The 111,415-nt window shown below is 72.8% G+C and carries 107 protein-coding genes, 1 pseudogene and 1 riboswitch (1 of these 109 cut by a window edge); of the genes and pseudogenes, 57 read left to right on the top strand and 51 right to left on the bottom strand.

The genetic code is table 11. From position 1 onward, the window contains the following. The 6 genes from IE274_RS07745 to IE274_RS07720 form a co-directional block, all read left to right on the top strand. Positions 1 to 235, top strand: partial view of a Gfo/Idh/MocA family protein gene (locus IE274_RS07745; protein ID WP_190114871.1) — the final stretch only. Its footprint begins 710 nt before the window's first position; only the last 235 of its 945 coding nucleotides appear in the window; its start codon lies beyond the left edge, outside the window; the stop codon is at positions 233 to 235. A 452-nt stretch (positions 236 to 687) separates the two neighbouring features. After that, on the top strand, positions 688 to 1,509 hold the full coding sequence (locus tag IE274_RS07740; protein ID WP_190114870.1) for an MmyB family transcriptional regulator: 822 nt from the start codon (positions 688 to 690) through the stop codon (positions 1,507 to 1,509). Positions 1,510 to 1,616: 107 nt separating this feature from the next. Beyond that, a complete protein-coding gene (locus IE274_RS07735; RefSeq protein ID WP_190114869.1) occupies positions 1,617 to 2,657 on the top strand; it encodes a beta-ketoacyl-[acyl-carrier-protein] synthase family protein in 1,041 nt (346 codons plus the stop codon). 352 nt (positions 2,658 to 3,009) lie between these two features. Beyond that, positions 3,010 to 3,312 carry a hypothetical protein gene (locus IE274_RS07730; RefSeq protein WP_190114868.1) on the top strand — a complete coding sequence of 101 codons (303 nt, stop codon included), beginning with the start codon at positions 3,010 to 3,012 and terminating at the stop codon, positions 3,310 to 3,312. After that, on the top strand, positions 3,312 to 4,007 hold the full coding sequence (locus IE274_RS07725; protein ID WP_229909351.1) for a trimeric intracellular cation channel family protein: 696 nt from the start codon (positions 3,312 to 3,314) through the stop codon (positions 4,005 to 4,007). The genes IE274_RS07730 and IE274_RS07725 overlap by 1 nt, the downstream gene beginning before the upstream one ends. Positions 4,008 to 4,017: 10 nt before the next feature. Continuing rightward, a complete protein-coding gene (locus tag IE274_RS07720) occupies positions 4,018 to 4,794 on the top strand; it encodes a GNAT family N-acetyltransferase (protein ID WP_190114867.1) in 777 nt (258 codons plus the stop codon). 18 nt (positions 4,795 to 4,812) lie between these two features. Here IE274_RS07720 and IE274_RS07715 read toward each other — a convergent pair whose 3' ends face one another. From IE274_RS07715 to IE274_RS07700, 4 genes are all read right to left on the bottom strand, one after another. Further along, complete coding sequence (locus IE274_RS07715) at positions 4,813 to 5,436, bottom strand: isochorismatase family protein (protein ID WP_190114866.1); 624 nt, start codon at positions 5,434 to 5,436, stop codon at positions 4,813 to 4,815. A gap of 71 nt (positions 5,437 to 5,507) precedes the next feature. Continuing rightward, positions 5,508 to 5,957, bottom strand: a complete 450-nt coding sequence (locus IE274_RS07710) for a MarR family winged helix-turn-helix transcriptional regulator (protein WP_190114865.1) — start codon at positions 5,955 to 5,957, stop codon at positions 5,508 to 5,510. A gap of 66 nt (positions 5,958 to 6,023) precedes the next feature. Continuing rightward, positions 6,024 to 7,202: an isoaspartyl peptidase/L-asparaginase family protein gene (locus IE274_RS07705; RefSeq protein ID WP_190114864.1), complete on the bottom strand. Its 1,179-nt coding sequence runs from the start codon at positions 7,200 to 7,202 to the stop codon at positions 6,024 to 6,026. Between the two features lie 140 nt (positions 7,203 to 7,342). Further along, positions 7,343 to 8,569: an acyl-CoA dehydrogenase family protein gene (locus IE274_RS07700; RefSeq protein WP_190114863.1), complete on the bottom strand. Its 1,227-nt coding sequence runs from the start codon at positions 8,567 to 8,569 to the stop codon at positions 7,343 to 7,345. 188 nt (positions 8,570 to 8,757) lie between these two features. Between IE274_RS07700 and IE274_RS07695 the strand changes: the two genes are divergently transcribed. Further along, positions 8,758 to 9,405, top strand: coding sequence for a TetR/AcrR family transcriptional regulator (locus IE274_RS07695; RefSeq protein WP_190114862.1), 648 nt, complete (start codon positions 8,758 to 8,760; stop codon positions 9,403 to 9,405). A gap of 21 nt (positions 9,406 to 9,426) precedes the next feature. Here the strand turns inward: IE274_RS07695 and def are convergent, their stop codons facing one another. Continuing rightward, a complete protein-coding gene (gene def, locus IE274_RS07690; protein ID WP_190114861.1) occupies positions 9,427 to 9,972 on the bottom strand; it encodes a peptide deformylase in 546 nt (181 codons plus the stop codon). Positions 9,973 to 10,108: 136 nt separating this feature from the next. On the opposite strand from def, the gene IE274_RS07685 reads away from it, so the two are divergent. The 5 genes from IE274_RS07685 to IE274_RS07665 all read left to right on the top strand — a co-directional run bounded on the left by IE274_RS07685 (position 10,109) and on the right by IE274_RS07665 (position 14,730). After that, positions 10,109 to 11,356: a Mur ligase family protein gene (locus IE274_RS07685; protein WP_190114860.1), complete on the top strand. Its 1,248-nt coding sequence runs from the start codon at positions 10,109 to 10,111 to the stop codon at positions 11,354 to 11,356. A 49-nt stretch (positions 11,357 to 11,405) separates the two neighbouring features. After that, complete coding sequence (locus IE274_RS07680; protein WP_190114859.1) at positions 11,406 to 12,134, top strand: type 1 glutamine amidotransferase; 729 nt, start codon at positions 11,406 to 11,408, stop codon at positions 12,132 to 12,134. 232 nt (positions 12,135 to 12,366) lie between these two features. After that, the gene (locus IE274_RS07675; RefSeq protein ID WP_190114858.1) at positions 12,367 to 13,392 is read left to right on the top strand and encodes a 6-phosphofructokinase; all 1,026 of its coding nucleotides are present in this window, start codon (positions 12,367 to 12,369) and stop codon (positions 13,390 to 13,392) included. A 114-nt stretch (positions 13,393 to 13,506) separates the two neighbouring features. Next, positions 13,507 to 14,478, top strand: coding sequence for a cytochrome c oxidase assembly protein (locus IE274_RS07670; protein ID WP_190114857.1), 972 nt, complete (start codon positions 13,507 to 13,509; stop codon positions 14,476 to 14,478). A 93-nt stretch (positions 14,479 to 14,571) separates the two neighbouring features. After that, a complete protein-coding gene (locus IE274_RS07665; RefSeq protein ID WP_037656815.1) occupies positions 14,572 to 14,730 on the top strand; it encodes a hypothetical protein in 159 nt (52 codons plus the stop codon). A 96-nt stretch (positions 14,731 to 14,826) separates the two neighbouring features. On the opposite strand, the gene IE274_RS07660 is transcribed toward IE274_RS07665, so the two are convergent. After that, positions 14,827 to 15,225, bottom strand: a complete 399-nt coding sequence (locus IE274_RS07660; protein ID WP_190114856.1) for a subtilase-type protease inhibitor — start codon at positions 15,223 to 15,225, stop codon at positions 14,827 to 14,829. A 312-nt stretch (positions 15,226 to 15,537) separates the two neighbouring features. Here IE274_RS07660 and IE274_RS07655 point away from each other — a divergent pair, with 312 nt between their 5' ends. Continuing rightward, positions 15,538 to 16,281, top strand: coding sequence for a lysophospholipid acyltransferase family protein (locus IE274_RS07655; RefSeq protein ID WP_190114855.1), 744 nt, complete (start codon positions 15,538 to 15,540; stop codon positions 16,279 to 16,281). A gap of 92 nt (positions 16,282 to 16,373) precedes the next feature. Further along, positions 16,374 to 16,859 carry a YbaK/EbsC family protein gene (locus IE274_RS07650; RefSeq protein WP_190114854.1) on the top strand — a complete coding sequence of 162 codons (486 nt, stop codon included), beginning with the start codon at positions 16,374 to 16,376 and terminating at the stop codon, positions 16,857 to 16,859. A 31-nt stretch (positions 16,860 to 16,890) separates the two neighbouring features. On the opposite strand, the gene IE274_RS07645 is transcribed toward IE274_RS07650, so the two are convergent. From IE274_RS07645 to IE274_RS07575, 15 genes and pseudogenes are all read right to left on the bottom strand, one after another. Further along, positions 16,891 to 18,507: an alpha/beta hydrolase gene (locus tag IE274_RS07645; RefSeq protein WP_190114853.1), complete on the bottom strand. Its 1,617-nt coding sequence runs from the start codon at positions 18,505 to 18,507 to the stop codon at positions 16,891 to 16,893. 512 nt (positions 18,508 to 19,019) lie between these two features. After that, entirely contained in the window at positions 19,020 to 19,613 is a 594-nt protein-coding gene (locus IE274_RS07640) for a DUF5994 family protein (RefSeq protein ID WP_190114852.1), read from the bottom strand. A gap of 154 nt (positions 19,614 to 19,767) precedes the next feature. Further along, positions 19,768 to 20,268 (bottom strand): DUF5994 family protein, encoded by a 501-nt coding sequence (locus IE274_RS07635; RefSeq protein WP_190114851.1) that lies wholly within the window; start codon positions 20,266 to 20,268, stop codon positions 19,768 to 19,770. 151 nt (positions 20,269 to 20,419) lie between these two features. Then, the gene (locus IE274_RS07630) at positions 20,420 to 20,818 is read right to left on the bottom strand and encodes a DUF5994 family protein (protein ID WP_190114850.1); all 399 of its coding nucleotides are present in this window, start codon (positions 20,816 to 20,818) and stop codon (positions 20,420 to 20,422) included. A 162-nt stretch (positions 20,819 to 20,980) separates the two neighbouring features. Then, the gene (locus IE274_RS07625; protein ID WP_190114849.1) at positions 20,981 to 22,006 is read right to left on the bottom strand and encodes an acyl-CoA desaturase; all 1,026 of its coding nucleotides are present in this window, start codon (positions 22,004 to 22,006) and stop codon (positions 20,981 to 20,983) included. A 118-nt stretch (positions 22,007 to 22,124) separates the two neighbouring features. Further along, positions 22,125 to 22,406, bottom strand: a complete 282-nt coding sequence (locus IE274_RS07620; RefSeq protein ID WP_190114848.1) for a hypothetical protein — start codon at positions 22,404 to 22,406, stop codon at positions 22,125 to 22,127. Between the two features lie 193 nt (positions 22,407 to 22,599). Next, positions 22,600 to 23,679 carry a fatty acid desaturase family protein gene (locus IE274_RS07615; RefSeq protein WP_190115332.1) on the bottom strand — a complete coding sequence of 360 codons (1,080 nt, stop codon included), beginning with the start codon at positions 23,677 to 23,679 and terminating at the stop codon, positions 22,600 to 22,602. A gap of 114 nt (positions 23,680 to 23,793) precedes the next feature. After that, positions 23,794 to 24,918: a ferredoxin reductase gene (locus IE274_RS07610; protein ID WP_307822167.1), complete on the bottom strand. Its 1,125-nt coding sequence runs from the start codon at positions 24,916 to 24,918 to the stop codon at positions 23,794 to 23,796. 440 nt (positions 24,919 to 25,358) lie between these two features. After that, positions 25,359 to 26,165: an urease accessory protein UreD gene (locus IE274_RS07605; protein WP_190114846.1), complete on the bottom strand. Its 807-nt coding sequence runs from the start codon at positions 26,163 to 26,165 to the stop codon at positions 25,359 to 25,361. A gap of 95 nt (positions 26,166 to 26,260) precedes the next feature. After that, positions 26,261 to 26,932 (bottom strand): annotated as a pseudogene (ureG, locus tag IE274_RS07600) (urease accessory protein UreG); the annotation flags it as partial. A 272-nt stretch (positions 26,933 to 27,204) separates the two neighbouring features. Next, positions 27,205 to 27,879 (bottom strand): urease accessory protein UreF, encoded by a 675-nt coding sequence (locus IE274_RS07595; protein WP_190114845.1) that lies wholly within the window; start codon positions 27,877 to 27,879, stop codon positions 27,205 to 27,207. Positions 27,880 to 27,893: 14 nt separating this feature from the next. Then, the gene (locus tag IE274_RS07590; RefSeq protein ID WP_190114844.1) at positions 27,894 to 29,615 is read right to left on the bottom strand and encodes an urease subunit alpha; all 1,722 of its coding nucleotides are present in this window, start codon (positions 29,613 to 29,615) and stop codon (positions 27,894 to 27,896) included. Then, on the bottom strand, positions 29,608 to 29,973 hold the full coding sequence (locus IE274_RS07585) for an urease subunit beta (protein WP_190114843.1): 366 nt from the start codon (positions 29,971 to 29,973) through the stop codon (positions 29,608 to 29,610). The genes IE274_RS07590 and IE274_RS07585 overlap by 8 nt, the downstream gene beginning before the upstream one ends. 15 nt (positions 29,974 to 29,988) lie before the next feature. Beyond that, positions 29,989 to 30,291, bottom strand: a complete 303-nt coding sequence (locus IE274_RS07580; protein ID WP_190114842.1) for an urease subunit gamma — start codon at positions 30,289 to 30,291, stop codon at positions 29,989 to 29,991. A gap of 198 nt (positions 30,292 to 30,489) precedes the next feature. After that, positions 30,490 to 31,110 carry a TetR/AcrR family transcriptional regulator gene (locus IE274_RS07575; RefSeq protein WP_190114841.1) on the bottom strand — a complete coding sequence of 207 codons (621 nt, stop codon included), beginning with the start codon at positions 31,108 to 31,110 and terminating at the stop codon, positions 30,490 to 30,492. A gap of 163 nt (positions 31,111 to 31,273) precedes the next feature. On the opposite strand from IE274_RS07575, the gene IE274_RS07570 reads away from it, so the two are divergent. After that, entirely contained in the window at positions 31,274 to 32,284 is a 1,011-nt protein-coding gene (locus IE274_RS07570; RefSeq protein WP_190114840.1) for an ABC transporter permease, read from the top strand. 129 nt (positions 32,285 to 32,413) lie between these two features. Here the strand turns inward: IE274_RS07570 and IE274_RS07565 are convergent, their stop codons facing one another. Next, a complete protein-coding gene (locus IE274_RS07565; protein ID WP_190114839.1) occupies positions 32,414 to 32,713 on the bottom strand; it encodes a type II toxin-antitoxin system Phd/YefM family antitoxin in 300 nt (99 codons plus the stop codon). Between the two features lie 121 nt (positions 32,714 to 32,834). Between IE274_RS07565 and IE274_RS07560 the strand changes: the two genes are divergently transcribed. From IE274_RS07560 to IE274_RS07545, 4 genes are all read left to right on the top strand, one after another. Further along, positions 32,835 to 33,464, top strand: coding sequence for an ATP-dependent Clp protease proteolytic subunit (locus IE274_RS07560; RefSeq protein ID WP_190114838.1), 630 nt, complete (start codon positions 32,835 to 32,837; stop codon positions 33,462 to 33,464). A 7-nt stretch (positions 33,465 to 33,471) separates the two neighbouring features. After that, entirely contained in the window at positions 33,472 to 33,801 is a 330-nt protein-coding gene (locus tag IE274_RS07555) for a hypothetical protein (RefSeq protein ID WP_190114837.1), read from the top strand. Positions 33,802 to 34,373: 572 nt separating this feature from the next. Then, positions 34,374 to 34,543: riboswitch (cyclic di-AMP (ydaO/yuaA leader) on the top strand. Between the two features lie 3 nt (positions 34,544 to 34,546). Beyond that, complete coding sequence (locus IE274_RS07550; RefSeq protein WP_190114836.1) at positions 34,547 to 35,020, top strand: C40 family peptidase; 474 nt, start codon at positions 34,547 to 34,549, stop codon at positions 35,018 to 35,020. A 104-nt stretch (positions 35,021 to 35,124) separates the two neighbouring features. Beyond that, entirely contained in the window at positions 35,125 to 35,667 is a 543-nt protein-coding gene (locus IE274_RS07545) for a DUF6328 family protein (protein ID WP_372447183.1), read from the top strand. A 5-nt stretch (positions 35,668 to 35,672) separates the two neighbouring features. Here the strand turns inward: IE274_RS07545 and IE274_RS07540 are convergent, their stop codons facing one another. Next, complete coding sequence (locus IE274_RS07540) at positions 35,673 to 36,347, bottom strand: LysE family translocator (RefSeq protein WP_190114835.1); 675 nt, start codon at positions 36,345 to 36,347, stop codon at positions 35,673 to 35,675. A gap of 179 nt (positions 36,348 to 36,526) precedes the next feature. On the opposite strand from IE274_RS07540, the gene IE274_RS07535 reads away from it, so the two are divergent. Further along, complete coding sequence (locus IE274_RS07535) at positions 36,527 to 37,438, top strand: LysR family transcriptional regulator (RefSeq protein WP_190114834.1); 912 nt, start codon at positions 36,527 to 36,529, stop codon at positions 37,436 to 37,438. Between the two features lie 60 nt (positions 37,439 to 37,498). Here IE274_RS07535 and IE274_RS07530 read toward each other — a convergent pair whose 3' ends face one another. Continuing rightward, complete coding sequence (locus IE274_RS07530) at positions 37,499 to 37,930, bottom strand: ATP-binding protein (RefSeq protein ID WP_190114833.1); 432 nt, start codon at positions 37,928 to 37,930, stop codon at positions 37,499 to 37,501. Positions 37,931 to 38,192: 262 nt separating this feature from the next. On the opposite strand from IE274_RS07530, the gene IE274_RS07525 reads away from it, so the two are divergent. Both IE274_RS07525 and IE274_RS07520 read left to right on the top strand, forming a co-directional pair. Beyond that, the gene (locus tag IE274_RS07525) at positions 38,193 to 39,053 is read left to right on the top strand and encodes a helix-turn-helix domain-containing protein (protein ID WP_190114832.1); all 861 of its coding nucleotides are present in this window, start codon (positions 38,193 to 38,195) and stop codon (positions 39,051 to 39,053) included. A 9-nt stretch (positions 39,054 to 39,062) separates the two neighbouring features. Next, a complete protein-coding gene (locus IE274_RS07520) occupies positions 39,063 to 39,287 on the top strand; it encodes a DUF397 domain-containing protein (protein WP_190114831.1) in 225 nt (74 codons plus the stop codon). A 57-nt stretch (positions 39,288 to 39,344) separates the two neighbouring features. Here IE274_RS07520 and IE274_RS07515 read toward each other — a convergent pair whose 3' ends face one another. After that, positions 39,345 to 40,481 (bottom strand): 8-amino-7-oxononanoate synthase, encoded by a 1,137-nt coding sequence (locus IE274_RS07515; protein WP_190114830.1) that lies wholly within the window; start codon positions 40,479 to 40,481, stop codon positions 39,345 to 39,347. 196 nt (positions 40,482 to 40,677) lie between these two features. Here IE274_RS07515 and bioB point away from each other — a divergent pair, with 196 nt between their 5' ends. From bioB to IE274_RS07495, 4 genes are all read left to right on the top strand, one after another. Beyond that, positions 40,678 to 41,865 carry a biotin synthase BioB gene (gene bioB, locus IE274_RS07510; protein WP_190114829.1) on the top strand — a complete coding sequence of 396 codons (1,188 nt, stop codon included), beginning with the start codon at positions 40,678 to 40,680 and terminating at the stop codon, positions 41,863 to 41,865. Beyond that, positions 41,858 to 43,177 (top strand): adenosylmethionine--8-amino-7-oxononanoate transaminase, encoded by a 1,320-nt coding sequence (locus IE274_RS07505; RefSeq protein WP_190114828.1) that lies wholly within the window; start codon positions 41,858 to 41,860, stop codon positions 43,175 to 43,177. Before bioB ends, IE274_RS07505 begins: the two co-directional genes overlap by 8 nt. Continuing rightward, positions 43,174 to 43,887 carry a dethiobiotin synthase gene (gene bioD / locus IE274_RS07500; RefSeq protein ID WP_190114827.1) on the top strand — a complete coding sequence of 238 codons (714 nt, stop codon included), beginning with the start codon at positions 43,174 to 43,176 and terminating at the stop codon, positions 43,885 to 43,887. The genes IE274_RS07505 and bioD overlap by 4 nt, the downstream gene beginning before the upstream one ends. 165 nt (positions 43,888 to 44,052) lie before the next feature. Further along, on the top strand, positions 44,053 to 44,733 hold the full coding sequence (locus IE274_RS07495) for a class I SAM-dependent methyltransferase (RefSeq protein WP_190114826.1): 681 nt from the start codon (positions 44,053 to 44,055) through the stop codon (positions 44,731 to 44,733). Between the two features lie 46 nt (positions 44,734 to 44,779). Here the strand turns inward: IE274_RS07495 and IE274_RS07490 are convergent, their stop codons facing one another. The 3 genes from IE274_RS07490 to IE274_RS07480 form a co-directional block, all read right to left on the bottom strand. Beyond that, positions 44,780 to 45,142, bottom strand: coding sequence for a VOC family protein (locus IE274_RS07490; RefSeq protein WP_229909345.1), 363 nt, complete (start codon positions 45,140 to 45,142; stop codon positions 44,780 to 44,782). A 264-nt stretch (positions 45,143 to 45,406) separates the two neighbouring features. Next, positions 45,407 to 45,745: a helix-turn-helix domain-containing protein gene (locus IE274_RS07485; RefSeq protein ID WP_190115329.1), complete on the bottom strand. Its 339-nt coding sequence runs from the start codon at positions 45,743 to 45,745 to the stop codon at positions 45,407 to 45,409. Between the two features lie 36 nt (positions 45,746 to 45,781). Beyond that, positions 45,782 to 46,009, bottom strand: a complete 228-nt coding sequence (locus IE274_RS07480) for a toxin-antitoxin system HicB family antitoxin (RefSeq protein WP_030358728.1) — start codon at positions 46,007 to 46,009, stop codon at positions 45,782 to 45,784. A 177-nt stretch (positions 46,010 to 46,186) separates the two neighbouring features. Here IE274_RS07480 and IE274_RS07475 point away from each other — a divergent pair, with 177 nt between their 5' ends. The 7 genes from IE274_RS07475 to abc-f all read left to right on the top strand — a co-directional run bounded on the left by IE274_RS07475 (position 46,187) and on the right by abc-f (position 55,438). Next, entirely contained in the window at positions 46,187 to 47,104 is a 918-nt protein-coding gene (locus IE274_RS07475; protein WP_229909343.1) for an ABC transporter ATP-binding protein, read from the top strand. 9 nt (positions 47,105 to 47,113) lie between these two features. Further along, entirely contained in the window at positions 47,114 to 49,678 is a 2,565-nt protein-coding gene (locus tag IE274_RS07470; protein WP_190114825.1) for an ABC transporter permease, read from the top strand. 127 nt (positions 49,679 to 49,805) lie between these two features. Then, a complete protein-coding gene (locus IE274_RS07465; protein ID WP_190114824.1) occupies positions 49,806 to 50,696 on the top strand; it encodes a TIGR03621 family F420-dependent LLM class oxidoreductase in 891 nt (296 codons plus the stop codon). A gap of 131 nt (positions 50,697 to 50,827) precedes the next feature. Continuing rightward, the gene (locus IE274_RS07460) at positions 50,828 to 51,253 is read left to right on the top strand and encodes a GNAT family N-acetyltransferase (RefSeq protein ID WP_190114823.1); all 426 of its coding nucleotides are present in this window, start codon (positions 50,828 to 50,830) and stop codon (positions 51,251 to 51,253) included. Positions 51,254 to 51,456: 203 nt separating this feature from the next. After that, positions 51,457 to 52,797, top strand: a complete 1,341-nt coding sequence (locus tag IE274_RS07455) for a hemolysin family protein (protein ID WP_190114822.1) — start codon at positions 51,457 to 51,459, stop codon at positions 52,795 to 52,797. Then, a complete protein-coding gene (locus IE274_RS07450; RefSeq protein ID WP_190114821.1) occupies positions 52,794 to 53,807 on the top strand; it encodes a hemolysin family protein in 1,014 nt (337 codons plus the stop codon). Before IE274_RS07455 ends, IE274_RS07450 begins: the two co-directional genes overlap by 4 nt. Before the next feature lie 20 nt (positions 53,808 to 53,827). Continuing rightward, the gene (gene abc-f / locus IE274_RS07445; protein WP_190114820.1) at positions 53,828 to 55,438 is read left to right on the top strand and encodes a ribosomal protection-like ABC-F family protein; all 1,611 of its coding nucleotides are present in this window, start codon (positions 53,828 to 53,830) and stop codon (positions 55,436 to 55,438) included. Between the two features lie 33 nt (positions 55,439 to 55,471). Here abc-f and IE274_RS07440 read toward each other — a convergent pair whose 3' ends face one another. After that, the gene (locus IE274_RS07440) at positions 55,472 to 55,720 is read right to left on the bottom strand and encodes a holin (RefSeq protein ID WP_190114819.1); all 249 of its coding nucleotides are present in this window, start codon (positions 55,718 to 55,720) and stop codon (positions 55,472 to 55,474) included. A gap of 52 nt (positions 55,721 to 55,772) precedes the next feature. Further along, complete coding sequence (locus IE274_RS07435; protein ID WP_190114818.1) at positions 55,773 to 56,753, bottom strand: LysR family transcriptional regulator; 981 nt, start codon at positions 56,751 to 56,753, stop codon at positions 55,773 to 55,775. 70 nt (positions 56,754 to 56,823) lie between these two features. Between IE274_RS07435 and IE274_RS07430 the strand changes: the two genes are divergently transcribed. Continuing rightward, positions 56,824 to 57,489: a maleylpyruvate isomerase family mycothiol-dependent enzyme gene (locus IE274_RS07430; RefSeq protein WP_190114817.1), complete on the top strand. Its 666-nt coding sequence runs from the start codon at positions 56,824 to 56,826 to the stop codon at positions 57,487 to 57,489. Positions 57,490 to 57,644: 155 nt separating this feature from the next. Continuing rightward, positions 57,645 to 58,490 (top strand): SGNH/GDSL hydrolase family protein, encoded by an 846-nt coding sequence (locus IE274_RS07425; RefSeq protein WP_190114816.1) that lies wholly within the window; start codon positions 57,645 to 57,647, stop codon positions 58,488 to 58,490. 44 nt (positions 58,491 to 58,534) lie between these two features. Here the strand turns inward: IE274_RS07425 and IE274_RS07420 are convergent, their stop codons facing one another. The 4 genes from IE274_RS07420 to IE274_RS07405 form a co-directional block, all read right to left on the bottom strand. Then, positions 58,535 to 58,972 carry an SRPBCC family protein gene (locus IE274_RS07420; protein WP_190114815.1) on the bottom strand — a complete coding sequence of 146 codons (438 nt, stop codon included), beginning with the start codon at positions 58,970 to 58,972 and terminating at the stop codon, positions 58,535 to 58,537. Continuing rightward, complete coding sequence (locus IE274_RS07415; protein ID WP_190114814.1) at positions 58,969 to 60,339, bottom strand: carotenoid oxygenase family protein; 1,371 nt, start codon at positions 60,337 to 60,339, stop codon at positions 58,969 to 58,971. Before IE274_RS07415 ends, IE274_RS07420 begins: the two co-directional genes overlap by 4 nt. Continuing rightward, positions 60,336 to 61,700 (bottom strand): MFS transporter, encoded by a 1,365-nt coding sequence (locus IE274_RS07410; protein ID WP_229909341.1) that lies wholly within the window; start codon positions 61,698 to 61,700, stop codon positions 60,336 to 60,338. The genes IE274_RS07415 and IE274_RS07410 overlap by 4 nt, the downstream gene beginning before the upstream one ends. A gap of 312 nt (positions 61,701 to 62,012) precedes the next feature. Next, the gene (locus IE274_RS07405) at positions 62,013 to 62,579 is read right to left on the bottom strand and encodes a TetR/AcrR family transcriptional regulator (protein ID WP_190114812.1); all 567 of its coding nucleotides are present in this window, start codon (positions 62,577 to 62,579) and stop codon (positions 62,013 to 62,015) included. A 164-nt stretch (positions 62,580 to 62,743) separates the two neighbouring features. Here IE274_RS07405 and purB point away from each other — a divergent pair, with 164 nt between their 5' ends. After that, the gene (gene purB / locus IE274_RS07400; protein ID WP_190114811.1) at positions 62,744 to 64,186 is read left to right on the top strand and encodes an adenylosuccinate lyase; all 1,443 of its coding nucleotides are present in this window, start codon (positions 62,744 to 62,746) and stop codon (positions 64,184 to 64,186) included. Positions 64,187 to 64,226: 40 nt separating this feature from the next. On the opposite strand, the gene IE274_RS07395 is transcribed toward purB, so the two are convergent. Continuing rightward, positions 64,227 to 65,012: a DedA family protein gene (locus tag IE274_RS07395; RefSeq protein WP_229909339.1), complete on the bottom strand. Its 786-nt coding sequence runs from the start codon at positions 65,010 to 65,012 to the stop codon at positions 64,227 to 64,229. Between the two features lie 156 nt (positions 65,013 to 65,168). On the opposite strand from IE274_RS07395, the gene IE274_RS07390 reads away from it, so the two are divergent. Together IE274_RS07390 and IE274_RS07385 are read left to right on the top strand one after the other, a co-directional pair. Next, positions 65,169 to 66,320: a sensor histidine kinase gene (locus tag IE274_RS07390; RefSeq protein ID WP_190114810.1), complete on the top strand. Its 1,152-nt coding sequence runs from the start codon at positions 65,169 to 65,171 to the stop codon at positions 66,318 to 66,320. Then, positions 66,311 to 66,955 carry a response regulator gene (locus IE274_RS07385; RefSeq protein WP_190114809.1) on the top strand — a complete coding sequence of 215 codons (645 nt, stop codon included), beginning with the start codon at positions 66,311 to 66,313 and terminating at the stop codon, positions 66,953 to 66,955. Before IE274_RS07390 ends, IE274_RS07385 begins: the two co-directional genes overlap by 10 nt. A 60-nt stretch (positions 66,956 to 67,015) precedes the next feature. Here the strand turns inward: IE274_RS07385 and lysA are convergent, their stop codons facing one another. Both lysA and IE274_RS40330 read right to left on the bottom strand, forming a co-directional pair. Beyond that, positions 67,016 to 68,386 (bottom strand): diaminopimelate decarboxylase, encoded by a 1,371-nt coding sequence (lysA, locus tag IE274_RS07380; protein WP_229909337.1) that lies wholly within the window; start codon positions 68,384 to 68,386, stop codon positions 67,016 to 67,018. An 822-nt stretch (positions 68,387 to 69,208) separates the two neighbouring features. Continuing rightward, positions 69,209 to 69,862 (bottom strand): SAV_915 family protein, encoded by a 654-nt coding sequence (locus IE274_RS40330; protein ID WP_372447181.1) that lies wholly within the window; start codon positions 69,860 to 69,862, stop codon positions 69,209 to 69,211. A 216-nt stretch (positions 69,863 to 70,078) separates the two neighbouring features. Between IE274_RS40330 and IE274_RS07370 the strand changes: the two genes are divergently transcribed. Beyond that, entirely contained in the window at positions 70,079 to 70,924 is an 846-nt protein-coding gene (locus tag IE274_RS07370; RefSeq protein ID WP_190115326.1) for an endonuclease/exonuclease/phosphatase family protein, read from the top strand. A gap of 79 nt (positions 70,925 to 71,003) precedes the next feature. Here the strand turns inward: IE274_RS07370 and IE274_RS07365 are convergent, their stop codons facing one another. Beyond that, positions 71,004 to 71,687, bottom strand: coding sequence for a response regulator (locus IE274_RS07365; protein WP_190114808.1), 684 nt, complete (start codon positions 71,685 to 71,687; stop codon positions 71,004 to 71,006). A gap of 902 nt (positions 71,688 to 72,589) precedes the next feature. On the opposite strand from IE274_RS07365, the gene kdpB reads away from it, so the two are divergent. The 7 genes from kdpB (at position 72,590) to IE274_RS07330 (ending at position 83,418) form a co-directional block, all read left to right on the top strand. Then, on the top strand, positions 72,590 to 74,752 hold the full coding sequence (gene kdpB, locus IE274_RS07360; protein ID WP_190114807.1) for a potassium-transporting ATPase subunit KdpB: 2,163 nt from the start codon (positions 72,590 to 72,592) through the stop codon (positions 74,750 to 74,752). Positions 74,753 to 75,060: 308 nt separating this feature from the next. Continuing rightward, positions 75,061 to 75,870: an SDR family NAD(P)-dependent oxidoreductase gene (locus IE274_RS07355; RefSeq protein ID WP_190114806.1), complete on the top strand. Its 810-nt coding sequence runs from the start codon at positions 75,061 to 75,063 to the stop codon at positions 75,868 to 75,870. Positions 75,871 to 76,176: 306 nt separating this feature from the next. Further along, a complete protein-coding gene (locus IE274_RS07350) occupies positions 76,177 to 77,022 on the top strand; it encodes a GNAT family N-acetyltransferase (RefSeq protein ID WP_190114805.1) in 846 nt (281 codons plus the stop codon). 155 nt (positions 77,023 to 77,177) lie between these two features. Next, on the top strand, positions 77,178 to 79,031 hold the full coding sequence (mutA, locus tag IE274_RS07345) for a methylmalonyl-CoA mutase small subunit (RefSeq protein WP_190114804.1): 1,854 nt from the start codon (positions 77,178 to 77,180) through the stop codon (positions 79,029 to 79,031). Further along, complete coding sequence (scpA, locus tag IE274_RS07340) at positions 79,028 to 81,262, top strand: methylmalonyl-CoA mutase (RefSeq protein ID WP_190114803.1); 2,235 nt, start codon at positions 79,028 to 79,030, stop codon at positions 81,260 to 81,262. Before mutA ends, scpA begins: the two co-directional genes overlap by 4 nt. 12 nt (positions 81,263 to 81,274) lie before the next feature. Further along, on the top strand, positions 81,275 to 82,372 hold the full coding sequence (meaB, locus tag IE274_RS07335) for a methylmalonyl Co-A mutase-associated GTPase MeaB (RefSeq protein ID WP_229909335.1): 1,098 nt from the start codon (positions 81,275 to 81,277) through the stop codon (positions 82,370 to 82,372). Further along, positions 82,369 to 83,418, top strand: coding sequence for an enoyl-CoA hydratase/isomerase family protein (locus tag IE274_RS07330; RefSeq protein ID WP_229909333.1), 1,050 nt, complete (start codon positions 82,369 to 82,371; stop codon positions 83,416 to 83,418). Before meaB ends, IE274_RS07330 begins: the two co-directional genes overlap by 4 nt. 107 nt (positions 83,419 to 83,525) lie before the next feature. On the opposite strand, the gene IE274_RS07325 is transcribed toward IE274_RS07330, so the two are convergent. The 3 genes from IE274_RS07325 to IE274_RS07315 all read right to left on the bottom strand — a co-directional run bounded on the left by IE274_RS07325 (position 83,526) and on the right by IE274_RS07315 (position 85,726). Continuing rightward, entirely contained in the window at positions 83,526 to 83,981 is a 456-nt protein-coding gene (locus tag IE274_RS07325) for a hypothetical protein (protein WP_190114802.1), read from the bottom strand. A 66-nt stretch (positions 83,982 to 84,047) separates the two neighbouring features. Beyond that, the gene (locus IE274_RS07320) at positions 84,048 to 84,791 is read right to left on the bottom strand and encodes an ABC transporter permease (RefSeq protein WP_190115324.1); all 744 of its coding nucleotides are present in this window, start codon (positions 84,789 to 84,791) and stop codon (positions 84,048 to 84,050) included. After that, positions 84,788 to 85,726, bottom strand: a complete 939-nt coding sequence (locus IE274_RS07315) for an ABC transporter ATP-binding protein (RefSeq protein ID WP_190114801.1) — start codon at positions 85,724 to 85,726, stop codon at positions 84,788 to 84,790. Before IE274_RS07315 ends, IE274_RS07320 begins: the two co-directional genes overlap by 4 nt. A gap of 108 nt (positions 85,727 to 85,834) precedes the next feature. Here IE274_RS07315 and IE274_RS07310 point away from each other — a divergent pair, with 108 nt between their 5' ends. From IE274_RS07310 to IE274_RS07300, 3 genes are all read left to right on the top strand, one after another. Further along, positions 85,835 to 87,073, top strand: a complete 1,239-nt coding sequence (locus IE274_RS07310; protein WP_190114800.1) for a sensor histidine kinase — start codon at positions 85,835 to 85,837, stop codon at positions 87,071 to 87,073. 162 nt (positions 87,074 to 87,235) lie between these two features. After that, entirely contained in the window at positions 87,236 to 87,898 is a 663-nt protein-coding gene (locus IE274_RS07305) for a response regulator transcription factor (protein WP_190114799.1), read from the top strand. Between the two features lie 97 nt (positions 87,899 to 87,995). Then, positions 87,996 to 89,153, top strand: a complete 1,158-nt coding sequence (locus tag IE274_RS07300; protein WP_190115323.1) for an ROK family transcriptional regulator — start codon at positions 87,996 to 87,998, stop codon at positions 89,151 to 89,153. Positions 89,154 to 89,345: 192 nt separating this feature from the next. On the opposite strand, the gene IE274_RS07295 is transcribed toward IE274_RS07300, so the two are convergent. Beyond that, positions 89,346 to 90,107 carry a GntR family transcriptional regulator gene (locus tag IE274_RS07295; protein WP_190115322.1) on the bottom strand — a complete coding sequence of 254 codons (762 nt, stop codon included), beginning with the start codon at positions 90,105 to 90,107 and terminating at the stop codon, positions 89,346 to 89,348. A 289-nt stretch (positions 90,108 to 90,396) separates the two neighbouring features. Next, positions 90,397 to 91,287: an RNA polymerase sigma factor SigJ gene (gene sigJ / locus IE274_RS07290; RefSeq protein WP_190114798.1), complete on the bottom strand. Its 891-nt coding sequence runs from the start codon at positions 91,285 to 91,287 to the stop codon at positions 90,397 to 90,399. Positions 91,288 to 91,469: 182 nt separating this feature from the next. Here sigJ and IE274_RS07285 point away from each other — a divergent pair, with 182 nt between their 5' ends. The 3 genes from IE274_RS07285 to IE274_RS07275 all read left to right on the top strand — a co-directional run bounded on the left by IE274_RS07285 (position 91,470) and on the right by IE274_RS07275 (position 95,829). After that, entirely contained in the window at positions 91,470 to 92,327 is an 858-nt protein-coding gene (locus IE274_RS07285) for an alpha/beta fold hydrolase (protein WP_190114797.1), read from the top strand. Positions 92,328 to 92,590: 263 nt separating this feature from the next. Then, positions 92,591 to 94,174 carry an alkaline phosphatase D family protein gene (locus IE274_RS07280; RefSeq protein WP_190114796.1) on the top strand — a complete coding sequence of 528 codons (1,584 nt, stop codon included), beginning with the start codon at positions 92,591 to 92,593 and terminating at the stop codon, positions 94,172 to 94,174. A 197-nt stretch (positions 94,175 to 94,371) separates the two neighbouring features. Then, entirely contained in the window at positions 94,372 to 95,829 is a 1,458-nt protein-coding gene (locus tag IE274_RS07275) for a GNAT family N-acetyltransferase (RefSeq protein ID WP_229909332.1), read from the top strand. A gap of 163 nt (positions 95,830 to 95,992) precedes the next feature. Here IE274_RS07275 and IE274_RS07270 read toward each other — a convergent pair whose 3' ends face one another. The 3 genes from IE274_RS07270 to IE274_RS07260 all read right to left on the bottom strand — a co-directional run bounded on the left by IE274_RS07270 (position 95,993) and on the right by IE274_RS07260 (position 99,055). After that, the gene (locus IE274_RS07270) at positions 95,993 to 97,291 is read right to left on the bottom strand and encodes an MFS transporter (RefSeq protein WP_190114794.1); all 1,299 of its coding nucleotides are present in this window, start codon (positions 97,289 to 97,291) and stop codon (positions 95,993 to 95,995) included. Next, positions 97,288 to 98,199, bottom strand: a complete 912-nt coding sequence (locus tag IE274_RS07265) for an NAD(P)-dependent oxidoreductase (RefSeq protein ID WP_190114793.1) — start codon at positions 98,197 to 98,199, stop codon at positions 97,288 to 97,290. Before IE274_RS07265 ends, IE274_RS07270 begins: the two co-directional genes overlap by 4 nt. 271 nt (positions 98,200 to 98,470) lie before the next feature. Beyond that, positions 98,471 to 99,055 carry a TetR/AcrR family transcriptional regulator gene (locus IE274_RS07260; protein WP_190114792.1) on the bottom strand — a complete coding sequence of 195 codons (585 nt, stop codon included), beginning with the start codon at positions 99,053 to 99,055 and terminating at the stop codon, positions 98,471 to 98,473. A 122-nt stretch (positions 99,056 to 99,177) separates the two neighbouring features. On the opposite strand from IE274_RS07260, the gene IE274_RS07255 reads away from it, so the two are divergent. Continuing rightward, positions 99,178 to 100,890: a DUF885 domain-containing protein gene (locus IE274_RS07255; RefSeq protein WP_190114791.1), complete on the top strand. Its 1,713-nt coding sequence runs from the start codon at positions 99,178 to 99,180 to the stop codon at positions 100,888 to 100,890. Between the two features lie 104 nt (positions 100,891 to 100,994). Here IE274_RS07255 and IE274_RS07250 read toward each other — a convergent pair whose 3' ends face one another. After that, on the bottom strand, positions 100,995 to 101,840 hold the full coding sequence (locus tag IE274_RS07250; protein ID WP_190114790.1) for an SDR family oxidoreductase: 846 nt from the start codon (positions 101,838 to 101,840) through the stop codon (positions 100,995 to 100,997). 152 nt (positions 101,841 to 101,992) lie between these two features. On the opposite strand from IE274_RS07250, the gene IE274_RS07245 reads away from it, so the two are divergent. Next, entirely contained in the window at positions 101,993 to 102,370 is a 378-nt protein-coding gene (locus IE274_RS07245; RefSeq protein WP_190114789.1) for a nuclear transport factor 2 family protein, read from the top strand. 28 nt (positions 102,371 to 102,398) lie between these two features. Here IE274_RS07245 and IE274_RS07240 read toward each other — a convergent pair whose 3' ends face one another. Then, complete coding sequence (locus tag IE274_RS07240) at positions 102,399 to 102,929, bottom strand: rhodanese-like domain-containing protein (RefSeq protein WP_229909331.1); 531 nt, start codon at positions 102,927 to 102,929, stop codon at positions 102,399 to 102,401. Between the two features lie 94 nt (positions 102,930 to 103,023). On the opposite strand from IE274_RS07240, the gene IE274_RS07235 reads away from it, so the two are divergent. Further along, on the top strand, positions 103,024 to 103,470 hold the full coding sequence (locus IE274_RS07235; RefSeq protein WP_190114788.1) for an Lrp/AsnC family transcriptional regulator: 447 nt from the start codon (positions 103,024 to 103,026) through the stop codon (positions 103,468 to 103,470). Positions 103,471 to 103,589: 119 nt separating this feature from the next. Further along, the gene (locus IE274_RS07230) at positions 103,590 to 103,955 is read left to right on the top strand and encodes a helix-turn-helix domain-containing protein (RefSeq protein ID WP_190114787.1); all 366 of its coding nucleotides are present in this window, start codon (positions 103,590 to 103,592) and stop codon (positions 103,953 to 103,955) included. An 83-nt stretch (positions 103,956 to 104,038) separates the two neighbouring features. Here IE274_RS07230 and IE274_RS07225 read toward each other — a convergent pair whose 3' ends face one another. From IE274_RS07225 to IE274_RS07215, 3 genes are all read right to left on the bottom strand, one after another. Further along, positions 104,039 to 107,248 (bottom strand): AAA family ATPase, encoded by a 3,210-nt coding sequence (locus IE274_RS07225; protein WP_190114786.1) that lies wholly within the window; start codon positions 107,246 to 107,248, stop codon positions 104,039 to 104,041. Continuing rightward, positions 107,245 to 108,411 carry an exonuclease SbcCD subunit D gene (locus IE274_RS07220; protein WP_190114785.1) on the bottom strand — a complete coding sequence of 389 codons (1,167 nt, stop codon included), beginning with the start codon at positions 108,409 to 108,411 and terminating at the stop codon, positions 107,245 to 107,247. Before IE274_RS07220 ends, IE274_RS07225 begins: the two co-directional genes overlap by 4 nt. 126 nt (positions 108,412 to 108,537) lie before the next feature. Continuing rightward, positions 108,538 to 109,764 carry a DUF6777 domain-containing protein gene (locus tag IE274_RS07215; protein ID WP_229909330.1) on the bottom strand — a complete coding sequence of 409 codons (1,227 nt, stop codon included), beginning with the start codon at positions 109,762 to 109,764 and terminating at the stop codon, positions 108,538 to 108,540. A gap of 248 nt (positions 109,765 to 110,012) precedes the next feature. Between IE274_RS07215 and IE274_RS07210 the strand changes: the two genes are divergently transcribed. Beyond that, positions 110,013 to 111,323, top strand: coding sequence for a streptophobe family protein (locus IE274_RS07210; RefSeq protein WP_190114783.1), 1,311 nt, complete (start codon positions 110,013 to 110,015; stop codon positions 111,321 to 111,323). The last annotated feature ends 92 nt before the right edge of the window (positions 111,324 to 111,415 follow it).

The following is a 111,415-nucleotide window of genomic DNA, read 5'->3' as shown; positions in this document are numbered from 1 at the left end:
CGAGCGCGGGACGGCCGTGCCGACAGGGTGGGGAGAGACCGGCTGGGGCGATTCGACCGATGCGTTTCGGTCAGCGGTCGACGCATTGGTGCTCGCGGTGGCCGGCGGGGAGCGGCACGCGTGCGACGTACGTTTCGGACTGCGCGTGACGGAAATCCTCGCTGACGCGGAACGACAAGTGGACGCGCGAAGGGAGACGGAACTTCCGGCCCAGCCGCCGACTCGGGCCTCTTGAAGCACGTCCGGACACTCGCGCCGCCCGGAACACCACGGGCGGCCGGTACCGTGGCCGCTACGTAATGGCGAGTGACGGCACCGGCCGCAGCCAGTGAACCCAGGAACCGAACCGGGCGGTAACTGTCACGCAGGTACACACTGCTCAGTTTCCGACCACACAGATCGGAATACGAACAACCGGTCCCACGCACTACCCGACTGCGACCCCATAGGCCTAGGGGGTGTCCGACGCCGAGGAATTTCAGCCAATTTCAAGCCACTCGAACAAGACGCCCCTGAGTTGTGCCCACGATCCCACCGACGATCAAACCTGCAGGTCGGTGGTCTCGCGTACTCCATGATGCCGCATCGACTGATCGTTTTCTTCAGGCAATGTTTATGCCCAAAGAGGATGCGAATATTTAGACTGCTGACGCTCAACTCGGCGTGTACGAAGAGGGATTACCCACCATGAACAAGTCGGCGCTGCGCGCTCTGCTCCGTGAACGACGCGCCCTCATCGCCCCCGAATCGCACGGGTTCGTCCGGTCCACGGGGCAGGGCCGTCGCGCTCCCGGCCTTTCCCAGCACCAGGTGGACCAGCTGCTCCACCGCACGCTCGGCACGTATCACCGTCTGGAGTCGGGTAATTACCCGAACCCGCCGACCTCTCTGCTGCGCGACGTGGCCCGGCTGTTCGGGCTGAACGAGCAGGAATGGGTGTCCCTGTGCCGGTATGCCCTGCTTCAGGATCCGCCGGGGCCGCTGCATCTTTCCTCGGGCAAGGAGATCCCCGGCGTCTGGCAGGAGGCGGTGGACGGCGTGCGGCACATGGCGTACGTCACCGACGCGTCCTGGGACATGCTCGCCTACAACGAGGCCTTCACGAAGATGTTCCCGGACAGCCAGGTCCCGGTGAACGTGATGCGCTGGATGGTCCTCGACCCGGTGGGCCGCGCGCACCTCCTGGACTGGCACACCGCGTGGGCCCCGATGGTGCTGCCGCAGCTGCGCGGCGCCCTGGCCTCCCGGCCCGAGGACGAAACGCTCCGCCAGATCGAGAAGGAGGCCCTGGCCGACCCCGAGACCGCCCCCCTCTACGGCGCCGGCCGCCCCTTCCCTCACCCCGACGGCGACGAGCGCCCCCTCATGCACGCCGAGCTCGGCCCCGGCTGGGTCACGATGTGCGCCGCCCAGCCCTTGACCGCGCCGGGCGCCCGGCTGATGATCCTGGTGTTCCATCCCGGGACACAGCGCTCCCACCCGCGTACGCCCATGCTCCGCTCCCCTTGATCCCCTTCTCGGCCCGGAGGGAGTAGCACAGCGGGACGCATGTTCGATGTGGTGCAGTACTTTGGCCCCAGATCCCCACATCCGATCGCGTCCCGTGGGAGCCCTTCATGCCAGCTCATGTGCTCAGACCGCAGACCGTCGTGGGTGATCACCAGATCACCTCCGCGGAGATAGCCGAGGACATCCGGTCCCACCACCCGGACCACCCGCGGCTGCGCGCGTTCCTCCGCGTGATCGGCAATTGCGGGGTCCGGACCCGTTACTTCACCCGGCCGCTCGACTCCCCCACCGTCTCCGGCTCCGCCGGGATCGAGGAGCGCACCCGCGCGGCCTTCGAGGACGCCCTCGCCATGGCGGAGAAGGCGGCCAAGGCGACATTCGACGAGGCCGGGCTCACCCCGCTCGACATCGATGCCATCGTGACCACGCACACGACGAGCTGGACCGTCCCGAATCTGGACATCAACCTCATCGAGCGGCTCTGCCTGCGCCCCACGGTCCGCCGCGTGGCCCTGACGACCGTGGCCTGCCCGGGCGGCGCCCAGGCCCTGATCCGCGCCGCGGACCTGGTGGCCGCGCGGCCCGGCAGCAAGGTCCTCGTGGTGGCCGGAGAGGTGCTGTCCGGCATTTACCACCATGCCGACGACACGATCGAGTCAATGATCTACAAAGCCCTGTTCGGCGACGCGGCGGCGGCCACGATCGTCAGCGACGAGCCGCTCGGCCCGGGCCTCGCCATCGAGGACACCTTCGAGTACGTCCTGCCGCACAGCGTCGACCGCCAGGCGGGCCGCATCGACCCCGCGGGCATCCACTTCGTGTCCACCAAGAAAGCGCTGTCCGCCGCCGACGACGTACTGCCTCAGCTCAAGAACTGGGTCGGCGCGGACCGTCCCGAGTTCGCGGTCATCCACCCGGGCAGCCCGCGCATCATCGCCGACACCGCGGCGGCCCTGGGCCTCGACGAGCACGCCGCGCGGCACTCCACCGACACCCTCGCCCATGAGGGGAACCTCGGCGGCGTCAGCGTCCTGCGCGTCCTGGAGCGCACGCACGCCGACCCGCCCCCCGAGGGCGCACGCGGCTACACCGTCGCCTTCGGGCCCGGCTTCGCCACCGCGGCGCTGCGCTGCCGCTGGCAGTCCTGAGCTTTCCTGACCAACCCCTCCCGGCCGAGATCCCGGACTCCGACTCGCGTGCGGCCATGACCCCGGCCCGTGTGCAGCACTCAGCGTCCCCCGATCCGCCTGCAGCACTCTGCCGGAGCCGCGGGGCGGTGCCACCCCTCTTTGCTCCTCTTTTCCGCTCTTTACCGGACCTTTGTACGGAACACCTTTGTGCGCTGCACCTTTGTGCCACGAGGCTGTGCGTGGCGCTGGGTGCGACGCCCCTTCGCGGGGCGGATTCGGCGCCCCGTGTGCGACCTCTCGTCCTTTCGGCCACCGCGATCCGTCCACCTGACCGATGCGCGCCCCGGGGCGCGCCGGTCAAGCTGGTCGGATGTTCACGGCGCGCAATCCCAGGTGGTGGCTCAGGGCGGCGGGAGGCGTCGGCGTGGTCGCGGTGACGGCGGCCCTCCTCGCGGGCACGTCCGCCCGGCACGGGCAGGCCCGTCCGGGGCCGGGTGGCGGCGCGGATCCCCGGCTCGACGCGGCCGCCCTGGCGGTCGCCGCCGTCGCGTCGACGGCCGTCCTCCTGCTGCTGCGCCGCCCCGCCCCGGGCGGGGCCACGGACGCGCGTGGGGGCGAGCACGCGGACGGGCGTGGGGGCGAGCACGCGGCCGCGCACGGGGGCGAGCACTGATGCTGCACACGCTCTACCTCGTCGGCATCGCCGCCTTCGCCGCCAGTGGCGTCCTGGCCGCGCACCGCGCGCGGATGGACCCGTTCGGCGGGCTCGTGCTCGCCTTCGTCGCCTCGATCTCCGGCGGCACCCTGCGCGATCTCATCCTGGACCGGCACCCGCTGTACTGGACGCACGACTGGGTCCTGCTCACGGTCGTCGCCTGCACGGGCGTCGCCACGATGCTGTTCCTGCGCCACCGGGAGCTGCCGCAGCGCACCCTCATGGTGGTGGACGCCGTCGGCCTGGCCGTGGTGACCGTCATGGGCGCGCAGGCCGCCATCGACGCGGGCGTCACGCCGCTCGCCGTGGTCCTCCTCGCCGTCCTCACGGGCGTGACCGGCGAGGTCGTCCGCGATGTGCTGTGCGGCCAGTTCCCGCCGCTGCTGCTGCGCGAGGAGGTGTACGCGACCGCCGCGCTCGCGGGCGCCCTCTGCTACCTGGGCCTGCACCACGCGGGCGCGTCCCCGACCGCGACCACGGTCACCTCGGCGGGCCTCGTGCTCGCCCTGCGCCTTGCCGCGATCACCAAGTCCCTGCACCTGCCGCCGCTCTCCCGCGCCGACAACACCGGCAACACCGACAGCACCGCCAACACCGACGCCTCCCCGGCCCCCGTAAGAAATCCCGTTGCCCCGCCGGAACCGCCCTGCTGAAGTGACCCGCATGGAGCACTCAGCGGTACTCGCGACGTACGACCGGCAGATGCGGCAGAACCTGGCCCCCGACGGCCCCGGTGTGGTGGTCGAGCGCGCGGACGGCGTCGTACGACGCGTGGGTGGCGCCCACGACTGGAACGGCGTCCTGTGGTCGGACCTCGACGAGAACACCGCGGACGCGGCCATCGCCGCCCAGGTGCGCCACTTCACCGACCGCGGCCTGGAGTTCGAGTGGAAGGCGTACTCGCACGACCTCCCCGCCGACCTGCCCGACCGGCTCCTCGCGGCCGGGTTCACTCCCGAGCCCCCCGAGACGCTGATGGTCGCCGCCGTGGCCGAGCTGCCTCTGGACGCCGGTCCGCCCGAGGGGGTCCGCCTTGTCCCGGTGACGGACGAGGCCGGTGTGCGGCTGATGGTCGAGGTGCACGAGCAGGCCTTCGGCACCGACGGCACCGCGCTCGGCAGGCAGTTGCTCGACCTGCTCACGACGGCCCCGGACACCATCGACGCGGTCGTCGCCCTGGCTGGTGACGTGCCGGTGAGCTCGGCGCGCGTGGAGTTCCGGCCGGGCACGGACTTCGCGGGGCTCTGGGGCGGCGGCACCGTGGCCGAGTGGCGCGGCCGGGGCGTGTACCGCTCCTTGATCGCCCACCGCGCCCGCATCGCCGCCGAGCGCGGGGTGCCCTACCTCCAGGTCGACGCGTCCAGCCAGAGCCGCCCGATCCTGCGCCGCCTCGGCTTCGCGGAGCTGGGCACGACGACGCCGTACGTGCACAAGCCCTGAGCCGGGCCCGGGCCCGCGTCATCCCCGTGCGGGCCGGGCCCGGACCCGCGCCACCCCCGTGCGGGCTCGGCCCCGCCCGCCTCGCGCCCAGCCCAGCAGCTTGATGATCGCGTCCGTGGTGTCCGTCTCGCCGAGCAGAGGGAAGACCCGCTCGACGCTGTTCCGGTGGGTCCGCTCGTCGACGTCGGTGACGGCGTCGACGGCGATCGTCACGTGGTAGCCGTGCTCGTGCGCCGCGCGGGCCGTCGACTCCACACCGAAGGCCGTCGCGATGCCGCCGATGACGAGCTGCGTGACGCCGCGGCGGCGCAACTGGAGGTCGAGGTCGGTGCCGTGGAAGGCGCCCCACTGGTGCTTGGTGACGACGATGTCGCCGTCCTGCCGGTCCAGCTCCGGCATCAACTCGGCCCAGTCGGCGGGCCGCTCACCACGGCCGCCGAGCGTGGCCTCGGTACGTCCGGGCGCAGCGCCGGCCACCCGCACGAGGACGACGGGCAGCCCGCGCGCACGGAACGCCGCGGCCAAGCGGGACCCGCGCTCGATGGTCTGCGCGGACGGGTGGACGGTGGGCAGTCCGGCGATGCCCTTCTGCAGGTCGACGAGGACGAGCGCGGTCCTCGGGTCGAGGGTGGTGGCGGTCATGGTGGTGCCTTTCTGTGCGGCGAACGGCCCGGCCGAGCTGCTGGCGAACGGTCCGGTCCGGCCCGGCCGGGCTACTTGCGTACCAGCCGTTCCAACAGCAGTACGGCGTCCGCCAGTCGGCGCTGCTCGCGCTCGTCCAGCTCGTCCGTGATGGCCGCCGAGAGCCAGTCGTTCTTGGCGGCCCGCAGTCCGGCGAGGACGCCGCGTCCCTTCTCGGTGACCGACATGACGGCCTGGCGGCCGTCGCTCGGGTCGGGCGTGCGCGCGACGAGCCCCTGCTCCTCTAGGGCGCCGACGGTCAGCCGCATCGACTGCGGCCGCACCAGCTCGGCGCGGGCCAGCGCGGCGGTGGTGGCCGGGGCCTCGTCGAGCCGGGCGAGCGCGGAGCGCTGGGAGGCGGTGAGGCCGGTGTCCGGGGCGGCGGTCCGCATCCGCCGCGCCATGCGCCGCACGGCGGCGGTGAGGTCGGCGGCGAGGTGCTCCGGGACCGGGGCGGCGGAGGTCCCCGCGTGGTCGGTCATGACTTCAACGTAGGAGATAGACAGGCAGCCTTGCAAGTTCGCCTGTCCATCCTCTGGCCGCACGGATCAGGTATTGGGCGGCGTCTCGTCCGGGAAGATCTTCGTGACGACCTTCCCGCTCTTCGTGAGATAGCCGTGCAGCATCCCCGGGCTGCTGTGCGGCGCGTCGAACTCCCCGTTCGGCGCGAGCGCGATGACGCCGCCGTCGCCGCCGAGCTCCGGCAGCCGCTTGACGATCACTTCGTACGCGGCGGCCGCGACGTCGGCACCCTTGAACTCCACGAGGTTGGAGATCGTCGAGGTGGCGGCGCCCCGGATGAACACCTCACCGGCGCCGGTGGCGCTCGCGGCGACCGTGCTGTTCTTCGCGTACGTCCCCGAGCCGATCAGCGGCGAGTCGCCGACGCGGCCGGGCAGCTTGTTGGTCATGCCGCCGGTCGAGGTGGCCGCCGCGAGGTCGCGCCGCTTGTCGACGGCGACAGCGCCGACCGTGCCCTTGGACTGCGCATCGGCGAGCGCGGCGGGCGAGTCGGCAGCGGCCTTGCCGCTCTTGTCCCCCGCAAGCCCCTTCGCCGCGCCCCGGCCGCCCTTCGCCGCCTCCTTGGCGGCCATCAGGGCGTCCCAGCGGGCCTGCGTCCAGTAGTAGTCCTGGGTGACGGTCCGCAGGCCGTGCCGGGCGCCGAAGTCGTCGGCGCCCTCGCCCGCGAGCAGCACGTGCGGGGACTTGTCCATGACCGTACGGGCGCCCGCGATGGGGTTGCGCAGGCTCTTCACGCCCGCCACCGCGCCCGCCTTCAGGTCCGAGCCGCGCATGATCGACGCGTCCAGCTCATGGCCCGCGTCGGCGGTGAACACGGCGCCCTTGCCCGCGTTGAACAGCGGGTCGTCCTCCAGCTCGGCCACGGCCGCCTGCACGGCGTCCACGCTCGAACCGCCCTGGTCGAGGACCCGTTGCCCGGCCCGCAGGGCCTTGCCGAGCCCGTCCCGGTACGCCTTCTCGCGCTCCGGCGTCGTCTTGTCCCGGTCCAGCGCGGTCCCGGCCCCGCCGTGCACGGCCAGGACCACGTCCCGCGCGTCGGGCCTGCCCTTCCCGGCGGGCCGCTCGCCGTGCGCGGCGGGCACGGACCGGCTGTCCGGCTCCCGCTCCCCTCCCCCGCCGCCTCCGGGGACGACGACCACGGTCACGGTGACCGCGGCGGCGGTGGCGAGGGCGGGAATCAGCCAGGTCAGGGGGCGTCTGCGCATCGGCACTCCTCGGCAGCGGGAACGCGGGCGTCCACGGTAGTGGCATGGCCATGGCGCCTACCAGAGCGCGTCACCCGCCCCGGCCCGCACCTCCGTCACACACCCGACGCTCCCCCGACTCCCGGCCGGCGGGCGCCCGTTCAGCGGATCGGCAGCCCCGACAGCGCCCGGGCGATCACCAGGCGCTGGATCTCGCTGGTGCCCTCGAAGATGGTGTAGATCGCGGCGTCGCGGTGCATCCGCTCCACCGGGTACTCCCGCGTGTAGCCGTTGCCGCCCAGGATCTGGATCGCCTGGGCGGTCACCTTCTTCGCGGTCTCGCTCGCGAACAGCTTGGACATCGACCCCTCGGCCGACTCGAACTTCTTGCCCGTGGTCGCCATCCAGGACGCCCGCCACACCAGCAGCCGCGCCGCGTCGATCTGCGTCCGCATGTCGGCCAGCTGGAAGGCCACACCCTGGTTGTCGATGATCGGGCGGCCGAACTGCGTACGCGTCTTGGCGTACTCCAGGGCCTCCTCGTACGCCGCGCGGGCCGTGCCCACCGCCATCGCGCCGACCGCCGGGCGGGACGCCTCGAACGTCGCCATGGCGGCGTTCTTCAGCCGCTCGCTGCCGCTCTTCGCCCGCTCACGCGCGCGGGCCAGGCGCTCGTCCAGCTTGTCCTTGCCGCCGAGCAGGCAGGAGCCGGGGACGCGCACGTCCTCAAGGACGACCTCGGCGGTGTGCGAGGCGCGGATGCCGTGCTTCTTGAACTTCTGGCCCTGGGACAGGCCGGGGGTGCCCGGCGGCACGATGAAGGACGCGTGGCCCTTGGAGCCGAGCTCGGGGTCGACCACCGCGACGACCACGTGGACGCTCGCGATGCCGCCGTTGGTCGCCCAGGTCTTGGTGCCGCTCAGGACCCACTCGTCCTTGGCCTCGTCGTACACCGCGCGGGTGCGCATGGACGCCACGTCGGAGCCCGCGTCCGGCTCGGAGGAGCAGAAGGCGGCGACCTTCACGTCGTTCACGTCGCCGTACATCTGCGGGATCCAGGTGCCGATCTGCTCCTCGGTGCCGTTGGCGAGGACGCCGACGGCGGCGAGGCCGGTGCCGACGATGGAGAGGGCGATGCCCGCGTCGCCCCAGAAGAGCTCCTCCATCGCCATGGGTATGCCGAGCCCGGTGGGGTCGAAGAACTGCTGGGCGTAGAAGTCCAGGGAGTAGATGCCGACCTTCGCCGCCTCCTGGATCACCGGCCAGGGCGTCTCCTCGCGCTCGTCCCACTCGGCGGCCGCGGGACGGATCACCTCGGCGGCGAACCCGTGGAGCCAGTCCCTGACCTCCTTCTGCTCGTCACTCAGCTCCATGGTGAACTCGGCCATGACCCCTCCAGGACTGCGGAACCCTGCTACGTTACTTCCGGTAACTGGAGTGTGTTACCGGCCGGTAGCCGATGTCAACTCCCGGCAGCCCGTTCGATGCGCACCGGCCCGCGAGTGTTACGTTTCGCGTGCGTCAGGCATTCGCACGGCGCGTGCGCCAAGCAATCGCACGGGCGGAGAGACACCCCATGGAGACCACGCAGCGGACCGATCAGCAGCGGTCCGCCGAGCAACGGCGACGCGAGCTTCTGGAGGCGGCCGACCGGGTCGTGCTCCGCGACGGGCCCGGCGCCTCGATGAACGCCATCGCCGCCGAGGCGGGCATCACCAAGCCCATTCTGTACCGGCACTTCGGCGACAAGGGCGGACTGTACGCGGCCCTCGCCAAGCGGCACACGGACGCCCTGCTGGCCTCGCTGCGCGCCGCCCTCGACGCCCCCGCCGAGCGCAGGGAGCGGGTGGAGGCGACGCTCGACACCTACCTCGCGGCGATCGAGGCCCGGCCGCAGGTCTACCGCTTCCTGATGCACCCCTCGGAGGCGGGCCCCACCGGCGGCGAGGGCGGCTTCGACGTCGGCCTGCACTCCGCCCCGCTGCTGCGCCGGCTCGGCGAGGAGCTGGCCGAGGTCATCGAGGAGCGCGTCGACCTCGGCCCGGAGAGCGGCCGTCTCGCCCGGGTCTGGGGCCACGGCATCGTCGGCATGATGCACGCGGCCGGTGACTGGTGGCTCGGCGAACGGCCCTGTTCGCGCGCCGAATTGGTGGGCAGCCTGGCCGACCTGCTGTGGGGCCGACTCGCGGCGGCGGGCAACCGCATGGGCGGGCCCGGCTTCTGACGCCCGGGCGGGGCCCGAGGCTCAGGCGGAGGCGGCCCAGGGGGCCTTCGCCGCCTGCCGCAGCACCCGGCGGCGGCGCCAGCCGGTGACGTGGTCGGTGTACACCCCGCCCTCCAGGTGGTCGTACTCGTGCTGCAGGCAGCGCGCGAAGAACCCGGTGCCGTGCACCCGCACCGGCTCCCCGCGCAGCGTCACGCCCTCCAGGACGGCGTGGTCGAAGCGCGGGGTCGCCGCCTCCAGACCCGGCAGCGACAGACACCCTTCCGGCCCCCGGACGCTCACGCCGTCCACATCGACCAGTCGCGGGTTCACCAGGTGCCCGAGGTGGCGCACGTCCTCGTCGTCCGGGCAGTCGTACACGAACACCCTGAGGCCCACGCCGATCTGATTCGCGGCCAGGCCGACGCCCTTGGCGGCGTACATCGTGGCGAACATGTCCTCGACGAGCGCGGCCAGTTGAGGACCGAAGTCGGTCACCTCCTCGCCGGGGGCGTGCAGCACGGGGTCACCGAGCAGGGTCAGGGGTCGTACGCGCCCTGAGGCGCCCGGGATCGAGCCGTGTCGCATGGCGGCAAGAGTACGGTCCTGGGGAGAGCGGCAGCGTGGGCAGGTGGTGTGATTCGGGCTTGTCTGCCGATCTCGATAGGCTGGCCCGAACGATGCCGGGCAGGCGCGGCGCCGTACGCAAGGAGGATCACGAGAGATGGCAGGACACCCTGGCAGTGCAGACCCGCTGTCGCCGCGGGCCAAGCTGGCCGTGACGGCGGGCAAGGCGGCCGCGGCGGTGTCGCGCGCGGCGGGCCGCGGCAGCGGATCGGTGATCGGCGGCAAGGTGGCCCTCCGGCTCGACCCGGAGCTGCTCGGGCGGCTCGCGACCCACCTGGACGTGGTGCTCGTCTCGGCCACCAACGGCAAGACCACCACGACGCGGCTGATCGCCGAGGCCCTGGGCGCCAGCGGCCCGGTCGTCTCCAACGCGCTCGGCGCCAACATGCCTGCCGGAATCACCTCCGCGCTCGCGGGCGGCTCCGACGCGCGGTTCGGCGTCATCGAGGTCGACGAGAAGTATCTGGCGGGCGTGGCCCGCGACGTCGCCCCCAAGGCGATCGCACTCCTGAACCTCTCCCGTGACCAGCTCGACCGCGCCGGTGAGACCCGCATGCTCGCCGAGAAGTGGCGCGAGGGCCTGGCCGGTTCCAAGGCCGTCGTCATCGCCAACGCCGACGACCCGCTGGTCGTCTGGGCCGCTTCCTCCTCGCCGAACGTGGTGTGGGTGGCCGCGGGCCAGGAGTGGAAGGACGACGCCTGGTCCTGCCCGGCGTGCGGCGGCGTGATGCAGCGCCCCGGCGACGACTGGTTCTGCGGCGAGTGCGGCTTCCGCCGTCCCGCGCCGAGCTGGGCCCTCTCCGGTGACTACGTCCTGGACCCGCACGGCTCCGCGTGGCCCATCCACCTCCAGCTCCCCGGCCGGGCGAACAAGGCCAACGCCGCCTCGTCGGCCGCCGTCGCCGCCGTCTTCGGGGTGCCGCCGCAGGTCGCCCTGGAGCGGATGTACCAGGTGCAGGCCGTCGCGGGCCGCTATGACGTCGTCCAGTTCCAGGGCCGTGACCTGCGGCTGCTGCTCGCCAAGAACCCGGCGGGCTGGCTCGAAACGTTTTCGCTGATCGACCCGGCCCCGGCCCCGGTGGTCCTGTCGGTGAACGCCCGCGGCGCCGACGGCACGGACACCTCCTGGCTGTGGGACGTCGACTACACCCGCCTCGCCGGGCGCCCGATCTTCGTGCTCGGCGACCGCAAGCTGGACCTCGCCGTCCGGCTCGAGGTCGCGGGTCTGGACTTCCGTGTCTGCGAGACGCTCGACGAGGCCGTGCAGCTCGCGCCGCCCGGGCGCATCGAGACGATCGCGAACTACACCGCGTTCCAGGACCTGCGCCGCCGCGTGGGCAACTGAGGCCGCCGGACTCCCCAGCACTTCGAGAGCTTCGTAGGGACCAATGAGCATGAGCGACAACAGCCTGCGTCTGGTGTGGGTCTACCCGGACCTGCTGAGCACGTACGGCGACCAGGGCAACGCCCTCGTCGTCGAGCGCCGCGCCCGCCAGCGCGGCCTCCAGGTCGAGCGGTACGACGTCCGCAGCGACCAGCCGGTGCCCACCTCCGGCGACATCTACCTGATCGGCGGCGGCGAGGACCGCCCGCAGCGCCTGGCGTCCGAGCGGCTGCGCCGCGACGGCGGTCTGCAGCGGGCCGTGGGCAACGGCGCCATCGTCTTCTCGGTGTGCGCGGGCTACCAGATCCTCGGCAACGAGTTCATCAACGACCTCGGCCAGCGCGAGCCCGGTCTCGGCCTGCTCGACGTGGTCTCCACCCGCGGCGAGGGCGAGCGCTGCGTCGGCGACGTGCTCGGCGACATCGACCCGCAGCTGGGCCTGCCCGAGCTGACCGGCTTCGAGAACCACCAGGGCATCACGCACATCGGCCCGGGCTCCCGCCCGTTCGCCCGCGTCCGCCTCGGCAAGGGCAACGGCACCGGGGACGGCACCGAGGGCGCGTACAACGGCACCGTCTTCGGCACGTACATGCACGGGCCCGTGCTCGCCCGCAATCCCCTCATCGCGGACCTGCTCCTCAAGCTGGCCCTCGACGTGAACGCGCTGCCGCCGACGGACGACCGCTGGTACGAGGCTCTGCGCTCGGAACGGATCAACGCGGCGCAGCAGCCTGCGTAGCGCCTCCGGCGGGGTGGGCGGACCGTCAGCGGGCGTCGGCCCGCCTCGCCGCCGATCGCGCTCCGCGCTCGTCCGCAAACGCCGGACGGGCTGTATGTGTCTCGGCTCGTGAGCATCGTGTCCAGCAGACGGGCAGCCCTGCGGCGCCCCTGCGGTCGCCGGTAGGGTGGCGACGTTCCAGCCGGACGACGGGGTCCGGTCACCGACCCACGTGGCAAAGGTAATCCGTGCTATGCGCATTGGTGTCCTGACCTCCGGCGGCGACTGCCCCGGCCTGAACGCCGTCATCCGGTCCGTCGTCCACCGCGCCGTCGTCGACCACGGCGACGAGGTCATCGGCTTCCACGACGGCTGGCGGGGCCTGCTCGAATGCGACTACCGCAAGCTGGACCTGGACGCGGTCGGCGGCATTCTGGCCCGCGGCGGCACGATCCTCGGCTCGTCCCGGGTGCAGCCCGCCCATCTGCGGGACGGCGTCGAGCGCGCCAAGGGCCACCTCGTCGACCTCGGCCTCGACGCGGTCATCCCGATCGGCGGCGAGGGCACCCTGAAGGCGGCCCGGCTGCTGTCCGACGCGGGCCTGCCCATCGTCGGCGTGCCGAAGACCATCGACAACGACATCGCCGTCACCGACGTGACGTTCGGCTTCGACACGGCCGTCGGCGTCGCCACCGAGGCCCTCGACCGGCTGAAGACCACCGCCGAGTCGCACCAGCGCGTCCTGATCGTCGAGGTCATGGGACGGCACACCGGCTGGATCGCGCTGCACTCCGGCATGGCGGCCGGCGCGCACGCCATCGTCGTCCCCGAGCGGCCCTTCGACATCGAGGAGTTGGCGAAGAAGGTCGGCGAGCGCTTCGAGGCGGGCAAGAAGTTCGCCATCGTCGTGGCCGCCGAGGGCGCCAAGCCCCGCGAGGGCTCGATGGCGTACGACGAGGGCGGCAAGGACGTCTACGGCCACGAGCGGTTCGCGGGCATCGCCCGGCAGCTCTCCCTCGAACTGGAGCAGCGCCTCGGCAAGGAGGCCCGGCCGGTGATTCTCGGCCACGTCCAGCGCGGCGGCACCCCCACCGCGTACGACCGCGTGCTCGCCACCCGCTTCGGCTGGCACGCCGTGGAGGCCGTGCACCGCGGCGAGTTCGGCCGGATGACGGCGCTGCAGGGCACGGACATCGTGACGGTGCCGCTCGCCGAGGCCGTCGAGACGCTGAAGACGGTGCCCGACGAGCGGTACGAGGAAGCGGAGTGCGTGCTCTGACGCACACCCGCAGGCGCGTGTTCCGAACCGCCCCCGGTCGCAAGCGCGGCCGGGGGCGGTTCTACTCTGGTGCGGACACACAGCGCACAATCTGCACGAAACAGGAGCCAGCGGATGGATCACAGCGGGCACGGCATGCATGGCATGGACCATGGGATGAACATGGATCTGCCGCCGTTCACGCTGGGGCGCGGGCTCGAACCCTCGGCCGACCCCTTCTTCCTCATCGGCTGCCTGGTGGCCCTCGCCCTGTACGGGTGGGGCGTCGTCCGCCTGGTGCGGCGCGGCGACAAGTGGCCGGTGGGCCGCACGGTCTCGTTCGTCATCGGCGTCCTGACCATCCTGCTCGTGATGTGCACCAAGCTGAACGACTACGGCATGGTCCTGTTCAGCGTGCACATGGTGCAGCACATGATCATCAGCATGCTCTCGCCGATCCTGCTGCTCATGGGCGCCCCGATCACGCTGGCGCTGCGGGCGCTGCCGGTCGCGGGCCGCGGCCGCAAGGGCCCGCGCGAGCTGCTGCTCGCCCTGCTGCACAGCCGGTATGTACGCGTCATCACGCACCCCGCGTTCACGATCCCGCTGTTCATCGCGAGCCTGTACGCGCTGTACTTCACGCCGATCTTCGACACCCTGATGGGCTCCAAGGCCGGGCACATCGGCATGATGGTGCACTTCCTCGCCGTCGGCCTGGTGTTCTTCTGGCCGATCATGGGCGTGGACCCGGGCCCGCACCGGCCCGGCCATCTGATGCGGATGCTGGAGCTGTTCGCGGGCATGCCGTTCCACGCGTTCTTCGGCATCGCCCTGATGATGGCGTCCGAGCCGATGATCGGCACGTACAAGAATCCCCCGGCCTCGCTCGGCGTCGAGGCGCTCGCCGACCAGAACGCCGCGGGCGGCATCGCCTGGGCGTTCAGCGAGATCCCCTCGGTGCTCGTGCTGCTCGCCCTGCTCTTCCAGTGGTACCGCTCCGACCAGCGCGAAGGCCGCCGCAAGGACCGCGCCGCCGACCGCGACGGGGACAAGGAGCTGGAGGAGTACAACGCCTATCTGGCGTCACTGGCGGCACGCGGACGCTAGCGGCCTGGTGGCATCGCGGGTGAGGATGGGCTCAGGCCACGGTTCGGCGCCCGGGTGACCGGACGCCCGACCTGCGTTTGAGGAGGCAGGGCGATGCCTGGTTCTACGAAGACGATGGGCGCGTTCACCATCGGGGGGCTCGTGATGGTGACCGCGTACACGGTGGCGCTCGGGAGCAACGGCTGGCTGTGGTTCGGCTGGGTCGTGCTCGGGCTGCTCACGGTGGCGATGGTGTTCGCACGCACGACGTGAGACGCCGGGCCGGTACCCGGGGGCGCACCACGGTGGGCCCCCCGCCCCGGGCGCGCCCGGGGAAGCGGCACGCGGCCGTGGCACCGGGCAGCGGGCTCAGAAGCGGAAGACGTACCCGGTGCCCGCGCCCAGGTGGCAGGCATTGGAGAACGTCCGGTGCCAGTCCACCGGTCGGCCGCGGAACTCCCCGCTCGCGCTCACGGTGACCGGCGCGTACTCCATGGTGCAGGGCTCCGGCGCGACCGGCAGCGCCGCGAAGTCACCGCCGACGGCGTCCAGCTCGGCGCAGGCCCGCGCGGCGTGCGGGTGGTGCCCGGACGGCGTCGGCTCGCAGGTCAGCAGGACGCCCCGGATCCAGGTGTTGTCGTCCCCCGAGACGGTCAGGAAGAGGCCGGGCTCGCGGGGCGGCGTGCCGGTGCCGGGCGCCGCGGCGGCGGGCGCGACGGCCGCCGCGAGCGCGAGCAGGGCGGCCGAGGTGACGGTGAGCGGGCGCATGGGTCCTCCGGGGGCGGCGACGGACGCCTGTCACGGACGGTGGCGTCGGACACGGACGGTGACGTCGCGTACGGACGGGGGCGTCGGGTGCGTGTGGCATGGATCGAGCACCGGCCAGAGCACCCTCGCGGCACCACGCCCGGCAAGCCGCCGCGCCGGTCACTCCCCCGTACGGGTCAGCCCCCCTCCGTCGTACGGACCCACGCGCACGCCCGCGTCGCACGATCCACAAGACCCGAACGGGCTCTCGCGCATGCGCCCGCGATTGACTACTGTGCGTCGGCACCACCCCCGGGGGAAGGCGGCGCCCGCATGTTCTACCTACTGCTCAAGTACGTGCTCCTCGGGCCACTGCTCCGGCTGCTGTTCCGCCCCAGAATCGAAGGCCTGGAGCACATTCCGGAGCACGGAGCGGCCATCGTCGCCGGGAACCACCTGTCGTTCTCCGACCACTTCCTGATGCCCGCCATCATCAAGCGGCGGATCACGTTCCTGGCGAAGGCCGAGTACTTCACCGGACCCGGCATCAAGGGACGGCTCACCGCCGCGTTCTTCCGCAGCGCCGGACAGATCCCGGTGGACCGCTCCGGCAAGGAGGCCGGGCAGGCCGCGATCCGCGAGGGCCTCGGCGTGCTGCGCAAGGGCGAGTTGCTCGGCATCTACCCGGAGGGCACCCGCTCGCACGACGGCCGCCTGTACAAGGGCAAGGTCGGCGTCGCCGCGATGGCGCTCAAGGCTCAGGTCCCGGTGATCCCCTGCGCGATGATCGGCACGTTCGAGGCCCAGCCGCCCGGCAAGGTCGTCCCCCGCTTCCAGCGCGTGACGATCCGCTTCGGCGAACCCCTCGAATTCTCCCGCTACGCGGGCATGGACGGCGAGAAGGCGGTCCTGCGCGCGGTCACGGACGAGCTGATGTACGCGATCCTCGGCCTGTCCGGGCAGGAGTACGTGGACAAGTACGCGGCCGTGGTGAAGGCGGAGGAGGCCGAGGCGGACGCCGCGGAGGGGGCGCCCGGGGCGGCGGGGCGGAAGTTCCCGCGGCTGCCGCTGAGCTGAGGGCGCGCGCCGGTGATCCGCCTATGATCCAGTGATCGATCTCTTCACTCACCGGGCGGGGGACGCCTGGCACGCACGGCGGGAGGCCCGAGGTGACCGAGCACACCCAGTACACGAAACTCATCGGCCTGTTGGAGGAGCGTGGCGCGCGCTACCGCGTCATCGAGCACGAGCCGGAGGGCGCGACGGAGGCGGTGAGCGCGCTGCGTGGCCATGGGCTCGCGCAGGCCGCGAAGTGCATCGTGGTGATGGTGAAGCTGGACAAGAAGCGCAAGAGCTACGTCCTCGCGGTCGTCCCCGGCGACCGGCGCGTGGACCTGAACGCCCTCAAGGCCCTGCTCGGCGGGGTGTACGCGGGGTTCGCCACGCCGGAGGTGGCGGAGCGGCTCTCGGGGAGCGTGAGCGGCACGATCCTGCCGTTCTCCTTCGACCCGGAGCTCGAACTCGTCGTGGACCCGGAGCTGCTGGCGCACGAGGAGCTGTTCTTCAACGCGGCGCGCCTGGACCGCTCGCTGGCACTGCGAACGGCGGACTACCGGGAGATCGCCCAGCCGAGGCTGGAAAGCATCTCCCAGTAGCCCGCCGCGGCGCTGCTACTGACCGTGGTGGTTACGGCTTGGGCGTGGCGTGCGGGGTGCACGTCACGTCACGGCTGTCCAGCTTGCCGGTGAGCAGGTAGTCGTCGACGCGCTGGTTCAGGCAGGGGTTCTCCAGGTTGGTGATGCCGTGCGAACCGGCGTCCTTCTCCGTGATCAGACGGGAACCCTTGAGCCGCTTGTGCAGCTCGACCCCGCCCGGGTACGGCGTGGCGGCGTCACGGGTGGCCTGGGCGATCAGCGTGGGCGGCAGGCCCTTGCCGGTCTTGACCTCGACGGGCTTGTGCTGCTTGCTGGGCCAGGTGGCGCAGGGCAGGTTCATCCAGGCGTTGGACCACGTCATGAACGGGTGGTCCTTGTGGATCCGGGTGTTGTCCCGGTCCCACTTCTTCCAGCTCGTGGGCCACTTGGCGTCGGCGCACTCGACGGCGGTGTAGACGGCGTTGCTGTTCTCGGAGGACTTGTTCCCGGCCACGTCGGACAGGTCGGGGCTGGCGGCCTCGATCAGCGGCTTCGGGTCACCGGCGACGTACTTGCTCCAGTTGGTGGCGATGGAGACCCAGGTGGAGTCGTAGTACGGCGCGCTCTGGAAGTACGAGACGAGCTCGGCCGGGCCGACGACGCCGTTCAGCGGGTCCTTCTTCGCGGTGGCGCGCAGCTTCACCCACTGGGCCTGGACCTTCTCGACGGTGTTGCCGAGGTGGAAGGTCGAGTCGTACTTGGCGACCCAGGTCATCCAGTCCTTGAGCCGGATCTCGAAGGCGACGTCCTGGTCGAGGTTGGCCTCGTACCAGATCTTCTTCGTCGAGGGGTTGACGACCGAGTCGAAGACCATGCGGCGCACGTGCGTCGGGAACAGCGTGGCGTACACGGCACCGAGGTAGGTCCCGTACGAGACACCCAGGTAATTGAGCTTCTTCTCACCCAGCGCCGCGCGAATGACATCCAGGTCGCGGGCGGTGTTGGGCGTCGTCATGTGCGGCAGCATCCAGCCGCTGCGCTCCTTGCAGCCGTCCGCGTACTCGGCGGCGAGCTTGCGCTGGGCGCGCTTGTCGGCCGTGGAGTCGGGGACCGGGTCCAGCTTGGGAGCCTTGACGAACTCCTGCGGGTCGACGCAGGAGATGGGCGCGGAGTGGCCGACGCCGCGGGGCTCGAAGCCCACGAAGTCGTAGGCCTTGGCGGTCTTCTCCCACAGCTTGTTCTTGGTGGTGACGCGCGTGGGGAAGCGCAGGCCGGAAGCGCCGGGGCCGCCGGGGTTGTAGAGCAGCGCGCCCTGCCGCTCGCCCTTGGTCCCGGTGTTGCCGATGCGGTCGACGGCAAGCTTGATCTGCTTGCCGTTCGGCTTGGCGTAGTCCAGCGGCACGGTGACCCAGCCGCACTGGATGGGCTTGGCGATACCCCAGTCCTCGGGACAGTCCTTCCAGGAGATGCCCTTCTTGGCGGCGCGCCGGGCGGCGGTGGCGGCGCCCGCGGCCTCCCGGTCCTTGGCGGCCGCGGCCTTGGCCCGGCCCTGGTCGGCCCGGACATCGGCGCTCGCGGACGGCGCGGCAAGCGCCCCCGCTATCAACGTCGCCGCGACGAGCGTGCCCGCAGAACCGAACGTCACCGTCCGTCTGGTCCGCGTGGTCATCGGGGTACGACTCAAGTGGGGCCTCCCGCACATCGATTCGGTCGTTCGATCGGTACGGGGATACTTGCGTCTGGGGGGTCCCTGACAACAGACGTGTTGGACGTTTTTTACCAATCCGATAAACGGATCGATGAATACCGCTGAGCGGCCATGGCAGGACGGAGGCCCGGTCCCTTGCGGGATCGGGCCTCTGGTGTGGGGTGAGTGTCTCACTGCGTGACTGCGGCTCCGGTGGAAGCGCCGGGGATGCTGTCAGGGTCGGCGTCGTGGCCTGGAGCGGCCTCGGCCGCCGTCGCGGTGGTCTCGGCGGGCAGGGGTGCTGCTCGGTTCGGTGCGGGCGTCCGGCTTCGGTGGGACCGGTGGTGTGGAGGTCCGTGTGGTTCTCCGGGGGCGGCCGTAGGGGAAGGAGGCGATGCGTTCGTCGTGCTGTGCGTTGAGTCGGTGGATGAGGAGTACTCCAAGGGCGATCATCGCCAGGAGCACGATCACGGTCACGACGGTGTCCATCGTGCTCACATCCCTTGCGGTCGCTGGGGGGTCGCCGCGGCCGGGTCGCGGGCCTCGTGGCCCCCTTCGGATGCCCAGGCCTCTTCCACGGCCCGGTCGTTCTCCGCCACTGTCCGTCGTCGCGCGGCCTCCGCCATCAACCGGCTCGCGGTCGACGTTCCCAGTGGGTCGCTCCCGGCGGCCATCAGCCAGGCCGCCGAGTCCGGAGGCGTCTGCGGCGGGACCACCAGCAGATTCCAGCGGCCCGCGCGGTACGAGAGCAACATCAGCTCGTGGGGGTCCTGTTCGTCCCGGTACCAGCCCACCTTCACCACGTGCCCGGCCACAGGCACCTTGCGCGGGACGACCGGCCAGTGGACGGGATTCACAGTGACCCGGGTGATCCGCCCCCACAACGGGTCGAGCGCCGCCGTCAGCGCGGGGAGTTCCGCCCCGAGATCGCGAGAGCGGGGCCACCAGGCGCCGTCCAGCAGCGAAGGCGCGGTGCCTGCGGGAGCGAGCGACAGGCGGAGAAGTGACGAAGAGGGCCAAGACCCGGCGGGGGGAGGCGCGGTCGGCCTGGCCTCAAGGGTCGTCGGGAACGAGATGGTCGCAGTCATGACGCGAACCCTGCCCCGGGCCGACTCGCACCGGCCCGGCATATTCGATCGCCGAAAACGACACAAGCATGACGGCCGGTGCGCGAAATATCCTCGGTAGTTCGAGCTTACTCCTCCGGCGCGTCGAACGGACTGTGGCGTCGCCCTCGTGGAGCTAGGGATTCCCGCGATCAGCGCCCGTGCCCACCCGGTCCGTGCCGGTGTCGATGAGGATCTGTTCGGCCTCGGCGAGGTTGTCGGCGTGGACGGCTGCCGCCATCGCGGCACGTGCCGCGTCCGGTGTCGCGTGCGGCGGGACCACCAGCAGGGAGAAGTGGTCCTGGTCGCCGCGGGTGATGAGGACGGTGTCGTCACCGACCGGGGAGAAGTCCAGGTGCACGACACGGTCCCCGACGGTCATTCGTGTCGGCGCGTCCTCCCAGGCACCGGAGTCCAGGCCCACCCGCGTGACCGGACCGAGGTGTTCGGTCAGCGCGTTGATCAGACCGGGCAGTTCGGTGCCGATGTCGCGGGAACGCGGCCACCACGCGCCGTCGAGGATTCCCTGCCGCTCGTGTGTCGTCTCCAGGCGCAGGACTGCCGTCCCGGGCCTGACGGCCTTGTGGACGGCGTCCGGCAGCAGCCCCGGGACGCGTGGGGGGTCGGAGTCTGACATCGCGTTCGCCTGCCTGCGGGGTTCGACGGCTCACGCGTACGTACGGCGATGACGGTGCTGCCGCCGGGAACATCGCACGATCTTCCTCATTTCACGGTACTCCCCGGTCGGCCCCGGCAAGGAGTCGGACGTCTCCTCCCGGGCAAGGAGGTCAGACGTCTCCTCCCGCCGCGGCGGCCATGAGCGGCTCGGCCAGGCTCTCGGGGGTGTCCGGTGGTACGACCAGCAGGTCCCACCGTCCGCGGTTCGGGGCGAGCAGGCAGACCGTGTGCGGGGCGGACGCGGCGGTGCACCTGCTCAGGCGCACGACCTGGTTGAAGACCAGCATCCTGCCGGGTGTCGCGGCCCATGTCGCCCCGTTGACCGTGACGTTGCTGATGTGGCCCCAGGCTCCGGGCAGTCCGGCGAGCAGCCGCGGGAGTTCCGTGAGCAGGTCGTACGAGTGGGGCCACCACGCGCCGTCGATGGGGTGGGGCAGGGCGCCGCGGGGCGCGAGACGCAGGCGGAGGAGCGGGGGCGAGGGGAGCAAGGTGTCCAGGGCGGCGGTCATGAGGTCTCCGTAGGGTGTTGGGGGCCCGGAGTCGTCAGGGGCCCGGAGTCATCGGGGGCCCGGAGTCGTCAGGGGCCCGGAGTCATCGGGGGCCCAGAGTCATCGGGGGCCCGGAGTCATCGGATGGCCCGGAAGCGTCGGATGGCACCCGGTCGGCCGGGGTCACCTACGGCGGGCGGTGACCCGCTCAGGCGTCGGCCAGCGCACGTCGTACACCCACCCGACGCGTTCGAAGAGACGGATGACGGCGGCGGAGGGATCGATCTGGCCGCGGTCGACGCCGTGCCGGGCGCTGGTGGGGTCGGCGTGGTGGAGGTTGTGCCAGCTCTCGCCGAAGGAGAGCAGAGCCAGGGGCCACAGGTTGGTGGCGCGGTCGTGCCGTCGGGTGCGGAAGGGGCGGCTCCCGATCATGTGACACAGCGAGTTCACGCTCCACGTCACGTGGTGGAGCAGCGCGACGCGCACAAGTCCCGCCCACAGCAGGGCGGTCAGGGCGCGCTGCCACGTACCGCCGATGGCCCAGCCGAGCACGAACGGCAGCGCGAGCGTGAGGACGCACAGGGCCGGAAAGGCGCGGGAGACAGCGCGGATGTCACGGTCGGCGAGCAGGTCGGGGGCGTAACGCCGGGCGCACGTGGGGTCGTTGCGGAACAGCCAGCCGACGTGCGCGTGCGCAAGACCGCGCAACTGGCCGCGCAGCTGCGTACCGTAGCGGTACGGGGAGTGCGGATCGCCGGGCCGGTCGGTGAAGGCGTGATGGCGGCGGTGGGTGGCGACCCAGCCGACCACGTCGCCCTGGAAGCTCAACGAACCGGCCACGGCGAGCGCGACGCGCACGGGACGGACGGATTGGTAGCCGCCGTGCGTGAGCCCGCGGTGGAAGCCGACGGTGACACCGAGTCCGGTGACGACGTACAGCACCAGGGCGAGCAGGACGTCGGCGGGATGGATGAGACTCCCCCAGAGGAGCCAGCCGGCCAGGCCGAGCGCGAGGAACGGGGCGACGACGATCACGCCGGTCACGACCACGTACAGGCGCTCGCCGATGCCGCGGGGCGCGGCCGGTGCGTCGGCTCCGGCGGGGAACGGCCCCGCTCCGTCATATCTCTGGGACGGCTGGGCGACGCTCGGCGGCGACGTGACCGCCGTGGGGCGTGCGGCCGCCGCTGTGGGGGAACTGCGTGCCATGGACGACACGATGGGGACTCCTTGACCTCGGTGCGGGTGGCGCGGCCGGGGTCAGGGGCTGCCCCTGTTACGGGTGACGGGTTGGCGCACTGCCGTGCGGCGTACGACGACGGGGTGGTCAGACCGCCTCGCGCGGATGCGTACGGTCGGTGGGCCTTCGGCTGGTCTCGATCCACGGCCGGACCGCGTGCGTGCTGTGCGAGGGAGCCGCGGCGTGCGAGGCGTCCAGGGTCAGGTGCAGGCGCGTGTCCGTGCCTTCGGGGCCCGCCGGGTAGCTGCGGCCTTCGTCGCAGGCGAAGAACCTCCGCAGCACATCGGCGACTCGCCGTGCCGTCTCCGGTGACGTGGTGACGATGCGGACCTCGGCACGCTCGGACGACAGTGAGGGTTCGGCGGTCATAAGGCGGAACCTGCCTCCGAGCGCGCGGCACCCGGTGTCGTGGAACCACGAGGCCGAGACCGGTCTGAACGCCGGTATACGAAAGGTCCTCGCTTCCCTCACCGTACTCCTACCGGACCCCTGGGGCGGTCGAAGTGGAACCGATCCCCGCCGCGCGGCCGTCGCCGGGGCCGAGCCCCCGGCCCCGAAAGGCTCACCCCGGCACCGCGTACCGAACGACGCGCCCCCACATGGACGCGTACTGCCGCCACAGCGGTCCGGTCGCATACGGGACGCCGTACTCCGCGCACAGGCTCCGCACTCGTGGGGCCAGCTCGGCGTAGCGGCTGCTGGGGAGGTCGGGGAAGACATGGTGCTCGATCTGGTGGCCGAGGTTGCCGGACAGCACGTGCAGCAGGAAGCCGCCCTCGAAGTCGGCCGAGCCCTGGATCTGCCGCAGGTACCACTGACCGCGGGTCTCCCCCTCGATGTCGGCCTCCGAGAAGGTCCTGACGTCACCGGGGAAATGACCGCAGAAGATCACGGTGTGCGCCCAGACGTTGCGCAGCACGTTCGCGGTGAGGTTGCCAAGCAGGCAGGGCAGCGCGGAGGGGCCCGCGAGGAGCGGGAAGAGGACGTAGTCCTTGGCCGCCTGCCGTACGCCCTTGCGGAACAGCCGCCCGATCTCGCCGAACAGGCTCCGCACGCTCTTGCGGCCCGCGGTCACGGCGTCCGCCTCCAGGTCGTACAGGGCGATGCCCCACTCGAAGACGGGCGCGAGCAGGGCGGCGTACAGGGGTTGCAGGAGGTACACCGGGCGCCAGGGCTGTTCGGGGCTCATGCGCAAGATGGTGTAGCCGAGGTCCCGGTCACGGCCGACGACGTTCGTGTACGTGTGGTGCAGGTGGTTGTGGGTGTGCTTCCAGGCGTCGGCAGGGGTGAGGAAGTCCCACTCCCAGGTCGTGGAGTGGACGGCCGGATCGCCCATCCAGTCCCACTGGCCGTGCAGGATGTTGTGGCCCAGCTCCATGTTCTCCAGGACCTTGGCGGTGGTGAGCATCGCGGTGCCCGCGAGCCAGGCGGGCGGCAGGAGCGAGACGGACAGGGCGATGCGGCCGCCCGCCTCCAGGCCGCGCTGGACGGCGATCACCCTGTGGATGTACCGGGCGTCGCGCGCGCCGCGCCCGGCGACGATCTCGGCGCGGAGACGGTCGAGTTCGGTTCCGAACTCATCGGTCCAGGGCGGTGGTTCGAGGGGATGCGCCGTCGTCGGCTTCGACGGCGGCGTCGGCATCAGCTGGTCCCTGACGGTCGAGGTCACGGTGGCTCCTTGAGGGTTCGGGGCGGGAATCGGCCGTCGGGGACGGGCGGGAATCGACGGTCGACAGCGGCCGGCTCAGTGGTCGCCTCAGCGGTCGAGTACGACCGGTCCGGCCGCGGACTGGACACAGGTCTGGATCAACTCGCCGTCTCCGTCGCGCACTTCACCGGTCCGCAGATCGCGCACGCGTCCGCTGACCAAGGGCACGAGGCAGCCGAAACAGATGCCCCGGCGGCACCCGTACGGCATCGGCAGGCCCGCGCGCTCACCGGCCTCCAGAAGGGGCACGGACGCGGCCGATTCGACCTCGACTCCGCTGCGCGCGAACCGCACGCGGCCGCCTGCCCCGTCGTTGGCGGCGACGGGGCCGAGCGGGGTGGCAGACGGCAGGGCGGCCGGTGCGGCAAGGCGGAAGCGCTCCACATGCAGACGTCGCACGCACGGGCCCTCCGCGCCGCCCGGGTGTTCCCCAGCAGGTCGTTCCGCGCGTGGCCGCCCCGCCTCGCCGTGCTCACGCAGTACGTCGAGCAGCCCCTCAGGGCCGCAGGCCCACGTCTCGCGGGACCGCCAGTCCGGGCAGAGCAGGTCGATGTCGCGTCCGGTGATCCGGCCGGCGGTGCGTGTGTACCGCAGGTGGAGACGCAACCACGGCACCTCGTGGGCCAGATGACCCAGTTCGGCATGGAACAGACACTCGTCCGGTGCGGGCGCGCTGTGCAGCAGTACGACGTCGGGGCCCGGCCCTGGACGACGTACGAGCGTACGCAGCATCCCCATGACGGGTGTGACACCGCTGCCCGCCGTCACGAACAGCAGCCGATCGGGCGTCGCGCCGGGCGCGGGGAGCACGAACTCCCCCTGTGCGGGGCCGAGTCGGAGGAGGGTGCCGGGCGGTGTCCGGTGCACCAGGTGCGGCGACACCTTGCCTCGGGGATCCGCTTTGACGGTGATGGTCACCTCACGGCCCGGTGCGTCGGCGGCGGAGGTGAGGGAGTACGTACGCCAGTGCCGTACGCCGTCCAACTCGACGCCCACCGGCAGGAATTGACCCGCACGATGGCCACCGCGCCACCCGAGGCCCGGCCGGATCACCAGCGTGGCGGCGTCCGCGGTCTCGGGCCGCACCGCGGTCACCACGCCCGCGGGGTGCCGTGCGCAGAGCAGCGGATCGACGAGGCCGAGGTAGTCGTCCGGGGAGAGGGGCGTGGTCAACGGGGCCGTCAGAGTTCCCAGGACCGAGAGGAGACGTCTGCCGACCCGGCCTGGGAGGCCCCAGGGCGGCGACGGCGGATGAGGTGAGAAGGCTGGCATACGGGGCGCCCTTCCGAGGGGACTCCAGGGCGGGCCTCCGCCAGAGAACCACGTCCGGACGCCGGGCACAGGGCCGCCAGGAGACGTTCCCGCCAGCCGCGCCGTCGCCACGGCCAGGCAGGACACCCACGGCGTCACGGCAGCCGGCGGCGGCGGGCGCCGCGGGCTGGCACGACGGCGAGAGCCCGCGGGCCCGCTGTGCGGTCGTGATTGGCCGGATCGAGCCGAGGCGCCTCGCGGGGGCGCGTACGCGATCCCGGAACCCGGGCCGCCGTCGCCGGATTCCGGGCATCCGCGATGCCAGGGCGGTCCGGCCGACCAGCGGCCGCCTTCGCGGCGCGCTACGTCAGGCGGTTCAGGGCGTCGTCGAGGATGCGGCGCAGCCGCAGGGCGTCCGGGGCGAGGGCGGTGACCAGGGCCCCGGGACCCGCCAGGGGGGTCAGCGCGGCGCAGTCGCCGAGCATGACGGGCTTCACGCCCTCGTGTGCGAACTCCGGGCGTACGACGATGAGCTGACCAACGGCTCGATGGCCCGCCAGGACCGCGGGGCCGTCCCAGCCCGCCGGGGCGCCCGGTCCGCACGACAGCTCCTGGTCGAGGATCGTTCGCCCGGCGTGGCGCACCGTCAGCCTGCTGTGCAGCAGCCCGGGGGCCTCGCCGGTCCGTCCGAGCACCTGTTCCTCGCGCAGCACGAGCCGTCCGCCCGGCCCGATGTCGGCTCGCGTCGTGACGCGCAGCTCGCTCCCCCGCACCGAGATCAACTGTTCGGGCAGCCAGTGCAGTTCCGCCCCGTCGGCGACGGTGAGCGACACGTCGTACCGTGCCGGGGCCCCGTCCTGCCCCGGCAGCGCGATCGTCGCGGCGGCGGACCCGACGCTCAGCCTCGCCCCCTCGGCGACCTCCGCCGCCACGGCCAGGTGGTCCCCGCCGAGGGGCCCGCTCATCGCCCCCACCAGCGTGACGTGGGCCTCCGGTCCCGTGGCGCGGGTGCGGCGCAGGGCCAGGGGGCCCTCGCCGTGCAGCACGGGCAGGACCGTGCGGCCGTGGGCGTCCGGGCGGGCGCTGATGCGGGCTCGGGCGTGGACGCCTGCGGGGCTTTGGGGCGGGCTGAGGGCCGTGAGGTTGGGGGCCGGGGGGTGGGAGGTCACCGCGTCGGTGCGGTCGTGATCGGGGCGGACGCCGTCGGTACCGGCGTAGCCGGGGCCGGGGCGGTCGGTGTCGGGGCCGGGGCCGCCTGCTTCTTCGTCCAGGCCGCGTGCTGCTCACGCACCCAGCGCGCGACCGCCGTGACGTGCTCCTCCGAACGCAGCGACTGGAACACCACCGGCAGTTCCGCGCGCTGGGCCTTCGCGTCGGCGGCCATACGGGCCAGGTCCGAGCCCACGTACGGGGCGAGGTCGGTCTTGTTCACGACGAGCAGGTCCGCCGTCGTGACGCCGGGGCCGCCCTTGCGGGGGATGTCGTCGCCGCCCGCCACGTCGATGACGAAGATCTGCGCGTCCACCAGGCCGCGCGAGAAGGTCGCCGTGAGGTTGTCGCCGCCGGACTCCACCAGGATCAGGTCCAGCGGTCCGACCTCGTCCTCCAGGTCCTCCACCGCCTCCAGGTTCGCGGAGATGTCGTCCCGGATGGCGGTGTGGGGGCAGGCTCCCGTTTCCACGGCGGTGATGCGCTCCGGCGGCAGGACCGCCTCGCGGAGCAGGAACTCCGCGTCCTCCCGGGTGTAGATGTCATTGGTCACCACGGCGAGGGAGAGTTCGGCGCGAAGCGCCTGGCAGAGGGCGGCCACGGTGGCCGTCTTGCCGGAGCCGACCGGGCCGCCCAGGCCGATGCGGAGCGCTCGGCGGGTGCCGTCGGGGCGGTGCGCGTCCGCGCTGACGGCCTTGGATTCGTCGTGGGCGTGGTCGAGGTGCATGGTCGCTGGGCTCCTTGGGCGGTGGTTGGTCGGGGGGCGGTTGTGGTGTTGGTGGGGGGCCGGGCGCTGCGCGGGGCATTCCCCAGTCCCCGCCCCTTCCCGTAACCAGGGGCGCCGCGCCCCCTGGACCCCAGCTCTCGTCTGACGTCCCGTGCGGCTGGGACAGTCCTGCGCCGATCGCGCTCCGCGCTCGTTCTCAAGAGCCGGACGGGCTGGGAATGCGCTGGTGGGTCTGACCGAAGGCCGATCGGCGGCACCCCCGTCAGCACGGCCTATGACGCGAACAACCGCACCGCCCACCCCGCATGCCCCTCCGCCCCCACCTCCAGCAACGGCGCCGACGCGGCGGGCAGTACGTCCACCCCCTCCCCCACCGCCCGCCGAGCGGACTCCGCGGCGTCGCGCGCGACGCCGTCCAACTCCGGTGCGAGCCGGGCCAGCACAGCCGTCGCGTCGAACGGGTCGAGGCTCAGGAGGCGTACCACGGCGGTGGCGGGGCCGCTGACGGCCTCGTACGCGGAGCAGTACGCGGCGTCCTCCGCGCCGAGCCCGGCCGCCCGCGCCGCCACGCCGAGGACGACCGGCTGGTGGGCGCCCTTGGGGAACTCCCGTGCCAGCGCGTCGAGTTCCGGCGCGGGCCACGCGACCCGCGCGGCCCGCAGCAGCTGCCGCCCGAGCCTGCGCGCGGCAGCCCGCAGCGCGGCCGACGGCGTGCGCGCGTCCGCCGCCCCGTCGAGGGCGACAGGGTCGACTCCTAGCGCCGCTGCCGCGGCGAGGGCGGCCGACACCGTACCGGTGGTGTGCAGCCGACCCCGGCAGAAGTCCTCCAGGGACGCCGCCCCGGTGATCCGCCCCGCCTTCACGGCCGCCTCGGCCCCGCCGGAGTGCGCATGGCCCCCGGCGGGGAAGCGGCCGTCGGCCAGGACCAGAAGTGCGGCCCGCGACATGTCCGGTCACCGCCTCAGAACAGGAAGTACCGCTGCGCGAGCGGCAGTTCGGCGGCGGGTGCGGGTTCGACGAGTTCGCCGTCGATGCGTACGGCGAAGCTGTCGGGGGCGACTTCGACTCTCGGCAGCGCGTCGTTCTCGCGCATGTCGGCCTTCGTCCGGCCCCGGGTGGAGGCGATCGGCACGAACTGCCGCTCAAGGGCGAGGCGTTCGGGCAGGCCGTCGTCCAGCGCGGACTGGGTGACGAAGGTGAGGGAGTTGCGGGCGGGCGCTCGGCCGTGGCCGCCGAACATCGGGCGGGGAAGGACCGGTTGCGGGGTCGGGATGGAGGCGTTGGCGTCGCCCATCTGCGCGTACGCGATCTGGCCGCCCTTGAGGACCACTTGGGGTTTGACGCCGAAGAACGCGGGCTCCCACAGCACCAGGTCGGCCAGCTTGCCGCTCTCGACGGAGCCGACCTCGCGCTCGATGCCCTGCGCGATGGCCGCGTTGATCGTGTACTTGGCGACGTACCGCCGGGCCCGGTGGTTGTCGGCCCGGGTGTCCCCGGGGAGCGAGCCGCGGCGCCGCTTCATCACGTGGGCCGTCTGCCAGGTGCGGAGGATGACCTCGCCGACGCGGCCCATGGCCTGGGAGTCGGAGGACATGATGGAGATGGCGCCGAGGTCGTGGAGGATGTCCTCCGCGCCGATGGTGGTCGGGCGGATGCGGGACTCGGCGAAGGCCAGGTCCTCCGGCACGGCCGGGTTGAGGTGGTGACAGACCATCAGCATGTCGAGGTGCTCCTCGACGGTGTTGACGGTGTGCGGCCGCGTCGGGTTGGTGGAGCTCGGCAGCATGTTGGGCAGCGAGACCGCCGTGATCATGTCCGGCGCGTGGCCGCCGCCCGCGCCCTCCACGTGGAAGGCGTGCAGGGTGCGTCCGGCGACGGCCGCGAAGGTGGCGTCGACGAAGCCCGCCTCGTTGAGCGTGTCGGTGTGAACGGCGAGTTGGGCGCCGGTGTCCTCGCACACGTTCAGACAGGCGTCGATCACCGCCGGGGTCGCGCCCCAGTCCTCGTGGATCTTGAAGCTGACGGCGCCCGCGCGGAGCTGGGCGTGCATCGACTCGGCGGACGTGGTGTTGCCCTTGCCCAGGAAGCCGATGTTGACCGGGGCGTTCTCCATCGCGGCGAACATTCGGGCCAGGTACCAGGCGCCGGGGGTGATGGTGGTGGCCTTGCTGCCCTCGGCGGGGCCGGTGCCGCCGCCGATGAGCGTGGTGACGCCGGAGGCCAGGGCCTCGTCGACGATGGTGGGCGAGATGAAGTGGATGTGGGTGTCGATGCCGCCCGCGGTGAGGATCTTGCCGTTGCCCGCCAGGATCTCGGTCTCCGGCCCGATGACGAGATCGGGGTGCACGCCGTCCATCGTGTCCGGGTTCCCGGCCTTGCCGATGCCGGTGATCCGGCCGTCGCGGATGCCCACGTCGGCCTTGATCACGCCCCAGTGGTCGATGATGACGGCGCCGGTGACGACGGTGTCGGGTGCTCCTTCGGCGCGGGTCGTGCGGGACTGGCCCATCGACTCGCGGATGACCTTGCCGCCGCCGAACACCGCCTCGTCGCCGGAGCGTCCGGGGCCGCCGGAGCGGTCCTCCTCGATCTCGACGAGCAGTCCGGTGTCGGCGAGCCGGATCCGGTCGCCGGTCGTCGGGCCGAACAGGTCGGCGTACGCGGCGCGGGACAGCTCAGCCATCGAGGGCACCTCCGGTCTCGCCGCGCAGCCCCGGCACGATGCGGGCGCCCGCGAGCGGGACCAGCGTGATGTCGACGGGAATACCGGGCTCGAAGCGCACGGCGGTGCCCGCGGCGATGTTCAGCCGCTGGCCGTGCGCGGCGGCCCGGTCGAACTCCAGGCCGGGGTTGGCCTCGGCGAAGTGGTAGTGGGAGCCGACCTGCACGGGGCGGTCGGCGGCGTTGAGGACGGTCATGCGGGTGGTGGGGCGGCCCTCGTTGAAGGGGACGGGGTCGTCCGCGAAGAGGATCTCGCCGGGGACCGGGCCGGGGCCCTCGCCCACGCCGCCGGCGGCGCCCGCGGTGTCTGCGGATTGCATACGTCCACTCCCCCGTCAGACGATCGGGTCGTGGACGGTGACCAGCTTCGTCCCGTCCGGGAACGTCGCCTCGACCTGCACGTCATGGATCATCTCGGGGATGCCCTCCATGACGTCGTCCCGCGTCAGCACCTTGCGTCCCGACGTCATCAGATCGGCGACGCTGCGGCCGTCGCGGGCGCCTTCGAGGAGGTGCGACGTGATGAGCGCGATCGCCTCGGGATGGTTGAGCCGCAGGCCGCGCGCCCGGCGCTTCTCGGCCACGTCGGCAGCCACATGGATGAGCAGTCTCTCCTGCTCGTGCGGTGTCAGTCGCACGTCCCCACCTCATCGTCCTCGCTCCGAACCGTGCGGGGTCCGGCTGCCGCGGCCACCGCGACGGGAAAAGATGTAGCGCACAGCGAAGTGCGCGCCGATGTACACCTTGGCGTACGGAATCCCCAGGTGGCGTGGCACGGCAGGCTAGTTGGGCGGAGTTTCAGCGAGGTTAACCAGCCCTTGACCCGGCCATGACCGTCAGCTGGGCTCGCCCATACTCATCAGCCCGCGCACCCCGTCCGCGAGCGCGTCCACCGGCACCCCGTCGAACAGGGCGACCTGGGCCGCGAATCCCTGCGCCAGGGCGATCATCGTCCGCGCGACGTGGTCCGCCGGTACGTCGGCGCGCATCATGCCCGCGGCCTGGTAGCCCTCGACGATCCGGATCCAGGCCGCCCGCACCGCGTCGTACCCGCCCTGGATGAGGGCGCGCAGCTCGTCGTCGCGCAGCGTCTCCGTCCAGACCTGCACCAGGAGCCGCGGGAAGTACGGCCGGTCGCGCACGACGAGCCCCGGCTTCAGGTCGAGCACCTGGCCGAGGGCGCGGCCCAGCAGGACGTCCGGCGGCGGGGGCGGCGTCTCCCGTGCCGCGGACTCGAAGACCTCGCGGATCTCCCGCAGCACCTCGGAGACGATGGCGTGGATCAGTTCGTCCTTGCCGCTGAAGTAGCGGTAGACGGCACCGGCCGACAAGCCCACCTCCTTCAGCACGTCCTGCATCGACGTGGCGTGGAAGCCGTTGCGGGCGAAGCAGAGCGCGGCGCCGTCGAGGATCTGGCGGCGACGGGCGTCGAGGTGTTCCTGGGATACGCGGGCCATGACCCCAAAGTAAAACGAACGTTCCTTCTTGACAACCGACCACGCCCGGACCCACAGTGGAGACACAGAAAAACGAACGATCATTCTCTTTAGATGCCGTCGACTCACCGGCGACGCCAGCACCTTCCCTCACCCACTCACCCCATTTGCTCTGGAGAACCTCATGCCCACGCCGTCCCCTGCCGCGCCCCCGCAGGCCCGCCGCATGCTGACGGTCGCCCTCCTGGTTCCCTTCGTGGTGTCCCTTGCCCTATGGGCCTTCGCCTGGCCCGCCGCCCGGAACGCCCCACGCGATCTGCCACTCGGCGTGGCGGGCCCCGCCCACGCCACCGCACCGCTGCAGAAGCAACTTCAGCAGCACGACGGCGCGTTCGAGATCCACCGGTACGCGGACGAGGCGGCGGCCCGCGCCGCCATCGAGGACCGGACCGTGTACGGCGCGGTCGTCGCCACCGGCCAGGGACCCAAGCTCCTGACGGCCTCGGCCGCGAGCCCGGTCGTCGCCCAGCTCCTCCAGCAGGCGGTGGCGGCGGGCGCCCCGGACGGCGCGCGGGTCACGACGGTCGACGTGGTGCCCGCCCCGGACGCCGATCCGCGCGGGGCCGCGCTGGGGTCGAGCGTGCTGCCGCTGGCCATCGCGGGGGTCGCGGCGGGCTCACTGGTGACGCTGCGGGGACTGCGAGGAGTACGCGCCGCGGGAACGCTGGTCCTCGCCACGGCGCTCGTCGGCCTCGTCGCCGCCGCGCTCGCCGACAGCTGGCTCGGCATCCTGACGGGCAACTGGTGGGCGGAGGCCGGGGTGCTCGGCCTGTCGGCGCTCGCCGTCGCCGCGGCCGTGGCCGGGCTCGCGGCGCTGCTCGGGCCCGCGGGCATCGGCGTGGGCGCGCTCCTGATGGTGCTGCTCGGCAATCCGTTCTCGGGGGTGACGTCCGCGCCGCAGCTGCTGCCGGAACCGGTCGGCCTGATCGGCCAGTTGCTGCCGCCGGGCGCGGGTGGCTCGCTGCTGCGCTCGACCGCGTTCTTCGACGGGGCGGCGGCCGCGGGTCCCGCGGTCACCCTAGCCGTCTGGGCGGTGCTGGGGCTGGCGGCCGTCCTCGTCGGGGCCCGGCGCGGCCGGAGCGCTCCCCCGGTGACGGCGTCGCCCCGGGTGCGCGAGCCCGCCCCGGTCGGCTGACGCCACGCCGCACCGCGCAGCCGCACGCCCCACCCATCAGCCGCCCCCACCGAACAGCCGTGTGCCCCCGCCGTAGCGGACGGGGGCACACGGCCTTTGTCATGTTTTCCGGCCTTCCGGCCTGCCGGGCTAGGTCACGTTCGGCCCGCGGTGCTCCGCCGCGATACCGAAGCGCTGACGCTCGCCGCCCGCACCGGACGTCGACGAGCCGAGCGACGACACCGAGCTGATCACCGCCTCCCCCGCGGCCGCCCCGATCGCTTCGGCCTCTTCGAGCTCATCGAGTCGGCGCAGGTCATCGGCGGAGACGAGGGCCACGAGCGGCTTGCCGTGGCGCGTGACGACCACGCGCTCGTTGCCGTAGACAACGCGGTTGATCAGGTCGGCGAGCTCTGCGCGGGCTTGCGTCACCGGAATCTCGTAGGCCATGCCCCCATCATAACGTCATGTACGTCCTGTACATTTTTTACAGAGGCCGTCGCGCAGCGGCGGTGCCCGCACGCATGCCCGCACGTCCGCACGCATGCCGTACAGATCGGGAGGCACGCCCATGCAGCAGCCGTTCGCCCGCCATGTCCTGCCGGAGTTCACCGAGCGCACCAGCTCGGGCTCGCGCACGCTGGATCCGTACTCCAAGCTCCTGGAGGAGCGCATCGTCTTCCTCGGCACCCCCGTCGACGACGTGTCCGCGAACGATGTGATGGCGCAGCTCCTGCACCTGGAGTACCTCGCGCCCGACCGGGACATCTCGCTGTACATCAACTCGCCCGGCGGCTCGTTCAGCGCGGCCACGGCGATCTACGACACCCTGCGGTTCACGACGTGCGACGTGGAGACCGTCTGCCTCGGCCAGGCCGCGTCCGCCGCCGCCGTGCTGCTCGCCGCGGGCACACCGGGGAAGCGGTCGATCCTGCCCGGCGCCCGGGTGCTGCTCCAGCAGCCCGCGCTCGCGGAGGAGTTGCGGGGTCAGCCGACCGACCTCGTCATCCAGGCCGACGAACTGCGGCGCACCCGCGCGCTCCTGGAGGAGATGCTCGTACGGCACACGGGGCGCGACGCCGAGCACGTCGCGGCGGCCATCGAGCGCGACACCGTCCTGGACGCCGCGGCCGCGGTGGAGTTCGGCCTGGTCGACCGGGTCGTGCCGAGCCGCAAGGCCTCGCCCACGACCGCCGGGTGAGGCCGGGGTGCTGCCCGAACTGCCGCCGCTGCCCGCCCTGACCCGCGCCGAGGGCGAGGTCGTCGACGCCTATCTCGCGGTCGTGGACCTCGTCGGCCGCATCAATCCGGCGCGCGCGGAGCACACGTACGGCGGCCTGCGCGCCGCACAAGCCCTCGTCAGCAGGGCGACGGAGCTGCGGGACGCCCTGACGCTGATGCACCAGCGGGGCGAGACGGAGGTGCACACGGTGACGCTGGCCCGGGCGCTGCGCACCCTGGACGGCGAGCGGCGCGCCGCTCGCGTGACCGTACCGCCGCCGTCCCTCGGCGGGGACGCGCCGCCGACGGGAGGGTGACCGGCCCGCCGAGGGCGAGGTGACCAGGCCCGCCGAGTGGGGTGATGAACAGGTAACAGGTCCGCCAACGGCGCGTCGGCCGAGCCCTTCTGCTACGAGTTGACGGGACCCCTCGGCGGCGAGTCGACCGGCCCTCCGCGCCCCGGACCGAGGTGCGCCGTCGCACCGGACCTTCGTGGGAGCGCCCCGGCCGCAGCGCGTCCGCGCCGTCCGCCCGTTGGGGGTGCGGACGGTGCGGACGGGCGTCTCGGCACTTCGGGTCCAGACGGGGGCGCGACCAGAGCTGGTCGCTCTTTCAGCGTAGGAAACACTCGCACGCGTGTGCCCCTCAAGTTGCACAACTCCCTTACGCGGCAGCCGGAACCGGACCTTCCAGTGCTGTTCGGGCAATAGCCTCCGACTGTGACCCAGGCCCCATTCGGCCTCTGTCCACCTGAACGGGTCAGTCGTGAGGAGCCTCACATACGGCCGATTCGGCTCGGCTTTTTGGCCACTCTCGGGTGAAGATCCCTTCCGACGACAAGCCCCCGCCACAGGCGGCGGGGCGGTCCGGGTGGACGCCGAGTCCTGCCGCCACCCGGATGCCCGGTCGACATCTGTGCATCGGCAGGAGTGGAGGACCCAGCAAGGCGGACCGTCCGGGAGACCGGCCGGCCCTTGGGGTGAAGTCGCGACGCGACCGGGCATCTTCGCCTGCCCGAACCCGACAGGTCATCCTTCACAGGCGGCTGACGAAGGGTTGCGCATGACTGCGCTCAATCGTGTTCCGTCGCTGCTGACGAGGGCCGGTACCGCATCGGCTCTCACGCTCGCCGCCGTGGGCGGCGCCATCGTGGCCCCCGGGCTCACGACGAAGGCCGAGGCTGCCACACACGGAACGAAGGCGCTCAACGTCGCGGCTTCCAAGAAGGGTTCTCCGTACCGCTACGGCGCCGTGGGCCCCAACCGGTTCGACTGCTCGGGCCTCACGCTCTACTCGTACAAGCGCGCGGGCAAGAAGCTCCCGCGGACCACGGGTCAGCAGTACAACAAGACCCGCCACATCTCCGCCTCCCAGCGCACCCGCGGCGACCTGGTGTTCTTCCACTCCGGCCGGAACGTCTACCACGTCGGCATCTACGCCGGTAAGAACAAGATCTGGCACGCCCCGAAGCGGGGCACGGTGGTGCGGCTCGAGAAGATCTGGACGAAGAGCGTCTGGTACGGCCGGGTCCGCTAGCCCACCCGCCCGGACGCCGGCGCCTTCGGGCAGGCACCGCCGTCCGGGCGTGACACGGCCGACGCGAGGAGTGGTTCGCGTCGGCGCGGGATACCCGTTAGTGCATGTCCGAGAACACTCCCGACCAGGCTCCCCGGTCCGCGGACAACTCCGCGCACGACAGCCGGGAGGGCCCCGACGGCCGCAACGAGACCTCCCTGGAACGCGCCGACCGCAACTTCGTCGAGCTCCTCCAGGAGCTGAGGGTCACTCAGACCGGCGTGCAGATCCTCTTCGCGTTCCTGCTCACCCTCGCCTTCACGCCCCGCTTCCCGTCGCTCGACGCCCTCCAGCGCGCCACATACGTGACCACGCTGCTGCTCGCCGTCCTCGCGGCGGCGCTGTTCACCGCGCCCGCCGCGGTGCACCGGGGGCTGTTCGGGCGCGGCGCGAAGCCGCTCGTCGTCCGGGTGTCGTCGCGGCTCGCCGGGGCCGGACTCGCCGTCCTGGTCCTGGCGCTCACCGGTTCGGTCCTGCTCGTCGTGGACGTCGCGGCGAGCCGTACGGGTGCCTTCGTCGCCGCCGCGGCCACGCTGGTGGTGTGCGGTGGGCTGTGGGGGCTGCTGCCGTGGGCGGTCGCGCGACGACAGCGGCAACAGCCGATCTGATCGGGCTACGCGAACAGCGGTTCCACCAGGAGCGCCAGGCCCAGCGCCGTGAGCGCCACCCCGGTGCCGCCCTCGATCGCACGGGCCGCGCGCGGCTCCCGCAGCCAGCGGCCGAGCCGGTCCACCAGCAGGGCGACGACCGGGAACCACAGCAGCGCGAAGGCCACGACGATCGTCGCAAGCAGGAGGGTGCGCGGCATCGCGGGGGTGCCCGCGGGCACGAACTGCGGCAGCACGCTCAGGAACGTGAGGGACGCCTTGGGGTTGAGGGCGTTGGTGAGGAAGCCCTCCCGCAGGCCCCCGCCACGGGCCGCCACCCACGCTTCCCCCTTCTCCCCCTTCTCCCCTGTTTCCAGCCCCGCCCCCGATGGGCGCGCACCCGGCCGCCCCGCCTCCCACCGCACCGCCGACCGCAGCGCCCTCGCCCCCAGGTACAGCACATAGCCGCCGCCCACCACCTGCAGCGCGCGGAACAGCGCGGGCACGGCCGCGAGTACCGCCGCCACCCCGGCGACCGCGAGTGCCGTGTGCACCAGGAGCCCCGCCGCGACGCCCAGCGCGCAGAGCACTCCGGCACGGCGGGAGGCGAGCGCGTTGCGTACGACGACCGTGAAATCGGCGCCGGGCACGGCGACCATGCCAGCGGCGACGCCGGTGAAGGCGACCAGTTGAGCGTCCATGGCAGCCACTCTGCCTCGGGGCAGCCTTCAGCAGGTATATGAGATCTCCTGCGTCTTCCTAAAGCATCTGTTTAGTCTGGGGTGCCGGTAGGATCCGGCGGCGGTCCCGGAAGGCCGGGGCGACGGCGTCCGCGCGGCACCGGAAGACCGCGGGCCACAGCCACAGGAAGAGGCACGGCATGTACGACCCGACGCGGCTGGCGGCGCTCGTGGCGGTCTCCGAAGCCGGTTCCATCACCCGCGCCGCCGAACGGCTCGGCTATACGGTGCCCGCGCTCTCCCAGCAGCTCGCCAAGCTGGAACGGGAGACGGGGGCGGCGCTCCTGGTCCGGCACCACCGGGGCGCGCGGCTCACCGGCGCGGGCGAACTGCTGCTGGCGCGCGCCCGCCGCGTCCTGGACGAGATGGAGCTGGCCCGGCACGAACTGGCGCAACTCGTGGGCCTCTCGGGCGGGCACCTCAGGGTCGGTACGTTCACGACGGCGGGCATCGAGCTGCTGCCGCCCGCGTTGACGGCGTTCCGTCGCGCGCACCCGGATGTCGAGCTGACGGTCACCGGCCATGAGCCGCCCCACGGTGTGACCGCGGTCGCGGCGGGCGAGGTCGACGTGGCCCTGACGCACACGTACGAACCCGCGGAGCTGCCCGCGCCGCCCGCGTCTGTGACCCTGGAGCCGGTCCTCGTCGAGGAGTTGGTGCTCGTCACGGCGCCGGGGCACGCGCTCACGGCGGGCACCGGGCGGCTGCCGCTCGCCGAGCTCTCCGGCCAGCCCCTGATCAGCATGGCGCCGGCGCATCCGCCGCGGCAGGGCGTGGCGGCGGCGCTCGCCCGGGCGGGGGCGGCGCCCGCGGTGCTCGTGGCGACGCCCGACTACGCGCTGGTGTGCGCGCTGGTCAGCGCGGGTCTCGGCGCCGCGGTGGTGCCGGAGATGGTGGCCCGCACCGCGGCGACTCCGGTCGGCGTCCGGCCGTTGGAGCCGGGGAACCTGCGGCGCACCATCTCGGTCGTGCACCGCACCGACGAGTCGAGCCCGGCGGCGGACACGTTCCGCGCGCTGCTGCGGGGGACGTTCGGCCGCTCGACCCCCTGAGGCGCCGCGTGCCGGGCACGCCCTCACGCACCGGACACGCACCCCACGTACCACCAGCCGTCAACTCTGTACCGGCACCGACCACGGCAGGGTGATCCATACCGTCTTGCCGCCCTCCGCCGTCGGACAGACCGAGAGTCTGCCGCCGCACTCGGCGGTGAGCCAGCGGATGATGACCATGCCGCGGCCGTTGTCCTGCTGGACGGCGGCGGGCAGTCGCCGGGGGAAGCGCGGATGGCTGTCCGTGACGCCGATGCGCAGCCGCTCGTCGCGGTCGAGCTGCACGTCCACGGTGAACGTCGGCGACTGGCCGAGGGTGTGCTGGACGGCGTTCGTGGCGAGTTCGGAGACGATGAGCCGCACCGTGTCGGCGACGTCGGCGTCGGCCGGCAGGCCCCACTCCGACAAGGTGTCCGCCACATACCTGCGGGCGGCTGCGACCGAGACAGGATCGCTCGGCAGAGTGACTGATACTTCCTGGTGGTCTGCCATGGCGACACTGTCCCTTTCCCACCGGGACCGGACTCCGACTCGTGGCGGAAGAACTCGAGGACAGTCCCGGAACTGGTGCTTCGCGCCAGAGTGCCACTCCTGGGGCCGTGACGCGCGGCGATCCACCGAGATGTGCATATATCTGTCGCTCGAAGCGGTGAACTCTGCGACGGCAGACCGTATTTGGGCGCGACACTGGCGCTTCCTCTACAGTCTCCCGCTGTCCCGTACGGTTGGCGCGGACGTCCGGAAGGAGACGGACATGCAGTACGGTCCCGCAGTGCGGCGCCGCAAGCTCGGCGCGGAGTTGCGCGCGCTGCGCGGGCAGGCCGGACTCACCAGCGGCGAGGCGGCCGCCCGGGTCGGCTGGCACCAGTCGAAAGTGAGCCGCATCGAGACCGGGCGCTCCGGGGTGCGCGCCGCCGATGTGCGGCTGCTCCTGGAGGCGTACGAGGTCGACGACCCGCAGTTGCGCGAGCTGCTGGTGGTGCTCGCGGGCGGGGAGGACGAGAACGGGCGGCACCACTGGTGGCACGCCTACCGCGGCCTGCTGCCTCCGGCGTACCGCGACTTCATCAGTCTGGAGTCCCAGGCCTGCCGGGTGCGGACGCTGGAGACCACCGTGGTCCCCGGTCTGCTGCAGACGCCGGACTACGCACGCGCGGTGACACGTGCCGCGCTCGGCGGGCTGCCCGAGGAACAGGTGCGAGCCCTGGTGCAGGTGCGGCTGGCGCGGCAGGACGTGCTGCGCAGCGAGCCGCCGCTGCGACTGAGCGTGATCCTCGACGAGGCGGTGCTGCGGCGCCAGATCGGCGGGCCCGAGGTGTTCGCCGGGCAGTTGCGGCGGCTGCGGGAGGCCGCACAGCTGCCTCAAGTGCGCATCCAGGTGCTGCCGTTCGCCGCCGGAGAGCACATCGGCCTCATTGGGCCTTTCGTTATTCTCTCCTTTCCGAACATTTCTGATCTGGATGTGGTTGTTCTCGACCACTTGACGAGTAGCCTCTACCTCGAACGGAAAGAAGACCTCCAGGCGTACACCGACGCCTTCAACTCCCTTCAGGGAAAGGCGCTTTCCGTTCAGGATTCAATGGATTTCATCGCCGGGTTAGGTGACGGCGCGTAAGGAGGCACCATGACTGCACTGCCTCGGTACGTTCCCTCCAGCACGTCTCTCAGGGACGCGCGGTGGCGGCGCAGCAGCCGCAGCAATGGAATGAACAACTGCGTGGAGACAGCGCCGCTCGGCTCGGGACCGCTCGCCGGTCTGCTCGCCGTGCGCGACTCGAAGGACACGGCGGGTCCAGCCGTGCTCTTCTCCCCTGCCGCCTGGGAGGACTTCATCGACGCCCTTCGGTGAGGACCGGGTGAGAGCGCCGGACCCTGGACCCAGGTCTCAGGTGCCAGATCTCAGGAGTCAGGGTGCGGTGCGGCTGATCGTGGCGACGGCTTCGGCGACCTGTGCGTCGCTCAGGTCGGCACGTGCGGTCAGCCGCAACCGTGAGACGCCGTCGGGAACCGACGGCGGGCGGAAACAGCCGACAGCCAGGCCCGCGCGGCGGCAGTCGGCCGCCCAGCGCACCGCGGCTTCCGGCGACGGCGCGCGCACGGAGACGACGGCGGCGTCGGGACGTACCGCCGAGAGCCCCTCCCCCGTCAGGAGTTCGTGCAGCGTCGCGGCCACGGCACGCGCGCGTGCGGCCCGTTCCGGCTCGCGGCGCAGCAGGCGCAGGGCCGCGAGCGCCGAACCGGCGGCGGCCGGGGCGAGCCCGGTGTCGAAGATGAGGGTCCGGGCCGCGTTGACCAGGTGAGCGATGACCTTGGCCGGGCCGAGCACGGCCCCGCCCTGGCTGCCGAGCGACTTCGACAGGGTGACCGTGACCACGGTGTCCGCGGCCCCCGCGAGCCCGGCGGCGTACGCCGCGCCACGGCCGCCGTCCCCGAGCACCCCGAGCCCGTGCGCGTCGTCGACGACGAGGCCCGCCCCGGCCTCGCGGCAGCCGGCGGCGAGCTCGGGCAGCGGCGCCGCGTCCCCGTCGACGGAGAACACCGAGTCCGTCACCACGACCGCGGGCCCCTCGTGGGTGCCGAGCGCCTTGCGCACCGCGGCCGGGTCCGTGTGCGGCACCACCTGCGTCGTACCGCGCGCGAGGCGGCAGCCGTCGATCAGGGATGCGTGATTGCCCGCGTCGGAGACGATCAGCGACCCGTGCGGGGCGAGCGCGGTGACCGCGGCGAGGTTCGCCGCGTACCCGGAGGAAAGGACGAGGGCCGCCTCGAAGCCGCAGAAGTCGGCCAGCTCGCGCTCCAGTTCGGCGTGCAGCTCGGTGGTGCCGGTCACCAGGCGGGAACCCGTCGCGCCCGCGCCCCAGCGCCGGGCCGCGGCCGCGGCCGCGTCGGTGACCTCCGGGTGCCGGGTCAGCCCCAGGTAGTCGTTTCCGGCGAGATCGAGCAGTGGGGATTCGGCCGGACGCGGGCGCAGCACCCGCACCAGGCCCGCCTCCTCGCGCAGCCGCGCCTGCTCGTCGATCCAGTCGAACGGCGAGCCAGCCATGGGACCTCCGGGGCGTCACGGGTCGGCGTACGTCCGGAGCGGAGACGGGACGTACGGACCGGGTGTTTGTAGACAGTGCACAGACCCTAGCGGCCGCACCACTGGGCCATGGTGTGGCAATACCCACACCTCCCGACGCTTCTGTTGTACGGAATCTCCATGGTCAGAAAGTCCGGCGTGCGTCAGGATCGGCGCCATGGATCTGCTCAACACGCTGGTGGACAAGGGGCTTCGGCGGGAACTGCCGAGCCGTGACGAGGCGCTTGCGGTGCTCGCGACCTCCGACGAGGACCTGCTCGACGTGGTGGCGGCGGCCGGAAAGGTACGGCGCCACTGGTTCGGCCGACGGGTGAAACTCAACTATCTGGTCAACCTCAAGTCGGGTCTGTGCCCGGAGGACTGCTCGTACTGCTCGCAGCGGCTCGGGGCGGACACCGGGATCCTCAAGTACACGTGGCTGAAGCCCGACGAGGCCTCCAAGGCCGCGGCGGCCGGGCTCGCCGGCGGGGCCAAGCGGGTCTGCCTGGTGGCGAGCGGGCGCGGGCCCACGGACCGGGACGTCGACCGGGTCTCCGCCACCATCAAGACGATCAAGGAAGAGAACGAGGGCGTCGAGGTCTGCGCCTGTCTCGGGCTGCTCTCCGACGGCCAGGCGGAGCGCCTGCGCGGCGCGGGCGCGGACGCCTACAACCACAACCTCAATACGTCCGAGGCGACGTACGGCGACATCACCAAGACGCACACCTACGCCGACCGTGTCGACACCGTGCAGAAGGCGCACGCGGCCGGGCTCTCCGCCTGCTCGGGCCTGATCTCGGGCATGGGCGAGACGGACCAGGACCTCGTCGACGTGGTCTTCGCGCTGCGCGAGCTGGACGCGGACTCCGTGCCGGTGAACTTCCTGATCCCGTTCGAGGGCACCCCGCTCGCCAAGGAGTGGAACCTCACCCCGCAGCGCTGCCTGCGCATCCTCGCCATGGTCCGGTTCGTCTGCCCGGACATCGAGGTCCGCATCGCGGGCGGCCGCGAGCTGCATCTGCGCACGCTCCAGCCGCTCGCCCTGCACCTCGCCAACTCGATCTTCCTCGGCGACTACCTGACCAGCGAGGGCCAGGCGGGCAAGGCCGACCTGGAGATGATCGCGGACGCCGGGTTCGAGGTGGAGACCACGGAGCAGGTGACGCTGCCGGAGCACCGCAGGGGCGGCGGCTGCGGTTCGGTCTGCGGCTCGCAGGCCCCCGACGAGGCCTCCGCCGAGGCCGCGGAGCCCGCCACCGAGCCCGCCGCGGAGCCCGCCGTGAAGGCCGAGGTTCCGGGGCCGCGCACCGATCTGGTGGCGGTGCGCCGCCGTGGCGCCGGTACGGACGTGGCGCCCAATGCCTGACGCGCGCACGGCGTCCGGCCTGGACGTCAAGGAGATCCTCGACCTCGACCGCGCCCACGTCTGGCACCCCTACGGCCCGATGCCCGGCCGCCAGGAGCCGCTGGTCGTGGAGTCGGCGAGCGGGGTGCGGCTGCGCGTCGCGGGTGTCGGCGAAGTGATCGACGGCATGTCGTCGTGGTGGTCGGCCATCCACGGCTACAACCACCCCGTCCTGAACGAGGCGGTGTCCGACCAGCTGGGCCGCATGAGCCACGTGATGTTCGGCGGGCTCACGCACGAGCCCGCCGTCCGGCTCGCGAAGCGACTTGTCGACCTCACGCCGGACGGCCTGGAGCACGTCTTCCTCTCCGACTCCGGTTCGGTGTCCGTCGAGGTCGCGGTCAAGATGTGCCTCCAGCACTGGCGTTCCCTCGGCCGGCCCGAGAAGCGCCGGATGCTGACCTGGCGCGGCGGCTACCACGGCGACACCTGGCAGCCGATGGCCGTCTGCGACCCCGACGGCGGCATGCACAGCCTGTGGCAGGGCGTGCTCCCCCAGCAGGTGTTCGCGGACCAGCCCCCGGCGGGCTTCGACGCGTACGACGAAACGTATGCGCAGCACCTGCACGACGTGATCGGCCGGCACGCCCACGAACTCGCGGGCGTGATCGTCGAGCCGGTCGTACAGGGCGCGGGCGGCATGCGCTTCCACTCCCCCCGCTATCTGCGCGCGCTGCGGGACGCGTGCGACGCGCACGACGTGCTGCTCGTCTTCGACGAGATCGCGACGGGCTTCGGCCGCACGGGCGCGCTGTTCGCGGCGGACCACGCGCGGGTCACCCCCGATGTGATGTGCCTCGGCAAGTCCCTGACCGGCGGTTATCTGACGATGGCGGCGACGCTGTGCACCGAGCGGGTCGCGGCGGGCATCGCCCGGGGCGAGGTGCCGGTGCTCGCGCACGGGCCGACGTTCATGGGCAACCCGCTCGCCGCGGCGGTCGCCAACGCCTCCATCGACCTGCTGCTCGCCAAGGACTGGCAGAGGGACGTCAAGCGCATCGAGTCGGGCCTGCGGGCCGCGCTCGCGCCGGCCGCCGAGCTGCCTTTCGTACGGGACGTACGTGTCCTCGGCGCGCTCGGTGTCGTGCAGCTCGACCACCAGGTCGACATGGACGCGGCGACGAGCGCCGTGGTGCGGGAGGGCGTGTGGGTGCGGCCGTTCCGCGACCTCATCTACACGATGCCGCCGTTCATCACGGGTGACGACGACGTGGCACAGATCGGCCGTGCGGTGTGCGTGGCGGCACGGGCGAGCGGGGAGGCCGCGGCATGAGTGTCCTGGTGGTGTCCGGTACGGGCACGGAGATCGGCAAGACGGTGACGACGGCCGCCGTGGCCGCGGTGGCCCTCGCGGCCGGGCGCAGCGTCGCCGTCCTCAAACCGGCCCAGACCGGCGTCGGCCCCGGCGACCCGGGCGACGTCGACGAGGTGCTGCGGCTGGCGGGCGACCGGGTGACTCCGGTGGAGCTCGCGCGCTACCCCGAGCCGCTGGCCCCCTCGACGGCCGCGCGCCGGGCCGGTCTGCCACCGGTCACACCCGCCGAGGTCGCCGAGGCCGCGGAGAAGCTGGCGGCCGCGCACGACCTGGTCCTCATCGAGGGCGCGGGCGGACTCCTCGTCCGCTTCGACGAGACGGGCACGACCCTCGCGGACGCGGCCCGGCTCCTGGCCGCCCCCGTCCTCATCGTGGCCACCGCGGGCCTGGGCACGCTCAACATGGCCACCCTCACCACCGAGGCCCTGCGAGCCCGCGACCTCACGCCCCAGGGCCTGGTCATCGGCAGCTGGCCCACGACCCCGGACCTGGCGTCCCGCTGCAACCTGGCCGAACTGGCGGATGCGGCGGGGGCGCCCCTGCTGGGCTCGATCCCCGAGGGGGCGGGTTCCCTGCCGGGGCCGGAGTTCCGGGAGGCGGCCGGGGGTTGGCTGGGACCGGGGCTCGGCGGGAGCTGGGCGGGGCCGGGCGGCGTTTCCGGCACCTGAGTGCTGGGGGGGTGATTTCAGCCCGTCCGGCGCTTGCGGACGAGCGCGCGGCGCGATCGGCACCGGGTGTAGCGCGGCGGAGCCCCGGGGGCCGGGGGCGCGAGCCCCCAGGTTCGGGAAGGGGCGGAACGGGGGAAGAACCCCCCACCCACCCTTGGAGGCACCATGCCGCCCTCCGCCCGCCCCACCCCGCGCGACGCGGTCCACCACCCCCTCTTCGCCCGCTTCTACGCCCGCCTCAGCGTCTCCGCGGAACCGGCCGTCGCCCCGCACCGCAAGGAACTCCTGCGCGGCACCGCGGGCCGGGTGATCGAGGTGGGCGCGGGCAACGGCCTGAACTTCGCCCACTACCCGACGACGGTCGCCGAGGTGGTGGCGATCGAGCCGGAGAGCGTCCTGCGCCGCCTGGCGGTCTCGGCGGCGCTGCGCGCGGACGTCCCTGTGGACGTGGCACCGGGCGCCGCCGAGGCCCTGCCGGTCAAGAGCGAGGCGTTCGACTTCGCCGTGACGTCGCTGGTGCTGTGCAGCGTGCGGGACGTGCCGAGGGCGCTGGGCGAACTGCGCCGGGTGCTGCGGCCGGGCGGCGAGCTGCGGTTCTTCGAGCACGGCCGGGCCCCGGGCGGCGCGATGGCGTCGACGCAGCGCGTCCTGGACCGGACGGTGTGGCCGCGTCTGTTCGGTGGCTGCCATGTCAGCCGGGACACGGTGGGCGCGCTGCGTGCGGCCGGGTTCGAGGTGGGCGCGTACCGCCGGATCGTGGTGCCCGCGCGTGGTCCGAAGTTCCCGACGTCGTGCTGCGTCCTGGGCTCGGCACGGCGTCCGGCGTCCGACGACGCGGCCAGCTGACGCCGTACCGCCACGACGGACGGACGCCGTACCGGCGCTGTCCCCCTCAGATCGGCTGTGCGAGATTCACCGCGTTGCCGTCCGGGTCCTGAATGTGGGCGACCCGCTGCCCCCACGGCATGTCGTTGGCCGGGCCGAGCACCGTGCCCCCGAGCGCCTCGACGCGCGACAGCAGTTCGTCCACGTAGTCCACGGTCACGCTCAGGAGCGAGCGCTGTGGGCTGCCCAACTCGACGCTCTTGTCGGCGACGATCCCGAGGTCGGAGTCCTTGACCCGCAGGTTCAGGAAGAAGACGGGCCCCTCGTCCGGCACCCGTTCCGTCTCCTCGGCGCCGAGGAGGCGCGTGTAGAAGGCGACGAGCCGGTCCAGATCGGGGGTGATCAGCATGGGCTGGATGGTGGCGGGCATAGTGCGGTCCTCCTGGTGGTCGCGACCGGTTACCTCCTGCTGACCGGTGGGCGACCCGCAACTCATCGGCCGCCCGCCGTGCGAGGCGCACCGCTCGCCGGGCAGGACCGCGCCCCGGTCGCCGCACCGGACCGCCAGGCCCATCTTCGCCGCACGGCCAGCGGAGCGCACGTCATCCTGCCAGCCGGGCGGCGCGAGCGGCAGGTACGAGCCGCGCCGCGAACGGGCCACGGATGACGGCGCCGCCCGGTCGGCCGCACCGGCTCACAGGCTCCACTGCCGCAGCTCCCGCGCTATGTCCTGCACGCTCGCCCCGTCCTCCTTGATCAGGCGGGCCAGGTCGCGTACCTGCTCGGGTGAGGTCACGACCTTCACGCCGCTGGCGACGAGGTAGGCGTAGGCGACCGAGGAGGCGAAGAGGGCGTTGGAGCGTTCGAGGGCGGGGAGGTGCAGGAGGAGCTGGAGCAGGGCGGCGGCGCGGTCGTGCGGGCCTTCGTAGACGGGGACGCCGAAGATCTCCGCGTGGTGACGGGCGACGGCGGCCACCAGGGCGCCCCAGTCGGTTACTTGTGGATCTCCCGGCGTCTTGTGTTCGGCGACCATCAGGAGCCAGGCGAGGTCGATTCTGAGGTTCAAGGGTCAGCGACGACCCTCACGCTCTGCGCCGAACTCCTCGGCGAAGACGGTCTCGTACTGCTTCATGAAGTCGGCGGCGGCCTCCACGAACGTGTGGCCGAGCTCGCCCGCGTCCTGTTTGACCAGCTCTTCGATATAGCGATTCACGCTCACACCACGGGCCATGGCGCGTTCGCGCGCGGCCCGGGCGGTGTCCTCGTCCACCCGCACGTTCAGCTGAGTCTTCGCCATGTCCACAAGCTAGCGCCGATCCGCTAGCACCGGCAAGGGGGTGCCGGGCGGGCCCGGCCACGTGCCCCTTACACACGCCTCACACAGGGACCTGCGAGGGATACCAGCCACCCGCTCCGACCCTTTACCCTCTGCTGGCATACGCGAGTTGGGACGGCCACGACCGGGGAGGCGGCCTTGTCCACACCTGCTTCGACACCGCACACAGAGCACGCCGAGCACGCCGGCGTCGCGGCCCGCGCACGCGCGCTCACGAAGGCGTACGGCTCGGGCGAGACGACGGTGCTCGCCCTGGACGCGGTCGACGTGGACATCGCGCGGCAGCGGTTCACCGCCGTGATGGGGCCTTCCGGTTCCGGCAAGTCCACGCTGATGCACACGCTTGCCGGGCTGGACTCGGTCTCGGCGGGCCAGGTGTGGCTCGGCGACACCGAGATCACCGGGCTCAAGGAGCGCGAGCTGACGCAGCTCAGGCGGGACCGGATCGGCTTCATGTTCCAGTCGTTCAACCTGATCCCGACGCTGAACGCGCGCGAGAACATCACCTTGCCCATGGACATCGCGGGCAAGCGCCCCGACGCCGAGTGGCTGGAACACATCATCGACACGCTCGGTCTGCGCGACCGGCTGGGCCACCGGCCCGCGCAGCTCTCCGGCGGGCAGCAGCAGCGCGTGGCGTGCGCGCGTGCGCTTGCCTCCCGCCCCGAGCTGATCTTCGCCGACGAGCCGACCGGCAACCTCGACTCGCGGGCCGGTCTCGAAGTCCTCGGGTTCCTGCGCGAGGCCGTGGACTCGCTGGGTCAGACGGTGGTCATGGTGACGCACGACCCGGGCGCCGCCGCCCACTCCGACTTGGTGCTCTTCCTCGCGGACGGCCGGATCGTGGACGAGATGGCGCGGCCCACCGCGGAGGGCGTCCTGGAGCGGATGAAGCGGTTCGACGTGCTGCACGGGGCGGCGTCGGACGCCGCCGACGGGGCCGATCCCGCCGGCGGGACGACGGCCGCCGCCGCACCCCTCGCCTCCGACCCGGGCGTTCCGCCCACCGACCCCCTGGCGAAACCCACCCGCGACGACCCGTCCCCCCAGGACTGAGGCGACACCGTGCTGAAGGCGACACTCCGCAGCTTCCTCGCGCACAAGGGCCGGCTCGCCCTGTCCGCGCTCGCCGTGATCCTCTCCGTGGCGTTCGTCGCGGGCAGCCTGATCTTCTCGGACACCGTCTCCCGCACCTTCGACCGGCTCTTCGCGTCCACGGCCGCCGACCTCGCCGTCGGGCCGAAGGACGACCTCGACGAGAGCATGCCGACGGGCCGGACCCCGACCGTGCCCGCGGACCTGGCGCGGCGGGTCGCGAAGGTCGACGGCGTCGCCGCCACGCACATCGACGCGTCCGTGGAGAACATCACGGTCGTCGACCGCGACAACGACCCCGTCGGCCCCACCACGGGCGCGCCCACCATCGCCGGGAACTGGTACGAGACCGAGCGCTCCCCCGTGGAGATCACCTCGGGCCGGGCGCCGCGCGCCGCCGGGGAAGCCATGATCGACGCGGACACGGCCGACAAGAAGGACGTGGAGATCGGGGACACCCTCAAGATCCTGGCCGCGCCGGGCTCGTTCGAGGCCAGGGTCGTCGGCATCGTCACGTTCACGACCACCAACCCCGGTGCCGCGCTCGTCTTCCTGGACACCCCGACCGCGCAGGCCAGACTGCTCGGCGACAAGAACGCCGCGACCAGCATCTCCGTCGACGCCGCGGCGGGCGTCAGCGACACCGAGCTCAAGCGCCGCGTCGCCGCCGACCTGGGCGGCGGCTACGACCTGGAGACCGCCGACGAGCAGGCCGAGTCCGCCGCCTCCGAACTCGGCGGCTTCCTGGACGTCATCAAGTACGTGATGCTCGGCTTCGCCGGGGTCGCCGTCCTGGTCGGCATCTTCCTGATCGTCAACACCTTCTCCATGCTCATCGCGCAGCGCACCCGCGAGCTCGGCCTGCTGCGCGCACTCGGCGCCGACCGCAGGCAGGTGCGCCGCTCCGTGCTCATCGAGGCCGTGCTGCTCGGCGTGGTCGGCTCCACCCTCGGGCTCGCCGCCGGGATCGGGCTCGCCGCCGGACTCATCGAGCTGATGGGCCTGTTCGGCATGAACCTGAAGTCCACGGAGATGGTGATCGGCTGGCCGACCCCCGTCGTGTCGTACGTCGTCGGGGTGGGCGTCACCTTCCTCGCGGCGTATCTTCCGGCGCGCCGGGCCGCGCAGGTCTCGCCGATGGCCGCGCTCGCCGACGCCGAGATCGCGGGCGTGGGGCGGCCGCTGCGGGTGCGGGGCGTCGTTGGCTCGGTCGTGGCGGCAGGCGGCGCGGCGGCCCTCGTGGGGTGCGCGGTCGCCACCGAGACCTCCACGTCGGCCTCGCTGCTCGGGCTCGGCATCGTCCTCAGCCTCGTCGCCACGGTCGTCGCCGGTCCGCTCCTGGTGCGGCCGGTGATCCGCGTGCTCGGCGGCGCCTTCCCCGCCGTCTACGGCTCGGTGGGCCGGATGAGCCAGCGCAACGCCCTGCGCAACCCGCGCCGCACGGGCGCCACCGCGGCCGCGCTGATGGTCGGACTCGCCCTGGTCGGCGGCCTGTCCGTGGCCAGCGCCTCCATGACCAAGTCGTTCGACGACCAGATCGACAAGACGCTCGGCGCGGACTTCGTCGTGCAGAACAACACGTTCATGCCGTTCCCGGCGGAGGTCACCGAGAAGATCCGGGGCACCGACGGCGCCGGACTCGTCGTACGCAACCGCTTCACGCCCCTGAAGCTCAGCATGCCCGACGGCAAGAGCGTGGAGACGACCGCCGCCGGCTACGGGAGCCGGCTCGACGACGTCGTGAAGATCACGTACGCGCAAGGGAGTTCGGCGCGGGCGCTGGCCCCCGGCAACGTCGCGATGGACCGGGACTTCGCCAAGGACCACGACGTACGCGTCGGTGCGAAGCTGCCCGTGGAGTTCCCCGGCGAGCGCAAGGCCGAGCTGACGGTCGGCGCGCTCACCGACCAGGAGGGCGCCGAGGGTCCCGGCATGAAGGGCGGGCTCATCATGGGGCTCGGCACCCTGGAGAAGTACGTGCCCGACGGCCAGGACTCCGCCGTCTACGTCAACACCGCACCCGGCACGGACGCCGAGGCGCTGCGCGACCGGCTCGACACCGCGCTCGACCCGTACCCGCAGGTGCAGGTCCGCGACCAGGCCGACTACAAGAAGCTGATCCGCGAGCAGATCGCGGTGATGCTCTACCTCGTGTACGCGCTCCTCGGCCTCGCGATCGTCATCGCCGTGCTCGGCGTGGTCAACACCCTTGCCCTGTCCGTCGTCGAGCGCACCCGGGAGATCGGGCTGCTGCGGGCGATCGGCCTCGCCCGGCGGCAGCTGCGGCGCATGATCCGGCTCGAATCGGTGGTGATCGCCGTGTTCGGCGCGGTGCTCGGCCTCGCGCTCGGCCTGGTGTGGGGGGTGTCGATGCATCAAGTCCTGGAGCTGCAGGGCCTGACGGCGTTCGCGGTGCCGTGGTCGACGCTGGTGGCGGTCGTGGTCGGGTCGGTGGTGGTCGGGATCGTGGCTGCGCTGCTGCCGGCGCTGCGGGCTTCGCGGATGAATGTGCTGGAGGCGATCGCGCACGAGTGAGGGCCGCGCGTGCGGGTTCGGCTACATGTTGCGCGAGGGCGGGCGCGTGGTGAACTGATGGCCCGCGGCGGCCAGCGGGGATCCGCGTGCCCGAGGCGGCCAACTGCGCGACACGTGAGGAGAGTTCATGTCCAGGCCGTTCCGGTTCGGGGTCAACATGGTCACCCCCTCGGCGGGAGACGAGTGGCGCAAGAAGTGCCGCAGGGCGGAGGAACTCGGCTACGACGTGATCCTGGTCCCCGACCATCTGGGCATGCCCGCGCCGTTCCCTGCGGTCGTCGCGGCGGCCGAGGCCACCGAGCGGCCACGGGTCGGCACGTTCGTCCTCAACGCCGGATTCTGGAACCCGGCGCTGCTCGCCCGCGAGGTGGCCACGACGGACGCGCTCACCGGCGGACGGCTCGAACTGGGGCTCGGCACCGGATATGTGAAGGCGGAGTTCGACACGGCGGGGCTGCCCTGGCCCACGCCCGGCGAGCGCGTGTCCCATCTGGTGCGCACCGTCGAGGAGTTGGACAGGCTGTTCGCCTCGGCGGAACACCAGCCGCAGCCCCTGCAGCGCCCGCGCCCGCCCCTGCTGATCGGCGGCAACGGCGACCGGGTCCTCAAGATGATCGCCGAGCACGCCGACATCGCGGCGTTCACCGGAGCGCGCGCGGTCCTGGGCGACCCGAACGGCAAGCTGGACGTCATCACGGCGGCGGGCCTGGACGAGCGGGTCGCCACGTATCAGCGCCACGCCGCCACCCGTACCGCACCGGCCGAACTGAATCTCCTGATCCAGGTCGTCGAGGTGACGCGGGACCGGCGAGCCGCCATCCGGCCCTCCCTGCCGCTCATCCCGCACCTCACCGAGGACGAGGCCCTGGACCTGCCGATCCTCCTGCTCGGCACGGTCCGGGAGATGGCCGAGCAGTTGCGCGCCCAGCGGGAGCGGTACGGGTTCTCGTACCTCACCGTCCTGGAGCCGAGTCTGGAGACGTTCGGCCCGGTGATCGAGGAACTGCGCGGGAGCTGAGGGGCCGTACGGGGAGGCACCCGCCGCGCCGACGGCATCTCCGTGCGCGGTCTTCCCGTGACCCGGACAGGGCCTGTCCGCATCTCGAAATCTCCGCGCGGCATCGCCAGGCCCGGTGATGGGATGCCGTCATGACTGATCTACGGATACGCGCCGCGACCCCCGACGACCTGGACGCCGTGCTCGCCTTCTGGAAGGCGGCCGCCGAGGGCACCAGCATCAGCGACGACCGCTCCGGCGTGGAGCGCCTGGTCGCCCACGACCCGGGCGCACTGCTGCTCGCCGAGCGGGACGAGGAGCTGGTGGGCACGGTGATCGCCGGGTTCGACGGCTGGCGGGCGTCGCTGTACCGCCTCGCCGTGCACCCCGACGTCCGGCGGGCGGGGATCGGCTCGGCGCTGCTGCGCGCGGCCGAGGAGCGGTTCGTCGCGCTCGGCGGGCGGCGGGCCGACGCGATGGTCCTGAACCGCAACGAGCTGGCGCACCACGCCTGGCACGCGGCCGGATACGCCCCGCAGCCGCAGTGGAGCCGCTGGGTGAAGCCGCTCGCGGAGTGACCGCACCACCGCCTCGGCGACGCGGCGGCCCGGAAAGATGACAGAGAGTAACGTGGAGCGTAGGGTTTTGCCGATCCTTTAACATGGGCGCACTACTCGAACCCGACGGAAAGGTGTGAGCGTCCGCCCATGGGCGAGCCTCCCAGTACCCCACATCGCGCATTCACTCCGCCCCTGGCCGATCATGGGACGGAGGTGACCCGATGACTGAAGTGCTCCTGCTCCTCGTGGCGGTGCTGCTCTCGCTCGCGTGCGGCGTCTTCGTCGCGGCGGAGTTCTCGCTCACGACCGTCGAGCGCAGCGACCTGGAGCGCGCCGTGGAGCGCGGCGAGCGCGGCGCGGCCAGCGCCCTCAAGGCGGTCAAGAACCTCACCTTCCAGCTCTCCGGCGCGCAGCTCGGCATCACCGTGACCGGCCTGGTCGTCGGCATGCTCGCGAAACCGGCGATCGGCGACCTCATCGAGGGCCCGCTGAACGCCGCCGGTGTCCCCGACTCGGCGTCCTCGACCGTCGCCCTCCTCCTCGGCACCGCCCTGTCGACCGTCCTCCTGATGGTCGTCGGCGAGCTGGTGCCGAAGAACTGGGCGATCTCCTCGCCGCTGCCCATCGCCAAGCGCGTGGCGACGCCGCAGCGCGTGTTCAGCGCCGCGTTCCGCCCCTTCATCCGGCACCTGAACAACACCGCGAACCGCGCGGTGCGCCGCTTCGGCCTGGAGCCCACCGAGGAGCTGGCCTCCGCGCGCGGCCCCAAGGAGCTGGTCGCCCTGGCCCGGCACTCCGCGAAGGAGGGCGCCCTGGAGGCGGAGACCGCCGAGCGGTTCATGCGCACGCTGAACCTGGCCGACCTCACCGCCGAGAACGTGATGACGCCGCGCGTCCAGGTCGTCGCCCTGGACGTGGCCGCCACCTGCGAGGACGTCGCCAACGCGACCCGCGCGACCGGCCTGTCCCGGTTCCCGGTCTACCGCGGCAACCTCGACTCGGTCGTCGGGGTCGTCCACATCAAGAACGTCCTGGCCGTGCCCGCCGAGCGCAGGTCGCGCCACCCCGTCAGCGAGCTGATGCGCGAGCCGCTGCTCGTACCGGAGTCGCTGACCGTGGACCGGCTCCTGGACCGGCTCTCGGGCAAGCGCACCATGGCCGTCGTCATCGACGAGTACGGCGGCACCGCCGGGGTCGCGACGCTGGAGGACATCGTCGAGGAAGTCGTCGGCGAGGTGCACGACGAGCACGACCCGCACGAGACGCCCGACCTGGCCCCGGCCGGGACCGACGAGGACGGCCGGGCGCTGTACTCGGCGGACGGCGCGGCCCGCACCGACCAGCTCGCGCGCGTGGGCCTGCGGGTGCCGGACGGCCCGTACGAGACGCTGGCCGGTCTGATCGCCACCGAGCTGGGCCGCATCCCCGCCGTCGGCGACGGCGTCGAGGTCGCCGGCTGGCACTTGGACGTCGTGGACGCCACGGGTCGCCGCGCCGCCCGCGTCCTGCTGCACGCGCCCGCCGAACCGACCGGTGACGAGCCCGAGGAGGACGACCGATGACCGTCATACAGTTGCTGATCGGCCTGGCGACGCTCGTCGTCAACGCCTTCTTCGTGGGCGCCGAGTTCGCCCTGATCTCCGTGCGCCGCAGCCAGATCGAGCCGTACGCCGAGGAGGGCGACCGGCGCGCCAAGAGCGTGCTGTGGGGGCTCAAGCACGTCTCCGTCCTGATGGCGGCGGCGCAGCTCGGCATCACGCTGTGCACCCTCGTCCTGGGTGTCGTCGCCGAGCCCGCGATCGCGCATCTGCTTGAGCCGCTGTTCGACGCGGTGGGTGTGCCGCACGGCCTGGTGCACCCGATCTCGTTCGTCATCGCCCTGTCCGTGGCGACGTATCTGCACATGCTGCTCGGCGAGATGATCCCCAAGAACATCGCGCTCGCCGAGCCGGTGCGCAGCGCGCTGGTGCTCGGGCCGCCGCTGGTGGCGTGCGCCCGGGCCGTGCGCCCGCTGGTGTTCACGATCAACGCGGTCGCCAACGCGATCCTGAAGCTGCTGCGGGTCGAGACGAAGGACGAGGTCACGGCGACGTTCTCGGACGCCGAACTGGCCCGGCTCGTGCAGGACTCCAGCGACGCGGGCCTGATCGACGACCGCGCGCAGGAGCGGCTGCACGACGCCCTTGAGCTGGGCCGCCGTCCGGTGCGGGACGTGGTCCTGCCGCTGGAACGCGTGGTCTACGCGCGCGTGGGCGTCACGCCCGAGCAGTTGGAGCGGCTGTCGTCGCACACCGGGTTCTCGCGCTTCCCCGTCGTCGACGAGGGACGGCGCATCGTCGGCTACCTCCATGTGAAGGACGCGCTCGACCTGTCGCCGCGCGACCTGCCGTTCGGGGTGGCGGACATGCGGTCCATCGCCCGGGTGCGGGAGACCACGTCCCTGGACGACGTCCTCACGGCCATGCGGGGCAGCCGTACGCATGTGGCGGCGGTGCTCGGCGAGGACGGCAGGCTGGCCGGGATGGTCACGATGGAGGACGTACTGCGGGAGCTGTTCGGTCAGCCCGTGTGAATCTCTGGGGGAGGCGTGTCATGAGTCAGCTCGTCCTGCGCGAGGTGTCGTACGGCTATCCGGAACGGCCCGTGCTCGAACGGGTCTCGCTGACGGTTGCTCCGGGCGACAAGGCAGGTGTCATCGGCGAGAACGGCTCGGGCAAGTCGACGCTCCTGAAACTGATCACGGGTGAGTTCGTGCCCGCGGACGGCGAGGTCGCCGTGGCGGCCGACGGCGGCGTCGGCTACCTCGCGCAGACGCTCCGGCTGCCGCCGCACGCCACCGTGCAGGACGCGGTGGACGACGCGCTGGCGGAGCTGCGGGAGCTGGAGCGGCGGATCGGGGCGGCGGAGGCGGCGCTCACGGGCGACGCGTCGTCCGCCCGGCTCGCCGCGTACGGCGATCTGGTGGCCGCGTTCGAGGCCCGCGACGGCTACCGCGCCGACGCCCGCGTGGACGCCGCCTTGCACGGGCTCGGCCTGCCGCGCCTCGGCCGCGACCGGACCCTCGGCTCGCTGTCCGGTGGCGAGGCGGCCCGCCTCGCGCTCGCCTGCGTCCTGGCGCCGCAGCCCGAGCTGCTGCTCCTGGACGAGCCGACCAACCACCTCGACGACCAGGCGCTCGGCTGGCTGGAGGAGCGGCTGCGCGCCCATCGGGGCACGGTCGTGGCCGTCACCCACGACCGGGTGTTCCTCGACCGGGTCGCGGACAGCATCGTCGAGGTCGACGGCGACCGCAGGGCCGTCGCCCGCTACGGCGGCGGCTGGCACGGCTATCTGCGGCAGCGGCAGGCCGTACGGCACCGCTGGGAGGAGCGCCACCGCGCCTGGCGCGACGAGGTCGAGCGCCAGGAACGCCTCGCCGAGGGCGGCTCCGCCCAGCTGTCCACGGGCTGGCGGATGAGCGAACGGCCCCGCTTCGCGGGCCACCAGCGGTCCGTGGAGGGCCAGTTGTCGGGCGTCGTGCGCAACGCCCGCGAGCGGCTGCGCAGGCTGTACGCCGAGCCGGTGCCGCGCCCGCCGGACCCGCTGCGGTTCGCCGCGGACCTGGAGGGCGGCGGCCACGATCTCGTACGCGACGTGGAACTCGCCGACGTCACCGCGGGCACGCGGCTCGCCGTGGACCGCCTCGTCCTGGAGCCCGGCTCGCGCACCCTGGTGACCGGGCCGAACGGCGCGGGCAAGTCGACGCTGCTCGCCGTCCTCGCGGGCGAACTCACCCCGGACTCCGGGACCGTCCGGCTGCCGCCGCGCGTCGGCCACCTGCGCCAGGAGGTCGCCCACGAGGGCGACGGCGTACCGCTGCTCGACGCGTTCGCCGCCGGGCGGGGCGGGCTGCCCGAGGACCACGCGGACGCGCTCCTCGCCCTCGGCCTGTTCCGGGAGGCGGACCTGCACGTTCCGGTGGCGGGCCTCTCCATCGGCCAGCGCCGCCGCCTGGCCCTGGCCCGCCTGGTCACGACCCCCGCCGACCTGCTGCTCCTCGACGAGCCCACGAACCACCTCTCCCCCGCCCTGGTCGAGGAGCTGGACGAGGCGCTCGCGGGGTACGCGGGCACGCTGGTGGTGGTGTCGCACGACCGGCGGCTCGGGGAGCGGTTCGGTGGGCGGCGGGTGCGGATGGAGGGTGGCAGGCTGGGGCTGGGGTAGGGCGCGGGGCGCTGCAGCGGGCGGGTGGCGTCGTCAGCGGACGGGTTGGTGTCCCCGGCCGTCGGGGACCTCGGTGAGGCCGGGGCCGGGCGGGCCGAGCTTCGCGGAGCCGAGCGCGGTCAGGACGGCGAGCAGCGCGGCCATCCCGGCGGTGCCGAGCGCGGCGGCCCACTCCACGTCGAGGAGGTTCGTCGCCCCCGCGACGAGGACGGCGGCGAGGGCCTGCGCGAAGGTGCGGACCGCACGCTCGCCGGTGGCTTTCCAGAAGGCAGCGGTCCACATGGCGGACCCCTCTCCGGTAGTGAGGAGCCGTTCGGTGAGTCCTCAACTACCGCTATGTTCCCGCTGGTTGGGACCCACGTACAGGCAGTGCGGCGCGCAGTCGCGTCAAGAACGCGCGGGCCGCGGGCCCCGCCGGGCCGTCCGTCCGCCAGGCCAGGCCGATCCGCCCGCGCGGGCACGGCTCCTCGAACCCGATCACCCGCAGGCCCCGTGCGGCGGCGATCCGCGCACCCGGAGCCGGGAACACGGCCACGCCGAGACCGCGCGCCGCGAGCTGGACCAGCAACTGCGGCGAGGCCGCCTCGAAGGCGACGTGCGGCGCGAACCCGGCCCGCGTACAGGCCCGTTCGAGCACGGAGCGCAGCCCGGTGCCGCGCGGCAGGCTGATCAGGGGACGGTCGGCGAGGGCTGCCAGCGGGACGACTCCCGCGAGCGCGCCCGCGTCTCCCTCATCACCCTCGTCCGCGCCGTCGCACGCCGGCACGGCCAGGGCCACGAGCGGGTCGTCCGGTGCCACCAGCGCCGCCAGCGGCTCGTCGACCACCACCTCCCAACTGACGCCCCCCGGCGGCACCTCGTCGGCGAGCCCGGCCAGGGCGAGGTCGAGCCGCCCCTCGCGCACGGCCGCCAGCATCCGGTCCGAGGTGTCCTCGGTGACGGCCATTTCGACGTGGGGATGCGCGTCGTGGAAGTCGGCGAGGACCGACGCCACGTCGTACTCGTGCGTGGCGGCGCCCGAAACGAGGCCGATCGTGACGCGCCCGCGCAGCAGCCCGGTGAACTCGTCGGCGGTCTGCCGCATCCCGTCGACGGCGGCCAGCGCCGCCCGCGCGTACGGCAGGACCGCCGCGCCCACCTCCGTCACGGTCACCGACCGGCCCGAACGGTCGAGGAGCCGCTGCCCCAACTCCCGTTCCAGCTGCCGGATCTGGGCGCTCACACCGGGCTGCGCCACATGCAGCGCGGCGGCGGCACGCGTGAAGTTGGCCTCCTCGACGACCGTGAGGAAGTACCGGAGCTGGCGAAGTTCCATAACTCAGGATGCTAGCCATGAGACGTACTGGCTCTTGGACTTATGGCGGCAGCGAGCCGATCTTGGGGGCATGGGGAACTCACTGGGGAACTCACCGACCGCGCCGGACACGTCGACCCGCCTCATCCGCGCCGCCATCGCGGCCGAACGCCGGGACCTGGCCGACCTCCTGGACGGCCTGCACCCCGAACAGTGGGACGCGCCGTCGCTGTGCGCGGGCTGGCGGGTGCGCGAGGTCGTCGCCCATATGTCCCTGGGCTTCCGCTACCCCCTCCCCCGCGTGCTCCTGGAACTCCTCAAGGCGCGCGGGAGCCTGCACCGCATGACGGACCGCCGGGCCCGCGCGGACGCGGCGGCGTTCCCCGAGCGCGACCTCGCGGGGTTCCTGCGGGACCACGCGGACCACCCGTGGACCCCGCCGGTCGGCGGCTTCGCGAGCGCGCTCGGCCACGACGTCGTCCACGGCCTCGACATCACCGTGCCGCTCCGCCTGCCCCGCCGCGTACCGGAGGAGCGCCTCCGCATCCTCCTCGACCACGTCACACCGAAGTCCGCGAAGTTCTTCGGCGCCGACCTCGGCGGCCTGGAGCTGCGGGCCGACGACACTGCCTGGTCCTTCGGGTCGGGGTCGCCGCTGGCGGGCGACGCGCAGGACCTGCTCCTTGTGGCGTTCGGACGGCGACTGCCCGCCGGGCGGCTGCGGGGCGAGCACGCGGAACGCTTCACGCTGGGGTGAGCGCGGAGCGCTCGTGTGCGAGCCGGGCCGGGCGGGCTCGGGCCGGGCAGGTTCCGGCCAGGCGGGTTCGGGCCAGGCGGCCTCAGGGCTGGCCCGATGCGGGTTCGGGGCAGGCCCGAGCGGGCGTGCGGGCTGCGGGATACCATCACATCGCCATGCAGATCGATCCCCGATACACGAGCCTCGTCGCCGTCGGCGACTCCTTCACCGAGGGCATGTCCGACCTGCTGCCCGACGGCAGCTACCGCGGCTGGGCCGATGTGCTGGCCGAGCGCCTCGCGGCCCGCACCCCCGGCTTCCGGTACGCCAACCTCGCCGTGCGCGGCAAGCTCATCGGGCAGATCGCCGCGGACCAGGCGCCGATGGCGGCCACGCTCGGCGCCGACGTGATCACCCTGGTCGGCGGCCTCAACGACACCCTGCGGCCCAAGTGCGACATGGGCCGGGTGCGGGGCCTCCTGGAGCAGTCGGTGGAGACCCTCGCCCCGGCCTGCAAGCAGCTCGTCCTGATGCGCAGCCCCGGCCGCCAGGGCGCGGTCCTGGAACGGTTCCGTCCGCGCATGGAGGAGCTGTTCGGCTACGTCGACGACCTCGCGGCACGGCACGGCGCCGTCGTGGTCGACCTGTACGGGTCGACCACGCTCGCCGACCAGCGGCTGTGGGACGTGGACCGGCTGCACCTGACGGCGGACGGGCACCGCCGGGTCGCCGAGGCGGTCTGGCAGACGCTCGGCCACGAGCCGGAGGACGACTGGGGCAGCCCGCTGCCTCCCCCCGTCCCCGCGGCCTGGCTGCCCCGCCGCGTCGCCGACGTCCGCTTCGCCCGGCAGTACCTGGGCCCGTGGATCGGCCGCCGCCTGACCGGCCGCTCCTCCGGCGACGGCCGCTCGGGCGCCCAGGTGGACCCGGTGACGGGACGCGCGTTCTGGGTGACGCCCGCGGACGCGGCGACGCCGGGACCCGTACAGACGTGGCGGCGCGTGGAGCCGGACGGGGCCTGAGCGCGAGCGTCCATCCGGTGCAGGGCCTGTCCGACGGGTCGGCCCTAGTTCTCCCGCCTCCCTGCTCCGCCCGCCTCCACCGCGTCCTTCAGCTCCGCCAGCCAGTCGATCAGGGACTGCGCGAGCAGCGCCCGCATCCCCTCGGGGTCGGCGTCGACCGGGGCCCCGGTCCAGTACTCCTCGGTGACCACCGACGTGCCGCCCTCGGCCGTCGGCGCGAAGGTCCAGCGGTGCATGCCGTCGATGCCGGAGGTGGGGCCGCCCCAGGTGATGGAGCGGTGCTCCTCGATGGCCGCGACCGTGGACGTGATGTCGAGGCCGTGCGTGAGCCACCTGAAGGACATGCCGACCTTCAACTCGCCGGACGTCTCGGCCCGTTCGATGCCGCTGTGCCACAGCGGCCAGGCGGCGATGTCGGTGTGCAGCCGCCAGACGACCTCGACGGGCGCGGCGACGGTGATCTCGTGGCGGGTGCTGATCATGCCGCACCGCCTTCGACGGCCGGGGCGTCGGCGTCCGCGATCCAGGAGCCGTGGATTCCGCTCGGCACCCGGCGCGGCAGCTCGACGACGGCGAGCGGCCCGGCGCCGGGGGCGGAGGCGTCGATGACGAGCAGTTGCGAGGCGTCCTCGGCGAGGTCGCTGACCACGGTGAGCAGATAGCCCTCGTCCTCGCCGGTGGCGCCCTCGGCCGGTACGAAGACGGCCTCGCCGGGCATCCGGCCCGGCCCCATGGGCATCAGCTCACGTCCGCCCGCGGTGTGGTCGTGCTTGACGATCGCGTACGCGTCGAGGTCCGGTCCGGGGAAGGCCACGGCGTAGCTGTAGCGGTGCGGGCGGCCCGTCACGTCCTCGTTGACGGTGGGGAATTCGGTGATGAGGTCGTCCAGCGTCTCCTCGGTGGCGACGCCGGTGGCCGGGTCGAGTATCCACCGATAATGGGTCGCACCGACCATGGGCTGCGGCGCGTGGCCGGGTGCGCCGATCCAGAACTTCCAGGTCTGCTCCCAGGCGCCGCGGTCGTAGCGCGGCCCGGTCAGGACGACCCGGCCGCTCTCGTCCTCGTACGCGTTGGCGACGTGCAGAAGGGCGCCGGGCTCCACCTCGAACCAGCGCACCGTCGCGGGTCCGGTGCGCGGCATCACACCGATGCGCGGGGTGTAACGGTCGTTCCAGCGGTACGGGATGCCGGAGTGCTCCTCGGGGTGGAAGACGACGGGAAGGTCCAGCCACACCACGTACCGCTCGGTGATCCCGAAGTCGTGCATCAGGGACGGCCCGGCGCCCTCGACGACCTCGCTGCGCACGATCTCGCCCTTGGCGTCGGCGACGTGGTACGTCAGGTGCGGCGGGAACGGTCCGTACCCGAAGAAGTGCAGGTCGCCGGTCGCGGGGTCGGTCTTCGGGTGCGCCGTCATCGCGGTCTTCAGGCGGCCGCCGAAGTCGTGGGCGCCGACGGTCTCCAGGTCGGGCGTCAGCTCGTAGGGGAGGTTGGCCTCCTGGAGGGCCAGGATGCGGCCCGCGTGCTCGATGACGTGGGTGGCGGCGTCGCTGGCGCGCAGGTTCGGTATGCCGTCGGCACCCAGGTACGGCACGCCGTCGAGGGCCGGGGTGTGCACCCAGCGGTTGCGGTACCACTCGGCGCGGCCGTCGCGCAGCCGGACACCGTGGATCATTCCGCTGCCCTTGAACCAGTGGGTGGGGGTGATGCCGGGCTTGGGGTTGTGGCCATTACGGAAGTAGCGGCCGTTCAGCTCGGGCGGGAGGGTGCCGTGCACGGTCAGGCCGTGGGCGGTGGCCTCGTCGGTGACCGGTGTGTAGTGGCCGGTGAGGTAGGGCTTCTTGGTCATGACCGGTTCCTCCTGGTGTGGTGGGTGGGGCTGCTGAGGGTGGTGAGTACGGCGGCCGTCGTGAGAACGGCGATGACGGCCGTGGCGGCGAACGCGGTGCGGTAGTCCGCCGCCGCGGGTGCGGCGGCGGTCAGCAGGGCGAGGCCGAGGGCGCCGCCGATCTGCCGGGTGGTGTTGACGAGGCCGCCCGCGAGACCGGAGTCGGCGGCCGGCACGCCGTCGGTGGCCAGCGTGGTGAGCCGGACGAACGCGACGCCGAGGCCCGCGCCGACCAGGACCGAGGGGCCGAGCAGATCGACGGCGAAGGTGCCGTCGGTCCGGGCCAGGGCCAGCCAGCCGAGGCCCAGCGTGAGAGCGGTGAGCGCGGCGGCGAGGCCCGCTCGGCCGGGCAGGCGGGGCGCGAGGGTGGACGCGGCGACGACGGTGAGCGCGAGCGGGAGTTGCGTGAGGCCCGCCGCCAACGCGCTGTATCCGAGCACTTGTTGCTGGTACAGCGGCAGGAAGTAGAAGAGTCCGACCCAGACGGCGCCGAGCAGCGTCATGGCCAGGTTGGCCGCCGCGACCCGTCCGGTGCGCAGCAGACGCGGCGGTACGAGCGGGGTGCGCGCCCGGCGCTGGCGGTCGGCGAACGCGGCCAGGAGCACGAGGCCCGCCGCGGCGGCCAGCGGCTGCCGGGCGGTCAGCGCGTAGACGACTGCCGTCAGGCCCGCAGTCGAGGTGATCGCGCCGACGAGGTCGAGGCCGCCGCCGGTCGGCCGGTCGGCGGGGACGAGCAGGAGGGTCGCGCCGAGCGAGGCCGCGGCGAGCGGCACCACGACGAGGTACACCGCCCGCCAGCCGTACCACTCCGTGAGTACGCCACCGAGGATCACCCCGGCCGCGCCGCCCGCCCCGGAGACCGCACCCCACACGCCCAGTGCCGCGCCGCGCGTCATGCCCGCGCCGCCCCCGGGCACCGGGCCCGGTGGGAAGATCAGCAGGACCAGGGCGAGCGCTGCGGGCGCGAGCAGCGCGGCGCCGACGCCCTGGGCGGCGCGGGCGGCGATCAGCGCGGCGGCGTTCGGGGCCAGCCCGGCGGCGAGCGACGCCAGCGCGAACACCGTCGTCCCGGCAACGAACATCCGCAGCCGCCCGAAGAGATCCGCGAACCGGCCACCAGGCAGCAACAGTGCCCCGAAGGCCAGTACGTAGGCATTGACCACCCACGACAGCGCCCCGGCCGACAGCCCGAGCCCTCCGGACACGGCGGGCAGCGCCACATTCACGATCGACGTACTAAGCACGACGACGAACTGAGCCGTCGCCAGCGCCACGAGCGCGGGCCCCTGCCGCGTCTCCGTCGCCGGGGGCACCCGGGGCATCCACCCCGCCTCCCCTGCCTCACCTGTGTCCTGGTGTCTCATCACCGTCACACCCCCCAAGTCCAAAGTCCCGAGTCCCTGGCTTTGCCCCTTGCGCCGCCCCCGCCCCCGCGCCGGAGCCGGAGTGCGAACCCGAACCCGAGCGCGAGCCGCACCGCACCGCCGCACCGCACCGCACCGCACCGCACCGCACCGCACCGCACCGAAGAAAGAGTGGTCAATCACTCACACCTTGCCCCAAAAGAAAGGCCGCACATGCGGCCCTTCGTACGGCGAAGCCCTCGCGGCCGTACCGCAGCACCCCCCGACGGCTCAGTAGTGTCTGATACCCGCCAACAGCGTCCTCGTCCACGGCGCGTCCAGTTCGAGCGCCCCGATCGAGACCGCCACATTGCACAGGAACCCTCTGGCGAAGAACTCCTGCACCGCGCCGTCCGGCGCCCCGGACGCGGACCGCACATACTCCACGAGGCGTGCGTACATCCCCTGCACCGCCTCCCTGATCTCCGGCTCGCTCGCCGCGCAGTTCGCGTGCATCAGCACTTTCAGCAGGTCCTCGCGGTCCGCGATCAGCCGGGCGTACTCATCCCCCATCGCCCACAGCACCTCCCCCGGATCCGCACTCCCCACCTTCGCGACCGACTCGCCGAGCCGCTCACGGATCAACCGCGAGACATCCTCGACCACGGCCACGAACAGCGCCTTCTTGTCGGGGAACAGCCGGTACAGGTACGACTGCGAGATCCCGGCCCCCTTCGCGACCTCCGTCGTGGACGTCCCGTAGTACCCCCGCCCCGCGAACACCTTCGCCGCGGTGGCCAGCACCTCACCCCTGCGCGCCTCCGCCGTGGAGAGCTGGCGCACCTTCGTCGTACCCATGTGAGTAATAGACCACTCACGCCTATCCCCCGTCAACCCCTCCCCGACCACCGCCCCCAGCCGCACACCCCTGACCTGGCCTCCTCCCACCCCCACCACTTGTAGCTTCCGACGACGACCGCCATGGCGCTGGCCTGCAGAAACCGCCAGTAGAATGGCCGACTGTGACTGCCGCGCCTGCAAAGCCCCGTATCCCGAACGTCCTCGCCGGGCGTTACGCCTCCACCGAGCTCGCCCTGCTCTGGTCGCCCGAGCAGAAGGTGAAGCTGGAGCGCCGCCTCTGGCTTGCCGTCCTGCGCGCCCAGAAGGACCTCGGCATCGACGTGCCGGACGCCGCGATCGGGGACTACGAGCGCGTGCTCGACCAGGTCGACCTGGCCTCCATCGCCGAGCGCGAGAAGGTCACGCGCCACGATGTGAAGGCCCGCATCGAGGAGTTCAACGCCCTCGCCGGTCACGAGCACGTCCACAAGGGCATGACCTCCCGCGACCTCACCGAGAACGTGGAGCAACTGCAGGTCCGGCTCTCCCTCGAACTGGTCCGCTCCCGCACCGTCGCCGTCCTCGCCCGCCTCGGCCGGCTCTCCGGTGAGTACGCCGAGCTTGTCATGGCCGGCCGCTCCCACAACGTCGCCGCCCAGGCCACCACCCTCGGCAAGCGCTTCGCCACCGCCGCCGACGAGCTGCTCGTCGCCTACCGCCGCCTGGACGACCTCCTCGGCCGCTACCCGCTGCGCGGCATCAAGGGCCCCGTCGGCACCGCCCAGGACATGCTCGACCTGCTCGGCGGCGACGCCGAGAAGCTCACCGAGCTGGAGGGCCGCATCGCCGCCCACCTCGGCTTCGACCGTGCCTTCACCTCCGTCGGCCAGGTCTACCCCCGCTCCCTCGACTACGAGGTGGTCACGGCGCTCGTCCAGCTCGCCGCCGCCCCGTCCTCACTGGCCAAGACCATCCGCCTGATGGCCGGACACGAACTGGTCACCGAGGGCTTCAAGCCCGGCCAGGTCGGCTCGTCCGCGATGCCGCACAAGATGAACACCCGCTCCTGCGAGCGCGTCAACGGCCTCACCGTCATCCTGCGCGGCTACGCCTCCATGACCGCCGAGCTGGCCGGCGACCAGTGGAACGAGGGCGACGTCTCCTGCTCCGTCGTACGCCGCGTGGCCCTGCCCGACGCGTTCTTCGCGCTGGACGGCCTCCTCGAGACCTTCCTGACGGTCCTCGACGAGTTCGGTGCCTTCCCCGCCGTCGTCGCCCGCGAGCTCGACCGCTACCTGCCGTTCCTCGCCACGACCAAGGTGCTCATGGCGTCGGTGCGGGCCGGTGTCGGCCGCGAGGAGGCCCACGAGGCCATCAAGGAGAACGCCGTCGCCTCCGCTCTCGCCATGCGCGAGCAGGGCGTCGAGCGCAACGAGCTCCTGGACAAGCTCGCCGCCGACTCCCGCATCCCGCTGGACCGCACCCAGCTGGACGAGCTGATGGCCGACAAGCTCTCGTTCACGGGCGCCGCCAGCGACCAGGTCGCCGCGGTCATCGCCCAGATCGAGGCGGTGCTGAAGGAGCACCCCGAGGCGGCGGGTTACACGCCGGGCTCGATCCTCTAAGGCCTTCACAGGCGGGCCGTGGCCTGCGCACCCGGTGGGACTAGCTCCTCGCCCGGTGCGCACCGCGGCCCGCCTTCCGTATGCGCACCGCCACGAACGCGACCACGGCCAGGGCGACCACGCCGAGGACTCCCTTCGAGTACAGGCCAACGGCGTCCGTGACCTCGTGCCAGCGGGAGCCGAGCGCGTAGCCCAGCACGACGAACACGCTGTTCCAGAGCAGGCTGCCGAGGGTCGTGAGGCCCAGGAACAGGGGCAGTGGCATCCGTTCGATGCCTGCCGGTATCGAAATCATGCTGCGGAAGATCGGGATCATGCGGCCGAAGAACACGGCCTTGGTTCCGTGCCGTTCGAACCATGCCTCCGTCTTCTCTATGTCCGCCGTCTTCACCAGCGGCAGGCGCGCGGCGATGGCGACGGTGCGGTCACGGCCGAGGAGCGCCCCGACCCAGTACAGCGCGAGCGCCCCGACGACGGAGCCGACCGTGGTCCACAGCAGGGCCGCGATCAGACTGAACTTGCCCTGGCTCGCGGCAAATCCGGCGAGCGGCAGGATCACTTCGCTGGGCAGCGGGGGGAACAGGTTCTCCAGCGCGATCGCCGCGCCGGCGCCGATCGCGCCCAGGGAGTCCATGAGGTCGGCGGCCCATCCCGCTATGCCGCCCGCGGGGGCGTCGGCGGGTGCGGCCGCGTATATGACGGAGCGGACGGACCGTGCGGGCTCGGACCCGGCGGACGTCGCGGCCGAGGTCACGGCCGTGGGTGGGACTGCTGCCGAGGCGGATTCGTACGCGGCGCTGAGTGTGTGCGAAGCGGTGCGGATCATGTCTTCGACGGTACGGAAACCGCAGGCCAGGCCGGTATGGGGGCGGCCGCACAGTTGCGCTGCGGACCGCCGCAGACCACTGCTGCGGACTGCCGCAAGCAGCTTTGCGGTTTTCCGCAGTCCGCTCCGCGCATCGCTCGGCTAGCGTCATTGATCATGCGAAACCTTCTCGCTCGCCGACTGCGCATCGCCGCCGGGGTCCTCCTCGGATCCCTCAGCGCCGTTGCCGAGTTGGCCATGACGCTCGCGTCCGGGCTGTGGCTGCTCGCCACCCTCGGGCGATCCGCCGACGACCGCCGCGGCGAGACCCGGATACTGGCGGTCGCCCGCTGGTGGGCCGAGCTGCAGCGCCGCCGGATGGCCCGCTGGTACGACACCGGCACGGCGGATCTGGCAGCGCCGCTGACCGGCATGGCCGCCCTCTCCTATGTCGCCACCCGCTGGACGGTGGGGGTGCTGGGCGGTGTGGTGCTGCTGGCCGCCGCGATCGGCGCCGGCTATGCGTCGTTGCTGGCGTGGGGCTGGGTGCTTGTCGACCTGGACGAGTGGCCGACAGCCGTCGCGCCCGCCGCGTTCGGCGGTCTCTTCCTGCTCTTCCTGTGCATCCAGGGAGTGCATGCGGTGGCGCTGATGGACGAGCAGTTGATACGGCACTACCTCGGCCCCAGCGATCGCCAAACGCTGCAGCGCCGCATCGGTGAGCTGGCCGAGAGCCGGGCCGGGGTCGTGGAGGCCGTCCACGACGAGCGGCGACGCATCGAGCGGGACCTGCACGACGGAGTGCAACAGCGCCTGGTCGCGCTGGGCATGCTGCTCGGCCGGGCCCGCCGCACCCCGGACCCGGAGAAGTCGTCGGAGCTGCTCCGGCAGGCCCACGAGGAGTCGCAGCAGGCGCTGGTGGAGCTGAGAGAGGTGGCGTGGCGGGTGTATCCGGCGGCACTCGACGAGGGCGGACTCGCCGCCGCGCTCGAAACGGTCGCCGAGCGGGCCGCGATACCCGTCCGGCTTGCCTGCGAACTGCGGGACACCCCGCCGCCGACGGCGCAGGCGGTCGCGTACTTCGTCGCCGCCGAAGCCGTGACGAACGCGGTCAAGCACTCCGGTGCCGGACTGGTCACGGTGCGGGCCGACCGGGAGGGCGAGTTGCTGCGGCTGCGGGTCGAGGACGACGGCCGTGGCGGGGCCGATCCGGCCGGGAGCGGACTGCTGGGCCTGACCCGGAGGATCGCGGCGGTCGACGGTACGTTGTCCGTGGCCAGCCCGGCCGGAGGTCCCACCGTCATCACAGCGGAGCTGCCATGCGCGTAATACTCGCCGACGACTCGACGCTGCTGCGCGAGGGACTGGCGCGGCTGCTCGTCGAGGAGGGGCACGAGGTGACGGCGTCCGTGGGGGACGCGGAGGCCCTCCTTGAGGCGATCGCCGCCGATCCGCCGGACGCCGCCGTGGTGGATGTGCGGATGCCTCCGACGCACACCGACGAGGGGTTGCGGGCCGCGCTGGAGATACGCAAGAAGTGGCCGGACACGGGTGTCCTGGTGCTATCGCAGTATGTCGAACGGCGTTACGCCACAGACCTGTTGACCACGGCCACGGAGGGGGTGGGCTATCTCCTCAAGGACCGGGTCGTGCAGGTGGACGAGTTCCTGGACGCGCTCGACCGCGTGGGGGCGGGCCGGACGGCCTTCGACCCGGAGGTGGTGCGGCAGTTGCTGACGTTCAGCAGCCAGGTGGACCCGTTGCAGCGGCTGACCGAGCGGGAGCACGAGGTCATCGCGAAGATGGCGCAGGGGCATACGAACGCGGCCATCGCGAAGCAGTTGCACGTCTCGCAGAGCGCGGTCGAGAAGTATGTGAACGCCATCTTCGACAAGTTGGAGCTGTCCGATGTCAGCGGCTACAGCCGTCGTGTGCTGGCGATCCTGCGCTTTCTCGACTCGTGACGCCGACGGGGCGGGTGCCCGGCCGCGTCGCCGTCCGGCCTTGAGAGCGCAGGACCGCGGCTAGAGGCCGACGTCGCGGCTGCGGAAGTCCTCCAGGGACTCGCGGCGCACGAGGAGTCGGGCGTGGCCGTCGGCGACGGCGACCACCGGGGGGCGGCCGACGAGGTTGTAGCCGGAGGCCATGGAGAGGTGGTAGGCGCCCGCGACGGGGACGGCGAGGAGGTCGCCGGGGCGGGTGTCGGCGGGGAGTTGGATGTCGGTGGCGAGTACGTCGCCCGCCTCGCAGTGGCGCCCGACGACAGTCACGGGGGCGCAGGCAGCGGTGGAGCGGCGGCCGATGAGGCGAGGCAGGTAGCGCACGCCGTACAGCGCGGGCCGTGGGTTGTCGCTCATGCCGCCGTCGACTGCGACGAAGGTGCGGTCGCTGGTGCGCTTGACGGACAGAACGCGGTAGAGGGCGACGCCCGCAGGGCCGACGATGGCGCGGCCGGGCTCGACGACGAGGCGGGGTACGGCCAGGCCCGCGGCGGCGCAGCTCTCGGTGAGTTCGACGCGTACCTTGCGGGCGAGGGTGGTGATGTCGAGGGCGTCCTCGCCGGGGCGGTAGGCGATGCCGTGGCCGCCGCCGAGGTCCAGTTCGGGGAGCGTGATGCCGTGATGGTCCTTGATGCGGGCCATCAGCCCGACGAGGCGGCGCACGGCGCACAGGTACGGCTTGTCGGAGGTGATCTGGGAGCCCAAGTGGCAGTGCAGGCCGACCAGTTCGAGGCCGGGCTGGTCGAGGATGCGGGCGATGGCGTGCTGGGCGGAGCCGTCGGTGATGGACAGGCCGAACTTCTGGTCGTCCGTGCCCGTCTGGATCTTGCTGTGGCCGCCCGCGGCGATGCCGGGGACGACCCGGACGAGGACCTTCTGGCGGCTGCCGGACGGTACGGCGGCGGCAAGGCGGGCGATCTCCGAGGCGCTGTCGATGACGATGCGTCCGACGCCGAGCCGCAGGGCGGAGCGCAGGTCCTCGGGGCTCTTGGCGTTGCCGTGCAGGACGATGCGGGCGGCGGGGAAGCCGGTGGTGACGGCCAGTTCGAGTTCACCGGCGGAGCAGACGTCGAGGCCCAGGCCCTCTTCGGCGACCCAGTGGGCCATGGCGCGGCACAGGAACGCCTTGGCCGCGTACAGGACGTCGGTGTCGGGGAAGGCGTGCAGATAGGTGCGGCAGCGCTCGCGTACGTCGGCCTCGTCGAGGAGGTAGGCCGGGGTGCCGAAGCGGTCGGCGATCGCGGTGAGCGGTACGCCGCCGACGGCCAGGTCTCCGTGCGCGAGCCGCGTGGTGGAGTGCGGCCACACGGTCAGGTCGTCGGCCGCGTCCACGGGCGGGGCGTCGACGGCGACCGGAGGGTGGCCGGGTGTGGCGGGGATGTCCGCAAGGGTCATGGCTGGCTTCTCTTTTCGCCTCGTCGTCTTCACGTCGTCGTCTTCACGTCGTCGTTCTCGTCTCAGGTGCCTGTGCTCCTGCGGGGGCGTCGGTCGTGCTTGCCTCGGGCGGTAGTTGTGGTCGCCTGGGGCGGTAGTGGTAGTTGGGCTTGGCTCGGACGGCAGTTGTACTCGCCGGGAGCGCTGGTCGGGCTGGTCGTGCTTTCCTCGGAAGGCAGTTGTGGTCGCCGGGGGCGCCCGCCGTGCTTGGCCCGGGCGCCAGTCGTGCTGGCCTCCGGTGCCAGTCGTGCTCGCTCCTGGGCTGCGGCCGCTCACGCCCTGTCGGGAGGTCCGGGACCGAGGGCGAATGCGGTGGCGGTGGCGGTGGCGGTGGCGTCCGAGGTGGCCTCGGCAGCGGTGATGGCGGCGTCAGCGTCGCCAGTCCCGTCGTCAGCAGCCTCGGCCACGTCTGCGGCAGCACCAGTCGCACCGTCTTCAGCGGCGGCTGCGACTGCGACTGCGACTGCGACTGCGACGACGGTGGCGGTGGCGGTGGCGTCACCATTGACCTCGGCTTCTCCGGCGCCTGCGGTGCACTGGTTTCCACGGCCCGTCGGCACCCAGTTCTCGGGCTGCGGAGACCCTGTCGGCTGGCTACGGGATCCCGGTCCCCGCCATGCGGGGGTGCCGCCCTCGGACTACGGGAGCGCTGCCCTCGGGCTACGGAAACCCCGTCCCCGGGCGCGCCAACACCGGCCGCGGACGCGGGAACACCAACCCCGGGTGCGGCAGCACCGGCCTCACGTAGCGGAAGCACTGTCCTCAGTCCGCGGGAACGCCGGGTCAGCCGATCCAGGCGGTCAGGGCGCCGACCAGCGCCGCCGCTCCGGTGACGCGCAGCGCGCCGACGGCCTGTGGGTCACAGTCCCGCCAGCGGGAGGTGCGCGGGGCACTGTCCGCGGAGGCGGCCACGGGCCGGGGTGCGGCGGGCGTGAGCCGTGGGGCGGACGAAGCCGGGGTGCGCCGAGGGGCCGGGGAGCCCGGGGTGCGGCCGGTGGCGGCCGAAGTGTGGCCCGTGGCAGCGAAAGTGCGACCTGTGGCAGCGGACGTGCGACCCGCGGTCGCGGAGGTGCGCCCCAGGGCAGCGGAGGTGCGACCCGTGGTGGCGGACGTACGACCTGTGGTGGCGGACGTACGACCCGGAGTCGCCGAGCCCGGCGTAAGGCGAGGGTCGACCGTGACCCGGGGAACGCCGAGTGGTTCGGTGAGCGCGCGGAGGGCGGGTTCGGAGAGCCGGATCCAGGGCTGCCGGGCGCCGAGTTCGTCGGTGAGGCGTTGCGGTGTCGTAAAGGCGACGGCCGTGCGGTCGCCGACAGGGGTGCGGAACAGGCGGGCGACACAGCCCGCGGGTCCCGGCCGGACGGGAACGAACAGCGGTCCGGCCGGGCCGCGTTCGCAAGGCTCGGGGTCTTCTCCGCACACCAGCTGCTGCGTCATGGAATTCCTCCTTGAGGAGCCTCGGCAGGCCCTCGTAGGGTTGGGCGGTCGCCGTGGATCCGGTGGCGGGCACCGGGCACACAGTGACGGTATGCCCGGCACGGGGTGTCAACCGACCGGCACTGACGAGCCGTTGACGGCAATTCGGCGCACGCTGACACTCTGCTGACGCGCGGCCCGGCACACCGACCTGGACGAGTGAGGGCATACGTGCGCATGGTGACGTGGAACGTATGGTGGCGATTCGGGCCGTGGGAGCAGCGCCGGAAGGCGATTCTCGCTGTGCTGCGCGTGCTGCGGCCGGACGTCGTCGGCCTGCAGGAGGTCTGGGAGCGCGACGGCGAGAACGTCGCGGGGTGGCTCGCGGGCGAGTTGGGCCTGCACTGGACGTGGGAGCCGTCGCGGGCGCCCGGGCGGTGGCAGCGGCGGATCGGCGATCCGGAGGTGGCCATGGGCAACGCGGTCCTCAGCCGCTGGCCCGTGGCGGACCGGGCGGTCGTACAGCTGCCGCCGCCGGACGGGGCGGAGGACGACGGCCGGCTCGCGTTGTACGCGCGGCTGGCGGCGCCCGGCCAGGAGGTGCCGTTCTTCACCACCCATCTGACGTCCGCCCCGTGGCAGTCGGCGGCGCGGTGCGCGCAGGTCGCGACGCTCGCCGCCTTCGTGGCCAGGCACCGGGGCGGCACCGCGTTCCCGCCCGTCATCACGGGTGACTTCAACGCCTGGCCGGACTCGGACGAGATCCGGCTCCTGGGCGGGTACCGTACGGCGCCGCCCGTCGCGGGGCAGTCGCTGCTGGACGCCTGGGAGTACGCCGAGCCGGGCGCTGCGTCCGCCACCTGGGACGCGGCGAACCCGTACGTGGCGCCCACGTACGAACCGAGTGTCCGGATCGACTACATCCATGTCGGGCCGCCGGGCCCCGGCGGCCTCGGCTCGGTGCGCGCGGTACGGCGCGCGGGCGACGGCCCGGTGGACGGCGTCTGGCCGTCCGACCACGCGGCGGTCGTGGCCGACCTGCGCGACACCGGGACGGCGGGCAGCGCGACAGCGGCGCCCTGAGACCCGCCGGAACATCAGCGGCGCCCTGAGACCCGCCGGAACATCAGCCGCCCCCGCCAAGGCCCGGCGACCGGCCCCCTCACCCCTCGAACCGATACCCCATCCCCGGCGCCGTGATCAGATGTCGCGGATGCGCCGGATCCGGCTCCAGCTTGCGTCGCAGTTGAGCCATGTAGACCCGCAGGTAGTTGGTCCGCGTGCTGTGCGAGGGTCCCCAGACTTCACCGAGCAGTTGCTGCTGGCTGACCAGGCGGCCGCGGTGGCGGACCAGGACCTCCAGGAGGTGCCACTCGGTGGGGGTGAGGCGCACGGCGCGGCCGTCGCGCAAGGCCTTCTTGGCGAGCAGGTCGAGGGTGAAGCCCTCGGTCTCGACGAGGACGGAGGTCTCGCCGCGCTCCGCGGAGTGGGTTCTGCGGGCGGCGGCCCGCAGCCGGGCGAGGAGTTCGTCCATGCTGAACGGTTTGGTGATGTAGTCGTCGGCGCCCGCGTCGAGCGCCGCGACCTTCTCGTCGGAGGCCTGGCGGGCGGACACGACGAGGATGGGGGCGCGGCTGAAGCCCCGCAGCCACCTCACCACGTCGATGCCGTCCATGTCGGGCAGCCCGAGATCAAGCAGGACCACGTCCGGCGGACGGGCCGCTGCCAGACGCTGGGCCGTGCCCCCGTCGACCGCCGCGTCCACCTCGTACTTGCGTGCCTTGAGGTTGATCTCCAGAGCCCGTACGAGCTGTGGGTCGTCCTCGACCACCAGCACCCGGGTCATCGGTGTGCCGCCTCCTGAAAGTGCGTGCGGGCCGAGCCCACAAGATTGTTGCGGGCCGAGCCCACAAGATTGTTGCGGGCGGGGCCCACAAGATGATGCGGTCCTGTGAAGCAAAGCGCCCACCAGCGGGTTCGCTGTCGCTCTTGACGCCTCTCATACGGCGGTCGGGATACCGTTGACGCCTCTCTTACGGTGTGGCCATGCCTCGTTCACCAGATCGCCGCACCTCGCGGGAGCTGATCGTTCCGGTGTCGCCCGCTCACCCCGGTGTCCCGCGGGTGCCGTCCGAACGCGGCGACTGCACGGCCGGTCGCCAGTCGTAGCCCCAGTGGCCCAACCACAGGGCGCCCAGGGCGTCTTGGGCGCGGGTCGGCGTCGCGATGCCCGGCGACACCAAGGACATGACGGCCCGTCATGGCGGCGTGGGGCGGGGCGCCTCGCCGTCGACCACGGCGTCCCAGGCGCCGTAACGCCAGCCGGATGTCAGGGCGTTGGGGACGCCCGGCCCGCGGCCCCCCTCTGAGCCGCGGGTCGGGACATCCCTGTGGACGAACGACCGGATCCTGATGTGCTGCGGGCACAGTCCCGGCCCCCGCATCTGGACTGTGCGCACTGCCGGCCGTGATCGTCACGTGCTCTCGACCTCACATCACGGACTCGTTCGCCCGTTCCCCCGTGGTGATCATTCTTGGGTCCGCCGCAGCCCTTCCCGGTTTTGTTGACGCCCTCCTGATGCACCACCAGGCCTTCTTGACGAAGGCTTGACGGATGTTCAAGAAGGCCTGTCAGGGGGTCGTAAATTCCCCGCTGCGAAGGCGATTTGGTGTGCTGGGGACGGCTAGCTTCCTCTCCGCACGGCCGCGCTCCGTGGCCGCTCCCCCACCAGAAAGTCACCTCCACCGATGCTTCCCGCCGCCCCGCAGCAGGCTCCCCCGGCGCCCGAGAGCCAGTCGTCCGGGCGCAGTCCCCGGAGCCGTCCCGGCCGTCGGCGCGTGCGCCCCGGCGGCCTCGTCGATCCCGTGCAGATCCTCAAGTCGTTCCCCGACGCGCTGCGCAAGCTGCGCCCGCGCGCGCTGGTCAAGAACCCCGTCCTGTTCGTGGTGGGCTGCGGCGCGGTGATCACGACGGGGACCGCGGTGTTCGACCCGTCGGTGTTCTCATGGATCATCGGTGTCTGGCTGTGGCTCACGGTCTTCTTCGCGAACCTCGCGGAGGCGGTGGCGGAGGGCCGGGGCAAGGCGCAGGCGCTCGCGCTGCGCAAGGCGCGTACGGACACGGTCGCCCTGCGCCTGCGGCACAACTGGCGGGTGGGCACCGACCTGCGGGACGCGGAGACGGAGGCGGTGGCCGCCACCGAGCTGCGGCCCTTCGACTTCGTCCTGGTCGAGGCGGGCGAGCTGATCCCGGCGGACGGCGATGTCGTCGACGGGGTCGCCGCGGTCGACGAGTCCGCGGTCACGGGTGAGTCGGCGCCGGTCATCCGGGAGTCGGGCGGGGACCGCAGCGGCGTCACGGGCGGTACGACGGTGCTGTCCGACCGGATCGTCGTACGGGTCACCTCGCGCGCCGGGCACTCCTTCCTGGACCGGATGATCTCCCTCGTCGAGGGCGCGTCCCGGCAGAAGACGCCGAACGAGATAGCCCTCAACATCCTGCTCGCGGCGCTCACCATCGTGTTCGTCCTCGTCGTCGTCAGCCTGCAGTCGATGGCTTCGTACGCGGACGCGGCGCAGCCCACAACCGTGCTCGTGGCGCTGCTCGTGACGCTGATCCCGACGACGATCGGCGCGCTGCTCTCCGCGATCGGCATCGCGGGCATGGACCGGCTCGTGCAGCGCAACGTGCTCGCCATGTCCGGCCGCGCGGTCGAGGCGGCGGGCGACGTGAACACCCTGCTCCTCGACAAGACCGGCACCATCACCCTCGGCGACCGTGCGGCGGACGCGTTCATGCCGCTCCCCGGCGTCGACGAACTGCACTTGGCGGACGCCGCCCAGCTCTCCTCGCTGGCCGACGAGACGCCCGAGGGCCGCTCGATCGTCGTGCACGCCAAGAACACGTACGGGCTGCGCGCACCGGCGCGGGGCGAGCTGGCCAACGCGCAGTTCGTGGGGTTCACCGCGCAGACCCGGATGAGCGGCATCGACCTGCGCTGGGACAACGGGGCCGCCTGCGCCATCCGCAAGGGTGCCGCGGCCCAGGTCATCACCTGGGTGGAACTGCGCGGCGGCCAGGTGCCGCCGCAGGCGCGGATGTTCGCGGACTCCGTCGCCGCCGCCGGCGGTACGCCGCTGCTGGTCGCCGTGCACGACTGGGACGGGCCGCGGGTCCTCGGTGTCATCCAGCTCAAGGACGTGGTGAAGGACGGCATCCGGGAGCGGTTCGCAGAGCTGCGCCGCATGGGCATCCGTACCGTCATGATCACCGGTGACAACGTGCTCACGGCGCGCGCCATCGCCCGGGAGGCGGGCGTCGACGACTTCCTCGCGGAGGCGACCCCCGAGGACAAGCTCGACCTGATCAAGAAGGAACAGGAGGGCGGCAAGCTCGTCGCAATGACCGGCGACGGCACCAACGACGCCCCGGCGCTCGCGCAGGCCGACGTCGGCGTGGCCATGAACACCGGCACCTCGGCCGCCAAGGAGGCCGGGAACATGGTGGACCTGGACTCCAACCCGACCAAGCTCATCGAGATCGTCGAGATCGGCAAGCAACTGCTGATCACCCGCGGCGCGCTGACCACCTTCTCGATCACCAACGACGTCGCCAAGTACTTCGCGATCATCCCCGCGATGTTCGCGGGGGCCTACCCGGGCCTGGAGTCGCTCAACATCATGGGGCTGCACAGCCCGAAGTCCGCGATCACCTCGGCGATCATCTTCAACGCGCTCATCATCGTGGTGCTGATCCCGCTCGCCCTGCGCGGCGTGCGCTACACCCCGGCGTCCGCGCACGACCTGCTGCGGCGCAACCTCGCGGTGTACGGACTCGGCGGGCTCGTGCTGCCCTTCCTCGGCATCAAACTGATCGACCTGGTGGTGTCGACGCTCCCGGGCCTCAGCTGAGGCCCCTGACGGCCACCCCTGCGGGCCCGCACATCAGGGCCCCGTCAAAGCCCGTGAGCGGCACTTGAAGCCCCGCTCACGGGCCAGTTAGATGAACGACGTGAACTGCTTCGTGCGCCATGACGACCGGCCGCCTCATACGGCGGTGCCGGTCCCGCGCCCTGTTCACAGCACGGTGCGCTGACGCCGCACCGCACCCTCCCCCGCCGTGACCGGCGCTCCTGACGAGCGCGCACGGCCTTTTCGCAGCGCATGCCGCAAGCCCTCGCCGAGGGCTGCCCCGGCATGCCTCCACCACAGGATCAGACATGTCTTCTGCCTCACTGTCCGGGCGTACCGCGCTCGTCACCGGAGCCACCTCCGGCATCGGCTACGAGACCGCGCGCCTCCTCGCCGAGCGCGGCGTCACCGTGCTCGTGCACGGCCGCACCGCCGACGAGGCCCAGGCCGCCGTCGACAGGCTCATCGCCATGGCCGGCATCGACGCCTCGCGGCTGCGCGCCCTCGCCGCCGACTTCACCCATCTGGAGGAAGTCGAGCGGCTCGCTGCCCTCGTCGTCGCCGAACACCCGCACCTGGACGTCCTGGTGAACAACGCGGGCATGGCCGCGCCGGAGCGCCACACCATCACCGCCGACGGCAACGAGATCGCCTTCCAGGTGAACTTCCTCGCCCACTTCCTCCTGACCGGCCTGCTGGAGGCGTCCCTGACCAGCGAGCCCGGCGGCCGCGTCGTCAACGTCTCGTCGTCGCTGCACCGCACCGCGTCCATCCAGTGGAGCGACCCGAACCGCGCCCGCCGCTACTCCCGCCTGGCCGCCTACGCCCAGTCGCAGCTCGCGCTCACGGTCTTCGCCGCCGACCCGCGCGTCACCGCCGTGTCCGTGCACCCCGGCGTGTGCGACACCGCGCTGCTGCCGCTGTACGCCCACGAGGGCACGTCGGCCACCGCGGGCGCCGCGCACGTGGTGCGCCTGTGCGACCCGGCCACGGAGATCGTCAACGGCGCGTACTACGACCGCTCCGAGCGGGTCGAGCCGGCCGCGGCCGCCCTGGAGGACCGCACCGTCAAGCGTCTGAACAAGCTCGCCGCCCTGCTGGTGGGCCACACCTCTTGAAGGAGTCGAACGCCTGGATGTCCAAGCGCGCACGCAAGAAGAGAGCCCGCCGTAGGAAGAAGGCCAACCACGGCAGCAAGGCAGGGAGCTAGCCTGCCGCCACCTGGTCAGCGGTGCCGTCCTCCAGACCCGGGGACGGCACCGCTGACCGCCTCAGAGCCCCGCACCGACCGCACCCAGGGCATCCCCCGTCCCACCCCGGCCCCCGGCCGACCGCAGCACCGCCCTCGGACGACCGCGCCAGAGCTCCGGCGCCACCCCGCACTCCCGAACGCCCGCCCCACGCCCCTCCCGGAGGACCACCCCGTGATCCCGCTCCCGCGGCACCGACTTCCCGCCCTCACCAGCTGGTTCGCCGCCGGAGCCGCCGGCACGGCCGCGCTGCCCGAGCACGTCCGGGCGCACGGCACCGGCCAGTGGTGGGCCGACCGCGCCGACGCGCCGCGCGCCCTCGCGGTGTCCTGCGCCGGTCATGTGCTGCTCAGCGGCGACCCGAGCGCGGTGGCTCCGGGCGGCCTCGCGCAGTTCACGACCAGTCATGTCGTGGCCTCGGCACGGTTCCTGCCCGTGCTCGCCGCCGCCTTCGACCGCCTCGTGCCCGACGAGCGCATGGTGTACGTCCACCGGGAGCGCGCCGTCGCGCCCCGGCCGCCGCGCGGGGTGCGGGTGCGCCGGGTGACGAGTGACGACGCGCTCGCACTCGCGGCGCTCTGGCCCGACTCGGGCTGGATCCACTCCAGTTGGGGCGGCCCCTCGGCGCTGGCCGCCTCCGGGCACGCCGTCGCCGCCTTCGACCGTGCCGACCGGGCCGTGGCCGTGGCGTGCGCCTACTTCGCGGGCGACGCGTACGAGGACGTGGCCGTGGCCACCGCGCCCGAGCACCGCCGCAAGGGCCTCGCGCACGCTTGCGTCGCCGCGCTCACGGCGGACATTTCGGCCCGCGGCCGCACCGCGAGCTGGTCCTGTGCCCGCGCCAACCGGCCCAGTCGCCTGCTCGCCTGGACGGCCGGGTTCCGCCTGGAGCGCGAGTACACCCACTACGTCACCGGCGGCGCCCCGCGCGGCACCGGCGCCGACATCGGCCACACCGCCGGACAGGGGTTGGTCCCCGCCCAGGCCACCCCGCGGATGTCGGCGAAAACCCCTGTTTGAAGGCGTGCGGAGCACCGCTGCGACCCCTACGAAACCCCTATATATTACCTGCGGGTAATAACTTGCGGGCTGGCCGAGTTCAAGACTGACGGGGAGAGTGCAAGGTCACAGCGGTGCCCGGGCATAGGGCCCTGATTGAGCCCTAGCATCGGAACATGACGGTCCAGCCTGACGACGGGCTTTCCCTGGCCGCCGAGTTCCCTGATGCGACCCATGAGCAGTGGCAACGCCTGGTGGAGGGCGTACTGCGGAAGTCGGGTAAGGACGTATCGGGGACGGCGGCGGAGAAAGCGCTGTCCACCGCGCTCGAGGACGGGCTCAGCACCCGCCCCCTGTACACCGCCCGTGACGCGGTGGCCGATGTCGGCCATCCGGGTTTCGCCCCGTTCGTACGCGGCGGACGCGCCGCGGGCGGTGCCGCGACCGGTTGGGACGTACGGCAGCGGCACACGACGGGCGACCCCGTCCGCACGAACGAGTCGATCCTCGCCGACCTCGAGAACGGCGTGACGTCGCTGTGGCTCACCCTCGGCCCGGACGCGCTGCCGGTGTCCGGCCTGGAGCGGGCGCTCGCCGGCGTCTATCTGGACCTGGCCCCGATCGTGCTCGACGCCGGAGCCGATGTCGGGCCCGCCGCCCGTGAGTTGCTGCGCCTGATCGAGGCCGCGGGCGTCGCCAAGGACGCGGCGCGCGGCAACCTCGGCGCCGACCCGCTGGCGTACGAGGCGCGCACGGGACAGGAGTTGGAGTCGGAGGCGGCCGTCGAACTGGCGCGGCTGTGCGGCCGTGAGTACGGCGGCCTGCGCGCGTTCACCGTGGACTCCCTGCCGTACCACGAGGCGGGCGGCTCGGCCGCGCAGGAGCTGGGCGCGTCCCTGGCGACCGGCGTGGCCTATCTGCGACTCCTGACCGGCGCGGGCCTCACCCTGCAAGAGGCGTGCGCGCAACTGGAGTTCCGGTACGCGGCCACGGCCGACCAGTTCCTGACCATCGCCAAGCTCCGCGCGGCCCGGCGCCTTTGGGCGCGCGTCGCCGAGGCGAGCGGCGACGTCGACGCGGGCGCGCAGCGCCAGCACGCGGTGACCTCGCCGGTGATGATGGCGCGCCGCGACCCGTGGGTGAACATGCTCCGCACCACCGTGGCCTGCCTGAGCGCGGGCGCGGGCGGCGCGGACGCGGTCACCGTGCTGCCGTTCGACCACTCCCTGGGCCAGCCGGACGCCTTCGCGCGCCGCATCGCCCGCAACACCTCGACGATCCTCCTGGAGGAGTCACACCTGGCGCGGGTCATCGACCCGGCGGGCGGCTCGTACTACGTGGAGCGGCTCACCGACGAACTCGCGCACGCCGCCTGGGAGTTCTTCCAGGAGATCGAGCGCGCGGGCGGCCAGGCGGCGGCCCTGCGCTCCGGTCTGCTCGGCGACCGGCTGGCGGCGACGTGGGCGGAGCGCGGCAAGAAGCTCGCCAAGCGCCGCGAACCCATCACGGGCGTCAGCGAGTTCCCGAACCTCGCCGAGAAGCCCGTGCGGCGCGAGAGCGCTCCCGCCGGTCCGACGGGCGGCCTGCCGCGCGTGCGCCGCGACGAGGCGTACGAAGCCCTGCGGGCCCGCTCCGACGCCCACCTCGCCGGGACCGGCACCCGCCCCAAGGTGTTCCTGGCGGCCCTCGGCCCGGCCGCGGCTCACACCGCGCGCGCCGCGTTCGCCTCGAACCTCTTCCAGGCGGGTGGCATCGAGGCCGTCCACGACCCGGTGTCCGTGGACGCCGCGAGCGCCGCCGACGCCTTCCTGGCCAGTGGTGCGCGCGTCGCCTGCCTGTGCTCCAGTGACGCCCTGTACGCGGAGGAGGCGGCCGCGGTCGCCGCCGCGCTGAAGTCGGCGGGCGCGGAGCGGGTATTCCTTGCTGGACGGCCCGGTGAGTTCGGGGACGTCGACGCCTATGTCTTCGCCGGCTGCGACGCCGTGGCCGTGCTCACCTCCACCCTCGACCTCATGGGAGTGGCGCCATGACGATCCCCGACTTCTCCGGCATCGGCCTGGAGCCGGACGCGGCCCCGCGGGGCTCCGCCGAGCAGTGGCGCGCCGCGGTCGAGACGGCCACCGGCAAGGACGCGGACGACCTGCTGTGGGAGACCCCGGAGGGCATCGCCGTCCAGCCGCTGTACACGGGCGCCGACCTGGAGGGCCTGGACTTCCTGGGCACGTACCCGGGCGTCGCGCCGTATCTGCGCGGTCCGTATCCGACGATGTACGTCAACCAGCCCTGGACGATCCGGCAGTACGCGGGCTTCTCCACGGCTCAGGAGTCCAACGCCTTCTACCGCCGCAACCTCGCGGCGGGCCAGAAGGGCCTGTCCGTCGCCTTCGACCTGCCGACCCACCGCGGCTACGACAGCGACCACCCGCGGGTGACCGGTGACGTCGGCATGGCGGGCGTGGCGATCGACTCGATCTACGACATGCGGCAGCTCTTCGACGGCATTCCGCTGGACAAGATGACCGTGTCGATGACGATGAACGGCGCCGTGCTGCCCGTGCTCGCGCTGTACATCGTCGCCGCCGAGGAGCAGGGGGTGCCGCCGGAGAAGCTGGCGGGGACCATCCAGAACGACATCCTCAAAGAGTTCATGGTCCGCAACACCTACATCTATCCGCCGAAGCCCTCGATGCGGATCATCTCCGACATCTTCTCGTTCACCTCGCAGAAGATGCCGCGCTACAACTCCATCTCGATCTCCGGCTATCACATCCAGGAAGCCGGAGCGACGGCCGACCTGGAGCTGGCGTACACCCTCGCGGACGGCGTCGAGTACCTGCGGGCGGGCCGGGAAGCGGGGCTGGACGTGGACGCGTTCGCGCCGCGCCTGTCGTTCTTCTGGGCGATCGGCATGAACTTCTTCATGGAGGTCGCCAAGCTCCGCGCGGCTCGGCTGCTGTGGGCGAAGCTGGTCAAGCAGTTCGAGCCGAAGAACGCCAAGTCCCTGTCGTTGCGCACCCATTCGCAGACCTCCGGCTGGTCCCTGACCGCGCAGGACGTCTTCAACAACGTGACCCGCACCTGCGTGGAGGCGATGGCGGCGACGCAGGGCCACACCCAGTCCCTGCACACGAACGCCCTCGACGAGGCGCTGGCCCTGCCCACGGACTTCTCGGCGCGCATCGCCCGCAACACCCAGCTCCTGCTCCAGCAGGAGTCGGGCACCTGCCGGGTCATCGACCCGTGGGGCGGCAGCGCGTACGTGGAGAAGCTGACGTACGACCTGGCGCGCCGCACCTGGCAGCACATCCAGGAGGTCGAGGCGGCGGGCGGCATGGCGCAGGCCATCGACGCGGGCATCCCGAAGCTGCGCGTGGAGGAGGCCGCGGCGCGCACGCAGGCCCGCATCGACTCCGGGCGGCAGCCGGTGATCGGCGTGAACAAGTACCGTGTGGACAGCGACGAGCAGATCGAGGTCCTGAAGGTCGACAACTCCTCGGTGCGGACCCAGCAGATCGAGAAGCTGCGGCGGCTGCGCGAGGAGCGCGACGAGGCGGTCTGCCAGGACGCGCTGCGCAAGCTCACCGCGTCGGCCGAGCGCGGCTCGGGCCCCGGTCTTGAGGGCAACCTGCTCGCGCTCGCGGTCGACGCGGCCCGCGCGAAGGCGACGGTCGGCGAGATCTCGGACGCCCTGGAGAAGGCGTACGGGCGGCACGCGGGCCAGATCCGTACGATCTCCGGTGTGTACCGCACCGAAGCAGGCCCGTCGCCGTCCGTGGAGCGCACTCGCGCGCTGGTGAAGTCCTTCGAGGAGGCCGAGGGCCGCCGTCCGCGCATCCTGGTCGCCAAGATGGGCCAGGACGGTCACGACCGCGGCCAGAAAGTCATCGCGACCGCCTTCGCCGACCTGGGCTTCGACGTCGACGTCGGCCCGCTGTTCCAGACGCCCGCGGAGGTGGCGCGGCAGGCCGTCGAGGCGGACGTGCACATCGTCGGCGTCTCCTCGCTGGCGGCGGGGCACCTGACGCTGGTCCCGGCGCTGCGCGCGGAGCTGGCCGAGGAGGGCCGCGAGGACATCATGATCGTCGTGGGCGGCGTGATCCCCCCGCAGGACGTGGCGGCGCTGCACGAGGCGGGCGCGGCGGCGGTGTTCCCGCCCGGCACGGTCATCCCCGACGCGGCGTACGACCTGGTGCGGCGGCTCGCCGCCGGTCTGGGCCACGAACTGCCCGGCGAGGCCGCTTCCGGCAGTGGCGAGCTGTGAGCCGCTGAGCCCATGGCACCGAGGATCGATCTCGACACATATGTGAAGGGCGTGCTCGACGGCAAGCGCGCGCACATCGCGCGGGCGATCACGCTCGTGGAGTCCACCAGGGCCGAACACCGGGCGCTCGCCCAGCAGTTGCTGACACAGCTGCTCCCGCACTCGGGGCGGGCGCGGCGCATCGGCATCAGCGGCGTGCCGGGAGTCGGCAAGTCGACGTTCATCGACGCGCTCGGCACGATGCTGACGTCGCTGGGCCACCGGGTCGCGGTGCTCGCCGTCGACCCGTCCTCGACGCGGACGGGCGGCTCCATCCTGGGCGACAAGACCCGGATGGAACGCCTCGCGGTGGACCCGATGGCGTTCGTGCGGCCCTCGCCCACGGCGGGGACGCTCGGCGGCGTCGCGAAGGCGACGCGGGAGTCCATCGTGGTGATGGAGGCGGCGGGGTACGACGTGGTGCTCGTGGAGACCGTCGGCGTCGGCCAGTCCGAGACGGCCGTGGCGAACATGGTCGACACGTTCCTGCTCCTGACCCTCGCCCGCACCGGCGACCAACTGCAGGGCATCAAGAAGGGCGTCCTGGAGCTGGCCGACGTGATCGCGGTCAACAAGGCGGACGGCCCGCACGAGCGGGACGCGCGCTCGGCGGCACGGGAGCTGGCGGGCGCCCTGCGCCTCATGCACCCCTCCGACGCCGCGTGGACGCCGCCCGTGCTGAGCTGCAGCGCCCGCGAGTCCAAGGGCCTGGACACCCTCTGGGACCGGCTCGAACAGCATCGGGCGCTCCTGGACTCCACCGGCCGCCTCGCCGCGAAACGCCGTGACCAGCAGGTCGACTGGACGTGGACGATGGTGCGCGACGAACTCCTCGGCCGCCTGCACGCCCACCCCGACGTGCGACGCCTCGCACCGGACCTGGAGCAGCGGGTGCGGGAGGGGACGCTGACGGCGACGTCGGCGGCGGAGCGGATCCTGGACGCGTTCCAGCAGCCGTCCGGCACGGACACCGGCACCAGCAGAACCGCCAGCACCAGCACGGACACCGGCACCGGCACCGGCACCGGCACCGGCACCGGCACCGGCACCAAGGAGGACTCGGCTCAGTGAGTGTCGACGCACCGCCGGTGCTGACGAGGGTCGAGGGCCGCGCGGGCCACATCGTCCTGAACCGGCCCCGCGCCCTGAACGCGCTCGACCACCCGATGGTCCGCCTCATCGACGAGGCGCTGACCGCGTGGGAGCACGACGACGCGGTCCGCACGGTTGTCGTGACGGGCGCCGGTGAGCGCGGCCTGTGCGCGGGCGGTGACATCCGGGCCGTGCGTGCGGACATCCTCGCGGGCGGCGGCGCGGCGTCGGCGGCGTTCTGGCACGACGAGTACCTGCTCAACGCCCGCATCGCGCGCTACGGGAAGCCGTACGTGGCGGTGATGGACGGGTACGTGATGGGCGGCGGCGTCGGGGTCTCGGCACACGGCGACGTGCGCGTCGTCACCGAGCGGTCCCAGGTCGCCATGCCGGAGACGATCATCGGCTTCGTCCTGGACGTCGGCGCCACGCACCTGCTGACGCGGGCGCCGGGCGAACTCGGTACGCATCTGGCGCTGACCGGCACGGCGATGGGCGCGGGCGACGCGCTGCTGTGCGGCCTCGCCGACCACTACGTGCCGTCGGAGCGCCTCGCGGACTTCACGGCGGCGCTCGCGGACACCGACGCGCCGGACGCCGTGCGGACCTACGCCGCGCCTGCGCCGGAGGGCGAACTCGCCGCTCGCCGCGCGTGGATCGACTCCTGCTACGCCGCCGACTCGGTGGAGGAGATCGTCGACCGCCTGCAGTCCTGTGGCGAGCGGGCGGCGAAGGAGACCGCCGAGGTCCTGCTGTCGCGCTCCCCCACCGCGCTGAAGGTCACGCTGGCCGCGCTGCGCCGGGCGCGGGCCCTGGGTTACCTGGAGGAGGCGCTCAACCAGGAGTACCGGGTGTCGTGCGCCTGTCTGACGGCGCCGGACTTCCCGGAGGGGGTGCGGGCCCAGGTCGTCGACAAGGACCGGGCCCCGCGGTGGTCGCCCGCCGAGCTGGGGTCGGTGACGGAGGCGGCCGTGGAGCGGTTCTTCGGGCCTTGTGCGTATGGGGAGTTGGGGCTGCGTCCCTGAGCGGGTGGAGCCGCACCCCGGGCCTGGCGCGCCGTCGGATAGGGCTCTGCCGTGCTGACGGCGCCGCTCCCGGCTTCGCCCTCACCGCCGACCGCGCCTGCTCCCGGCTACGGCGGGTCGACCACCGTGATCACGGCGAGGAGTTGCACGGCGAGACGCTCACCCCAGCGGGCGACGCCCAGGGCTATCCAGTGCCCTTCGACCCGCCACAGGTGGAGGTCGGGGACGGATTCGCTGAGCGTGGCCCACGGGTCGGGGATCGGCTCGCCCGCACCGTCGGCCTCCTGGGCCATGACGCGGATGAGGACGCCGGTCAGGCCGAAGACCTGCGGCTCGCCCCAGCGCTCGGTGAGGAGCACGGCCAAGGCGTCCCGCTCGGCCTCGCACTGCGCCTCCGTCTCCTCGTGGGCCGTGCCGTCGTCGTCCCACAGCTGGTCGTGCGTCGCTAACTCCGCGACGTGGAAACCGGGTCCGCCGTAGCCGTGCTCCGACCTGCCGGGCGCCGCGGGGAAGTCCCGGGCGCGCAGCAGGTCGATCGCGGCGAGGTGGTCTGCGCTGCTCATGTGTCCAGTAAAGCCGCCGCCACTGACATTTGGCTGCCCGTCAGGCGTCGGACGACTGACGAGGCCTCACGCGTCCCGCCGCCGCACCGCCCACCACCCGGCGGCCAGCGCCGCCGCGGCCCACAGCACGGTCACCCCGAGACCCGCCCAGGGGCCGAGCATTCCGCTGGGGTCCTCGTGCAGGATCTGCTGTCCGGCCCGGCCGGGCAGGAACTGGGCCGCGCCGCCCGACATGTCCCCGAGCACGAACGGGACGATCAGGGTGAACGGGATCAGCACGCCGAGCACGGCGACCCCGCTGCGCAGCACCGCCGTGAGGCCCGCCGCGAACAGCGCCATCAGCGCGAGGTACACGCCGCCCCCGACGCACGCGCGCACCGCCCCCGGGTGGCCGAGCCCGATCGCGTACTCACCGAGGAAGGCCTGGCCGCCCAGGAACGTGGTGAAGCTGGTGACGAGCCCCACCAGGAGCGCCGCCGCGCCCAGGACGGCGATCTTCGCCCCGTAGAACAGGCCCCGGCGCGGCACGGCCGCCAGGGAGACCCGCAGCGCGCTGTTGACGTACTCGGAGCTGACGGCCGTCGCACCGAAGCTGATGACGGCGACCTGCCCGAAGTTGAACGCGTAGAAGGCGTCGAAGAGGGGTTCGGCGTCGGCGTTGTCGGCCTCCGCGCGGCCGACGGTGGCGAAGACGAGGACCGTGATCGCGACGGTCGCCACGAACACCGCGATGAGCGAGCCGACGCTCCCCCGCAGCGACTTGATCTTGATCCATTCGGAGTGGAGCACGGCGGACGTGGACACGGTCAGGCCTCCTGGAGGGGTGCGGGGTCGGCAGCGGACGCGGCGAACTCCGTCTCGGCGGCGGTCAGCGTGAGGTACGCCTCCTCCAGGGAGGCCTCCTCGTCGGCGAGTTCGAGGATCGGCACGCCGTCCTGGGCGGCGAGCCTGCCGATCACCTCGGCCCGGACGCCGTCGACCGTCCAGCGGCCGTCGTCCGCCTCGGTCAGCTCGTGCCCCGCGCGGGCGAGCACCGCGCGCAGCCGGGCCGGGTCGGTGGTGCGCGCCCGGACGCGCGGTCGGCTGTGCCCGGCGATGAACTCCCGCATCGGCATGTCCGCGAGCAGCCTGCCCCGGCCGAGGACCACCAGGTGGTCGGCGAACGTCGCGGTCTCGTTCATGAGGTGGCTGGACACCAGGACGGTGCGGCCCTCGCGGGCCAGACGCAGCATCAGCTCACGGATCCAGATGATCCCTTCGGGGTCGAGCCCGTTGGACGGTTCGTCCAGGAGCACCACGGCGGGGTCCCCGAGCAGCGCGGCGGCGATCCCGAGGCGCTGCCGCATGCCCAGGGAGTACGTCTTCACGCGGCGGCCCGCGACCGCGGTGAGGCCGGTCTCCTCCAGGACCTCGTCCACGCGCGCGGGGGCGATGCGGTTGCTCACGGCGAGCGCGAGGAGGTGGTTGCGGGCGGTGCGGGACCCGTGCGCGGCCTGCGCGTCGAGCAGGGCGCCGACCTGGCGGAGCGGTTCGTCGTACGTGGCGTACGGGCGGCCGCCGACGGTGGCGGTGCCGGACGTGGGCCGGTCGAGGCCGAGCACGATGCGCAACGTGGTGGACTTTCCGGCGCCGTTGGGGCCGAGGAAGCCGGTGACCTGGCCGGGGCGGACGCTGAAGGTCACGTCGTCCACCGCGCGGGTGGTGCCGTACTCCTTGGTGAGCTGTTGGACGTCGATGCTGGTCATGGGCACAGCGTCGCGGTCGGCGCGGGGCGGCGGCTTCCCCCGCCCGGGGAGATCGTCTCCCCCGTGCGGGGGAGCCGGGCCCGGCGCGGGTGCTGGCACGATGACGGCATGCCCCGCTTCCTGCGACCGCTCGCCCGCGCGGTCACGTACACCCGCTGGCTGCACGTGCTCCTCGGCGCCGTCCCCGGGCTGACGTGCGCGTCGGTCTACGGGATCTCGGATGCGAAGGCCCTCGACCTGTTCGTGGGGTTCTTCGTCCTCCCGATCCCCCTGGGCATCGCGGCCGGTCTGGTGCCAGCGATGCGCCGGGCCGAGGGCCTGCAGGCGCGGCTGATGCTGTTTCCCGGCGCCCACGCGCGCGGGGCGGCCGGTCCGTCCGACGCGGAGCGCGTCGACTCCGGTGTCTCCGTCATGCCGTCGGCCTCCTGGAACGAGCGGTGCCGCACGGCGCTCTGGCTGCTGCTGCGCATGGAGACGGGGTGCGCGACGGGTTTCGCGTCGACGCTGCTCATCGGGCAGACGCTGGCGCTGATCGGTGCGACGGCGCAGGAGCGGACGGCGGATCCGGCGCTGTTCTTCCCCTCGCTGGCGGACGGCCCCTGGTGGGTGGACGCGCTGCTCGTCCCCGTGCCGCTGCTGATCCTGCTCGGCTTCGTCGTCGTGGTGGGGCACTTCGTGGCAGCCATCGCCGAACGCCTCCTCGGCCCCTCCCCCGCCCAGCGCCTCGCCGCCCTGGAGGAGCGCACCGAGCAACTCCTGGAGCGCAACCGCATCGCCCGCGAACTGCACGACTCCATCGGGCACGCGCTGACCGTCGCGGTGGTGCAGGCGGGCGCCGCGCGGGCCACCGCCGACCCGGCGTTCACCGAGCGCGCCCTGGAAGCCATCGAGGACACCGGCCGCCATGCCTTGGAGGACCTGGAGCGGGTCCTGCGGGTGCTGCGGGAGGACGGCCAGCCCGCGCGCCAGCGGCCGACGCTCGCGGACGCCGACCGGCTGCTTGACTCCGCGCGCACGTCGGGGGTGAAGGTCGAGGCCGAGGTGACGGGCCCGGTGGACCGGCTGCCGGGGCCGGTGTCAGGCGAGGGCTACCGCATGCTCCAGGAGTCCCTGACGAACGTCCTGCGGCACGCGGGCCCGGTGCCGGTACACGTCCGAGTCGCCGCCGACGACGGCCTGCTCACGCTCGACGTACGCAACGCCCTGTCCGGGCCCGCGACACCCACCGGGCGCGGCGGCAGCGGCCTGCGCGGGATCCGCGAGCGCGCGACCCTGCTCGGCGGGCGGGCACACACGGGGCCGCACGAAGGCGACTGGCGGGTCCACGTCGAACTGCCCCTGACGTGACGGCAGCCACGGCCGAAACGACGACGGCACGGACTACGTAGAGGCTCACTTCGCACATAGCGGCCGACTTCCTACGTAGCGCCCGCTTCGGGACGCGGCGGCCGTAGGGCTCGCTTCGGGACTCGGCGGCGTACCGGAAAACCCGTGATCTACGCTGACCGAATGCCGGTCACCGTCCTGCTCGTCGACGACGAGCCCCTCGTCCGCGCGGGTCTGCGTGCCGTCCTGGAGGCGCAGCCCGACATCGAGGTCGTCGGGGAGGCCGCGGACGGCGCCGCCGTGATCCCGCTGGTGCGGGAGCTGCGGCCGGACGTGGTCGCCATGGACGTGCGCATGCCGCTGCTCGACGGCATCGAGGCCACCCGCGCGGTGCTGCGCACGGTCACCGACCCGCCCAAGATCCTCGTCATCACGACCTTCGAGAACGACGAGTACGTGTACGAGGCGCTGCGCGCGGGCGCCGACGGCTTCCTGCTGAAGCGGGCCAGGCCCGCGGAGATCGTGCACGCGGTGCGCCTGGTGGCCGAGGGCGAGTCGCTGCTGTTCCCGGCTGCGGTGCGTGATCTTGCGGGCGCCCACGGGCGGCAGCGGGGCAATCCGGACGCCCGGGCGGCCCTGGAGCGGGCCGCGCTGACGGGGCGCGAGGAGGAGGTGCTGCGGCTGATGGCGCGCGGTCTGTCGAACGCGGAGATCGCGGCGCGCCTCGTCGTCGGCAACGAGACGGTGAAGTCGCATGTGAGCTCGCTGCTCGCGAAACTCGGGGCGCGCGACCGGACCCAGGCCGTCATCGTGGCGTACGAATCCGGCTTCGTGGCTCCGGGCTGAACCGGCCCTCTTGCGGGCGGCCTGATCGGCACTCGCCCCGATCGGTGGCTTCCGAGTACTCTTCGCCCATCATGCGCATGGGATGGAAGGACGGACGTTGGGGCGGCTGACCGGCGGAGATCCTTCTCTGCTACGGCGGATCAACTCCGCGGTCGTGCTGCACGCGCTGCGTGCGGCGGACTTCGCGACACTCACCGAGATCACCCGGGTGACGGGGCTTTCGCGGCCCACCGTCGAGGGCGTGGTCGAAGGGCTCAGCGAGGCCGGGCTCGTCGTGGAGACGGACGCGGACGAGGGGGGCGCGCGGCGGCAGGGTCGACCGGCGCGGAAGTTCCGGTTCCGGGCGGAGGCGGGACATCTGCTCGGTCTCGAGATCGGTCCGCACCGCGTCGCCGCCGTCCTGTCCGACCTCGACGGCAAGATCCTCGGCACCGCGGCGAAGGACGTGTCCGAGACGGCACCCGCCGACGAGCGCCTCGACCGGATGCGGAGCGCCGTCGCCGATCTGCTGCGCCGCGCGGGCGTCTCTCGTGGCTCGCTGCGCGCCGTCGGCGTCGGCAGCCCGGGGATCGTGGAGGCCGACGGCTCCGTGCGGCTGAGCACGGCGCTGCCGGGCTGGACGGGCCTGCCGCTGGGCGAGCGGCTGCGGCGCTCCTTCAAGTGTCCGGTCCTGGTGGAGAACGACGCCAACGCGGCAGCGGTCGCCGAGCACTGGAAGGGCGCGGCGACGGAGTCGGACGACGTGGTGTTCGTCCTGGCCGGGCTGAGCCCCGGTGCCGGTTCGCTGATCGGCGGGCGGCTGCACCGGGGGTACGGCGGGGCGGCGGGCGAGATCGGCGCGCTGCACCTGCTGGGCCGTGAGGTGACTCCGGAGACGCTGCTCTCGACCACGGACGAGCCGCTGCACCCGCTGGACGAGCAGGCGGTCGCCGAGGTCTTCGCCCACGCGCGCGAGGGCGACGAGCGGGCGCGGGCGGCGGTCGACCGCTTCATCCGCCGCCTGGTGCACGACGTGGCCGCGCTGGTCCTCGCGCTCGACCCGGAGCTGGTCGTGGTGGGCGGCTGGGCGGCGGGCCTGGACGGCGTCCTGGAGCCGCTGCACCGGGAGCTGGCCCGCTACTGCCTGCGGCCGCCCCGGGTGACGCTGTCGATGCTCGGCGAGGCGGCGGTGGCCACGGGCGCGTTGCGGCTCGCGCTCGACCACGTGGAGGAGGAGCTGTTCGCGGTGGAGGGCACGGTGACCGCGCGGCAGTAGGGCGCGGAAGTGCTCACGTCCCCGGGGCGTGGGGCCCGCCGGCTCTCCCGCTCGACGTCGGCTTGCTTGACGCCACAAGGCTGTCGACACCAGCAGGCTTCCGCCGCCGCAAGGCTTTCGACGCCAGCAGGCGAGGCCCCCTCTCGACGGATCGAGAGGGGGCCTCGCCTTCAAGAAGCCTGCTGTCGCGGGTCAGGAAGCCTGCTGCTCCGGCCCGTGGTGGATCTCGACCGCGCCCTGGTCGCCGAAGGTGAGGCGGCAGGTGTCCGCGCGGTACGTCGCCATGGAGAGCGCGGCCGTGCGCCCGTCGGCGAGGAAGCGCGTGGTGACGACCAGGACCGGGGCACCGGGCAGCCGGTCCAGGGCCTTGGCGTCGTCCGCGCGGGCGGAGCCGAGCTCGACGGAGCGGTCCTGGCCCTCCAGGGCGAGGCGGCCCAGCTCGCGCAGCACGGCCCGCGCGCGTGCCGCGCCCGCGGGGGCGTCGATCGCGGAGAGGTCGGGGACCGAGGCCGCCGGGACGTACAGCAGCTCGGCGGCGACGGGCTGGCCGTGCGAGACGCGGGTGCGGCGCACCACGTGCACCGGCTCGTCCGGGTCGATGTCCAGGGCGCGGGCCACCTCGGCGGGCGGGAGCGCGGGCTCGCTGTCCGCGGGCTGCCAGGCGTCCCCGGCCTCGCCGGGCCAGGTGCCCTGGGCGGAGCCGACGGCCACGCCCATGCGGGGCGGCGCGACGGTCGTGCCGACGCCGCGCCGGCGCTGCAGGCGTCCTTCCAGCTCAAGCTGTTCCAGGGCCTGGCGGAGCGTCGCGCGGGCGACGCCGAACCGGGCCGCGAGGTCGCGTTCGTTGGGCAGGATCTCGCCCACGGCGAACTCGGAGTCCAGTGCTTCGCTGAGCACGGTCTTGAGGTGCCAGTACTTCGGCTCCGGCACCGATTCCAGCTGCGTGGTCCCCACCCTGTCCTCCGCAATCGCCGTGCGCAGGCGGCTTTTTCGCGCCTTGTTTATTAAAGGTTCCTGCACTATCTCAGCGACGATAGAGCCGCGCTCACCCTTGGTCAAGACCAATCCTGAGTCCGTTACAGCCCGCAGTGAAGTGGTGCCACAGAGCATTCACGTGCTGTTCGCGCGTGGTCGACACCGGACCTGCGGGCGTGACGCGATTCGATACGTCGCCGCCGTGGCCGCGCACAGCGCAGCCCCCGTCCGGTGCACGGGCAGGGGCTGTGTCGCGCGGGTCGGGGCGCTAGGCGCCGAGCCCCACGAGCTTGTCCGGATTCCGCACGATGTACACGCGCTGGACGTGTCCGTCGGCGATCGCCAACTGGATGACGCTGTCGGGCTTGCCGTCGACTACGAAGAGGATGGATTCGATGCCGTTCAGCTCCAGGTAGCGAATCTCGAACCCGGGGCTCTCCGCGGCGCCCTTGCGGGTGGCGCCCACGATGAAGCGGCCCACCTTGTCGGCCGACTGCACGACCCGCAGCGGCGCCCTGGCCTTGCCGCCGCTGTCGCCCACCAGGTGGGCGTCCGGCGCGAGCATGGACACCAGCCCGTCCAGGTCGCCGTCCACGGCGGCGGCGAGGAAGCGCTCGGTGAGGTCGCGGCGCTCGGCCGGGTCGACCTCGAAGCGGGGCCGCCCCTCCTCGACGTGCTTGCGGGCGCGCCCGGCGAGCTGACGGACGGCGGCCTCGCTGCGGTCGAGCGTCTCGGCGATCTCAGCGAACGGGAACCCGAAGGCCTCGCGCAGCACGAACACCGCGCGTTCCAGCGGCGACAGGGACTCCAGGACGACGAGGACGGCGAGCGACACGGTGTCGGCGAGAACGGCCTTCTCCGCGGTGTCGGGCACGGTCGGCCCGAAGTCCGTGACCAGCGGCTCGGGGAGCCACGGCCCGACGTAGGACTCGCGGCGCGACTGCGCGTGGCGCAGCCGGTCGATGGCGAGGCGGGTGGTGATCCGCACCAGGTAGGCGCGCGGTTCACGCACTTCCTCGCGGTCGCCCGCCGACCAGCGCAGCCAGGCGTCCTGGACGACGTCCTCGGCGTCGGCCACCCGCCCGAGCATGCGGTAGGCGACGCCCATGAGGACGGGCCGGTGCTCTTCGAAGACGTCGGTCGCGGTGTCGGTAGCCACCCGACCATCCCAGCCGACGGATCTGCTCGTGTCCACCCGTGCCGGACAAGCGGACGAGGATCACATCGGGCGCGCGACCGGCCGTGCCCGGGCGCGGCCGCAAGTCGGCGCCGCCGCGCTCTTGAAGTCGTACCTACTGAGCGGTAATTGTTCCTGACAAGGTGTCTAAGTCAGGAGCAGTCATGGCCGCACGGGTGGCAGAGGTCGCAGAGGCCGCAGAGGTGTCGTTCAGCGTCGAGTCGCACCGCGGGCCGCGCCCGGTGACCGTCTCGTACCAGCGCTCCGGCACCGGGGCACCACTGCTCCTGCTGCACGGCATCGGTCACCACCGGCAGGCCTGGGACCCCGTGATCGGCATTCTCGCGGCCGAGCGTGACGTGATCGCCGTGGACCTGCCCGGCTTCGGCGTCTCCCCGGCCCTGCCGGACGGGCTCACGTACGACCTGTCGACGGTGGTGCCCGCGCTGCACGCCCTGTGCGGGGCCCTGGGCGTCGAACGACCGCACGTGGCGGGCAACTCGCTGGGCGGTCTGCTCGCCCTCGAACTGGGCCGGGAGAAGCTCGTACGGTCCGTCACCGCGCTGTCGCCCGCCGGGTTCTGGAGCGAGGCGGAGCGCCGGTACGCGTTCACGACGCTCCGCGCGATGCACGGGATCGCGCGGAGCATGCCCCTGCCGATGGTCGAGCGGCTGTCGCGCAGCGCCGTCGGCCGGACCGCGCTCACCAGCACCATCTACGCCCACCCGGGGCACCGTTCGCCGGACGCGGTGGTCGCGGAGACGCTGGCGCTGCGGAACGCCACCGGCTTCCACGAGACGTTGGCCGCCGGGCGGTCCGTGCGCTTCCGCGCCGACGTGCCGGGGCTGCCGGTCACCATCGCCTGGGGCACCCAGGACCGGCTGCTGCTGCGCCGCCAGGGCGTCCGCGCCAAGCACGCCATCCCCGGGGCCCGCCTCGTGCGGCTGCCCGGATGCGGGCACGTCCCGATGCACGACGACCCGGCACTCGTGGCGCGCGTCGTCCTCGACACCAGCCGCTGACCGCCGGAGGCCGGGCACAGGCCGTCGCCCTCCAGCGTCGGCACGCGTCGGCCGTCCTCGTACGACCGGGCACGACCGGACATGACCGGCCCCTGACCTGGGGCCGCGGCCCCGGGACCGGTGCCGCGCGAGTCGATGCCCGGCGCGGCGGTTCCCCTGTGCCCATGGGCAGTTGTTCACTTGTGGTTCGCGTGGGCGCCGTGGCGCCGCAGTACACGTGGCACTGCACATCCGGCCGATTCGCCGTCTCTGGAGGCGTCTTCATGTCACACCGTCCGTCGAGCCCGTCCCCGCGCCGCCGCAGCCTGCTGCGCGGTTCGCTCGCCGTGCCCGCCGCGGCGCTCGCGGTGCCCGCACTGTCCGGCGCGGCCCCGGCGCTGGCCCTGCGGGGGCGCCCGAGCGCCGACTGGGGGGTACAGGCCGGTGACGTGGGCGCGCACTCGGGGCTCGTGTGGGTCCGCTCCGACCGGCCCGCCCACATGATCGTGGAGACGTCCGCCACGGAGTCGTTCCGGCGACCGACCCGCTGGCACGGCCCGCTGCTCGGCCCCCGCACCGACTTCACCGGGACGACGCGGCTGCGCGGGCTGCCCTCGGGCGAGCAGATCCACTACCGCGTGCTCCTGGCCGACCCCGACGACCCGCGCCGCACCGGGAAACCGGTGACCGGCACGTTCCGTACGACCTCCCTGAGACGCCGGGACGACGTGCGCTTCCTTTGGTCGGGGGACATCGCGGGCCAGGGCTGGGGCATCAACCCGGAGCTGGGCGGCTGGCAGGTCTACGAAGAGATGCGCGGCCGCAACCCCGACTTCTTCCTGTGCAGCGGCGACAACATCTACGCCGACGGCCCCATCCAGGCGAGCGTCAAGCTGCCCGACGGGCGGGTGTGGAAGAACATCACCACTCCGGAGAAGTCGAAGGTCGCCGAGACCCTCGCGGAGTTCCGCGGCAACTTCCGCTACAACCTGCTCGACGAGCACCTGCGCCGCTTCAACGCCCAGGTGCCGTCCATCGTGCAGTGGGACGACCACGAGGTGCGCAACAACTGGTACCCGGGACAGATCCTGGAGGACGCCCGCTACACGGAGAAGGACGTCGACGTCCTCGCGGGGCGTTCGCTGCGCGCGTTCAGCGAGTACTACCCGATCTCCACGCAGCGCCCCGGCGACCGCGACGGCCGGGTGTACCGGGTCCTCCGGCACGGCCCGCTCCTGGACGTGTTCGTGCTCGACATGCGTACGTACCGCAACGCCAACTCGCCGAACCGGCAGCCCGAGGACGCCACCGGCATCCTGGGCGCCGAACAGCTCGCCTGGCTGAAGCGGGAGCTGTCGCGCTCGCGCGCGGTGTGGAAGGTCATCGCCTCCGACATGCCGCTGGGCCTGGTGGTCGGGGACGGCCAGGTGAACTTCGAGGCCGTCGCGCAGGGCGACCCGGGCGCGCCGCTCGGCCGTGAGCTGCAGATCGCCGAGTTGCTGCGGCACATCAAGCACCGCCGGATCACCGGCACGGTGTGGCTGACGGCCGATGTGCACTACACCTCGGCGCAGCACTACGACCCCTCGCGCGCCGCCTTCAAGGACTTCGCGCCGTTCTGGGAATTCGTGTCCGGGCCCCTCGCCGCGGGCGGTTTCCCGGCCGTGAAACTCGATGGAACCTTCGGCCCGGACCAGACGTTCGTCAAGGCGCCGGACCGAGCCAACACATCGCCGGCGGAGACACCGCCCTACTACGGAGAGGTGGACATCGACGGCGACAGCGGCGAGTTGACGGTGCGACTGCGGCAGCAGGGCGGAGGCGTGCTCTTCACCAAGGTGCTGCAGCCGGGACGCGTGGGCCAGTGACGACCCGCGCGGGTGCGGGCCGACCCTACGGCCGGTCGGCACCCGCGTGGACCGTTGCGGGCATACGGGGGACAGCAACGGACAACCGGGGTGAGCAAAGAGTAATGAAACGGACAGAACCGCTCTTAACCCATCAGTCACAAACCGTTCGTGATCACGCAACACCCTTCGGCCAGAGTGACTGCATGAGTGCTGACATGTCTGATGTGACGCGCAAGAGGCACGGCAGGCCGGTGCACCACTGGCGCCGGGACCTCGTCGAACTCGCCGCGCTGTTCACGGCCGTTGCCGTGGCGGACGCGGTGGCCAATCTCGTGGGGCACGGGCCGGACGGGCCCGAGCTGCTCCTTGTGTCGGCCGTGCTCCTGGCGGCCACGGCCGGGTTCCACACATGGTGGGCACGACGCCACACGCATGCGCCGCCAGGCGCGGACGGCCGCGATACGGATACGCCGCTGCTCCCGGACCAGGAGCAGCCCGCCGACACCGCCACCACTGCCACCGGGACGACGACCGAGTCCGCCACGACCGCGCCGGGGGCCTCCGGCGCGGCGGCCGGTCCGGCGCCCGGGCCGACGACGCTGTGGCGCCTGCGCACGACCGTGCGCGACGCCCCCGGCTCGCTGGCCCTGCTGTGCGCGGCGCTGGCCGGGGACAGCGTCGACATCCTGAGCCTGCAGACCCACCCGCTGGCCGACGGCACGGTCGACGAGTTCCTGCTGCGGGCCCCGGCGGCGCTGCCCGCGGCCGACCTGACGCGCACGGTCTCCCGGGCGGGCGGGTCGAGCACCTGGATCGAGCGGGCCGACGCCCACGACCTGGTGGACGCGCCCACCCGCATCCTGGGCCTGGCCACGCGCACGGCCCTGGACGCGGCGGAACTGCCGCTCGCGCTGCGCCAGTTGCTGGGCCGCTGCACGATCCGCTCGCTGCCCGCCAAGCCGGGGCGAGCCCTCGCAGAGGAGGCGCCCGTCGAGGGCGTACTGGACGGGACCGTGCTGCGGCTGCGGGCCCCCGAAGGCGGAGTGATCACGGTCGAGCGTCCCTATCTCCCGTTCACCCCCACGGAGTTCGCCCGCGCGCGGGCGCTCGTGGAGCTGGACGCCCGGCTCGGCCCGCGCATCCCGCGCGGGCAGGACGTGCTGACGCTCCCCGAGGGCAGCGACATCACGGTGAGCCGCGCCGACACGGGCGACCTCCGGGCCGCCAAGGACATGCACGACCGCTGCTCGAAGCGCACCCTGGGCATGCGGTACCACGGTCCGGTCAACGACGCCGACCGCTACCTCAACCACCTCCTGAGCCCGCGCTTCGGCCGCACGCTCGCCGCCCGCACCGCGTCCGGCCGGGTCGTCGGCCTCGGCCATCTGCTGTGGGACGGCGACGAGACGGAGATCGCGCTGCTCGTCGAGGACGACTGGCAGCGGCGCGGCATCGGCGGCGAACTCCTGGGCCGCCTGGTCACGATGGCGACCGAGGCGGGCTGCGAGAGCGTGTACGCGGTCACACAGTCCTCCAACACCGGCATGGTCGCCGCGATGCGCGGCCTCAACCTCCCCCTGGACTTCCAGATCGAGGAGGGCACGCTGGTCATCACCGCCCGCCTCGACGCGACACCGGTGCGGTCGCACCTGCCGTACGACAGCCGTCAGTAGCGCCTGCGCCACCCATAGGTCCAGCCTCGACCGGACGCCCGTGCCCCATCGCCTCGTGCGATCGGGGTGCGGGCGTCCGCCGTAGCCGTGTACCGCGTACCGGAGGGGCCGTACTTCCAGGCCCCGCCCAGGTGTCGCCGCAGGGTCTGCGTCAGGCTCTGTTTCAGGCGCCCGCAGCCCGCTCCCCCGGCGTGAACCCGTGCCCGCGCGCCCACCGGACGACCACGAGCGCCAGCAGCCCCAGCACCAACAAGAGCCACGGGAAGGCCGCCGCCCCGACCGGCGCCAGGAGCAGCCCGCCGACCAGGCCCCCACCGGCGACGGCGAGGTTGAAGACGGTGACCAGCATCGACTGCGCGACGTCGGCCCCGTCCCCGGCCGTGTCCGCGATCGCCGTCTGGAGGAGCGTGGGCGCGCCCCCGAACGTCGCACCCCACGCGACGACCCCCACGAGCACCGCGCCCGCCGACCCGCTGCCGACGCCGAGCACGAGCGCGGCGCAGGCGAATCCGGCTAGCCCCAGCAGGGTCAGCGCCCGCAGCATCCGGTCGACGAGCAGCCCCGTCACCCAGATGCCCGCGATGGCCGAGGCGCCGAAGACCAGCAGGACGAGGTCGACCCGGTCGTCGAGGCCGGACTTCTTCGCGTACGGCGCGATGTAGGTGTAGAGGACGTTGTGCGCGAGGATCCAGAGGAGGATCACGCCGAGGACCGGGCGGATGCCGGGCTTCAGGAAGATCCGCCGTACGGGCTCGCGGCTGCCCGCGTCCTGCCCCGGGAAGTCGGGCACGAGGGCCCGCACCCACACCATGAGGGCGAGCGCCAGCGCCGACATCGTCCAGAACACCCCGCGCCAGTCGAACAGCGACCCCAGCCACGCGCCGAGCGGCACGCCGAAGGCCAGCGCGACCGGCTGCCCCACGCCCACGACGGCCAGCGCCCGGCCCTGCAGTCGCGGCGGGACGAGGCGCCGCGCGTACCCCGCGAGCAGCCCCCAGATCACCCCCGCCGCCATGCCCGCGGCGAACCGGGCCACGAGGGTGAGCGCGTAGTCGGACGACAGGGCGGTCACCGAGTTGAACAGGAACAGGCCGCCGACGGCGCACAGGAGCAGCGGCCGTCTCCGTACGCTGCGCGTCGCGGCGATGACCGGGATCGCGGCCACGACCGAGCCGACGGCGTACAGCGTGACGAGCTGCCCGGCGAGCCCCTCCGACACGTCCAGGCCCCGCCCGATCTGGGGCAGCAGCCCGGCGGGCATCGTCTCCGTCATGATCGTGAGGAATCCGGCGGTGGTGAAGGCGAGCAGCCGGGCGATGGGTATGCGGTCCGCGGTCGGGGGCTTGCCCGGGTCGGTGGCGGTCGGCGTACCGGTGACCGCCGCCGTATCGGCGGAGGCCCCGCCGGTCGGCGTACCGGTGACCGCCCTCGAATCGGCGGAGGCCCCACCGGCACCCCTCACGCGACGCCTCCGGCACGGTCGGCGGGAGCGCCCTGGGCGGGCCGGGCCACGAGGTACGAGGCAGCCATGTCCTTGTCCCCGTGCCCGGCGTCGGCCGCCCGCCGGAACCTGTCCAGCCCGGCCGCGCTCACCTCGGCCGCCACCCCGGCCGACTCCGCCGCCGCCACGACGAGTTCCGCGTCCTTGACCGAGTTGCCCACGGAGAAGCTGGTCGCGTAGTCGCCCTTGAGCATCGCGGCGGCCTTGGCCTGGAAGAACCCGCTGTCCAGCGGTCCGCCCGCGACCGCGTCGACGACCAGCGCCGGGTCCACGCCCAACGCCTCGGCCAGGGCGAGGCTCTCGGCGGCGCCATGCGTGAGGGCGAACACGAGGCTGTTCAGGGCGAGCTTGAGGCGGCTGGCCACGCCGGGCTCGTCCGAGACCCAGACCGTGCGCCCGCCGATCGCGTCGAACACCAGCCGCGCCGGCTCCAGCGGCTCCCCGGCGGCGCGCGGCCCCGAGGCGAGGATCACCAACGCGCCGTTCTCCGCGGGCTGCTTGGTGCCCTGCACCGGCGCGTCGTACAGCACGAGCCCGTACTCCTCCGCGAGCCGCGCCAGCTCGTCGATCGCGTCCGCGCCGACCGTGCTCAACTGCACCCACACCGCGCCCTCGGCCAGCGCGGGCGCGGCCGCCGTCAGCGCCTCGCGCACGGCGGGTCCGTCCTTGAGGACGGTCACCACGACGTCGGCGCCCGCGACCGCCTCGGCCGGGGTGCCGCACACCTCGATGCCCTCGTACGCGGCGAGGGGTTCCGCCCTGGCGTGGGTCCTGTTCCAGACGCGTACCGCGAAGTGCGCCTGCAGATGGCGGGCCACGGGCGCGCCGATGATCCCGGTGCCCAGTACGGCGACCTTCTTCTGCGCCATGTGCGTCCTCCTCGAAGAGACTGTCATAATTGACCGATCGTTCTGTTATTGAGGCGTGAGAATCCCTGCCCGGGACACGAACCGTCAAGGCAGGTCGAGTCCAGGCAGAGGGACGTGGAAGAGAGGGAGTTGGGACAGAGGGAGTTGGGACGGAGAGGGCTGGAGCAGGGAGAGCTGAACCCCGGAAGACCCGGAAACCCCGAGGCCCGGAGACCCGGAGACCCGGAGACCCGGAGACCCGGAGACCCGGAGACCCGGAGACAGCGTGCGTCTACACGAGCAGGGCCAGCGCCTGTTTCGCCGCCCCCCGCACCCGGGCCTCCCCGCCGGAGACCTTGCCGACCACCCGCATCCCCTGCAACAGCACGAGCAGCATGCGGGCGAGGGCACGCGGATCACGGTCCGCGGGGATCTCCCCCTGGGCCCGCGCGCGGGTGAGCGCGGCATGGAGGAGCGTCTCGATCTGCTCCCAGTTCAGCTCGACCCTGCGGTCGGCCGCGGGGTCGTGCGGGGCCAGCTCCGCCGCCGTGTTGGTGACGAAGCAGCCCGCGAGCCGGGAGTCGGGCGCCGACGACTCGGCCACGAACCGGTCGAACAGGGCACGGATGCCCGGCAGCGCGGGTCCCGGCCGGGAGAGTTCGTCGAGCAGCAGCGGATCGTTGAGTTCCGTGTAGCGGTCCATCGCCTTCAGATACAGCTCGCGCTTGTTGCCGAAGGTCGCGTAGATACTGGCGCGGCCGATACCCAGGTGCTCGACGAGGTCCGCCATGGACGTCGCCTCGTAGCCACGGCTCCAGAACAGGTCGAGCGCGGCCCTGAGCGCGGCGTCGGGGTCGAATTCCTTGGTCCTGGCCATGGGACAGACGCTAACTCCATCTGGAACGATCAGTCAACTAAAGGAAGGAAGATCGCCGCCGCGCCCCGTGCGGCGGCAACGCGCCCGTGACGTGCGGCCCTGTCCCGTATCAGGATGTCCGCATGTCAGACACGAACATCACCCCCACGGCCGCGGGCCCCGGCCCGCTGCCCCGCGAGGTCGCCGACACCTACGTCGACGAGCTCATCGCCCTCGACCCCGTCACCGGCACCTACCTCGGCGTCAAGGAGAGCAGCAGCAAGCTCCCCGACCTCTCCCCCGCGGGCCTGGACGCCCTCGCGGCGCTCGCGCGCACGACGCTGGCGCGGCTCGACGAGGCGGAGGGGCGCCCGGGCGCCGACGCCGAGGTGGAGCGGCGCTGCGCGCGGCTGCTGCGCGAGCGGCTCACGGCGGAACTGGCCGTGCACGACGCCGACGAGGGCCTGCGCGCCGTCGGCAACCTGCACACCCCGCCGCACTCGGTCCGGGAGATCTTCACGGTCACGCCGATGGACACGGACGAGGACTGGGCAGCGATCGCCGACCGGCTGCGGGCGGTGCCCGCGGCGTACGAGGGCTATCGCGCCTCGCTCGAACTCGGCCTGGAGCGCGAGCTGTTCGCGGCGCCCCGGCCGACGGCGACGTTCGTCGAGCAGCTCACGCAGTGGGCGGGGGCCGAGGGCGGGCCCGGCTGGTACGAGGAGTTCGCGGCGGACGGGCCGCAGGCGCTGCGGACCGAACTGGACACGGCCGCGAAGGCGGCGACCGGCGCGGTCGTGGCGCTGCGCGACTGGATGCGGGACGTGTACGCGCCCGCGATCGCGGGCGCGCCCGAGGTCGTGGGCCGCGAGCGCTACGCCCGCATGTCGCGCCACTTCAACGGCACGGACCTGGATCTCGACGAGGCGTACGCGTACGGCTGGGCCGAGTACCACCGGCTGCTCGGCGAGATGCGGGCCGAGGCCGAGAAGATCCTGCCGGGCGCGGCGACGCCGTGGGCGGCGCTCGCGCACGTCGACGAGCACGGCGCGCACATCGAGGGCGTCGACGAGGTCAGGCAGTGGCTGCAGGACCTCATGGACGAGGCGATCGAGGCGCTTGACGGCACGCACTTCGAACTCGCCGAGCGGGTACGGAAGGTGGAGTCGCGGATCGCGCCGCCCGGCGGTGCGGCGGCCCCGTACTACACCGGCCCCTCCGAGGACTTCTCGCGGCCCGGCCGGACCTGGCTGCCCACCATGGGCGAGACCCGCTTCCCCGTGTACGACCTGGTGTCCACCTGGTACCACGAGGGCGTGCCCGGCCACCACCTGCAGATCGCGCAGTGGGCGCACGTCGCCGAGAACCTGTCCCGCTACCAGGCGACCGTGGGCATGGTCAGCGCCAACGCGGAGGGCTGGGCCCTGTACGCGGAGCGCCTGATGGACGAGCTGGGCTTCCTCACCGACCCCGAGCGGCGCCTCGGCTACCTGGACGCGCAGATGATGCGCGCGCTGCGGGTCATCGTCGACATCGGCATGCACCTGGAGCTGGAGATCCCGGCGGACTCGCCGTTCCACCCGGGCGAGCGCTGGACGCCCGAACTGGCACAGGAGTTCTACGGCTCGCACTGCAGCCGGCCCGCGGACTTCGTGGAGAGCGAGATGACCCGCTACCTCACGATCCCCGGCCAGGCCATCGGCTACAAGCTCGGCGAGCGCGCGTGGCTGCTCGGCCGCGAGAACGCGCGGCGGCGGCACGGCGACGCGTTCGACGCGAAGGCGTGGCACATGGCGGCGCTGTCGCAGGGGTCGCTCGGGCTCGACGATCTGGTGGACGAGCTGTCGGCGTTGTGACGCGCTGAAGGTGGACGAGTTGTCGGCGCCCTGACACCACGGAGAGCGGGGCGGCGGGGCACTCGGAGCGCATCCGGAGCGCCGCCGCCCCGGCCATGACGGCGTCAGTGCCGGACGCCGCCCTCCGAGTTGACGACCTGCCCGGTGACCCACTCGGCCTCGTCCGTCGCGAGCCACGCGATGAGACGGGCCGGGTCGTCGGGCATCCCCCAGCGGCCCGCGGGGAAGAGTGCCGCGATGGCGTCGTACTCCTTGCCCGTCAGGTAATCCGTGTCCACAGGGCCGGGGTTGACGGTGTTCACGGTGACGGCGAGGTCGGCGAGCGAGGTGGCGAGCGAACGGGTCGCCGAGGCGAGCGCCCCCTTCTGCAGGCCGTACGCGATCTCGCCCGGCATGCCGCCCGCGATGTCCTGGCCCGACGTCATCATCATGACGCGGCCGCCGGGCGTGCGCGGCGCGAGCCCGGCGCGCAACCGTGCGTACGCCTGCACGAGCAGGATCACCGAGCGGGTGTCGACCGCCCAGTGGGCGTCGAGCATGTCCGCGTCGATCTCGTCGAGGGTGCCGTCCCGGCCGCTGCGGGCGTGGTTGGCGACGAGGATGTCCAGGCGCCCGCCGAGCGCTTCGGCCGCCGCGGCGATGAGCGCGGCGGGCGCGGCGGCGTCGGCGAGGTCCGCGGGGCCGTGGCAGACGCGGGCGTCCGGGTCGGCCTGCGCCGCGCGCACGGAGGCGACGACGTCCTCCGGCCGGTCGGCGCCCCAGGGCATCTCGGCGTCGTGCGGTACATGGTGGTGCAGATAGACGCTCGCCCCGTACGCGACGAGACGGCGGGCGACGGCGTGGCCGATGCCGCCGCGGCGGCTCGCGCCGGTGACGAGAGCGGTGCGGCCTCGCAACGGCAGCGGGTCGCGGCGGAGTTCGGCGGCGGTGGGCTGGGGAAGCTGGGGCATGACAGATCATGATGGGCGCTCATGTCTCGCGGGCGCACGTGATTAACCAGGGTGGACGGGACCGGCCAGGGTGGACGGGCTCAACCCGGTGGACGGGCTCAACCGGACGCGGTCGAACGCCCGTTGTCAGTGGCTGCTGCCACGATGCCCGCATGACACCTACGGAGATCGTCACGGCGCTGTGGGACCGCATGCAGGCACGGGACTGGGCGGGGGTGGGGGCGCTCCTTGCCGAGGACGTCGTCGTCGAGTGGCCGGTCAGCGCCGAGCGCATCGTGGGCAGGGACAACTACCTGCGCGTGAACGCGGAGTACCCGGAAGGCTGGTCGATCCGCCTGCTGCGGATCGTGGCGGACGGCGACACGGTGGTCTCCGAGGTGGAGGTGGAGCACGAGGCCATGGGGACCCACCGCGTGGCCTCCTTCTGGACGGTGTGGGACGGGCGGATCGTCGCGGGCCGCGAGTACTGGAGCGAGGTCGGCGCCGACCCGTCGCCCGCGTGGCGGGCGGACTTCGTACAGCCGATGTGAGCCGGGGCCCGCCCTCCGCCCGTCCGGCTCAGCAGCCGCAGTCCGCCCCGTCCGCGGGGGCCGTCAGCGGGTCCGCGGTGCGGCGCTCCGGGCCCTCCCAGGTCTCGTACGCGAAGCCCTCGCGGGCCCAGTACTCGAAGCCGCCGAGCATCTCCTTGACCTGGAAGCCCAGCTCGGCCAGGGCGAGGGCGGCACGGGTCGCGCCGTTGCAGCCGGGGCCCCAGCAATAGGTGACGACCGGGACCGACCTGTCCAGGAGCTGCTCGGCCTGGGCCGGGATGAGCGCGGTGGGCAGGTGGACGGCGCCGGGGACGTGGCCCTGGTCCCAGGAGGCGGTGGAGCGGGAATCGACGACGACGAAGCCGGGGTCGCCGTCGGCGGCGAGCGCGGCGGCGACGTCGGACACGTCCGCGTGGAAGGCGAGGCTCGCGGAGAAGTAGGCGGCGGCCGCGGCGGGTGCCGCCGGGGGCACGCGCTGGACGGGGTTCGCAGCCACGGCGTGCGCACGGTTCGTGCTGGTCGCGGCGTTCGTCGGGCTTGCGGCAGTCGTGGAGGTCATGGCCAAAAATCTATGGCCAAGGCCCGCGGTCCTGAAGGGGCGATTCCCTGTCCACCTCTTGATCAGCCGGGGTTTTCCCTGTTTCCTCTCGGACATGACCGCTTATTCCACGGACGCCACCGACTGGCGCATCCTCGACGTCCTCCAACGGCAGGGCCGCGCCAGTTACGCCGAGCTGGCGCGCGCCGTCTCCATGTCCCCGAGCGCGGTCACCGAACGTGTGCGGCGCCTGGAGGAGGCCGGTGTCATCCAGGGGTACGCGGCCGTGGTCGACCCGGAGCGCCTCGGCCTGCCGGTGCTCGCCTTCGTCCGGCTCCGCTACCCGAACGGCAACTACAAGCCGTTCCACGACCTGGTCGACGCGACGCCGGAGATCCTGGAGGCGCACCACGTCACCGGCGACGACTGCTTCGTCATCAAGGTCACCGCGCGCTCGATGCGGCACCTGGAGGAGGTCTCCGGCAAGATCGGCGCGCTGGGCGCGGTGACGACGAGCGTCGTCTACTCGTCCCCGCTGACCAGGCGGCCCTTGGGGCAGTGAGGCGAACCCTCCAGGGCCGCATGGGGTGCCGCCGGGCGCGCGGGCGCCCCCAAGACATGCGGGTGCCCCCTGTTCGACGTGCAGGCACGTACTTGCATGATGGAGGGGCGAGCACCGGCATGGACAAGGACTTCAAGGCCTTGGCCGACCCCACCCGCCGCCTCCTCCTCGACCGGCTGCACGAGAACAACGGCCAGAGCCTCGGCGAGCTGTGCGAGAACGTAGGGATGACCCGCCAGCATGAGCGGCAAGCCCGACTTCGTCCACACGATCTGCATCGAGGCCACCCCGGAGAGGGTGTGGGAGTGCCTGACCCGCACGGCGACGCCGTCCAGCTCACCGTCACGCACGAGAACCCGCGCGACGACACCGGGCGCCGCCGGACCGCGGGCGGCTGGTCGATGGTCCTCTCGAACCTGAAGACGTACGCGGAGACGGGCAGGCCGCTGCCGGTGTCCTTGTGGTCGGGCGGCCACCAGGCCTGACGGCCGCCCGCCGGTCCGGCGGCCGCCCCAGCGCCGACAGCCGCCCCACCAGGGCCGGCCGCCCGCCCTTCAGCCCCCGTCCCTCAGCCCCCGCCCCGCTGCCGCACCACCGACCCCGCCCTGCCCTTCACGACCTCCAGCTGCGCGTGCACCCGGCGCCGCAGGTCCGCGACGTGGCTGACGATGCCCACGCTGCGGTCCCGCTCGCGCAGGGCGTCCAGGACGTCGAGGACCTCGTCGAGCGTCTGGTCGTCGAGGGAGCCGAAGCCCTCGTCGATGAAGAGGGTGTCCAGGCGCACGCCGCCCGCCTCGTCCGTGACGACGTCCGCGAGGCCGAGGGCGAGGGCGAGGGAGGCGAAGAACGTCTCGCCGCCGGAGAGGGTGCTCGCGTCGCGCTCGCGGCCCGTCCACGCGTCGACCACATGCAGGCCGAGGCCCGAACGGCCGCGGCCGGTGCGGTCGTCGGAGTGGACGAGGGTGTAGCGGCCGGACGACATGCGGTGCAGGCGGGCCGTCGCCGCGGCGGCGACCTGTTCCAGGCGGGCCGCGAGGACGTACGACTCCAGGCGCATCCGGCGTTCGTTGTCGGCGGAGGTGCCCGCGGCGAGGGTGGCGAGGCGCGCCACGCGGTCGTGCGTCTCGCGCAGCGGGGCGAGGCGCCGGGCGGCGGCGGCCGAGCGGGCGGAGAGCCGGTCGAGTTCGCCGCAGCGCCGGGCGGCGGCGTCGCACGCGGAGGCGACGGTACGCACGCGGGCGGCGGCCGTCTCGGCGGCGGACTCGGCGGCGGCGAGCCGCGCGGGTGGCTGCCGTGCCGCAGCGGCCGCGTCGGGCTCGGCGAGCAGCGCGCGGACGGCGGCCTGTTCGTTCTGCCAGGCGTCGATGCGGTGCTGCAGCTCGCGGTGGCCGGTGTCGTCGACGAGCGCCGCCGACGCGGCGGACGGGGTGTCGAACCCGGCGCGGAAGGCGGCGTCGGCGAGTCGCGCGTCGGCGTCCTTGAGGCGCTGGGCGGACTCGTCGGCGGCGCGCGCGGCGTCGGCGGCCGCGGTGAGGAGCGTGGTCTGGCGCTCCAGTTGCGCGGCGCGCTGGGCGACGCTCGCGGCGCCGCCGCGCACGCGGGTCAACTCCTCCTCCAGGCCCGCCTGTTCATCGGTGAGCGCGTCCCGCATGGCGGCACGGGAGTCGACCCGGCGGGCGGCCTCCTGCTGCGCCGTGACCCGGCGGTCGTGCTCGCGCTCGGCCTGGGCCAGCTCCTCACGGGCCGCGTGCAGCCGCGACGCGCGGGCCCGGGCCTCGGTGTGGGCGTGCCGCACCTCCTCGACGGCCGCGGCGAGTTCGGCGACCGGGGTGTCGGAGGCGGCCGCGGTGGCGACGGCGAGCGACTCCCGTACGGCGGCGAGGTCCCGCTCGGCCGTGCCGCGCGCCTCGTCGGCCCGCTGGTGGGCGGCGAGGGCGGCCTCTTCGGCGGCGCGGTCGACGTGGCCCGCGGACTTCCGTGCGGGGGCGGGGTGTTCGGTGGCGCCGCAGACGGCGCAGGGGGCGCCGTCGGTGAGGTTCGCGGCGAGTTCGGCGGCGATGTTCGCGAGGCGCTGCTCCTTGAGGTCGAGCCAGGCCGCACGCGTCGACCCGGCGTGCTCGCGGGCGGCGAGCGCGCGCTCCTGGGCCGCGTCGGCCTCCTGGGCGAGGCGGTCGCGGCGGCGGGCGGCGTCCAGCTTCTCCTGGGCGGGCTGGAGGCGTCCCGCCAGGTGCTCGGTGCGGGTCGTGGCGTCCTGGGCGTCCTCGACGGCGTCGCGCAGGCCGGTCCGGCGGGCGTCCCAGTCGGCGAGCCAGCCCCCGGCCTCGGCGAGGAGTTCGTCGTCGGCCCGTTCCTGCTGGTCCAAGTCGGCGCGCTGGGCGGTCAGTTCGGTCAGGCGCGACTCCGCGCGGCGGGCGGCGGCGAGGCCGCCGAGATCCTCGCTGGCCCGGCGCGCGGCGCCCGCGAGGCCCGCCGCGCCCTCGTCGGCGTACGTGGCGGGGAGGTACGCACGCGCGCGTGCCTCCTCGGCCGTGGCGCGGTGGTGCTCCTCGTCGGCCTCCGCGCGCAGGGCGAGGGCCGGGGCGACGGTCTCGGCCTTGCGGGCCCGCTCCATGCGGGCGGTGAGCTGCCGGTGCTCGTCGGCGCGCGCCTCCAGGCGGGCCGCACGCTCCGTGGCGTCGGCGAACCGCCGCTGCAGCCGCGCCAGTTCGCGTACGTCGTCCAGCTCGGCGGCCGCCCTCGCGTGCGCGGACTCCGCGTGGGCGAGGGCGCTGCGGGCGACGTCGCGGCGCTCGCGGGCGCCCGCGCGGGCCACGGCGGCCCAGGCGAGCACGGCGTCCGCGAGCCCCGGGTCACCGGGGGCGGCGTCGGGCAGCGGCAGCTCGGCGCCCTCGCGCCCCGCCCCGGCCGCCTGCTGCATGCGGTGCGCGTCCGCGAGCAGTTCCGCGTCGCCCTCGCGCACCTCCGCCTCCGCCGCGCGCCGCTGCTCGGCGAGCCTCGCCTCGACGGCGGCGAACCGGCGCGTGTCGAAGAGCCTGCCGAGGAGCTTGCCGCGGGCCTCGGCGTCCGCGCGCAGGAAGCGCGAGAAGTCGCCCTGCGGCAACAGCACGACCTGGCAGAACTGCTCCTTGCTCATGCCGAGGAGCTGGGTGATCTCCTCGCCGATCTCTTGGTGGGAGCGGCTCAGGTCCTTCCAGCCGTTCGACCTGGCGGAGGCGCCCGTACCAGGTGCGGTGCTGCCCGCGCCGGTGGAGGTGCCGTCCGCGCCAGGGGATGCGGTGGCGGCTGCGAGAGGGGACGCGGCGACGACCGCGCCGGAGACCTCATCGGCATCCGCGCCGAAGGCCTCGCCGCCGCCCACGCCGCCCGTGGCACCGGCCCCGGAAGCCCGGGCGGCGCCCACCCCGCCCCCGTACTCCCGCAGCCAGCTCTGCGCCTTGTCCGTCGTCGTGCCCGTGCCGCGCTTCTTCGGGCGCTCCCAGGGCGGCTGCCGGGTGATCTCCAAGCGGCGTCCGGCGACGGTCAGTTCGAGGCACACCTCGGTGCGGGTGTCCGGGCTCGCGTGGTCGCTGCGCAGGGTCGCGCCCTGGCCGCCGCCCTGGCGCGGGCCGGGGACGGAGCCGTACAGCGCGTAGCACACGGCGTCCAGGACGGACGTCTTGCCCGCGCCCGTCGGGCCGTGCAGCAGGAAGAGACCGGCCGCCGACAGGTCGTCGAAGTCGACCTCCTGGGTGGCGCCGAACGGCCCGAAGGCGGTGATCCGCAGCCGGTGCAGCCTCATCGGGCCACCTCGCGGAGCACGTCGTCGGCGCGGACGGCGTCGAAGGCGTCCCGCAGCACGTCCCGCTCGCGCGCGTCCGGGCCCGCGCCGCGCACATGGGTCACGAAGTCCTCGGCGATCTGCTGGTCGTCGCGGCCCTTGAGCCGCTGGGCGTACGACACGTCGGGGTCCTCGGGGGCGCGGTCCGGGTCGAAGGCGAGGCTGAGGGTGTGCGGGAAGCGCTCGGCGAGGCGGGCCATCGGCTCGTCCGGGCGAACCGCGTCCGTGAGGGTCGCCTCGATCCACGCCTGCTCGTGGCGCGTGAGGTCCGGGTCGTCCAGGAGCACGTCGAGGCGCCCTCGGATGCGGGCGAGCGGGCGGGGCACGGGGCAGTCGATCCGCTCGGCCCCGGTCAGCTCGCCCGCCGGGCCCAGCTCGATCAGCCACATGCTCTTGCGGTGGTCGGCCTCCGAGAAGGAGTACGCCAGCGGGGAGCCGCTGTAGCGCACGCGCTCGCTGATGACCTGGCTGCCGTGGAGGTGACCGAGCGCCACGTAGTCGACGCCGTCGAACACCCCGGACGGCACGGAGGCGACACCGCCGACCGTGATGTCCCGCTCGCTGTCGCTCGGCGCGCCGCCGGTCACGAAGGCGTGCGCGAGGACGACGGAGCGGGTGCCGTCGGCACGCGCGGCCAGGTCGGCGCGGACCCGGTCCATGGCGGCGCCGATGACCGCCTCGTGCCCGCCGCGCTCGACGCCGAACTCGTCCTTGACCAGGGCCGGTTCGAGATACGGCAGGCCGTAGAACGCCACGTCCCCGTGCGTGTCGGCGAGCACCACGGGCTGTCCGCAGCCCGCGGGGTCCGTCCGCAGGTGGATGCCCGCGCGGTCGATGAGCCGGGCGCCGACGCCGAGGCGGCGCGCCGAGTCGTGGTTCCCGGAGATCAGCACCGTCGGCACGCCGAGGTCGGCGAGCCGGTGCAGGGCGTCGTCGTACAGCTCGACGGCGGCGAGCGGCGGCACCGCCCTGTCGTACACGTCTCCCGACACGACGACGGCGTCCACCGCGCGTGCGCGGACGGTGGCGACGAGGTGGCCGATGAACTCGGCCTGCGCGCCGAGCATGCTCACCCGGTGCAGCGCCCGGCCCAGATGCCAGTCGGACGTGTGCAGAATTCTCAAGACGCCGCTCCGGCCCGCATGCTCGCTTTCCCCTCCTGTGCCCCGGATCGAGGACCACCCCAGCAGGGGCCTCGCCGACAGCACCCACCACGCTAGCGCCTGTCAGCACCTGCTCGATCACGGACCTCAATATGCCCCTGGCGACGGCGGCGTTTCCGGGGACCGGTACTCCGGCGGCTGCTCCTGCTCCGAGGAGGGCGACGAGGCCGACGGCGAAGCCGACTCGCTGGCGGACGGGGAGGTGGAAGGCGAGGGGGAAGAGGGCGAGGACGACGGTGACGACGACAACGACAGGGACGGAGAGGGGGACGGCTGGTTCACCGGCGGCTGCGTCTCCTTGTCGCCGGTGCCCGTGTCGCCCTTGTCGCGCTCGAACCACTTGCCGCTCTTCGGGTCGTACATGACGAACACGTTCACGACGTGGGTGGCGGGCGCCACGAACACCACGTCCGACGACCGGTACCCGGGCCACGCGTCACCCGTCCTCTTCGGGGTGCTCCGCTGCGCGACGGGCGGCAGCAGCGGGTTCCCGCACGCGCAGCGCACGCGCGGCACGCCCCGGTCGTCGACGAGCACGGCGGTGCCGGCCTGCAGGACCGCCTGGTAGGCGGTGGGGGCGCCGTCGCGGTAGCCGTGGTTGGTGACGCGGGCGTCCATGCGCAACTGCACGGGGGTGAGCGCCCGCAGGTACGCGGGGACGGCTGCCGCGTCGATGCCGAGGACCGAGGCGAACGCCTTGTTCTTCGCCGGGTCCTGCCCGAGGGCGTCGACCTGCTTCTCCACGTCGCAGGCTCCGACCTTGCGGGTCCCGCCGTAGAGGCCGGGAGCGGAGCCGTCGACGCCGCGCGTCACGTTGGCCGACGCGGAGGAACTGGGCAGGGGCGTCGCGGACGGCGGCGTGTCGTCGTCGCGGGCCGTCGACTCGGTGAAGGGGTCGGGGCCCGACTTCCCGGCGGCCTGCAGGAGGACCTCGCCACGGGATTCCTTGGTGCCGTCGGGCCGGGTGAGGACGACGGTGAGGACCACGGCCGCCACGACGGCGAGGCCGATCATCGCCACGCGCGGCGCCGACCTCCACCAGGGACGCTCCGGCTCCGGGCTCCCGCCGGGGCCCTCGGGCGGCCCGTCCCCTCCCCCGGTGCCCCCGGCGCCCCCGCCACCCGCACCACCCGGACCCTGACCGCTCGGCGGACCACCGCCCGACGGCCGGTCCCCGCCCGGCGGCGGCGTCGCACCGGGCGGGCCCGCGCCCGGGGTCCCGCTCTGCTGGGTGGCGCCCGGCTGCGACGGGCCCGAGAGCGGGCCGGAGGGGGGTCCGGTGGGGCGGCCTGACGACGGCGGTTCGACGCTCACGAAGACTTCTTCCCTGCGTAGGGGACTGCGTAAGGGCTGCGTACGGGAACGGTGCTGCGTACAGGAACGGGATTGTGTACCGGCTGCGGAGGGGGCTGCGACGTACGAGCCTGGTCATGATTTCAACCGTTCCACACGCTTTACTCCATTACGCGCCTATTGTGTGTCCCGGTTCGTGGGGACCCGCAAGCCGACGCGGTCGGCCCTCCCGAGGGGCGCGCCGCCGCGGGGCTGCTTAGCGTGACAACGTGAGTCACCAGACACCGCCCGGCCAGGCAGGCACGCAGCGTGCGTCGCCGAGCCGACGGGACCCCCACGGCTGGCCCCATGCCTGCGCCGCCGTGCTCGCCGCCCTGGTGGCCATGGCCGTCGTCGGCGGGCTCGGGCTGTGGGCCGCCGGGGCCGGGGACCTGCCCGGCGGCGCCTTCCCCAGCGTGGTCGCCGCAGTCGTCGTGATGGCGGTCGGCGGCTCCGTGGGGCTGTCCGGCGGCGCCGGGGGGATCGCCGAGACGGACGCGGCGCTCTCCGTGGTTCCCCTCTCGGTCGCCCTCGTGGGCGCGCTGGTGATCGGCGCCGGATTCCTCCGGCCGCTGCGGCACCGGGCCGTCGCCGACAGCAAGGAACTGGCCGGCTGGGCCGCCCGGATCGCGTTGCTGTGGGTGCTGCTCCTCGTGGGGCTCGGACAGGTGGCCGGCCACCGGTTCACCATCGAGCTCGGGGAGGGGACCGCGGCCGACATCGGTGATCTGCTGGGTGCCACGCCCAAGGTCGGCTTCGAGACGGACGTGCCGGAGACCCTCGTCTACGGCCTGCTGTGGCTGGTGGGCGTGCTCGCCATGGCGCTGCTGGTCTCGCGCAAGGCGCCGCTCCCCGCCCGCCTGGTGCGCTTCCAGGAGTCGGTGCGTCCCGCGGCCCACGCCATGCTGGTCCTGCTGCTCGCGTACGTCGCCGCGGGGCTGGTCATCGGCGTGCTCGTCGCGGCGACGCGGGGGCACACCGCCGAGACCCTCGCGGTGCTGCTGCTGGGGCTGCCCAACCTCCTCTGGCTCGCCTTCACCCTCGGGCTCGGCGTGTCCTGGGAGGGCCGGGTGGACGGGCCGTTCGGGTTGCCCATGCCGCGCGTGCTGGACCAGGTCCTGCGGACACCGAGCGACTCCACGCTGAATCTGCGGACGCTCTCCGCACACGACGGCGGGGTGTGGTGGCTGCTTGTCGTCGCGGCGGTCGCGGTGCTGGGGGCCGCGTTCCTGATGGCGGCGCGCTCACCGGCCCGGATGCGGGCCTGGCAGCACGCCGTGCACATGGCGGTGGCGCTGACCCTCACGGTGCTCACCGTCTGCCTGCTCGCCCGCGTCTCCGCCCATGTCGGCCTGTCGCTCCTGGGCATCGGGGACCTCGGCAGCGGCCTGTCCGGCCTGGTGAAGCTGCAGCCGCAACTGGGGACCGCGCTGTTCCTCGCCGTGGCCTGGGGTCTTGTCGCCGGGTTCATCGGCGGCCTGCTCGCGCGGCGGGTCCACCGGCGCGGCGAGGTGGAGCAGCCGAGCCCCGACGGTCACTGACGTGCGCTGACCGGCCCGGACGAGCGCTGAGGGGCTTAGAGGTGCTAACAAAGGCGTTCGACGTGGCGGTGGGTGATCAGGCAGGCGGCGAG

Source organism: Streptomyces flavofungini (assembly GCF_014650815.1).
GTDB classification, from domain to species: Bacteria; Actinomycetota; Actinomycetes; order Streptomycetales; family Streptomycetaceae; genus Streptomyces; species Streptomyces flavofungini.
This window is presented reverse-complemented; position numbering and strand designations above follow the sequence as displayed.

Coding starts and splice junctions, on each gene's coding strand:
- IE274_RS07740 (WP_190114870.1), top strand. CDS start 688: ATGAACAAGTCGGCGCTGCGCGCTCTGCTCCGTGAACGACGCGCCCTC.
- IE274_RS07735 (WP_190114869.1), top strand. CDS start 1,617: ATGCCAGCTCATGTGCTCAGACCGCAGACCGTCGTGGGTGATCACCAG.
- IE274_RS07730 (WP_190114868.1), top strand. CDS start 3,010: ATGTTCACGGCGCGCAATCCCAGGTGGTGGCTCAGGGCGGCGGGAGGC.
- IE274_RS07725 (WP_229909351.1), top strand. CDS start 3,312: ATGCTGCACACGCTCTACCTCGTCGGCATCGCCGCCTTCGCCGCCAGT.
- IE274_RS07720 (WP_190114867.1), top strand. CDS start 4,018: ATGGAGCACTCAGCGGTACTCGCGACGTACGACCGGCAGATGCGGCAG.
- IE274_RS07715 (WP_190114866.1), bottom strand. CDS start 5,436: ATGACCGCCACCACCCTCGACCCGAGGACCGCGCTCGTCCTCGTCGAC.
- IE274_RS07710 (WP_190114865.1), bottom strand. CDS start 5,957: ATGACCGACCACGCGGGGACCTCCGCCGCCCCGGTCCCGGAGCACCTC.
- IE274_RS07705 (WP_190114864.1), bottom strand. CDS start 7,202: ATGCGCAGACGCCCCCTGACCTGGCTGATTCCCGCCCTCGCCACCGCC.
- IE274_RS07700 (WP_190114863.1), bottom strand. CDS start 8,569: ATGGCCGAGTTCACCATGGAGCTGAGTGACGAGCAGAAGGAGGTCAGG.
- IE274_RS07695 (WP_190114862.1), top strand. CDS start 8,758: ATGGAGACCACGCAGCGGACCGATCAGCAGCGGTCCGCCGAGCAACGG.
- def (WP_190114861.1), bottom strand. CDS start 9,972: ATGCGACACGGCTCGATCCCGGGCGCCTCAGGGCGCGTACGACCCCTG.
- IE274_RS07685 (WP_190114860.1), top strand. CDS start 10,109: ATGGCAGGACACCCTGGCAGTGCAGACCCGCTGTCGCCGCGGGCCAAG.
- IE274_RS07680 (WP_190114859.1), top strand. CDS start 11,406: ATGAGCGACAACAGCCTGCGTCTGGTGTGGGTCTACCCGGACCTGCTG.
- IE274_RS07675 (WP_190114858.1), top strand. CDS start 12,367: ATGCGCATTGGTGTCCTGACCTCCGGCGGCGACTGCCCCGGCCTGAAC.
- IE274_RS07670 (WP_190114857.1), top strand. CDS start 13,507: ATGGATCACAGCGGGCACGGCATGCATGGCATGGACCATGGGATGAAC.
- IE274_RS07665 (WP_037656815.1), top strand. CDS start 14,572: ATGCCTGGTTCTACGAAGACGATGGGCGCGTTCACCATCGGGGGGCTC.
- IE274_RS07660 (WP_190114856.1), bottom strand. CDS start 15,225: ATGCGCCCGCTCACCGTCACCTCGGCCGCCCTGCTCGCGCTCGCGGCG.
- IE274_RS07655 (WP_190114855.1), top strand. CDS start 15,538: ATGTTCTACCTACTGCTCAAGTACGTGCTCCTCGGGCCACTGCTCCGG.
- IE274_RS07645 (WP_190114853.1), bottom strand. CDS start 18,507: ATGACCACGCGGACCAGACGGACGGTGACGTTCGGTTCTGCGGGCACG.
- IE274_RS07640 (WP_190114852.1), bottom strand. CDS start 19,613: ATGACTGCGACCATCTCGTTCCCGACGACCCTTGAGGCCAGGCCGACC.
- IE274_RS07635 (WP_190114851.1), bottom strand. CDS start 20,268: ATGTCAGACTCCGACCCCCCACGCGTCCCGGGGCTGCTGCCGGACGCC.
- IE274_RS07630 (WP_190114850.1), bottom strand. CDS start 20,818: ATGACCGCCGCCCTGGACACCTTGCTCCCCTCGCCCCCGCTCCTCCGC.
- IE274_RS07625 (WP_190114849.1), bottom strand. CDS start 22,006: ATGGCACGCAGTTCCCCCACAGCGGCGGCCGCACGCCCCACGGCGGTC.
- IE274_RS07620 (WP_190114848.1), bottom strand. CDS start 22,406: ATGACCGCCGAACCCTCACTGTCGTCCGAGCGTGCCGAGGTCCGCATC.
- IE274_RS07615 (WP_190115332.1), bottom strand. CDS start 23,679: ATGCCGACGCCGCCGTCGAAGCCGACGACGGCGCATCCCCTCGAACCA.
- IE274_RS07595 (WP_190114845.1), bottom strand. CDS start 27,879: ATGTCGCGGGCCGCACTTCTGGTCCTGGCCGACGGCCGCTTCCCCGCC.
- IE274_RS07590 (WP_190114844.1), bottom strand. CDS start 29,615: ATGGCTGAGCTGTCCCGCGCCGCGTACGCCGACCTGTTCGGCCCGACG.
- IE274_RS07585 (WP_190114843.1), bottom strand. CDS start 29,973: ATGCAATCCGCAGACACCGCGGGCGCCGCCGGCGGCGTGGGCGAGGGC.
- IE274_RS07575 (WP_190114841.1), bottom strand. CDS start 31,110: ATGGCCCGCGTATCCCAGGAACACCTCGACGCCCGTCGCCGCCAGATC.
- IE274_RS07570 (WP_190114840.1), top strand. CDS start 31,274: ATGCCCACGCCGTCCCCTGCCGCGCCCCCGCAGGCCCGCCGCATGCTG.
- IE274_RS07565 (WP_190114839.1), bottom strand. CDS start 32,713: ATGGCCTACGAGATTCCGGTGACGCAAGCCCGCGCAGAGCTCGCCGAC.
- IE274_RS07560 (WP_190114838.1), top strand. CDS start 32,835: ATGCAGCAGCCGTTCGCCCGCCATGTCCTGCCGGAGTTCACCGAGCGC.
- IE274_RS07550 (WP_190114836.1), top strand. CDS start 34,547: ATGACTGCGCTCAATCGTGTTCCGTCGCTGCTGACGAGGGCCGGTACC.
- IE274_RS07545 (WP_372447183.1), top strand. CDS start 35,125: ATGTCCGAGAACACTCCCGACCAGGCTCCCCGGTCCGCGGACAACTCC.
- IE274_RS07540 (WP_190114835.1), bottom strand. CDS start 36,347: ATGGACGCTCAACTGGTCGCCTTCACCGGCGTCGCCGCTGGCATGGTC.
- IE274_RS07535 (WP_190114834.1), top strand. CDS start 36,527: ATGTACGACCCGACGCGGCTGGCGGCGCTCGTGGCGGTCTCCGAAGCC.
- IE274_RS07530 (WP_190114833.1), bottom strand. CDS start 37,930: ATGGCAGACCACCAGGAAGTATCAGTCACTCTGCCGAGCGATCCTGTC.
- IE274_RS07525 (WP_190114832.1), top strand. CDS start 38,193: ATGCAGTACGGTCCCGCAGTGCGGCGCCGCAAGCTCGGCGCGGAGTTG.
- IE274_RS07520 (WP_190114831.1), top strand. CDS start 39,063: ATGACTGCACTGCCTCGGTACGTTCCCTCCAGCACGTCTCTCAGGGAC.
- IE274_RS07515 (WP_190114830.1), bottom strand. CDS start 40,481: ATGGCTGGCTCGCCGTTCGACTGGATCGACGAGCAGGCGCGGCTGCGC.
- bioB (WP_190114829.1), top strand. CDS start 40,678: ATGGATCTGCTCAACACGCTGGTGGACAAGGGGCTTCGGCGGGAACTG.
- IE274_RS07505 (WP_190114828.1), top strand. CDS start 41,858: ATGCCTGACGCGCGCACGGCGTCCGGCCTGGACGTCAAGGAGATCCTC.
- bioD (WP_190114827.1), top strand. CDS start 43,174: ATGAGTGTCCTGGTGGTGTCCGGTACGGGCACGGAGATCGGCAAGACG.
- IE274_RS07495 (WP_190114826.1), top strand. CDS start 44,053: ATGCCGCCCTCCGCCCGCCCCACCCCGCGCGACGCGGTCCACCACCCC.
- IE274_RS07490 (WP_229909345.1), bottom strand. CDS start 45,142: ATGCCCGCCACCATCCAGCCCATGCTGATCACCCCCGATCTGGACCGG.
- IE274_RS07485 (WP_190115329.1), bottom strand. CDS start 45,745: ATGGTCGCCGAACACAAGACGCCGGGAGATCCACAAGTAACCGACTGG.
- IE274_RS07480 (WP_030358728.1), bottom strand. CDS start 46,009: ATGGCGAAGACTCAGCTGAACGTGCGGGTGGACGAGGACACCGCCCGG.
- IE274_RS07465 (WP_190114824.1), top strand. CDS start 49,806: ATGTCCAGGCCGTTCCGGTTCGGGGTCAACATGGTCACCCCCTCGGCG.
- IE274_RS07460 (WP_190114823.1), top strand. CDS start 50,828: ATGACTGATCTACGGATACGCGCCGCGACCCCCGACGACCTGGACGCC.
- IE274_RS07455 (WP_190114822.1), top strand. CDS start 51,457: ATGACTGAAGTGCTCCTGCTCCTCGTGGCGGTGCTGCTCTCGCTCGCG.
- IE274_RS07450 (WP_190114821.1), top strand. CDS start 52,794: ATGACCGTCATACAGTTGCTGATCGGCCTGGCGACGCTCGTCGTCAAC.
- abc-f (WP_190114820.1), top strand. CDS start 53,828: ATGAGTCAGCTCGTCCTGCGCGAGGTGTCGTACGGCTATCCGGAACGG.
- IE274_RS07440 (WP_190114819.1), bottom strand. CDS start 55,720: ATGTGGACCGCTGCCTTCTGGAAAGCCACCGGCGAGCGTGCGGTCCGC.
- IE274_RS07435 (WP_190114818.1), bottom strand. CDS start 56,753: ATGGAACTTCGCCAGCTCCGGTACTTCCTCACGGTCGTCGAGGAGGCC.
- IE274_RS07430 (WP_190114817.1), top strand. CDS start 56,824: ATGGGGAACTCACTGGGGAACTCACCGACCGCGCCGGACACGTCGACC.
- IE274_RS07425 (WP_190114816.1), top strand. CDS start 57,645: ATGCAGATCGATCCCCGATACACGAGCCTCGTCGCCGTCGGCGACTCC.
- IE274_RS07420 (WP_190114815.1), bottom strand. CDS start 58,972: ATGATCAGCACCCGCCACGAGATCACCGTCGCCGCGCCCGTCGAGGTC.
- IE274_RS07415 (WP_190114814.1), bottom strand. CDS start 60,339: ATGACCAAGAAGCCCTACCTCACCGGCCACTACACACCGGTCACCGAC.
- IE274_RS07410 (WP_229909341.1), bottom strand. CDS start 61,700: ATGCCCCGGGTGCCCCCGGCGACGGAGACGCGGCAGGGGCCCGCGCTC.
- IE274_RS07405 (WP_190114812.1), bottom strand. CDS start 62,579: ATGGGTACGACGAAGGTGCGCCAGCTCTCCACGGCGGAGGCGCGCAGG.
- IE274_RS07395 (WP_229909339.1), bottom strand. CDS start 65,012: ATGATCCGCACCGCTTCGCACACACTCAGCGCCGCGTACGAATCCGCC.
- IE274_RS07390 (WP_190114810.1), top strand. CDS start 65,169: ATGCGAAACCTTCTCGCTCGCCGACTGCGCATCGCCGCCGGGGTCCTC.
- IE274_RS07385 (WP_190114809.1), top strand. CDS start 66,311: ATGCGCGTAATACTCGCCGACGACTCGACGCTGCTGCGCGAGGGACTG.
- lysA (WP_229909337.1), bottom strand. CDS start 68,386: ATGACCCTTGCGGACATCCCCGCCACACCCGGCCACCCTCCGGTCGCC.
- IE274_RS40330 (WP_372447181.1), bottom strand. CDS start 69,862: ATGACGCAGCAGCTGGTGTGCGGAGAAGACCCCGAGCCTTGCGAACGC.
- IE274_RS07370 (WP_190115326.1), top strand. CDS start 70,079: ATGGTGACGTGGAACGTATGGTGGCGATTCGGGCCGTGGGAGCAGCGC.
- IE274_RS07365 (WP_190114808.1), bottom strand. CDS start 71,687: ATGACCCGGGTGCTGGTGGTCGAGGACGACCCACAGCTCGTACGGGCT.
- kdpB (WP_190114807.1), top strand. CDS start 72,590: ATGCTTCCCGCCGCCCCGCAGCAGGCTCCCCCGGCGCCCGAGAGCCAG.
- IE274_RS07355 (WP_190114806.1), top strand. CDS start 75,061: ATGTCTTCTGCCTCACTGTCCGGGCGTACCGCGCTCGTCACCGGAGCC.
- mutA (WP_190114804.1), top strand. CDS start 77,178: ATGACGGTCCAGCCTGACGACGGGCTTTCCCTGGCCGCCGAGTTCCCT.
- scpA (WP_190114803.1), top strand. CDS start 79,028: ATGACGATCCCCGACTTCTCCGGCATCGGCCTGGAGCCGGACGCGGCC.
- meaB (WP_229909335.1), top strand. CDS start 81,275: ATGGCACCGAGGATCGATCTCGACACATATGTGAAGGGCGTGCTCGAC.
- IE274_RS07325 (WP_190114802.1), bottom strand. CDS start 83,981: ATGAGCAGCGCAGACCACCTCGCCGCGATCGACCTGCTGCGCGCCCGG.
- IE274_RS07315 (WP_190114801.1), bottom strand. CDS start 85,726: ATGACCAGCATCGACGTCCAACAGCTCACCAAGGAGTACGGCACCACC.
- IE274_RS07310 (WP_190114800.1), top strand. CDS start 85,835: ATGCCCCGCTTCCTGCGACCGCTCGCCCGCGCGGTCACGTACACCCGC.
- IE274_RS07305 (WP_190114799.1), top strand. CDS start 87,236: ATGCCGGTCACCGTCCTGCTCGTCGACGACGAGCCCCTCGTCCGCGCG.
- IE274_RS07285 (WP_190114797.1), top strand. CDS start 91,470: ATGGCCGCACGGGTGGCAGAGGTCGCAGAGGCCGCAGAGGTGTCGTTC.
- IE274_RS07280 (WP_190114796.1), top strand. CDS start 92,591: ATGTCACACCGTCCGTCGAGCCCGTCCCCGCGCCGCCGCAGCCTGCTG.
- IE274_RS07275 (WP_229909332.1), top strand. CDS start 94,372: ATGTCTGATGTGACGCGCAAGAGGCACGGCAGGCCGGTGCACCACTGG.
- IE274_RS07265 (WP_190114793.1), bottom strand. CDS start 98,199: ATGGCGCAGAAGAAGGTCGCCGTACTGGGCACCGGGATCATCGGCGCG.
- IE274_RS07260 (WP_190114792.1), bottom strand. CDS start 99,055: ATGGCCAGGACCAAGGAATTCGACCCCGACGCCGCGCTCAGGGCCGCG.
- IE274_RS07255 (WP_190114791.1), top strand. CDS start 99,178: ATGTCAGACACGAACATCACCCCCACGGCCGCGGGCCCCGGCCCGCTG.
- IE274_RS07250 (WP_190114790.1), bottom strand. CDS start 101,840: ATGCCCCAGCTTCCCCAGCCCACCGCCGCCGAACTCCGCCGCGACCCG.
- IE274_RS07245 (WP_190114789.1), top strand. CDS start 101,993: ATGACACCTACGGAGATCGTCACGGCGCTGTGGGACCGCATGCAGGCA.
- IE274_RS07240 (WP_229909331.1), bottom strand. CDS start 102,929: ATGACCTCCACGACTGCCGCAAGCCCGACGAACGCCGCGACCAGCACG.
- IE274_RS07235 (WP_190114788.1), top strand. CDS start 103,024: ATGACCGCTTATTCCACGGACGCCACCGACTGGCGCATCCTCGACGTC.
- IE274_RS07230 (WP_190114787.1), top strand. CDS start 103,590: ATGGACAAGGACTTCAAGGCCTTGGCCGACCCCACCCGCCGCCTCCTC.
- IE274_RS07225 (WP_190114786.1), bottom strand. CDS start 107,248: ATGAGGCTGCACCGGCTGCGGATCACCGCCTTCGGGCCGTTCGGCGCC.